This is a genomic window from Streptomyces sp. NPDC056169 (assembly GCF_042268445.1).
Classification (GTDB): domain Bacteria; phylum Actinomycetota; class Actinomycetes; order Streptomycetales; family Streptomycetaceae; genus Streptomyces.
Genome location: NZ_JBHJUO010000004.1, coordinates 1 through 113293 on the forward strand (window position 1 = coordinate 1; position 113293 = coordinate 113293).

A 113293-nucleotide genomic window follows, 5' to 3' on the forward strand; every position below is an offset into this window, starting at 1 on the left:
CCCAAACCCTTCTAAGTCCCCCACCCCCCCGGGGGGGCCCGCATTTTCCGCCCCCCCCGTTCCCCCCCCCCCCCTCCGGCGCCCCCCCCCCCTGGGGGGCCCCCGCCGCACCGTCATGAGCGGGTGCGCCGACGGGCGTCAGCGCATGACGGAGGAGAAGGAGTCCAGCTGGATCCAGGTGGCGGGGTTGGCCGAGGTCGGGCCGAAGACCTTGACGAGGCCGGTCGTGTACGCCTCGACGCGGATCGCGTTGATCCCGGCGTTGTTGTTCCGGGTCGCGGTGCCGCGGGTCGTCCTGGGCGGGCGGATCGAGGCCGGCAGCGTACCGATGAACTCGTCCGCGGTGAGGGGGACGGGGCAGGTCAGAACGCCGCGCAGCTGGAGGAACTCGGTGCCCGCGAGCCGTATGACACGGGCCTGGTAAGGAGAGCCGGCCTCGGGGGTGACAGAGGCGTCCGGGGTGACGTCGGTCCACGGAACCACGGTCTGGCAGCCGTCGGTGGGCTCCGCGGCCGCGGCGGGGACGGCGGTGACGAGCGGGACGCCGACGGCGGCGACCGGGGCGGCGAGCGCCGCGGTGAGCAGGGAACGACGGCTGGTCGTGTGCTGGGCCATGCGCGATCCTCCGGATCGGGAAGAAGAGGGGAAGTTCAGGGGCGGCGTGCTGCGGACCGAGGGTCCGTCATCGCCAGACGGTGGAGAAGCTGTCCAGGTCGATCCAGGTGATGGCGTTGTCCTCGTACGCGCCGTACACCCGCAGATCGCCGAGGATGTCGGCCTCGACGCGACAGATGTAGCGTCCCGCCTTGTTGTTGCGGGGCACGTTCTGCCGGGCCACCAGTGTCGGGCGGAGCCGGTGCGGCAGCGTCGCGATCCTGCCGTCCGCGGTCATCCCGCCGGCCGGCGGGTTGATGGTGCCGCGCAGCTGGAGGTAGGTGGTGCCGGCGAGAGCAATGAGCCGGCCGCGCGGACGCTCCGTCCCGGCGGTGAACCCGGGCGCGAGGGTGAGGTCCTCCCAGTCGGCGAGGACCTTGACGCCGTCGACGGCGGGCTTCGTCGGGTACCAGCCGATGGTGACGTTCCGTGCGCCCGACGTGGGGGCGACCTTGTCGCTGAAGCCGAACAGCAGGCGGGTCTCCTGCGTATCGGGGTCGATCTCGACCGCGAGGCCTTCCGGCTCGCGGTGTTTCAGGCCGGGGGCGCTCGTGACCATCACCTGGCTGAGACGGGGACGTTCGCCGCCCGCCCAGGTGTCGGACCACTCGTACGCGGTGATGAACGCGTAGCCGGGGTTCTCGTGGTCCTCCACGTCGAACGGCGCCCAGTGGTAGGCGTACAGGATGCCGCCCAGCGTCTGGAAGCCCTGCGCGACGAGCGTGGCCTGCACCGGGGGCTCCTGGGGGAGGCCCGGGGGCACCGTCTTCTCGTTGTCGGGCATGACGAAGGTCGTGCCCACGGGCGTCCAGGTGCCCGCGGCGGCCAGGGTGGCGTCGTAGCGGGTGAACTGCCGCTTGCCGCCCTTGTGGTACATGACGGTCAGCAGGTTCGTCGTCGGGTCGTACGACGGGCCGACGGCTTCCGTGCTGCCGGGCGGGGTGAACCTCTGCGGGGCCGGGATGGACTGGGCGGCGAGCACCCCGTCCTTCTCGAACTTGAAGCGCGTGACGGCCTTGCCGAACGCGTACTCGCCCTTCAAGTACAGGGGGGCCGCCGCCGCGCTGCCGCACTCGGTCCACAGGTAGGTGTCGTCGCCGTCCGGCAGTGCGACCAACGACAGGCCGTGGCCGAAGCCGATCAGCTGCATCTGGCCGTCGGGCTGACCGGTCCGCCGGTTGATGCGGTTGAGGTACATGTTGCCCGAGTTCTTGGGCGCGGTCCCCGAGGACTCCAGCTGGAGAACGAAGATCCACCCGTTCTTCGTGTCGGTGGCGATGGCCTGCGGGGCCGGGTTGTCCCGTAGGTCGACGGTCTGGATGAGCCTGCCGGTCACACCGGACAGGTCGACGCCGTTGGCGTCCGTGGTCGTCATGGTCTCTCTCCCCCATGGATCCACCTGCGGATCCACGTCCGGTGGATCATCACACAAGAGAAGAGCGCAGATCACGGGGGCGGCCACCGGAGCCGCCCCCGTGCGCAACCCGTCCTCGCTCAGCCGGTGCGGAGGATCCGGAACCGATCGGCATCCGTCGGGTCCCGGTCGACGACCTGGACCGGCGGCCAGGCCCATTGCCGGACGCCGATGCCCGGCGTACGGGAGAACCGGATCGTGCCGCGCGTGCCCTCGACCGCCACGTCCGGCCACGCCCCGGCGATCGCCGCCCGGTCCGTGCCGTGGGAACGCAGCACGTCGGCGAGGACGGTGACGGCGTCCCAGCCCTCGAAGGCGACGAAGGAGGGCGCTTCGCCCAGCCGCGCGCGGAGCTCCTTCCCGACGCGTTCGCCGAGGGGGCCGAGGTGCTCGGGCAGGTAGCGCAGGAACGGGATCCCGGCGCCGTCCGCGCCGAGGACGGCGGCCCATTCCGCGAACTCGGGCTGTCCCGCCGGAGCGCCGACGAGGAGTTCCGCGAGCCGGCGGTCGCTCCGGACGGCCCTGACGATCGGTACCGCGGGCTCCGGCTGGCCGACCAGCAGGAGGAGCGCGGTCGCCCCGTGGTCGACGAGCGCGTCGCACAGGGCCTCGGGAGTGAGCTCGTTCGCGTCGAGTTCGACGACGGTGCCGCCGCGCGCGGCGAGGTGGTCCCGCAGGATGCGGGTCCCGGACGCCCAGTAGACGCTCGGCTGGGTCACCACGGCGATCCGGTGCCGGCCCGCGCCGAGGAGGAAGTCCGCGTAGATCCGCCAGCCGTGGGACTGGGCCGGTGCCAGGCGCGCGACCCACTCCGTCGGCTGCTCGGTGAGCGCATCGAGTACCGCGGAAGAGCAGAGGTAGGGCACGCCGAGGGCGTCGGCCCGGGCGGCGGCGGAGCGGGCGACGACGCTGTGGTACTCACCGACGACGGCGGCCACGCCCAGACCGGCCAGGTCGTCCACGGCCGCCGCGGCCCGTTCCGGATCGGCCGCGGTGTCCCGGACCACCAGCTCCAGGGGCCGCCCGCCGATCCCGCCGGCGTCGTTGACCTCGGTGACGGCCAGGTCCAGTCCCGCGAGGAGGTGCCGTCCCGCCTCGACCCAGCCGGGCCGTGTCAGCGGAACGAGCGCGCCCAGGCGGACGGACGCCCCCTCCTCGACGTGATGCGCTCCGGACGGCGATGGTGACGTGTTCATCGGGTGGTGCCTTCCCCTGGGGCGATGCGGTCGCGAACGGCCGGGACCGTGGACCTGCCGGTCATTGGATCCACCACCCTCCCCGCAGGCAACCGATTATCTGTTCGTTCGCGTGGGACGCCGCTGCTCCGCATGCAGGTGCGGCCGGACCTTCCTACGATGAAGGCATACGTCTCGCTGTTCTGTCGGGGTCCAACCGGAGCGAGGGAACATGGCAGCCGAGGATGCCGGGTCCACCGGGCGGCCGGCGGGCCTCAAGGCCAACGCGATCGGCTTCGTCGACGCCCTCGTCATCGGACTGAACTCCACGTCCCCCGCGTACTCCCTCGCGGCCGTCATCGGCCCCGTCGTCGCCCTGGTCGGGATCTACGCCCCCGGCGTGATGTTCGCGGCCTTCGTGCCGATGCTGCTGATCGCCTCGGCGTTCTACTACCTGAACAAGGTCGACCAGGACTGCGGCACCACCTTCTCCTGGGTCACGCGCGCCATGGGCCCGTGGGCGGGCTGGCTCGGCGGCTGGGCCATCGCGATGACCGGAGTCCTGGTCGTCGGCTCGCTCGCCGACGTGGCCGTGACCTTCGGTCTGCTGGCCGTCGGCCTCGACAGCTGGGTGGACAACACCTTCGTACGCCAACTGCTCACGGTGCTGCTGATCTTCGTCATGACGGCCGTGTGCGTCGTCGGCACCGAGCTGTCGGCGAAGGTGCAGAACGTCCTCATCCTCGCGCAGGTCGCCTGCCTGCTGATCTTCGTCGGCGTGGCGTTCGCCAGCGTCTACGACGGGACGAGCAAGTACGACTCGGTCGAGCCGGCCCTCAGCTGGCTGAACCCGTTCGGCGCCGGCGGCGCGGCGCTGACCGGCGGGCTTCTCCTGGGCGTCTTCATCTACTGGGGCTGGGAATCGGCGGTCAACCTCACCGAGGAGGTCAAGGACTCCGCGACCGCCCCCGGCAAGGCGGGGATCTGGTCGACCGTGATCCTGCTCGTGACGTACGTGTCCGTGGGATTCGCGGTCGTGGCCTACGCCGGTCCGACGTTCCTGGCCGAGAACGCCGGGGAGGAGGAGTTCATCTTCGCCCAGCTCGCCACGGACGTCCTGGGCGGCTGGGACTGGATCCTGCTCCTCGCCGTCTGCACCTCGGCGATCGCCTCCACGCAGACCACCATCATCCCGGCCTCCCGCACGGCGCTGTCCATGGCCCGCCGCCGGGCACTGCCCGACCACTTCGGCCACATCAGCCCGCGCTTCCGCACCCCTGACGTGAGTACGTGGTGGGTCGCCGGCATCGCCACCGCCTGGTACCTCGTGGTGAACCAGATCAGCTCCAACGCCCTCTTCGACTCGCTGACCGCGCTGTCGCTGCTGATCGCCTTCTACTACGCGCTCACGGGTGTCGCCTGCGTCATCTACTACCGCCGCCACCTCTTCGAGAGCGTCCACAACTTCCTGCTGATCGGCCTCGGCCCCCTGATCGGTTCCGGACTGCTCGCGTGGCTCCTGGTGCGGTCGGTCTCCGACATGTCCGATCCGGAGAACTCGTACAGCGGCACCTCGTGGTTCGGCCTCGGTCCGCCGCTCGTCATCGGCATCGGCATCGCCCTCACCGGCGTGGTCGTCATGGTCGTGCGGCGCCTGCGGGAACCGGCGTTCTGGCGGGAGCGCCCGGGCGTGGCCGACCCCGACCTGGTCCACGGCCGGCGCAAGGAGCCCTGAGATGTCGGTCGTGCTGGGCTACGACGAATCCCCCGGCGCCGCTCGCGCGTTGCGCATCGCGGTCGAGGTGGCCGCCGCGTTCGACGAGCGGCTCGTGCTGGTCTACGGGGCCGCTGCGCCGGGCCCCGTCGGCGAGGAGTACGCCTCCCACTACGAGGCCATCCGCCAGGTCGGCCGCGACGGTCTGACGCACGCCGTCGCGGAGGCCGACCTGGCGGGGGTGCCGACCGTCGTCGAGGTGATCGACAAGGCACCCGCCCAGGCCCTGATCGACGCGGCGCACCGGCACGCCGCGCGGGTCATCGTGGTCGGCAGCTGGAGCGAGAGCCCGATGCGCGGCGCGCTCCTGGGCTCGACGCCCCACAAACTCCTGCACATGTCGAGCGTCCCGGTGCTCTGCGTCCCTCCCGAGGAATGAGCGCCCCGAGACCCCGGCAACCCGCCCCGGTCGGGCGTGCGGCTCAGCCGAAGTCGGGGACGGGGTGCCCGGGGGCCAGGGCGGCGGCGATGCGCTGGGCGATCACGTGGGCGGTGTGGCCGTCCGGGGTCGTGGGGCCCTGCGTGGTCGAGACCGCGATGGCCAGGCGCTCCGACGGGAGATAGGCCATGGAGGCGGAGTAGCCGAAGAAGAGGGGGTGCTGGGCGATCCAGTCGCCGAGCACGACCACGCCCATGCCGTAGTGGGTGGCCTGGGTGTTCGCGAGGCAGACGGTCGCCGGGCACTTCCGCGTGGCGTGGCCGAGTCCCACCGTTCCCGGGTTCAGCAGCTGACGGTACGAGGACGGGGACAGGAGCTCGCCGGAGCCGAGGCCGGCGGCCGACCGGGCCAGGTCGCAGATGTCGGTGGTCTGGACGGCGCCGGGCGCGGTGGTCCAGGAGGGGTTCCAGTAGGTGGACTCCTCGTACGTCCCGCGGTCGGCGGTGAAGGCGTGCAGGGCGGGTTCGGGGATGTCCGGGGTGAAACCGTTGCGGGTCTCGCGGAGCCCGAGCGGGCCGGTGACCTGCTGCCGGATCAGGACGTCAAGACGGGTGCCGGTGATCTTCTCCAGGGCGGCGCCGAGGAGGACGAAGTTGGCGTGCGAGTAGCTCCAGTTCGTGCCCGGCTCGTACCACCGCTGCTCGCCGGTCGAGAGGGCCACGACCTCCTTCGCCGTCCACTGGCGGAACGGGTCGGCGGTGACGGCCTGCTGGAACGCGGGGAGGCGGACGTAGTCGACGAGACCGGTGGTGGACGCCGCCAGCATGCGCAGGGTGATCCTCCGGCCGTGCGGGAGGTCCGGCAGCCAGCGCGCGACGGGGTCGTCGAGGCCGACGACGCCCTGGTCGACGAGGCGCAGGAGCGCCGTCCCCAGGTAGCTGATCGCCACGTTGCCGTTGCGGAAGTGCAGGGCGGGGTCGGCCGGCACCCCCGTCATCGACTCGCCGAGGGCGGTGGTGACGACCTCGCGGCCGTCGACGGTGACGCGCAGGATCACGGACCGCAGGCCGAGGTCCGCCGCGGCCCGCTCGGCGATGCGCCGGACGTCGCGGGCCGTGCCGTGGTCGGGCAGCCGGGAGGCGGCGCACGGCCGCCGGTGGCCGCCGTCGCCCGCCGCGGTGCCGGCCGTCGTGAGCGGTGCGCCGAGGGTGACGAGTGCGGTGAGCGCGGCAACGACCGCACGGCGCGACCGCGAGGTGGAACGGGCTGAGGTCATGGCCGGAGTATCGGCCGGGAGCGCCCGCGCGCCGGCCCGGCGGCCGTCGACCCGCGGGGGCGTCACCCGTGCCGCCGAGCGCGTCCGGGACTCAGCCCTGCGCGCGGTGGAGCGTCAGCCGGCCGGGCACGAACAGGTGGACGTAGCCGCACGTCAGGCAGATGAGACCGTTCGCCGACTCGTTGGCCCAGGCCATGTTGAAGAACTCCATCCCCGTGCTGTTCAGCTTCACCTCCCGCTCACGGAAGACGTCTCCGTCACAGACGTGGCAGCGGAACCTCTTGTCCCCGATCTCCGCGTGCACGACCTTGGCCATACCGTCTCCCCCTGGCGATTCCCGGCCGCCGGCTCTCCCGGCCACCGTCATCGAACGCGTCTTCGATGATCATGCCGCATCATCGTGACGCACCACGACGCACCAGGTCATTGCCGTGATGCGGCAGTCTTCGACACCGCGATCATGCTGGTCGCCGACCTGAACCAGCACCGCCACCACCCGGTCAGGCCCTGACGACAACACTTGGTTGTCACCTAGGGTGAGAGCCGTGGATCTCGACATGGCGCAGGTGCGTGCCTTCGTGCGCACCGCCGAAGAGCTGCATTTCGGGAGGGCCGCCGGGACGCTCGGCATCTCCCAGCAGGCCCTGTCCAAGCGGATCGCGCGGCTGGAAGCCCTGCTCGCCACCCGGCTGTTCGAGCGCGGCGGCAACGGTGTGCGGCTCGCCCCGGCCGGCGAGCGCTTCCTCCCGCCCGCCCGGCAGGCGCTGGCCACCTCCGACGCCGCTGTCGCGGCGGTCGCGGGGGACGGCCGGCCGCTGCGCGTGGACGTCTGGGGGCATCTCTACGCGCCGATGAGGACGCTGGCCCAGGTCGCCCGCGAGGCCGGGGACTTGGTGTCGGGGCACGGACGCGACCTTCCCGCGGTGACGAACGCCCTGCTGCTCGGTGACATCGACGCGGCCTTCGGCCGGGTCCACCCTCCGCCGCACGCCGGGCTGACGCACCGGCTCGTCCGCCTCGAACCGGTCGACGTCGTGTTCGGCGCGGACCATCCGCTCGCCGCCGAGGCGTCGCTGCGGCCGGACCGGCTGCGCGGCAGCGTGCTCTGGGCGCCCGGTGCGCTGGACCGGCTCGACTTCCTCCGCCGGTTCGCCGACCGTTTCGGCATCCGCGACCGGGCCGAGAGCGCCAACCTGGGCCTCGCCCACTTCCTCGGCGAGGTGGCGGCCGACCCGCGGCGCTTCTCGCTGCTGCCCGCCGACGTGCCCCTGCCGGACGTCCCCGGGCTGCGCTCGGTCCCGCTGGTCGACCCCACGCCGCTGTACGCGTGGTCGCTGGTGTGGCGCACCGGCAGCGGGCACCCGGGGCTGAGCGCCCTCACCGCCGCCTGCGCGGCGGAAGCGCGGCGCAGCCGCTGGCTGGAGTACGACCCCGCGCGGGACTGGCTGCCCGATCCGCCCGCGCCGGATCTCCTCACGGAGCGGCCGTCAGCCGTCTGAGCAGGTCGACGTCCACGTCCAGCAGGCTGCGCACGACGGTGCGGTGGGGTGCCGGGGCGATGGTGGTGAGGGAGGGTACGGCCACCACCTCGCAGCCGGCCGCCTCGGCGGAGGCGACGCCGGTCGGGGTGTCCTCCACGGCGACGCAGGAGGCCGGGGCGGTCCCGAGTCTTGTCAGGGCCGCCCGGTAGGGGTCGGGATGCGGCTTGGTGCGCGGCGTCTCGCCCGCCGCCACGGAGACCGTGAACCAGCGCCGGCCGAGGGCGTCGAGGACGGTGTCCACGACCGGCCGCGGCGAGGCCGAGACCAGCGCGGTGGGGATGCCCTCGGCGTGGAGCGTCGCGAGGAGTTCCACGGCCCCGGGGAGGGGGACGACCTGTCGGCGTACGAGTGCGGTGAAGCGGCGTTCGAGGGAGTCGCCCAGCACGGCCGCGTCCACCCGGCCGTCCACCCGGCCGTCCACTTGGCCTTCCGTACGGCCTTCCGTGCGGCCTTCCGTGCGGGAGGCGAGGTGCGCGGCGCAGTCCTCGACGGCGCGGCCGAGGACGAACGCGAGGTCCGCGTCGGTGAGGGCGATGCCCCGGCCGAGGGCCTCTTCCTCGACCGTCCGCCGCCAGAGCCGCTCGGTGTCGACGAGTGTGCCGTCCATGTCGAAGAGGACCGCTTGGAGTTCGGTGTGCACGGGCACGGGGATGCTCCCTGGTGGTGGGCTCGGGACGGTGGGGCCGGCGTACCGGGTCGGGTCACTCCTCGGTGGCGCCGAGGGCGGGGGCATCGCGCAGGTGGACGTGGCGCGTGGCGGCGGCGTGGAGTTCGAGGACGGTGACCTCGTTGGCGCCCGGTACCAGGACGGGAGCGGGGACGTACAGCGAGGCCTGGGGGCCGCGGGACCAGTAGCGGCCCAGGGGGAAGCCGTTGATCCAGGCCAGGCCCTTGGTCCAGCCGCCCAGGTGGAGGAAGGTGTCGGCCGGCTCGTCCACGGTCAGGGTTCCCCGGTGGAAGGCCGGTCCGACCGGCGGCCGTTCGGGGACGAACGGCCGGTACGCGAGGGTGTCCGGGCGGTCGAGGGGCAGGGCGCGGCTGCGCCAGGCGGCGGGCCGGGTGCCGTTGATCGTGGTGCGGCCGAGCAGGCCCTTGTGGTCGCGGAGCCGCGGCCCGTAGTTGACGCGTCCCTGGTTCTCGACCAGGACGGCGAGGCGGGCTCCCGGGCGGGGGACGGTGAAGGCGAGGGCGTGCTCGTGGTTCTCGCGTTCCAGGACGCCGACCGGTTGCCCGTCGACGAAGACCTGGGCGCGGTCGTGGACCCGCTCGGCGTGCAGGACCGCCGGTCCCGGCGTGGGCAGGTCGGTCTCGTAGAGGACGAAGCCGAAGGGGTGGCCGAGCTCTTCCATGGTCAGCGGCCGGTCGGCCGTCGCGGGGACGCCGAGGTCGTCGGCGTGTTCCAGCAGGCCGGCCGTGTGGGTGAGCTCCACCGGCCCGTACGCCGCCTTGGGCGCGACCGGGGGTACGGGGTCGGCGGGGACGGGCGCGTGGCGGGCGATGACCTCGCGGAAGGCGGCGTACTTGGGAGTGGGGTCCCCGGCCTCGTCGAGGAGGGCGTCGTAGTCGTAGGAGGTGACGGTGGGGCGGTAGGTGCCCTTGTCGTTGGCTCCGTTGGTGAAGCCGAAGTTGGTGCCGCCGTGGAACATGTAGATGTTGACGGAGGCGCCGGCGGCGAGCAGGGTGTCGAGCTCCGCGGCGGCGTCGGCCGCGTCGCGGCGGGCGTGGATGCCGCCCCAGCGGTCGAACCAGCCGATCCAGAACTCGGAGCACATCAGCGGGCCCTGCGGCCGGAGCGCGCGCAGCGCCGCCAGGCCTTCGGCGGCGCGGCTGCCGAAGTTGGCGGTGGCGAGGACGCCGTCGAGGCTTCCCCGGGCGAGGTCGGCGGGCTGGTCGCAGGTGAAGAGGGGGACGTCGACGCCGTGGCGGCGCAGCATGGCGGCGAGCTCGGCCAGGTAGGCGTGGTCGTCGCCGTGCGCGCCGTACTCGTTCTCGACCTGGACGGCGAGGATCGGCCCGCCGTTGCTGCCGAGGTAGGGGCGGAGCGGCTTGAGGAGGGCGCCGAGGTAGTCGTCGACGGCGCTCAGGTAGCGGGGGTCGCGGCTGCGCGGGACGAGGTCGTCCTCGGCCAGGAGCCAGGAGGGCAGGCCGCCGCCCTCCCACTCGGCGCAGATGTACGGGCCGGGCCTGAGGAGGACGTGGAGTCCTTCGGCGGCGGCGGTGTCGAGGAAGCGGGGCAGGTCGAGACCTCCGTCGAGGTGGAACTCCCCGCGGCGGGGGGCGTGCGCGTTCCACGGGACGTAGGTCTCGACCGTGTTGAGGCCCAGCAGCCGTGCCTTGTGGAGTCGGTCGGCCCACTGTTCCGGGTGGACGCGGAAGTAGTGCAGGGCTCCGGAGACGATCCGGAACGGGTGGGCGTCGAGACGGAAGCCGTCGTCGGCGATCTCCAGTCGGGACATGGCGGTGGTGCTCCTCAGAGGGCTGTCGGGGTGCGGCGGTCGGTTTCTAGGCGAGCGGGCGGCACAGCAGGGCGTCGGGGACGCCGCCGTGGTTCCACTTCCAGGTGAAGGCGACACCGGCGACGTACTCGTTGTCGGCGCACTGGCCCTTGTAGTAGCCGGGTGCCCAGTCGCTGGCGGTCGAGCCGCCGGTGGCGGGCCGGTTGTCGCCCTTGTCGAACCAGAGCACGCGGTTGGTGGTGGGCAGGGAGGCGGCCGCGGGTGCGCACAGCAGGGCCGACACGGCGCTGCCGCTCACGCTGTAACCGACCGCGAAGGTGCGGTCGGGGCACTGGCGCTTGTCGTAGCCGCTCGCCCAGTCGCCCCCGGTGACGTACCGCTCGTCGGTCACGACGGTCCAGGGGCCGCTCGCCTTGGCCGGCTGCCCGGCGTCGGTGCACAGTCCGCGGCTGTCGCTGCGGCCGAGGCCGACGAGTCGCTGGGTGTCGGGGCAGTTGGCCTTGCGGTTGCCCGGGGACCAGTCCGGCTTGGCCAGCATGGTGGCGGAGACGTTGTAGTCGGCGTAGTCCAGATTGAGCATGTTCCAGCGCGTGGCGGGGGCGATCCGGCCGGTCCTGCCGGGGGCGCCGACGAGCTTGTTCCAGTCGGTGGCGCGCCAGTCGCCGGCGTCCATGACACCGAGCCGTGTGCCGTTCGCGCTGTAGTTGACCATGGCCCAGTTGTCCTGGGGCGTGCCGTTCGCGTCGGTCCAGCCGACCAGGGGCCAGATGGCGAAGTCGGTGTCGTTCCTCACCAGGATGTCGGTGAAGTTCGTGAACCAGGCGCGTTCCCTGGCGTCGGGCTCCCCGCGGCCGGCGGCGCCGAACTCGCTGATCCACACGGGTGCGGTGAAGTGCTGGCCGGACCGGGTGACGAACAGGGCCTGATCGTCGACGACCTGGGCGAGCTGTGCCGGCGTGAACTCCTCGTAGCGCGGGTCGTGGGTCTCGCCCGTGCCGGTGGCGCCCGTGTGGTTCGGCCCCGTGTAGCCGTAGAAGTGGGCCGCGTAGACGAGCTTGTCGGAGCGGATCAGGGTGTGGGACAGGGTGGCGACGGGGGTCAGCGTCGGGCGGCCGTGGGGGGTCAGGTCGGTGGGTATGCCCTGCCAGTTGATGCCCTCCATGATGACGAGCATGTCCGGGTCGGCCTGAAGGATCTTGTTGCCGGCCTCCTCCATGGCCTTGTAGAGGTCGTGGTCGTTGCCCCAGCCCCAGTTGGGATCGTTCCAGGTGTCGCGGCGGACCTCGTTGCGCAGGTCGGCTCCGACGACCCGCTTGTCGGCCTGGTAGCGCTTCACCAGGAACACCCAGTCGTCGATCCACTGCTGGGTCGACTGGCCGCTGTTCCAGCGCTCGTTGCCGTCCAGGCCGCAGCAGAAGCGGTAGCTGGTGGTGTGGTTGTTGAGGATGACGGCGAAGCCGTCCGCGGTCAGGGCCCCGACGACGGCGTCGAGCACCTGCAACGGGGTCTTGCCCTTGAGCTGCGGGTTGGCGGCGACGGCCGAGTCCGGGACGACGGTGGTGTCGTGGATCACCGCGTTGGCGAACGGCAGCCGGATGCTGTTCAGGCCCAGGGCGTGGAAGTCGGCCAGGATCCCGGCGATGGGCTTCCTGTCCAGGCCGAGCGGAAGGTTGTGCGACATCTGCCTCGCCTGGTGGTTGGCGACGTCGCCGACGTCACCGCTGCCCTGCCAGGTGCCCTGGGCGCCGGCCCAGTTCCCGGACTTGAGCTTGAACCGGTCGCCGTTCGCGTCGACGACGTACCGGTCCCGGGTCGACAGCGGGGCGGTCCAGGAGGCGGCGAGCTGCGGGCCGGTGAGGGGGACGGGCGCCGCGACCGACGCCGCCGCGACCGGCTGGAGGGGTGCGGCGGCGGCGGGGGCGCCGACGATCAGCGCGGACAGGACGGCCAGGGCCGCGGTCGCGCGTCGGATGAGGGTGCGAGGTGTCACGGGATCTCCTTGCGGAAGGGGTCGTGAGCCTGTTCTTTGTGGTGCGGCGTGAGGGGGCGTGGGCCGTGGGTCAGCCTTTGAGGCCGCTGGTGGCGATGCCTTCGACGATGTAGCGCTGGGCGACGAGGAACATGACGACCAGGGGCGTGATGGTGACGACGGCGCCGGCGAACAGCCCCGGCAGGTTGATGGTCTGCGAGGTGAGGAAGGTGGACAGCGCGATCTGCGCGGTCCAGGCGGACGGATCCTGGCCGATGACCAGCGGCCACAGGAAGGAGTTCCAGCTGTCGATGAAGGACAGCGCTCCTAGCGAGGCCAGCATGGCTCCGGAGCTCGGCAGGGCGATCCGGCCGTACAGGCCCAGCCAGCCGAGGCCGTCGAGCCGTCCGGCCTCTTCGATCTCGGTGGGGAACTGGAGGTAGAAGTTGCGGAACAGCAGGACCGCGAAGGGGTTGAAGAGGCCGGGCACGATGATGCCCCAGAGCGTGTTGACGCCTCCCATGGAGCCGACGACGACGAACGTGGGCACGAAGGTGACCGAGCCGGGGATCATCAGCGTCGCCACCACCAGGGCGAGCAGCACTCCGCGTCCCGGGACGGGGATCCGGGCGAGGGCGTAGCCGGCGGCGGAGGCGAGGAGCGTGGAGACGGGCGCGGTGATGCCGGCGATCAGGAGCGAGTTGCCGAGGGCGCTGCCCATGTTGACGGCGGGGTCGGCGAACAGGTCACTGAAGTTCTCGAAGTGCATGGACGAGGGCCACCACGTCCACTCCGGTGCGGTCAGACTCGGGGAGTCCATCAGCGAGTTGCGGAGCATCAGGTAGAAGGGGGCGAGGAAGGCCGCGGTCAGCAGGCCGATGAGCAGGCCGCGTACGAGGAGGCGCACCGCTCGGGAGAGTCCGGGCAGGGTGGTCACGCGTGTCTCACTCTCCGCTCCTGCCGAAGCCGGTGAACCGACCCTGGATCAGGGTCACTCCGACGATGACGGCGGTGAGCACGAAGGCTCCGGCGGAGCCGAGTCCGTAGTTCTGGCTGCCCATGGCGGTGTTGTAGAGGTGGACCAGCGGGGTCTGTACGGGGGCGGTGCCGGTTCCGGAGAGCCCGCTGTTGAAGAGGTTGTAGAACTCGTCGAAGGCCTGGAAGGCCGCGATGAACAGGAGCATGAGGACGGCGACGGAGGTGTTCCGCAGCATCGGCAGGGTGATCCTGGTGAGGAGCCGTCGGCCGGTGGCGCCGTCGAGTGCGGCGGCCTCGTTGACCTCCTGGGGGATGGCCTGGAGTCCGGCGAGGAAGAGGACCATGTAGAAGCCGACCTGGAGCCAGAGGCGCAGGGTGACGAGGACGACCCAGTAGAGCGGCGGCGAGCTCGACTGCAGCCAGGCCACGGGCTCGGCGCCGAACCAGCCGCCGATCGTGTTGGCGATGCCCGCCGGCAGTCCGTTGAACAGGGACATCTTCCAGAGCAGGGACGCGGCGACGTACGAGACGGCCGCCGGGATGAGGAAGGTCGTGCGCAGCAGGGCGCGGCCCCTGCGGACCCGGTGCACCAGCAGCGCGAGCCCGAGGGAGGCGGCGAAGGTGACCGGGACGATGAAGGCGGTGAACACCAGGATCTGGAGCAGGGAGTCGCGGAACGCCTGGTCGGACAGGAGCGTCCGGTAGTTGTCCAGACCGACCCAGTCGCCGAGGGCGATGGTGCCGCGTGCGTCGCTGAGGCTGAGCAGGAAACTCCAGCCGATGGCGACGTACTTGAAGACGCCGAGCCCGATGAGCGTCGGCGCGGTCAGCACCACGAAGGCGATCCAGCCGGAGCGGCCGACGCGGGCCCGGCCGGCGCGGGGGCGGCCGGCCCGGCCGGGGCCCCGCGGGGTGTCCGCGAGGCGCCCGGCCGGTTCGGGCTTCAGCGTGAGGTCGGTCGCGGGATTCATCGGCCGCGCTGCTTGTCTATCTCGCTCTGGGCCTTCTTCACCGCTTCTGCCAGGAGGGCGGCCGGGTCGCCCTGTCCGCCGACGATCTTCGCGGCGGCCGCGTTGAAGGCGCTGCTCACGGCGGTGTCCCAGGTGCCGGGGTAGTGCTTCCCGTACTTCTGGGAGAGCCCCACGGTCTCCTTGGCGGGGCCGGCGGAGAGCTTCTTCGCGGTGGCCGCGACGGAGGTGCGCGGCGGGACGTGGAAGCCGTAGCTCTCGGCGAAGTCCTTCTGCAGGTCGGCCTGTTCGACCCACAGCCACTGGACGAACTTCTTGGCCGCCGCCGTGTTCTTCCCCTTGGCGTTGACGCAGCTGGTCCATCCGCCGACCCGTACGACGGGGGCGCCGCCGGCCTTGAAGGCGGGCCAGGGCACCACGCCGAAGTCGTCGCCGAGCGCCGCCGTGACGGCCGGCATCGACCACAGCCCGCCCCACTGCATGGGCACGACGCCCTGGGTGAGGGCGGCGGGGTCCCACCAGTCGGTGGTGAAGCCGAGGAGCAGCGACTTGTCGTCGTGGAGGCGCTTCAGGCCCGTCAGCGCTTCGAGCGCCTGCGGCGATCCGAAGGCCACCTTGCCGTCGGGGGTCACGAGGTCGCCGCCGTTGGAGAAGACGGCGAGGGTCGCGGAGTCGCCGAGGCCGTCGTTGCCGACGAACAGGCCCTTGTTCTTCTTGGTGGTGAGGGCCTTCGCCGCGGCGACGAGGCCGTCGAAGGTGGTGGGCGGGGTGATGCCGGCCTTCGACAGGCCGCTCTTGCGGTAGTAGAGCATCATGACGTCGTCGATCATCTTGACGCCGTAGAGCTTGCCGTCGACGCCGACCGACTCGACGGCGTTCGTGTTGAAGTCGCCCTTGGCGCTGCCGTACACGTCGTCGAGCGCGGCGATCTGGCCCCGGCGGGCGAGGCTCTCGCTGAAGTCGCCGATCTCGAAGACGTCGGGGGCGGCGTCGGTCAGCAGGGTGGCGTTGAGCTTTCCCGCGTAGTCGCCGGGGACCCAGGTCACCTTGACGGCGATGTCCGGGTTGGCCTTGGTGAAGGCGGTGGCGTAGCGGAGGACCGCCTGCTGGGTGCCGGCCTCGCCGTAGGCGTGGTACCAGACGTTGAGGGTGGTCTTCGCCCCGGTGGCGGAACCGCCGGTGGGGTCGGTGCTGCAGGCGGTGGTCAGGATGCTTCCGGCGGCGACGAGCAGCGATCCCGTGAGGAATCCGCGTCGGCTAAGGTCGGTTCTGCGTGCGCTCATGTCCCGTCCTTCTGTGAGGGTGTGTGCGGGGCGGATGTGCTGCCCGGTCGGCGCCTTCGTCCATGCTTGCCGGCAGAGGAGGGCGACGGCCGGGGAGTCGTACGCGTCGGCTGCGGGGTACTTCAGCCGGCGCCGGCCGTGGGAGTGGCCGTGTACTGCGGGAAGAGCGCCTGGATGGCGACGGCGGCGCCGCCGCGGGCCCACTCCTCCCAGGGGAGCGGGCGCAGCGAGAGCGGGCACCGGGATGCCGCGCCGAAGGCCTGTGCGGCGTACGCGTCCTGGATGTGCCGGCCGAGCAGGTCGTAGGTGTCGACGCCTTCGCCGCTGACGACGACCCGCTCGGGGCCGACGAGGTTGACGAGTGCGGCGATGCCGACCCCGATGGCGTGTCCGGCCCGGCGGAAGGCCCCGCCGGCCGCGGGGTGGCCTTCGCGGGCCATGTGGACGACCTCGTCGAACGTGAGGTGCCCGCCCCCGGTGGCGTCGCGGACCGCCGCGAGGATCGCGTCGGTGGAGGCGATGGCCTCGACGCAACCGCGTGCCCCGCACCGGCAGCGCGGACCGGTCGGGTCCACGCAGAGGTGCCCGACCTCCCCCGCGACGCCGTAGGCGCCCCTGAGGAGACGGCCGTTGACGACGAGGGCCGAGCCGATGCCCGCGCCGATGGTGACCAGCGCGAAGTTTCCGGTGCCGATGCCTTCGCCGAACCAGTGTTCCGCGACGGTCAGGGCCCTGACGTCGTTCTCGACCGTGACCGACAGACCGGTGGCAGCGGTGAGCAGTCCGGCGAGCGGGACGTCCCGCCAGCCGAGGAGTCCGGCGTGCCGGAGCACCCCGCTGTCGCGGTCCACGTCGCCGGTGACGGCGACGCCGAGGTGACGCGTACGGTCCCGGAACGCGGGCTCGGTGTCAAGCAGTTCGTCGACCATCTCGGCGACGAGGGGGACGACGACCTCGGGGGTGCACGCGCCGAGCCGTCTGGCGGCCGTGGCCCGGATGCCGGCCCGCAGATCGCATACGGCGGCGAAGAGCCGGTCGGCGGTGATCTTCAGACCGATGAAGTACTCCCGGTCGGCCGCGACCGCGAGCGGGTTCACCGGTCGTCCCGCTCCCGGTGCGGTGCGCTCCGGCGGCAGTTCGTACAGGTAGCCGTCGTCGATGAGGGGCCTGGCCGCCTTGGTGACGGCGGTCGAGGAGAGCCCCGTCCGCCGCGCCAGTTCCACTCTGCTGAGCGGTCCCTCGGCGAGCAGCAGGGCGAGCACCGCCGTCTCGGCGGGCGCGGTGACCAAGGGCTGTGAGTGAGGAGGAAACACGGGAGCAACGTAGAGCAAATAAATAACTTCTTCCAGTATTGATTTACGAGTTGGGCCCGACCTACGCTCGGGCCGCCTCCGTGCCCATCACGTCAGGGGACCCATTCGTGCTCGCCACGCTCCCGCTCGCCACCTTCGATCCCGATCTCCGCCTCGCGCTGCTGCGCACGCCGAACAGCCTGTACGCGCTGCGCGTCGGCGCCGACGGCAGCCCTCGGCACCTGTACTGGGGCGCACCGCTCGACACCCTCACCCTCGCCGCGCTCCCCGAGGCCGTCTCCCCCGCCGCCAGCAGCTTCGAGGCGGACGCCGCCCCCGACGAGCTCGCCCCGCAGACCGGGGCGCGCTTCGGGCCTGCCGGCCTTCAGGTCCGCTTCGCCGACGGAACCCGGGGCACCCAATGGCGCTTCGCCGGTCACACCGTCGACGGCGGGGAACTCCGGCTGCGCCTCGAAGACCGGCATCGCCCCCTGCGGGCCGAACTGTGCTACCGCGTCCGGACCGACACCGATGTCGTGGAGCGCTGGACGGAGTTGACCCACACCGGAGCCACGGACGGTCCGCCGGATCCGGTCATCGTCGACCGGCTGGACTCGGCGTCCTGGACCGCTCCCCCACTGGCCGACTACCGGCTGAGCCATCTCGTCGGCGGCTGGAACAGCGAGTTCCAGCTCCAGCGCGACCGACTGCCCGTCGCCGAGACCGTCCTGACGAGCCGTCGGGGCATCACCGGCCACCATGCGAGTCCGTGGCTGGCCGTCGACGACGGCACCGCGACCGAGGAGCAGGGCGAGGTGTGGAGCACCGCGCTTGCCTGGAGCGGGAGTTGGCGTGTCACGGTCCACCGGGATCCGGTCGGGCGCACCACCTGGACCGGGGGTTTCGGCCACGAGGGGCTGAGCTGGACCCTGCGGTCGGGTCAGAGCCTTCGCACACCGACGTACGCGGGCCTCTACTCCCCGCACGGCTTCGGCGCCGCCAGCCGCGCCTGGCACCAGTACGTCCGCGGCCATGTGCTGCCGGAGCCCGAGCGGGACAGGCCGGTGCTCTACAACTCCTGGGAGGCCACCGGATTCGACGTCGACGAGGCCGGCCAACTCCGGCTCGCGCGCCTGGCGGCCCGTGTCGGAGCGGAACTCTTCGTGCTGGACGACGGCTGGTTCGGCACGCGCCGCGACGACCGCTCCGGGCTCGGCGACTGGACCCCCCGCCGGGAGGCCTTCCCCGGCGGGCTGCGTCCGCTCGCCGACGAGGTGCACCGCCTGGGCATGGGCTTCGGGCTGTGGGTGGAGCCGGAAATGGTCAACCGGGACAGCGAGTTGTACCGGTCCCATCCGGACTGGGTCGTCCACTCCCCCCGGCTCGACGCGACGGAACTGCGCAACCAGCTGGTGCTGAACTTCGCCAGGCCGGAGGTGGAGGAGTGGGCGCGGCGGACCCTGGACCATCTCGTCCGCGCGTACGACGTCGACTGGCTCAAGTGGGATGCCAACCGGGCGTTCACCGAGGCCGGTTGGGCCGGCCATCCCGACCCTGACCGGCTGTGGATCGACCACACGCGGGCCGTCCACCGGATCATGGACCGGCTCCGCGCCGACCGTCCGGGACTGCGCATCGAGGCGTGCGCGGGCGGCGGCGGGCGCGTCGACCTCGGCATCCTCGCCCGCACCGACCAGGCCTGGACCTCGGACAACACCGACCCGGTCGACCGGATCGAGATCCAGCACGGCTTCGGTCAGCTCTTCCCGGCCCCGGCGATGGCCGCGTGGGTCACCGACAGCCCCAACACCACGACCGGACGGCGGACTCCGCTGCGCTTCCGCTTCCACGTCGCCATGGCGGGGGCGCTGGGGCTCGGCGGGGACCTGACGTCCTGGTCGGACGACGAGCTGGAGGAGACCGCGGCGCTCGTCGCCCAGTACAAGGAGATCCGCCCGCTCGTCCAGCGCGGGCACCAGCACCGGGTCGCCACGGGCGGACCGGTGACGGCCGTCCACTACGCGGCGCGGGACGACAGCGAGCACGCGGTCCTCGTCTGGCGCCCCACGACCCGCTTCGGCCACCCCGCCGACCCGGTGCGGCTGCCGGCCCTCGACCCCGGGGCGTACTACCTCGACCCGGAACTGGACCGCGTGCACAGCGGGGCCGTCCTGGTGGGCCGGGGCATCGACCCGCGGCTTCCGGCCGGGGACTACGCCAGCAGCCTGATCCGGCTCCGCCGCGTCACCCCGTGAGCCACCCCGCCGCTCACCGCGTCACCCCCGTGAGCCACCCCATCGCTCCCCCCCACCCACCCACGACACTCAGGACCCACCCATGAACGCTGCCACGGACAACCCCCGCGTCCTGGTCGTCGGCATCGACGGCGTACGCCTCGATCTGCTCCCCGAACTCGACACCCCCCACCTCGACGGCATCGCCCGTGCGGGCTTCCTGGCACCCGTCGAGGTGGACGCCGCGACACCCACGATGTCCGGCCCGTGCTGGACCACCATCGTCACCGGCGTCGGCGTCGCCAAGCACGGCGTGTGGGGCAACCGCCTCGACGGCAACCGGCTCGACGTCTTCCCCGACTTCACGACCCGCCTCGCCGCCGACTGCGGCCGGCGCACCTTCGCCGTCGGCGGCTGGGCACCGCTCTTCCTCGCCCAGCAGGGCGGCCCGCTCTTCGTCGCCCCCACCCGGCTCGGCTACGTCGCGCCCCGCGAGGACACCCCCGAGGCCTGGGAGGAGGTGGACGACAGGGTGACCGCCGACGCGGAGCACCTCCTCGCCCTGGACGAGGAGCTCCACGCCGGATTCATCTACCTCGGAGCCGTCGACGAGACCGCCCACTTCCTCGGCTGCGACAAGGAGTACCGCCAGGCGATCGAGGCCGCGGACCGGCGCCTCGGACGGCTCCTCGCCGCCGTGGCCCGCCGGCCCGGTCACGCGGCGGAGCAGTGGACGGTCATCGTGGTGACGGACCACGGCCACCGTGACGAGGGGGGCCACGGGGGCCGCAGTCCGCTGGAGCGCACGGCCTGGATCGCCGCCCGCGGTCCGGGACTGGCCGCCGGCGTGGTGCCGGCGTCCCTCCACCACGCCGACGTCGCCGCGCATGTCTTCACGGCCCTCGGCATCACGCCCGACCTCCACTGGACGCTGGACGGCACCGCCTTCACCTGCCGGGAGGCAGACCGCACCAAGTCCGTCGTTAGTGGGCGTATTCATGGATGACTCCGCCCCCTCGTGAAGACCAATCCGATCAGGAGAGTTCCGGATCGATCAAGATCGGTTCTATAGTTCCGTCGTTCAACCTCCTTCCCCCGTATGCCTGCTCTCGAGAGTCCGGTTGATGTCGGCGTCGCCCACCCCGTTCCGCCCTGCCCTGATCGCCTCGCTGCTGACCCTCGCCGCGGGTGGTGCGCTCGCCGTGGCGGCGACGACCGCGGCGCCGGCCGGGGTCCGCCCCGCGCTCGGCTGGTTCGCCGCGTGCGGAGTCCTTCTGCTGTCCGCCGCGGCCTTCGCCACCACCTGGTACGCGCGCACCGCGCGGACGCTCGGCCGCCGGGCGGAGGTGCTCACCGCCGAACTCGCCTCCCGGGACGCCTACAGCGGCCGGTTCAAGGCCACCGCCGAGCGCGAGGCGGAGGCGCTCACCGAGCGGTACGAGGCGGAGGCCGCCGCCTCGGCGGCCCGGAACACAGCCCGTACCGAGGAGCTCGTACGGTCGCACGCCGCCGAAACGGCGGAGCTCGTCGCGGCGCGGGCGGCCGACGTCGAACGTCTTGAGGGCCGGCTGCGCCGCGCCGAGTCCGCCCGGTCGGCGGCGATGGCCGCCGCCGCCAACGCGGCCGGACGGATGCAGGCGCTGGCCACGAGCATGATGGCCGACCTGCGGGACATGGAGCACCGGCACGCCGACGAGGACGTCCTCACCGACCTCCTCCACCTCGACCACCGCACCGCCCAGGCGGGCAGGCTCGCCGACTCCATCGCCGTGCTGACCGGAGCCCGTTCGGGCCGCCGATGGACGCGCCCGATCGTCATGGAGTCGATCCTGCGCGGCGCCATGGGCCGGATCGGCGGCTACCAGCGGGTGCGCCTGCACTCCGGCAGCGAGGCGGCCGTGACCGGTCACGCCGCCGAGGGCATCATGCACGCCCTCGCCGAACTCCTCGACAACGCGGCGAACTTCTCCCCGCCCAACGCGGAAGTCCACGTGTACGTGGAGGAAGTGCCCGCCGGCCTCGTCATCACCGTCGAGGACGCCGGTCTGGCGATGAGCGACGTGCAGCTGAGGCGCGCGGAAGCCGCCGTCGGCGCCGCGGCCCAGGACCTGGCCGGTCTCTCCGGCACCCGCCTCGGCCTGCACGTCGTCGGCCGGCTGGCGCGCAAGCACGGCCTGACGGTCTCCTTCCGCCCCTCGGCGCGCGGGGGCACCGGCGTCCTGCTGATGGTGCCTCAGGAGCTGATCAGCCGCGCGCCCGAGGAGCGGACCGGCACGCCGGTCGAGCCGACGCCGCCCGTGGTGGGCCGCGCCGTGACCGCCCCGGCCCCCGAGCGGACGCCTGCCGCCACCCCACCCGTACCCGCGCGCGAAGCGGCGCCGGAGCCGGAGACCGTCCACGACACCGCGGCCCGGCCCGGCACGGACGCGCCGGACGGAATCGTCCTGCCGCGCCGCCGTCGCGGCGAGACCATGGCCGCCCAGCTGAAGGACGGGGAGACACCCGGAGAGCCCCGCCCGGAGGCTCCGCGCACCGGCCCCGCCGCCGGGACCCCGCCGCGCTTCGGCAGCTTCCACCGGGCCGTCCGCGGCGCGGGAGGCCGGGCGGCCGACGGCGACCCCGCCGACACACCCGTACCGTCCGACCAGCAGGACCCGGCGGCCGTACCGCACACGCCGGCGTCCACGAACTCCCCGTATTCGGAAGGCAATCCGCGATGACCGGCACCACCACCGACGAGAAGCTCAGCTGGCTCCTTGAGGGCCTGCTGGAACGCACCCCGGGCACCCGCCACGCCCTGGTGCTGTCCCGCGACGGACTCAAGCTCTGCCGCACCTCCGGGCTCTCCGTCGACCAGGCCGACCAGCTCGCCGCGATCTCCGCGGGCATCCAGAGCCTGTCGCACGGTGCCTCCGTCGAGTTCGGCGACGGCACGGGCGGGGTCCGGTCCGCGATGGCCGAGTTCTACGGCGGCATCCTCTTCATCGTGGAGGCGGGCGACGGCGCCCACCTCGCCCTCGTCGCCGACGAGGACGCCGACGCCGGACTCGTCGGCCACAACATGACGGAACTGGTCGAGCAGCTGGGCGAGCACCTCGTCGCCAGGCCCCGGGGATGAGCCGGGTCAGGCCGGGCCGGGACGACTCGCCCGACCGGCTCTACACCGTCACCGGCGGTCGTACCCGCGCCGGATCCGACGCCTTCGACGTGGTGACGCTGGTCGTCTCCGAGAGCGACCCGGTCCCCGGCATGCAGTCCGAGCACGCCGCGATCCTGCGCATGTGCCGGTTCCCCATGGCGGTGGTCGAGGTGGCGGCCGGACTCGGCCTGCCCGTGTCGATCACGCGGATCCTCCTGGCCGACCTGCACGACACCGGCCGGATCAGCGCACGACACCCCCGGCCCACGTACCGCCTTCCCGATCACGACATCCTGGAGCAGGTGCTCGTTGGACTCCGTAGCCTCTGAAACGCCGCACCGCCAGACCCTGCACAGCACCGCCGACAACGGACTGAAGATCGTCATCGTCGGCGGATTCGGAGTCGGCAAGACCACCCTCGTCCGCTCGGTCAGCGAGATCCGTCCGCTGAACACCGAGGAGACGATGACGCAGGCCGGCGCGCACATCGACGACACCGTCGGCGTCGCCGCGAAGAAGGCCACCACCGTGGCGTTCGACTTCGGCCGGATCTCCCTGGACGCGCGCAACGTCCTGTACCTGTTCGGCGCGCCCGGCCAGGAGAGGTTCTGGTTCCTGTGGGACCGGCTCTTCACCGGCACGCTCGGTGCGGTCGTGCTCGTCGACACCCGGCGGCTCTCCGACTCCTGGTACGCCGTCGACCGGCTCGAACACCACGGCACCCCGTTCGTCGTCGCCTGCAACGACTTCGGCGGACCCGCCCACTCCCCCGCCCAGATCCGCGAGGCCCTCGACCTCGCCGACGAGGTCCCGCTGGTCTTCTGCGACGCCCGGTCGCGCGAGTCCGGCAAGCAGGTCCTCATCTCGCTCGTCGAGCACCTGAAGACCCTCGTCCCCTCGGCCCCGCAGCCGATCCCGCAGCCGATCCCGGAGCCCACCCCGTGACCCACCCCGCGCACCCGCCCGTCCCGCTGAGCGGACCCGCGTTCCAGACCGACCCCGTCGAGCTGTACCGGCGGATCCGGCGCGAGCACGGCGCCGTCGCCCCGGTCGTGCTCGACGGCGACGTACCCGCCTGGCTGGTCCTCGGCTATCGCGAGCTCCACCAGGTCACCAGCGACCCGGTCCTCTTCTCGCGCGACTCCGAGCTGTGGAACCAGTGGGACGCCATCCCGGCGGACTGGCCGCTCCTGCCCATGATCGGCCGCAAGCAGCCGTCCATCCTCTACACCGTCGGCGAGCGGCACCGCGAGCGGGCCGGCGTCATCTCCGACGCCCTGGAGGCCGTCGACCCCTTCGCCCTGAAGGAGCGGGCCGAGCGCTTCGCCGACGAACTCATCGACGGGCTCTGCGGCAAGGGCGCCTGCGACATCATCGCCGAGTACGCGATGCTGCTGCCGGTCCGCGTCCTCGCGAGCATCTACGGCTTCGCCGACGAGCAGGGCCCGGCCCTGGTGACCGCCCTGAACGACATGATCAACGGTCAGGCGGGGGCCCTGGAGGGCCAGCGCCACCTGGCCGAGTCCATGGTCGCGCTGCTCACGGCCAAGGCGGCGACGCCCGGCGACGACGTCGCCTCGCGCATGATCGCCAACACCGCCGGTTTCACCGCCGAGGAGGTCGCCCAGGACCTCATGGTGATGCTGGCCGCCGGCCACCAGCCCACCGCCGACTGGATCGGGAACTCGCTGCGCCTCATGCTCACCGACGACCGGTTCGCGGCCTCCCTCTCCGGCGGCCGCCACAGCGTCGGCGAGGCGATGAACGAGGTCCTCTGGGAGGACACCCCCACCCAGAACGTCGCCGGCCGGTGGGCCTCCCGCGACACCCACCTCGGCGGACGCCGGATCGGCCGCGGCGACCTGGTCCTGCTGGGTCTGGCCGCCGCCAACTCCGACCCGCACGTACGGGCCGACTCCGGCGCCCTCACCGGCGGCAACAACGCCCATCTCTCCTTCGGGCACGGCGAACACCGCTGCCCCTTCCCCGCACAGGAAGTCGCCGAGACCATCGCCAGGACCGGCATCGAGGTGCTCCTCGACCGCCTGCCCGACGTGGATCTCGCGGTGGCGGAGGACGGCCTCACCCGCCGCCCGTCCCCGTGGCTGCGAGGCCTCACCGCGCTCCCCGTGACGTACACCCCGACCCCCGCCCTTGGAGCCTTCGCATGAGCTGCCCGTACGACCACACCGCCGCGTCCGGCGCCGACGTGATCGTCCTCGACCCCTTCGTCGCCGATCTCGACGCCGAGAGCGCCCGGCTGCGCGAGGCGGGCCCGCTGGCCCGTGTCGTCCTGCCCGGCGGCGTGCCCTGCTGGTCCGTCACCCACCACGCCGAGGCGCGGAAGCTCCTCACCGATCCCCGGCTGGTCAAGGACATCGACGTCTGGGGCGCCTGGCAGCGCGGCGAGATACCCATGGACTGGCCCCTGATCGGCCTGGCCAACCCCGGCAAGTCCATGCTGACGGTGGACGGCGAGGAGCACCGCCGGCTGCGCACGCTGGTCGCGCAGGCGCTGACGGCGCGCCGGGTGGAGCGGCTGCGTGCGGGCATCGAGGCCCTCACGACGGAGAGCCTCGACCGGCTCGCGGAGCGGCCGGCGGGCGAGGTCGTGGACCTGAAGGCGGAGTTCGCGTATCCGCTGCCGATGAACGTGGTCAGCGAGCTGATGGGGGTCGACAAGGCCGACCACCCCAAGATGAAGGCCCTGTTCGACAAGTTCTTCTCGACGCAGACGCCGCCGGAGGAGGTGCCGCAGATGATGGCGGACCTCGGTGCGCTCTTCTCGGGGATCGTGGCGGCGCGGACCGAGCAGCCCGGCGACGACCTCACCAGCGCGCTGATCGAGGCCGCGGAGGGCGGCGACCGGCTCAGCACGGAGGAGATCACCAACACCCTCCAGCTGATGGTGGCCGCCGGTCACGAGACGACGATCAGCCTGATCGTGAACGCGGTCGTCGCGCTGGAGACCCACCCCGAGCAGCGCGCCCTGGTGCTGAAGGGCGAGGTGCCGTGGGAGAACGTGATCGAGGAGACCCTGCGCTGGTCGACGCCCACGTCGCACGTACTGATCCGGTTCGCGAGCGAGGACATCGAGGTCGGCGACCGGGTCCTGCCCAAGGGTGACGCGCTGATCGTGTCGTTCGGCGCGATCGGCCGGGACGAGGCCCAGCACGGGACGACGGCCGGCGCGTTCGACGTGACCCGTACGCCCAACCGGCACATCGCCTTCGGCCACGGTCCGCACGTGTGCCCGGGGGCGGCGCTGTCCCGGCTCGAAGCGTCGGTGGCGCTGCCCGCGCTGTACGCGCGCTTCCCGGAGCTGCGGCTCGCCGTGCCGCGCGAAGAGCTGCGGAACAAGCCGGTCGTGACGCAGAACGATCTGTTCGACCTGCCGGTGTTCCTGGCCTGACCCGGCCCGGGCTTCCTCCTGTCGGGCGGGCCGCGGCCGGCCCGACAGGAGGGGTGTTCTGGTGTCCAAGGGGGGACTTGAACCCCCACGCCCGATAAAGGGCACTAGCACCTCAAGCTAGCGCGTCTGCCATTCCGCCACTTGGACCAGGTGTGTGTCGTGACGCGGAGTGACCCCCGCGGCGACAGAGATCAATCTACCAGGCCTCCGGCGTGCTCTTCACCCACGTTTCCCGAGGTCAGCGCCGTACGGCCATACACCCATGCGATTACTCCACGTCACGACCGCGCTGCGTGAAGTGACGGAGAGTGCTTCACTGGCGGTATGCCTTTCGCTCACTACGGCATGCTCGCGGGAACCCTCTACCGGCACTACCGCGACCAGCCCGACAACCAGGGCCGCTGGTTCCACATGAACCTGGAGGTGGACGCCCCCGACGGGCGCTACCACTGCGCCGTCGACGTCGACAGCCACAAGTCCAACGTGGGCGTGCAGTGGAAGACCTTCACCGTGGACGCCGCCGCGCTCGGACCCGCCGTGGCCTTCGCGCCCGGCTATCACGACCTCGCGCCCACGCCGGAGTCCGGCGCCCTGGACTACCTGCGCCATCCGGAGCTGGTGGACCGCACCGGTGTCCTCTTCGAGCGCCGGCCGCCGTCCTGGCTGGGTGAGCTCCTGGACCTGCTCGGCTCGCGGCCGTGGCATGCCGGGTCGAACGTCGACGCCGCCGCCGCGCTGGAGGCGGTACTGGTGCCGGGGCAGCGGGTCCTCGTCTTCGGCGAGCCGTTCACCGACGACCTCGAAGGCGACCTCGGGATGCACAACATCCACCAGAACCAGGGCGATCCGGCGGGCTCCCAGTGGTGGGCGGAGAACGGGATCTGGCAGGACGGGGCGACGGTCGCCCGGCGCGACGACGGCCGGTACGACGTCTTCCTGAACAAGTTCTCCAGCCAGGCAGGGCGCACGGACGGCGGGGGCCACCCCGTCGGGTGACCCCCACCGACCCGCCCCGGCAGGTCCTGGGGCGGGTTCGCCGGACAGTCCCTAGTGGACCCGCTCGGGCGTCCTCGCCGTGATCAGCAGGCCCGCGAGGAGGCTCGCGAGCAGCAGGAGGCCGGCCGCGCACCACAGGGCGGCGGAGTATCCGCCGAGCACCGCCGCGTCCGCCTGCTCGACGACCTCGGCCAGCGATTCCGGCAGACCGTGCCGACGGAGCAGGACCCCGTCCTTCGCCGCCTCTGCCAGGGGTTCGGGAAGCCCGGGCACGTCGCTCAGCCGGGCCGTGATCGCCCAGGCGAGCACGGCTCCCAGCAGCGGCGAGGCGATCCAGCCACCGAGGTGGTGGGCGGTGAGGACCATCGCCGCCGCCCCGCCCGCGTGTTCGTGGGGCGTCCCGCCCGTCGCGGTCGCGAGGAGCGGCCCGGAGGCCAGACCGAGGCCGAGACCGACGAGGAGAAGGCCCGGCAGTACGTCGCCGGTGTACGAGCCGTCGCCGTCGAGGCCCGTCAGGAGCGCGAGGCCGGCCGCCGCGAGCAGCAGGCCGGGGACGATCAGGTACCGGGGCGCCAGGCGGTACTGGAGGCGGGCGGAGATCTGGGTGGAGCCGAGCAGGACAGCGCCCGCCAGAGGCAGCAGGGCCATGCCGAACTCGCCCGGGGCGTAACCGAGACCGTCCAGCAGATACCCCTGGAGGATCAGGAACAGGACCAGCGTGCTCGTGCCCGCGAGGACGAGCGCGAGGAGCGAGCCGACGCCCTGCCGGTCCGTGACGACGGACGCCGGGACGAGCGGGGAGCCCATCCGCGTCTGCGACCACACGAAGGCGCCGAACAGCACGGCGCCGCCCACGAGGAGGGCCACGGCCAGGGGGTCGGACCAGCCGCCCGCGCCGGAGCCCGGGGTTCCGGCGACCCTGTCCAGGCCGTAGACGAGGACGGCGACCGCGCCGGTGCCGAGCAGCACGCCCGGCGCGTCGAAACGCACGGGAGGACGGGTCGAGCGGTCGTGCGTCAGACGGCTCGCGACGAGCGCCACCACCCCGGCCAGCGCGGAGGCGGCGTACAGGCACGCGCGCCAGCCCAGACCTTCGACGAGCCGGCCGCTCGTGAACGCACCGATCGCGAGACCGCCGACGACGGTCACGGCGTAGAGCCCGAAGGCCCTGCCGCGCTCCTTCGGATCGGTGAACCCGCCGACCACGAGGGCGAGGGCGGCGGACGAGAGCAGCGCGGCGAACACGCCCTGGACGGCATGGGCACCGGTGAGCATCCCGGCCGAGCTCGCCAAGCCGCCGGACGCGGTGGCCACGGCGTATCCGGCCAGTCCGATCAGCAGCGCCCTTTTGCGGCCGAGGAGATCGGTGAGGTGCCCGCCGAGGAGCAGCAGACCGCCGAAGGCCAGCGCGTAGCCGAGGAGAATCGTTCTCAGGCCGTCCGAGGAGAGGCCCAGGTCGCTCTGGACGGACGGGGCCGCCGCGCTCGCGGTCGCCCCGCCGATCACCACCAGGAGCTGCGCCGACACCGCCGCCGCGAGTCCCCACCACCGCCTCGGGGACGGTCCCGGCGGGTCGAGAGGGAGGGCGGGGGGCGCCCAGGCCCCCGGTACGAGGCCCTGGGGCGGCCCGAACCCGGGGGGAACCGAGTGGTGGGCGTCCACCGGGGTCGTCGGCGTGTAGGCGGGCGGCCGGGGCGGCGCCGGTGGCGCGGCGGTCCCGGACTGGGCCGGGATCCGCGGATCCACGGGCGCGTCCCGCGGTTCGGGGGCGAAGTCGAGCAACAGGGCCGCGTGCCGACCGAGTTGCGCGAGCACGGAGCCGGGCAGCCACTCGTCGGCCCGGTCAGGCCCGGTGAGCGCGGCCACGTCGGCCGGGGTCGGCCGGCGCGCCGGGTCCTTCTGCAGGCACGCGCGGACGAGGTCGACGAGCGACTCGGGTACGCCGGTCAGGTCCGGCTCCTCCTCCGCGACGCGGAAGAGGTGGGCGTTCAGTCCGGTCTCCGCGGCACCGAAGAGGAGGCGGCCGGTGGCGGCGTACACGAGGACGGCACCCAGGCAGAACACGTCGCTGGCCGGGGTGAGTTCGAGGCCGCGCACCTGCTCGGGCGACATGAAGCCGGGCGAGCCGATCAGCGTGCCGGTGCGGGTGTGCAGGCTGTCCCCGGTGAGGCTGTCCATGGCCCGCGCGATGCCGAAGTCGATCACGCGCGGTCCGTCGACCGTCACGAGCACGTTGGACGGCTTGAGGTCCCGGTGGATCAGGCCCGCCCCGTGCACGGACCGGAGGGCGACCGCGAGGCGGTGGGCCAGGGTGCGGACCGCGTCCTCGGGCAGCGGCCCGAAGTCCCTGGCGACCACGGTGGCCAGGTCGGGTCCGGGGATGTACTGGGTGGCCACCCAGGGCACGGGCGCGTCGGTGTCGGCGTCGAGGACGGCCGCGGTCCACTCCCCTCCGACCCGTCGCGCCGCCTCCACCTCGCGCGCGAACCGCCTGCGGAACTCGGGGTGCCGGGCGTGCTCGGCCTGCACCACCTTCACGGCGACCGTCCGCCCGGCTTCCGACCGTCCGAGGTACACCAGGCCCATGCCGCCCGCCCCGAGACGGGCGATGAGCCGGTAGGGACCTATGCGCGTCGGGTCTTCGGTGATCAACTGTTCCACGCCAGTAACATAGTTGAGCCGACCGCCGCCCGGCACGAGATCGCCGCGAACGGCCGGAGGTCACCCGCGGCGCGGCCTCCGTCGTGCGGCGGCCGCCGCACGACGACAAGGACGGAAGACCCGCATGCGATCGCTCCCCGAGCCGGCCGGCGCAGCGGAGGGCGCTCCGCTGCCGCGCCCCGTCTTCGACGCCCACCTCCACATCGTGGACCCGCGCTTCCCGCTGATCGCGAACGACGGCTATCTGCCGCCCGCCTTCACCGTCGAGCAGTACCGCGAGCGGGTCGCCGGGCTGTCCGTGCGCGGCGGCGCGGTCGTCTCGGGTTCCTTCCAGGGCTTCGGCCAGGAATATCTCCGCGACGCCCTCGCCGCGCTCGGTCCCGCCTTCGTCGGCGTCACGCAGGTCCCGGCCGGGGTGACGGACGAGGAGATCGCCGATCTCGACGCCGCGGGCGTGCGCGCGGTCCGCTTCAACGTCCGCCGCGGCGGATCGGCCGGCCTCGACGACCTGGACCGCCTCGCCCGGCGCGTCCACGACGTCGCCGGCTGGCACACCGAGCTGTACATCGACGCCCGCGACCTGCCGGACCTGGCCGCGACCCTGGCCGCTCTGCCCGCCGTGAGCATCGACCACCTCGGCCTGCACCACGACGGCCTCCCCCACCTGCTGGCCCTGGTCGAACGGGGCGTGAAGGTCAAGGCGACGGGGTTCGGGCGCGTCGACCTCGACCCCGCCGAGACCATGGCGGCCGTCGTGAAGGCCGACCCCACCGCCCTCATGGTGGGCACGGACCTGCCCTCGACCCGGGCCCGCCGCCCGTTCACGGACGACGACCTCGCGCTCGTCGCCCGGACCGTCGGCGAGGAGTACGTCGACGCCGTGCTGTGGGACAACGCCGCCGCGTTCTACCGCGTGCCCGCCGTCCCGGGTCCCGGGTCCCTGCCGCTCGGGGGATGATGGGGAGGGAACGACGGAACACCAGGTCAGGAGCGTGCATGGCGAAGCGGGTTCACCAGCCCCGTGAGGACGCGGAGTTCGATTTCATCCTCCGGATGAGCGGAGTCCCGGTCCTCGCCTACTTCACCGGGACATGGCCCAAGGCGATCGAGCCCTGCCGGGCGATGGACCTCGTCGTGGGCGCCATCGCCGACGAGTACACGGGCCGCGTGACGGCCGTCCGCACCGACATCACCCGCTGTCCGGCCGCGACCGAGCGGTACGGGGTCACCGGCGCCCCGTCCTGCGTCCTCCTGAAGGACGGGGAGGCGGTGGCGCACGCCACGGGACCCATGAGCGGCAGCGAGCTCCGGGAGCTCCTGGACGGCCACCTCTGAGACGGGCCCCGGAGCGCAGAGACGGGTCCTGGGCCGCCTCGGCCGTGGGGTGCCGCCTATCGGCGCGGAGTGCTGTCGCGGACGACCGGGTCCGCCGGGAGCAGCAGTCCGCTCGTCGGGGCGGCGGCGGGGTCCTCGACGGCGGTGATCAGGCGGTCGACGAGGGCGTGGGCGATGCGGGACAGCGGTAGGCGGACGCTGGTGAGGGCGGGCTGGAGCACCGTACAGAGCGGCATGTCGTTGAAGCCGGTGACGGCGACGTCGGCGCCGACCGTGAGGCCGGCGGCCCGGACGGCCTGGTAGGCGGTGAGGGCGAGCCAGTCGTTCGCGCAGACCAGGGCGGTCGGGCGGTCGGGTCCGACGAGCAGGCGCCGCACCGCGTGGGAGAGCGCGGCCGGGTCGTCGTCGGGAACGCCGACCTCGAAGGCGCCGTCCGGGGCGGCGGCCGCGGCCTGGAGCAGGCCGGCCCTGCGGTCGGCGAGCCAGGGCAGGGAGGCCGCGGAGTTGACGTAACAGATCCTGCGGTGGCCCTGTTCGAGGAGGTGGCCGACCAGGGCGGCGGTGGCGCCGGCGGAGTCGATGTCCACCCAGTTCTGCGGACGCCCCGGGGCCGTACGGCCGAAGGCGGCGAACGGGAAGCCGGCCTCGGCGAGCACGTCGACGCGGGGGTCGTCGTGGATGACGTCGGAGAGGACGAACCCGTCGACCTGGCGGGCCGCGATCAGCCCGTTGAAGGACTTGGCGACCGCTCCGGCGCCCTGCTGGGGGTCGCAGCGGAACAGCAGGATGCGGTGGCCGACCGCGTCGGCGGCGCTCACCAGGGCCTGGAGGAAGCCGCCCATCAGGGGGTTGGGGTCGGCGGGGTTGTCGGCGGGTGCGGGATAGCCGATGACCTTGCGGGTGCCGGTGCGCAGGCTGCGGGCGGACTGGTCGGGCTGGTAGCCGAGCTCTTCGATGGCGGCGGTGACCCGGGCGAGGGTGGTGGCGCGCAGCCGGTGGGGGGCGTTGAGGGCGTTCGAGACGGTCTGGCGGGAGACGCCCGCCGTGCGGGCGACGTCCTCGATGGTCACCTGTCGAGCGGTCATCGTTCCTCTGGGGGCGGTGGTCGGGGGCTGCGGGCGGCGATCGGCGGTCCGCCGCCCCCAGCCCCCGGTGATCAGTGCGCGCGGGTCAGGGTGAGCAGGCCGCCGGTCGGCACGGTCACCGGGTTCACGCCGGCGACGAGGTCGAGCACGGTCTCGGACAGGATCTCACCACGGCAGTCCTGTACGCGGGCGAGGGCCCGTTCCGGCCGGCCGGCCGTCAGGAGCACCACGGGGTCGGCGTCCGCGTTGGCGACGAGCAGGGTCCCCGGGCCGTCCGGGAGGGCGACGGGCAGCGGCGCGTACCGGGCCACCACCGTCGTGTCCTCGTCGCCGGCGCGGACCTGGGGGTAGCCGAGTTCCGGGCGGGAGGGTTCCAGGGAGCCGAGCTGGAGGACGCCGGCGTGGCGGCGGAAGACGCCGAGCCAGAAGCGCAGGGTGGCGTGCTGGCCGGGGGTCTGCGCGGCGAGGTCGACGGAGATCTGCGGCACCGAGAACAGGGCGTTGATCAGGTGGACGGCGACGGACTCGGGAGTCTCGGCGGGGTGCCACATGATCATGTCGGCATGGACGGCGAGCGGTCCCGCGATGAGCCGGCAGTCGATGACGCGCTGGCGGTTCTCGGCGGGGCTGAGCGGGCAGTCGGTGGCGCGGACCATGGTGGCGTACGGCCAGAGGCCGGCGCCGACGTACGGCTGGCGGTGCTCGACGATCACGTCCGGCCGGGTGCGGCGCAGGCGGGTGTCGAGGTCGGCGAGGAGCCGGCGTACTCCTTCGTGGAGGGTGGCGTGGTCCGCGCCGGCGGGTGCGGGCGGCGGGTCGGCGGCGGCGAAGAGGTCGATGAAGTCGAGCTTCACCCCGTCCATGTCCCATTCCTCGACGGCGCGGGAGATCTTGTCGATCAGGTGGGCGCGGACCTCGGGGTGGCGGGGGTCGAGCACGGCCGCGTCCAGGTTCGGCATCTCGCGCAGGATCATGCCCTTGAAACGGTCCCAGGCGTCGTTGTGCCGGCCGATGAACGGCACCGCGTACCAGAGGAGGTAGGCGAGGCCGAGCCGGTGGACCTCGGCGACGTGGGCGGCGAGGTCGGGGAAGGCGGCCTCGTTGGGGTCCCAGTCGCCGCAGTGGCCGTAGCCGCGGGTGCGGTCGGCGGTCTGCCAGCCGTCGTCGACGATGATGCTGTCGATGCCGAGTTCGGCGGAGAGGGCGGCCTGGCGTTCCACGGCGGCGGCGTCGACGTTCTGGTGGAGGCTGTACCAGGTGGAGTACGCGGGCATCCGCGCGGCGGGGGCGACCCCGGGGTGCTGCCGCCCCTCGCCCCACCAGTCGCCGACGGCCCGCAGGGTGGCGGCGAAGTGCCGGCCGCTGAGGTCGATCCGCAGCCGCATCGGCGGCCCGTCGGGGGTGAGCTCCTGCTCGACGGTGAACGCGAACTCCCCGCTCTCCTCTACCACGCCGGCGCCGACGCGGACGGGCGCGGAGGTCTCTCCGGCGGCGGCGGTGCACAGGGCGCGGTCGTGGGTGCCGACGAGGCTCGCGACGGGGGCGCCCAGGGCGAGGGAGGCGGTCTTCGGCGCGGTCCAGGAGGGCGGCAGCCAGCGGGAGGCGTTGGTGGCGGGGGTCCAGTAGGCGGTGGCCCCGACGCAGGGGACGCGCCATTCGGCGTGGAGGGTCACCGCGTCCGCCGCCGTGACCTCGATCAGGACGACGCCGTCCTCGACGCGGGTGACGGCGGTCTCCCAGCGGTCGCTGCCGAGCCCGGTGAGGTGGACGGTGAGCGGGTCGCCGGTGGAGTGGAGCAGGCCGGTGGCGAGCTGCCGGTCGACGACGGTGCCGGGGGTGTCCCCGGCCGGTGTGTTCGGCCGCCAGGCCGGGACGGGCTGCTGCGGGGTGGCGTCCGGTGGGGTGGTCACGGTGGTCACTCCTTGGTGGCCCCGGCCAGCAGGCCGGAGATGAACTGGCGTTGCAGGACGAGGAAGAGGGCCATCACGGGGATGGCGGCGATGGCGCCGGCGAGCAGGACCTGCGCGTAGTTGGTGGTCGACTGCCCCATGAGAGTCGCGGTGGCCACGGGCAGCGTGTACATCTCGGGGCTGCGCAGCGCGATCAGGGGCCAGACGAACTGGTTCCAGCCGCCGAGGAAGACGAACAGCGCGAGCGCCGCGATGATCGGCCGGTTGACCGGGATGACGATCCGCCACAGGACGCGGAGTTCGCCGGCGCCGTCGACGCGGGCGGCGTCGAGGAGTTCGTCGGGCATCGACCGCAGGGCCTGCCGCATCAGGAAGATGCCGAACGGGGTGACCAGGCCGGGCAGGATGACGGACTGGTACGAGTCGATCAGGCCCAGGTCCATCATCATCTGGAAGATCGGGATCAGCATCACCGTGTCGGGGATGACGAGGGTGCTGAGCAGCAGGACGAAGAACAGATTGCGCCCGCGGAAGTCGAACTTGGCGAAGGCGTAGCCGGCGAGGACCGAGACGACGACCGCGCCGACGGTCTGGATGCCCGCGACCAGGAGGGTGTTGACGAGGACGCGGGTCAGGCCGATGGAGTCCTGGAGGCCCTGGAGGTTCTCCATGAGGTGGCCGCCGGGCAGCAGCTTCGGCGGCCAGGAGAAGACGTCCCTGTCGTCCTGGGTGGCGGCCATGGCGAGCCAGTAGAAGGGACCGACGCAGAGCCCGAAGGCGCCCGCGAGGAGCACGGTGAGCAGGGTGCCGCGGAGCTTCATCGACGCTCTCCCATCAGGCGGACCTGAAGGATCCCGAGCACGGACACGAGCAGCGCGAGCGCGTAGGCGAGGGCCGAGGCGTAGCCGAAGTCGAAGTACTTGAAGCCGTTGTTGTAGAGGTACATGGTGACCGTGAGGGTGGCGTTGTCGGGGCCGCCGCCGGTGAGGACGTACGGCTCGTCGAAGAGCTGGAGGGTGCCGATGGTGGAGAGCACCACCGTGAGGAGGAGGATCGGCCGCAGCTGCGGCAGGGTGATGGAGAAGAAGCGGCGGACCGGTCCCGCGCCGTCGACCATCGCGGCCTCGTACAGCTCCTTGGGGATGCCCTGGAGGCCTGCGAGGTACATCACCGCGTTGTAGCCGGTGTAGTGCCAGGTGATGACGAGGACGACGCCGACGCGGGCCCAGGCGGGGCTGCCGAGCCAGTTCACCGGGTCGATCCCGAAGAACGAGAGGACCCAGTTCAGCAGTCCGGCGTCGCGGTTGAGGATCACGGAGAACATCACGCCGGCGGCGACCAGGCCCGTCAGCGACGGCACGAAGACGCCGAGCCGCCAGAGCGGGCGCAGCCGGACCATGGTGGAGTTCAGGCCGAGGGCGACGAGCAGCGCGAGGCCGAGCATCAGCGGCACCTGGACGACCAGGATCAGCGCGGTGTTCTTCAGCGCGGTCCAGAACAGCGGATCGTCCAGGAGACGCCGGTAGTTGGAGAGCCCGGTGAACTGCCGGGCGTCGCCGTTGCCGGTGGTGAGGCTGATCCAGAACGAGGCGACGATGGGGTACGCCTTGAAGATCGCGAAGCCGAGTACCGCGGGCATGATCAGCAGGTACGGGACGGATTCGCGCGTCAGCAGCCGGCGCCGGCCGGTGCGGGCCCGCCCGGGGCGCGGGGTGGCGCGGCGACCGGGCGGGGTGCCACCTCCCCCGCCACCAGCGGTGGCGGAGGAGGCGGCTGTGGCGGTGGCGGCGCGAGTGGGTTCGGGAGGTGCGAGGGACATGGTCAGGCTGCCTGCTGCCGACCGGTCTGCTGGGCGAGCTGCGCGGCGGCTGCCTTGAGGGCGCCGGCCGGGTCGGCGCCCTTGAGCAGCACCTGGCTCTGGGCGTCGCTGGCGAGCTTGAGGGCGCGGCTGTAGTCGCTCGTGAAGTTGGTCGCCTCGGAGCCGGCGGCGAGCGAGTCGACGAGGGACTTCAGGACGCGCTGGCCACCGTAGAAGGGGTGCGGCGCGTTGAACATCGGGTCCGCGTAGGCCGCCTTGAGGGCGGGGAAGACGCTGCCGGAGGAGTACATGCGGTTGATCTCGGCCGGCTTGGTCAGCGCGTACTCGACGAAGCGCCAGGCGGCCTTGCGGCGCTTGCTGGTGTTGGAGACCGCCAGGTAGGTGGAGTTGACGATGACGCTGCGCCCTCCCCCGGGGACGGCGGCCGGCGGCTGCATGACGCGCCACTTGCCGCTCTGCGAGGGGAACTTCTCGGCCATGTACCCGACGGCCCAGGCGGCCTCGGGGGCGGTGGCGAGCTTCCCCTGGTTGATGAGCCGCTTCCAGGTGCCCTGGCCCGCGGTGTCGGCGAGCAGGCCGCCGTCGTTGAGCCGCTTGATGACGGTGAGGGCCTTGACCGCCTCCGGGGAGGCGAGGGTGACCTTGCCGTCGCTGTCGAAGTAGAAGGCGCCCTGGAGCTGCATCAGGTTCTGGAAGAAGTCCATGTCCTGGGTGGTGCCGGGCTTGTCGAGCCCGATCAGCTGGGCGCCGGTGGCGGCGCGGATCTTCGGTCCGGCGGCGATCAGGTCGTCCCAGCTGGTGATCGAGGCGGGGTCGACGTCGGCCTTCTCGAAGAAGTCGTGGCGGTAGAACATCCCGAGGGGGTTGACCTCCCACGGGAGGGCGTGGACGGCTCTGTCCTTGCCTATGACGGTCGGCCACAGGCCCTCGACGAAGGCGTCCTTGTGCTTGTCGGCGCCGAGCCGGGACAGGTCGGCGATGCCCTCCGGGAACTTGTCCAGGTAGCCGGGCAGGTAGTCGACGCCGATGTGGAGGACGTCGGCGAGGCCCTTGCCGCCGGAGGCGAGGCCGACGGTGATCTTGTCCCAGATGGCCGGCTCGCCGACGTCCTGGATCTCCACCGTGATGCCCGGGTTGTCCCGCTCGAAGGAGGGCACGACCCCGCGCAGGGCCTCCGCCGCGGAGGTCCAGCTCCAGACGGTGATCTTCCCGCTGTCGCCGTCGGCGCCGGCGGTGTCGCCGCCCGATCCGCCGCTGCCGCAGGCGGCGAGGCCGAACCCGGCGGCGGTGGCGCTGGCGAGGTGAAGCATCTGGCGGCGGCTCAGCTGGTGGGACATGACGGCTCCTGGGTGAGGGTGTCGGCGAGGGTGCCGGTGAGGTCTTCGGTGAGGGTCGTGCCGTGGGGAGTGAGGGTCGTGCGGTGGGTGGTGAGGGTGTGCAGTGCCTCCGAGAGCACGTCCGCGACGGCGGTCGGCGTGGAGACGTGCGGGGAGAGGCGGATCCACTCGTCGCGGCGGGTGGTGATCACACCGGCCGCTTCGAGAGTGCGGTGGACGGTCACGGGGTCGTGACCGGGGAGGCGGAACGTGCCGATGCCGGCGCGCTCCTCGGGGCCGAGCCCGTCCAGGAGGACCTCGGCGCCGGCCCGCCGGGCCCGGTCGAGCAGCTCGGCGAGGGTGGCCCGGATCCGGGCGCCCGTGGCGGCCGGGCCGCCCTCGGCGAGCAGCTCGTCGACGGCCGCGCCGAGGGCTGCGGCGGCCGGGAAGTCCGGGTTGGTGGCGAGGTGGGCGGCGGCCCCCGGCAGGGGAGCCGCGGGGTGCTGCTCCGCGAAGGGTTCCGCGACTCCGGCCCAGCCGCCGAGCCCGGGAACCAGGCGCTCGGCGCACCGGTCGCGGATCAGCAGCAGGGCGGCTCCCCAGCCTGCCCGCAGCCACTTCTGGCCGCCGCTGACGAGGGCGTCGGCGGCGTCCGCTTCGAGCGGGACCGCGCCGAGCCCCTGGATGGCGTCGACGACGAGGAGCCGGTCCGGTCCGAGGATCTCCTTGAGGGCGGCGAGCGGCGCCACGTGGCCGGTGAGCGAGTCGACGGCGCTGACGGTGAGGGCGGTGACGTCGGGCGTGAGGTGCCGTCGCAGGAGGTCGGGGGTGATGTGGCGCTGCCCGTCCGGGTCGAGGAGGCGGACGTCCGGGCCGCCTCGGCCGGCGAAGCGGAGCCAGGGGTAGACGTTGGCGGGGAACTCGCCTCGGGGCACCAGCACGGTGCCGGGCCCCCGGAGCGCCGCGGCCACGGTGAAGAGGCCGTTGCTGGTGGAGGGGGCGAGGGCGATCTCGTGGGCCTCGGCGCCGAGGAGCCGGGCCGCCGAGGCCCGGGCGGCGTCGCTGAGGGCGAACAGCCGGTCGAGGTCGGCGGGGTCCGCGCGGCCGGCCAGGTCGTTCGCGGCGGAGAGCGCGGCGGCGGCCCGGCGGGAGAGCGGGCCGACCCTGGCGTGATCGAGGTAGCCCGCCATCGGACCACGGACGGGGGTCGGACCGGGAGCCGCGCGGGTGGCGGCTTCGGTTGCCCGTGGATGAATTTGATCGTTCAAAATCTGTCCCTCAAGAGGCCAGGCACATGGTCGACCCGGAATTTGAAGGTTCACATTAGAGAGATGAGGTCACCCCGGCAAGAGGTTGGACAAGGCGAAATGAAGATCGCCCCCGCCGGCTCCGTCGCCGTCACGGGGAACCGCAGCCCTTCGGGGGAACCCGTCGCGGGTCGTCGCGCGGCGCCGACGGATGCCCTCGGGGTTCGGGCTATCCATGGCCACAGGCGGCGGTCGCCCGTGACCGTCACCGTCCGGACGCCGTCCGGAAGACCGGAAAGGTGGGAGCCCCGTGGCCGTCCAGCCCATTCCCGAGGGATACCCGCGCGTCACGCCGTACCTCTGCGTCGACAGAGCCGCGGCCGCGATCGACTTCTACGTGTCCGTGCTCGGCGCGGTCGAACGCATGCGGATGCCGGCGCCCGGAGGGGCGATCGGCCACGCCGAGCTGTCCCTCGGCAACTCGATCATCATGCTCGCCGACGAGTTCCCGGACATGGGGTTCCGCTCGCCCAAGGCGATCGGCGGCACACCGGTCACCCTGCACGTCTACGTGGAGGACGTCGACGCGGTCTTCGCCAAGGCGCTCGCGCAGGGCGCCAAGGAGCTGTCGGCGGTCAAGGACGAGTTCTACGGCGACCGCACCGGGCAGCTCGAAGACCCCTTCGGCCACCGCTGGAACCTCGCCACGCACATCGAGGACGTCCCCGAGCAGGAGATGGAGAAGCGGGCGAAGGCGGCCCTGCAGTCCATGCAGCCCCCGTCGGACGCCGCCTGAGCCGCGGTCCGTACCGGGCGGTGACGGACCCGCCTGCGGCAAGGGGCCGCGCCGGCGACGTACCGGCGCGGGGCCCCTTGCCGCCCGCCGTAGCGGCTCTGCCATCCTGGCGAGGTGACGCTCGCGCCGCCCACCGCACTCGCCCCCGAACCGATCACCCCGGACTCGCCCCACACCACGCCGAACCCCCTCCTGACCCAGTCCTGGCTCGACCTGGCCTTCCTCCACTGGCCCGTCGACCCCGACGTGGTCGCCCCGCTGCTGCCGGCGGGGACCGTGCCGGACACCCTGCACGGGGTGACGTACGTCGGGCTCGTCGCCTTCCGGATGCACCGGGTCGGGTGGTTCCGGCTGCCCGGCGTCCCCTACCTGGGCAGCTTTCCCGAGACCAACGTCCGCCTGTACTCGGTGGACGCGCGGGGCCGGCGCGGTGTGGTGTTCCGCTCGCTCGACGCGTCGCGGCTCGTGCCCGTAGCCTTCGGGCGGACCCTGTTCCGCCTCCCGTACGTCTGGTCGCGGATGGCCGTCCGCCGTGACGGCGCCACCGTCACGTACAGCAGCAGCCGGCGCCTACCCGGGCCGCGCGGCGCACACAGCAGGATCTCCCTGCGCGTCGGGGAGCGCGTCGAGACCCCCACCGAGCTCGAACACTTCCTGACGGCCCGCTGGGGCATGCACACCGCCTTCTTCGGGCGCCCGCTCTACCTCCCGAACTCCCACCCGCGCTGGCCGCTGCACCGCGCGGAACTGCTCGCGTGCGAGGAGGACTTGGTGGCGGCGGCGGGTCTGCCACAGCCGGCCGGCGACCCCGTGAGCGTGCTGTACTCCCCCGGCGTCCCCGTCGCCTTCGGCCGCCCGGCCCACCACCCCGGCGGCATCCCCACGCCCTGAGCGGAGCCGGCTCCGGGGTGTCGCTCATGGACCGATCGTACGATCCGGCGCACAGACGCCGAACCGGCACCGTGCGGTGACGCATGGTGCCGGTTCGGAGGCGGCGCGTCGGGGCTGCCGCGGGGGGGGTGGGTCAGGAGATCTCGGGGAGCAGGCCGGTGGCCGGGGCCGCCAGGTCGGTGAGCTGGTGGATCTGGCCCAGCTCGTTCACCCGGCTGAGGCCGCCCAGCTGGCTCGCGATGCCGGGGAACTGGGCGCGGGACTCCGCGGGGATGCCGGTCGTCGCGACGGCGTCGAGCTCGCTGATCGGGTTGATGGGCGGGCCGAGCGGGCTGGTGGGGGCGACGGCCTGGGCCGCGGACGCTCCGAGGCAGGAGAAGGCGGCAGCGACGGCCAGGACCGAGGAAATGCGTCGTGTTGAGGTCATACCCCTCACAACGGAGCGGCGTGCCGACGGACACGGCCGCCCCCCGCTCCCACCGTCCGAACGGGCGTACCGGACGCGGCGGTCCGCTACACCCGCTTCAGCCGCGCCCGCCACGGCCCGTCCGCCGCCTCGAACTGCACCACGAGCGGCCCCTCGGGCAGGGGAACGGTCTCGCGCCGCGCGCCGATCTCGTTGACCAGGTTCTCGTCCCTGGGCAGGGCGGTGTGGTCGCCGTGTCCGGCGAGTTCGTAGACGTTCACGATGAGGTTGTCGTCGCCGCGGTAGTGGATGGCGAGGTCGGCCACTCCCCCGGTGTGCAGGAGCACCTCGGGACCGCGGAACTCGGCGTCCTCCTCCGTCAGTCGGCGGGTCGACGCCAGCGGCGACACCTCCACGCGCCACGGCCCCTCCGCCTCCAGCCGGAGACGGAGGGTCCCGTTCTCGGGGACCGTGGCGAGCACCCGGCCCCGGAAGTCGTCCTCGGTGCTGTTGACGAGGAAGTCCTTCTCCTTGTTGCGCCGGTCGAGGACCGCCAGGCCCGTGTACCCGTCGCCCTGTACGTCGAGTTGGACCACGACCGGACCCGGCGGGAGCCCGCTGACGGTGATCACGTCGTTGTCCCGGCCGATCTGTGTGTACGGGGCGAAGACGGGTCCGTACGACCAGGGGTGTCCGTGCGGCCTCCGGTCCACTGCGGCCGCGGCGAACGGCGAGACCGGTGCGGCCGGTGCGGCCGGTGGCGCTGGTGCCAGCGGTGCGGCAGGCGGCGGCGTGGGCGGAAGCGCGAAGGGCGGGGCCTGCTGCGCCGGCGCCGGCGTCGGCAGCGGCTGCGGCTGCGGCTGCGGCTGCGGCTGCGGCTGCGGTGTCGGCTGCGCCGCCGGCTCCGCCACGTCCACGCCGTGGTCGGTCGCCAGGCCCGCGAGGCCGTTCGCGTATCCCTGGCCCACCGCCCGGAACTTCCAGCCGCCCGCCCGCCGGTACAGCTCCGCGAGGACCATCGCCGTCTCCCCGGCGCCGTCCGTCACGTCGTACCGCGCGACCGACGTCCCGTCGGGGGCGAACGCCTCCACCGACAGACCCGCGACGTCCCGCATCGTGCCGTTCTCCGTCGAGCCGACCACCAGGACGCGGGCGATCCGCTCCTCGACAGCGGTGAGGCCGACGTCCAGCCACGCCGTGCCGCGGCCGACACCCCCACCGACAGCGCCCTCCGTCAACCGGACGGCCCCGGACGGATGCACCGGCGTGCCGTGGAAGACGACGTCTCCGTCGCCCCTCACCGCCCCGCTCTCCGTGAGCAGCAGGGCCATGGCGTCCAGCCCGCCGCCCCGTACCGCGATCCGCAGCGGGACGGACGGTACGAAGCTGTTGTCTCCCTTGATCATCGAACCCAAGGCTCGGCGGCCCTTCCCCTCGTGTCCCCACCCTTGTCGATCACAGGGCGATCCTGCATTCGACGGGCGCGTACGGACAAGGCCCCTGGTCGACGGAGGCGGCGGCTCAGGCGCCGGCCAGCTCGGCGTTCGCGCGCTCGGTGACGAGTGTCAGCACGCGGCCCGCGGTCGCGAGGTCCTCGGCCGGGATGTCGGCGTACAGGCGGGCGGAGATCTCGGCGGACTCGGCGGAGGTGGTCGCGTCCAGTTCCCGTCCGGCGTCCGTGAACCGGAGGCGGGACGTCTCCGCCGGGTCCTCCTCCAGCAGCTTCGCCGCGATCAGCTCGTCGACGACGCCGCGCACGACCGAATCGTCGGTCTTCAGCGAGCCGTTGACGTCGGCGACGAGCTCCTCGCGGCCGAGGGACCCGCCCGCGGCCACGACGGCCCGGAGCGTCACGCTCTGGTGGTACGTGATGCCGTGGCGGGTCAGTACGCCCTCCAGGACGGCGCGCCCTGCGAAGAAGGCCAGGGCGACGACCCGGCCGTTGGCCGAGGGTGCGGTGGTAGTGGTGGTGGTCATGACTACTCCTCGTCGTTCTCGGTGTGCGGATCACTGTGCGGATCAACGTGCGGATCGAGCGGTACGTCGAGCAGGGTCGCCAGCTCGCGGGTGAACTGCCGTGCACGCGGCCCGTCCTGGCCCCCGAGCGGCTCCAGCAACTGGTCGAGGAGCCGCTGGACCACCGTGACGGCGCGGCGCGTGACGTCGTGCCCTTCCTCGGTGAGCGACAGCTGTACGGCGCGGGGGTCGTCCGGGTCCCGGGTGCGGGCGACGAGCCCGGCGGCCTCCAGGGCGCGGGCGAGCTTGGAGACGTACAGCGGCTCGAGCCCCGTGTGGTCGGCGAGGCGCCGCTGACTGGGCCGGAGCCCGGAGCGCCCCATGCCGTACAGCGACGCCATCAGCGCGTACTGGGCATGGGTCAGGCCCAGCGGCGCGACCGCCCGGTCGACGGCCACCCGCCACTTCATGGACAGGCGCCAGACCAGAAATCCCGCTGTGGCGCCCTCAGTTGCTCTGCTCACATCGAGATACAGTACATGGCTACTATGTACATGGCTACTATCTTCTCGCGGGTATCACCGGAGGGAGAGGGGTGAAGGAGGGGGGAGGAGGGCGGCAAGAGGACGTACGCACTCCTTGCCACTTACAACTTATAGCGCACAGGGGGGCTTGCGGCAAGGCCCCGGTGGTACCGCAGAATCTCTCACCATGACCCCCCTGATCACCAGTGCGTTCGACCTGCCCGACCGACTCTCCCCCAAGGCCGACCCGGCGCTCATCGCCGGCGACGAGAAGCACTTCGCGGACATCGCGGAGAGCCTCGACCAGGTGATCGCCGAGCTGTCCGACCGTCTCGACGCCGAGCTCAAGGCCCCCGGCGGCGTCGGCCGTGAGGCGATGGAGCGGGACATGGAAGTCCACCGCCTGACCTCCCGCCTGCGCGCGCTGCGCCGCTTCGGCCTGGACCTGTGCCTCGGGCACATGGTCGCCGAGGACGGCTCCGAGCCCCTGTACGTCGGGCGGCTCGGTCTCACCGACACCTCGGGGCGCCGGCTGCTCATCGACTGGCGTTCCCCCGCGGCCGAGCCGTTCTTCGGCGCGACCCACGGCAACCCGATGGGTCTCGCCAGCCGCCGCAGGTACCGCTGGACCGGTGGCCGGATCAGCGACTACTGGGACGAGGTCTTCACCCAGGACGCGTTCGTCGGGCACGCAGCCCTCGACGACCAGTCGTCGTTCATCGCCGGCCTCGGCACCAACCGGTCGGCCCGGATGCGTGACGTACTCGGCACCATCCAGGCCGACCAGGACGCGATCATCCGCGCGGGATCCCGCGGCGCTCTCGTCGTCGACGGCGGCCCCGGTACGGGAAAGACCGTCGTCGCGCTCCACCGCTCCGCCTATCTCCTCTACTCCGACCCCCGCCTCGGTCACCGTCGCGGCGGCGTGCTGTTCGTCGGTCCCCACGACCCGTACCTGGCCTACGTCGCCGACGTCCTGCCCAGCCTCGGCGAGGAGGGTGTGCGGACGTGCACCCTGCGGGACCTCGTCCCGGAGGGGGCGTCGGCGCCGGACGAGGCCGACGCCGAGGTGGCCCGTCTGAAGTCGTCCGCGGACATGGTGAAGGCGATCGAGAAGGCCGTCAGGTTCTACGAGGATCCGCCCACCGAAGGGATGTCGGTCACGACTCCCTGGGCCGAACTCAGGCTGAGCGCCGACGAATGGGTCGAGGCGTTCGAGGCGCCGGGGCCGAGCACTCCGCACAACGAGGCCCGGGACCTCATCTGGGAGGAGCTGACCACGATCCTGTGGGACAAGTTCGACGGAGACGGGTTCGCGGACGCCGACGGGGACGGGAACGCCGTGTCTCCCGAGCAGTTCCGCAGGTCGCTCCTGCACGACAAGGAGCTGGTCGGCGCGCTCCACGGCGCGTGGCCGCTCCTCGAACCCGCCGACGTCGTCGGCGACCTGTGGTCGGTCCCCGCCTACCTGCGGATGTGCGCGCCGTGGCTCGACCGCGACGAGGTCCGGATGCTCCAGCGCGCGAACCCGCAGGCCTGGACGGTGTCCGACCTGCCGATCCTGGACGCGGCACGGCAGCGGCTCGGCGACCCGAAGGCCTCGGAGCGCAAGCGGCGCCACGACGCCACCGTCGCCGCCGAGCGCGAGCGGATGGCCGGTGTCATCAGCGACATCCTCGACGCCGACGCCGACGGCGAGGGCGCGGTGACGATGCTGCGCGGCCGGGACCTCCAGGACAGCCTGATCGACGAGGGCGCGCTGCCCGGTGCCGACGTGGACCCGCTGGCCGGCCCGTTCGCGCACGTCGTCGTGGACGAGGCGCAGGAGCTGACCGACGCGGAGTGGCAGATGCTGCTGCTCCGCTGTCCGTCGCGGAGCTTCACCATCGTCGGTGACCGCGCGCAGGCCAGGCACGGCTTCACCGAGTCGTGGCGGGAACGGCTGGAGCGGGTCGGGATCGACCGGATCGACGTGGCCTCGCTCAGCGTCAACTACCGGACGCCGGAGGAGGTCATGGCGGAGGCCGAGCCGGTGATCCGGGCGGCGCTTCCCGACGCCAACGTGCCGAGCTCGGTCCGCAGCAGCGGCATTCCCGTGGTCCGCGGATCCGTCGCGGAGCTCGACGCGGTCCTCGACACGTGGCTGGCCGCGAACGCCGACGGGATCGCCTGTGTCATCGGCGATCCGACGTTCCCCGCGACGTCCCGCGTCCGGTCGCTGACCCCGCAGCTGTCGAAGGGCCTGGAGTTCGACCTGGTCGTGCTCGTCGACCCGGAGACGTACGGCGAGGGCGTCGAGGGGGCGGTCGACCGCTACGTCGCCATGACCCGGGCGACCCGGCAGCTCGTGATCCTCACGAGCTCCTGACCGTCATCAGATCCTGACCGTCACGTGGTCCTGATCGCCACATGGTCCTGACCGTCACGAGCTCCCGACCTCGGCGGGCGGCAGGCGGAGCGTGAAGCGCGCGCCGCCGTCGGGGGCCTGGTCGACGGTCAGGTCCCCGTCGTGGCGGCGGGCCACGTCGCGGGCGATGGCGAGGCCGAGGCCCGCACCGCCGTCGTCCCGGCTCCTGGCGTCGTCGAGGCGGACGAAGCGCTCGAAGACCCGGTCGCGCTCGGCCTCGGGGACCCCTGCGCCGTCGTCGTCGACGCACAGCAGGACGCCGCCGCCCGTCACGCGCACCGTCGCCGTGATCCGGGCGTCCGCGTGCCGCTGGGCGTTGTCCAGGAGGTTGCCGATCACCCGGGCGAGCTGCTGCCGGGAGCCCGCGACGACCGCCCCGGCGTCGGCTTCCGCCCGTACGCCGATCCGGTCCCCGGTCCGCTGGGCGACCTCCCCGGCCAGCAGCTCGCCCAGGTCCACCCGCCCGTCGCCCGGCCGCTCGCCGGCGTCCAGGCGGGCGAGGAGGAGCAGGTCCGTGGCGAGGTGCTGGAGCCGGACCGTGTCCTCGACGGCGCCGGGCAGGTCGAGGAGGTCGGGGTGGGCCGCAGCGACCTCCAGCTGGGTGCGCAGGCTGGCGATGGGGCTGCGGAGCTCGTGGGAGGCGTCGGCGACGAACCGGCGCTGCCGTTCCACGGAGCCTTCGAGAGCGGCGAGCGTCTCGTTGGTCGTCCGGGCGAGGCGGGCGATCTCGTCACCGCTGACCGGCTCGGGGACGCGCCGGCTCAGGTCGGCGGAGGCGGTGATCGCGGCCATCTCGCGGCGGATGTCCTCGACGGGCCGCAGGGCGCGGCGGGTCACCAGCCAGGTCACGACGGCCACCACGCCCAGGAGGAGGGGCAGTCCGGCCAGCATCACGAGGGCCGCCGTGCCGACGGTGGACCGACGTCCCGCCAAGGACGCCCCGGCGTGGACGCGTACGGTCTCGTCCCTCGGGTCCGTGGCCTCGACCTCGCTGAACCGGTACGGGGCGTCGTGGCCGTCGACGGTGGCGCGGCCCTCGCCGTGCCGGGTGGTCGCGCCGACGCTGCCGGCTTCGGGGTCGTCCGCGTCGTCCCCGTCCTCCGCGTCGTCGTCGCGGTCCGGGCCGGGGCTCGGCGCCGGGGTGACACCGGGGACGCCGGTGCCGCTGATCGCCTCCAGGTCCTCGCTCACCGCGAGCACCCGGCCGTCCCGGTCGACGACCTGGACGGGGTGGTCCTCGGCGTCGGGCAGTTCGAGCTCCGTGTACGGGGTGCCGGCCGCGATCTGGGACGCGACCCGGCGCGCGGCCGCGTCGGCCGCCGCGTCGGCCTGCCCGCCGAGATTGTCGCGGAGCGCGAGGAGGACGGCGACGCCCGCCGCGAGCAGGGCGACGGCGACGACCAGGGTGGCGCCGAGGGTCGCCTTCGCCCGGACGGAGCCGAAGGGGCGCCGGCGGCTCACGGCGCCTCCAGGCGGTAGCCGGCGCCGCGGACGGTCCGGATCAGGTCGGCGCCCAGTTTGCGGCGCAGCGTGCTCACGTACACCTCGACGATGTTCGGGTCGCCCTCGTACGCGAAGTCCCACACGTGGGCGAGGATCTCGCTCTTGGAGACGACCTCCCCCGCGCGCACGGCGAGGTGCTCCAGGACGGCGAACTCCTTGGCAGCGAGCGGGATCTCCGTCCCGTCGCGGAACACCCTGCGCGCGGTGGTCTCGATCCTCAGGGTGCCGAGGTGCAGCACCGGCGAGCCGCCGGCTCCGTTGCTGCGCCGCAGGAGCGCCCGGATGCGGGCGACGAGGACGACGTACGAGAACGGTTTGGTCAGGTAGTCGTCGGCGCCCGTGTCGAGGCCCTCGGCCTCGTCGTACTCGCCGTCCTTGGCGGTGAGCATGAGGATCGGCACGTCGTGGCCCGCGGCCCGGAGCGCGGAGCAGACGCGGTAGCCGTTCATGCCGGGCAGCATGATGTCGAGCACCACCAGGTCGTACGGTTCGGCGGACGCCTGGTGCAGTCCTTCGAGCCCGTCGTGGACGACGTCCACGGCGAAGCCCTCCGCGCGCAGGCCCTTCGCGAGGGACAGGGCGAGGCGTCTTTCGTCCTCCACGATCAGCAGCCGCATGCCCCCAGCTTCGCAAACGGAACCTGAAGCCGGCTTCAGGTGACTTCAGGACCGCTTCAGCCTTCCTTCCGCAGAGTAGGGGCCATCGCATCGGACGACGGAAGGAACCCCATGAAGCGCAAGCTCGTGCTCGCCACCGCCACCGCGGTCGCCCTGGTCACCGGCGGCACCGCGGTCGCCCTGGCGGCCGGCGGCACCGAGTCGGCGCCGGTCCAGCAGGTCCGAGCGGCACTGGACCAGGACGACGACGGCGCCGGCGACGGCGCCGCCGACGACCGGGGGGTGCGGACCGCCGATCGGATCACCGCCGTCCAGGCCATCGACGCCGCCGTGAAGGCACGGCCGGGCACGGTGGTCTCCGCCGAACTGGACGACGACAAGGACGAGGACCAGGACGACGGCTGGGACGACGGCTGGGAGGTCGTGGTGCTCGGCGCGCGTGGCTCCACCACTCACACCGTGCACGTCGACCCGGTGTCGGGCCGCGTCCTCGGCACGGACACGGACACGGACGACGATTCCGACGACGCCGCCGAGGACGCCGCCGAGGACGCCGCGGTGCGGAACGCGAAGGTCGGCGCGCGCCAGGCGGCGCAGGCCGCCGCCGCGAAGGGCTTCGTGACCTCGGTCGAACTCGACGACGAGGACGACAGGCCCGCCACGGGCTGGGACGTCGGCGTCCGGCCGACCGGTGGGGCGGAGGACGACTGGAGCGTGGACGTGAAGACCGGCGCGCTCGCCGCTGACCACGACGACTGATACCGGAGGCGTCGACGACGGCGCGGGCGAGGAGGGTTTCCTCGGGGCCGTCGGTGCGGGTGACGTGGACGACGAACGGCTGGTCCTCCCGGTCGGCGTCGACGGTCCGGTCGCGGCCGGCGCGCGAGAGCCCGGACACCTGCATCGACATGCGTCAACATAGACACATGTCGAATGACTCCGTACTGCCGCTGCTCGCGCCCGACGCGGTCCCGTGCTGCCCGCCCCTCTCCGAGCGACCGCTCACGACCGAGGAGGCCGAGCGGGCCGCGCGGATGTTCAAGGCGCTCGGGGATCCCGTGCGGCTGCGGCTGTTCTCCGCCGTCGCCTCCCACGAGGGCGGCGAGGCCTGCGTCTGCGACATCTCCGACGTCGGCGTCTCCCAGCCGACCGTCTCGCACCACCTGAAGAAGCTGAAGGAGGCCGGGCTGCTCTCCTCCGAGCGGCGCGGCACCTGGGTGTACTACCGCGTCGAGCCGTCCGTCCTCGCGGCGATGGGCGCGCTCCTCACCAAGGCGGCCGTCGCATGACCGTCCCCGTCGTGCCCCTGACCGCCGCGCACGCCGAACAGGTCGCCGCGATCCACCAGGCGGGCATCGACGAGGGCCTCGTCGAGCGCCGCAGCCCGCTCGTCGACCGACCCGCTCACCCACACGGCGGACGGCCGATCATGGCGTTGACCAGCGGGCTCCGTCATATAGCAGGACGAGTGGTTTAGCTCCCCGTCCGTGTGACGGAGCTGGCCCGTGGGACGCCCGTACGTCGAGTGTGTGCGCGATGACTACTCATGACACGCACACTCCGGACAACAGCACTCCCTCACGGCGCTCCGTGGTCACGGCGACCGGTGCCTCGGCGCTCGCCGCCGGGCTCGCCGCCGCATCCGCCGGGCCCGCGACGGCTCTGAGCCCGGCGACCACCCCCTCGACGGCGCCCGCCGCCGTCCCCGCCGCCGTGCCGCCGGGCACCGACCCCCGGGCGTTCACCACGGTCGCCCGCGCCATCGCCGTCTACGACGAGCACGACGAGTCCCTCGTCCCGACCTACCTCAGGATCGTCGAGAACGGCCTGCCGACCCGTCGGGCGAAGGCCACGAAGCGGGTCCTGATCGTCGGCGCGGGCCCGGCCGGACTCCTCGCCGCCGACCTGCTCAACCGGGCGGGCCACGACGTCGTCGTGATCGAGGCCAACGGCAACCGCGTCGGCGGCCGCATCAAGACGTTCCGCAAGGGCGGCCACGAGAACGGGGAGCAGCCCTTCGCCGACCCGCTGCAGTACGCCGAGGCCGGGGCGATGCGGCTGCCCGAGAGCCACCCGCTCCTCATGGCGCTGATCGAGAAGTACGAGCTCCCCCGCCAGGAGTTCTACCTGGTGGACGTGGAGGTCGGGAACCCGTCGAAGCAGGCCAACCGGACCTGGATCCACGTCAACGGCGTCCACATGCGCCGAGCCGACTACGAGAAGAACCCCGCGCGGATCAACGACACCTTCGGCGTCCCGGACGCCTACCGCGCCAAGACGGCCGCCACGATCCTCGCCGAGGCCCTCGAACCCGCGCGCCGGCTCGTCCGGGACAAGGAGGGGACGGCCCTCGTCGAGGGCTGGGTCGAGATCCTCACTCGGTACGGGCACTGGTCCATGTACCGGTACCTCACCGAGGTCGCCGGACTCGACACCCGCACCATCGACCTCGTCGGCACCATCCAGAACCTGACGTCGCGGCTGCACCTCTCCTTCATGCACAGCTTCCTGTCCGCCGCGCTGATCGACCCGAAGACGAAGTTCTGGGAGATCAAGGGCGGCACCGCTCTGTTCGCCGACGCGCTGTACGCGCCGGTGAAGGGAAAGGTGCGGCTCGACCGGCGCGCCGTACGGATCGAGCGGAGCGGCGGCAAGGTCAGGGTGCACACCGTCTCCGAGGACCACCAGTCCGGCGGGGAGGGCGTCACGGAGGTCTTCGAGGGCGACGAGGCGATCATCACCGTCCCGTTCTCCGGACTGCGGCACGTGACCTTCGCCCCTCCGCTGGCCTACGGCAAGCGGCGGGCGATCACGGAGCTGCACTACGACGCGGCGACCAAGGTGCTGCTGGAGTTCTCCCGGCGCTGGTGGGAGTTCACCGAGGCGGAGTGGAAGGAGGCGCTGGACTCCATCGAGGACGGGCTGTACGAGAAGTACCGGGCGGGTGGGGTCGCGCACGGCGAGTACCTCGGCGCGCACCGGTCCGTGAAGGACCTGGGGGTGACGGTCCCGGACGGCCTCAAGGAGTACTTCTCCGTCTTCCGGCCCGTCGCGGGCCGCGAGCCGGAGGCGTCGCACGTGCGGGGCGGCGGCACGGTCAGCGACAACGCCAACCGCTTCATGTACTTCGAGCACGCGCAGCCCATGGAGGGCGCCGACGGGGGCATCATGCTCGCCTCCTACAGCTGGGCCGACGACGCCCTCAAGTGGGACGCGTTCGCCGACGAGGAGCGGTACCTTCGGGCGCTGGCCGGCGTGCAGGCCGTCTTCGGCCGCCGCTGCGAGGTCTTCTTCACCACCAAGTGCAGGACGCAGTCGTGGATGCGTGACCACTACGCGTACGGGGAGGCCTCCGTGCTCTTCCCGGGGCAGCACACCGAGCTGTTCCCGGACGTGCCCACGTCCGAGGGGCCGCTGCACTTCGCGGGGTGCCACACGTCCATCAAGCCCGCCTGGATCGAGGGCGCGCTGGAGTCCGCCGTCCGGACGGCCCTGAAGGTCCACACGCGCTGACGGAGCGGGTGAGGGTCACCGGTCCGGTGGCCCTCACCCGGGGGTGAGTTCGCCGCTGAGCCTGTCGTGGAGGGCGGCGCTGGGTTCGTTGAGGCCGACGATCTCCACGGTCTTGCCGCGCTGCGCGTACCTGGCCCCGATGGCGTCGAGGACGGCGACGGAGGACGCGTCCCAGATGTGGGCGGCGGACAGGTCGATGACGACCTTGCCGGGGTCGGTGGCGTACCGGAACCGGCCGACGAGGTCGTGGGAGGAGGCGAAGAACAGCTCGCCGGTGACGCGGTAGACGACCGTGGTGCCGTCGGGGTCGGTGACGGCCGTGACGTCGGCGTGGTGGGCGACGCGTCGGGCGAAGATCACCACGGCGGTGACCGAGCCGGCGACGACGCCGACGGCGAGGTTGTGCGTGGCGACCACGCACACGACGGTGATCACCATGACGGCGATCTCCCCGGCGGGCAGCCGCCGCAGCGTCTTCGGGGCGACGGAGTGCCAGTCGAAGGTGGCGAAGCACACCATGACCATGACGGCGACGAGCGCGGCCATGGGGATGTCGGAGACGACCGGGCCGAAGACGATGCACAGCACCATCAGGAACGCGCCGGAGAGGAAGGTCGACAGGCGCGTACGGGCGCCGGAGACCTTGACGTTGATCATCGTCTGGCCGATCATCGCGCAGCCGCCCATGCCGCCGAAGAAGCCGGTCACGATGTTGGCGATGCCCTGGCCGATCGATTCGCGGGTCTTGCTGGAGCGGGTGTCGGTGATCTCGTCGACCAGCGTGGCCGTCATCAGCGACTCCATCAGGCCGACCAGCGCCATCGCGAGCGCGTACGGGGCGATCAGCGTCAGCGTGTCGAGGGTGAACGGCACGTCGGGCAGGCCCGGACCCGGCAGCGAGGACGGCAGGGCGCCCTTGTCCCCGACGGTCGGGACCGCGATGCCGGCGGCGACGGTGACGACCGTGAGGATGACGATCGAGACCAGCGGCGCCGGGACGGCCGTCGTGACCTTGGGGAAGAACACCATCAGCGCGAGCCCGGCCAGGACCAGCGGGTAGACGGCCCAGGGCACGTCCCGCAGCTCCTTGATCTGGGCCATGAAGACCAGGATCGCGAGGGAGTTCACGAAGCCGACCATCACCGAGCGCGGGACGAACCGCAGGAGCTTCGCCACCCCGAGCGCCCCGAGGACGATCTGGAAGACACCGGCGAGGATGACGGCGGCGATCAGATAGCCCAGCCCGTGCTCACGGTTGAGGGGCGCGATGACGAGGGCGACGGCACCGGTCGCGGCGGAGATCATGGCCCGCCGACCGCCGACGACGGAGATGACGACGGCCATGGTGAAGGAGGCGAACAGGCCGATCGCCGGGTCCACCCCCGCGATGATCGAGAACGAGATCGCCTCGGGTATCAGCGCGAGGGCGACCACCAGGCCGCCGAGCACCTCGGTGCGCCAGACCTTGGGGTCGCGCAGCCAGTCCGGCTTCAGCCCGCGCAGGCGCGCGACCGGGGACACGACGGAAACGGAGGAGGACAAGGGATTCGGAACCTGTCGTGCTCGGGTGCGCCCGTTTGCGGCGGGCGGGAGGGCGGAACGAGCGACTCTATCGCGAGGTCAGGACCGCGGGCCTCGGGGCTGCTCCGCGCACCTCCTGCGCCAGGCCGGCGAGACGTACACCAGGGCGACGAGGACGGGGACCTCGATGCGGGTGGGGGTCGCGGGCGGGCTCTCCGGCGGTCCGCGTGCCCTCGTGTCCACCGGTCGGTGGACACGAGGTTCAACCGGCCGAGCCTGTCGGCGAGACGGCGCCGACGGCGAGGCTGGGGCGCATGACGAACCCCACCGTACGCATGGCCCGGTACAGCGCCCGCCACCCCTGGCGCGCGCTGGTCGGCTGGATCCTCTTCGTGGCCCTCTGCCTCGGCACCGGCCTGGCCGTCGGGGCCGACCCCGCCACCACCGAGGACTTCCGCATCGGCGAGGCCGGCCGTGCCGAGGCGCTCGCCGCCGAGGGCGGCCTCCAGCAGAAGCCCCTGGAGCGGGTCCTCGTCCGGGCCGCGCCGGGCAGCGGCCCCCTCGACCGGGCCGAGGCCGACGCCGCCGCCCGCGACGTCGTCGCCCGGATGCGGAAGTTGCCCGAGGTGCTGGCCGTGGCCGGCCCGGTGGCCGACGCCGGGCACACCGCGCTGCGCGTCGACGTCACCATGAAGGGCGCCGAGTTCGAGGGGAAGCAGCACGTCGACGCGCTCCTCGCACAGACCGCCGAGGTCCAGGCCGCGCACCCGCGGCTGGTCGTCGAGGAGGTCGGCAGCCCCTCGATCGGCAAGGGGGTCGACAAGCTGCGCGGCGACGACCTCGCCCGCACCGAGATCATCGCGCTGCCCGTCACCCTGATCACCCTGCTGATCGTCTTCGGCTCGGTCGTCATGGCCGTCGTACCGCTGCTGCTCGCGCTCTCCTCGATCGTGGCCGCCGTCGGCCTGTCGATGGTCGCCTCGCACGTCTTCCCCGACGCCGGGGTCGGCACCAACGTCATCCTCCTGATCGGCCTGGCCGTCGGCGTCGACTACACCCTCTTCTACCTCAAGCGGGAACGCGAGGAGCGGGCCCGGGCCGGTGGGCGACTCGGCACCCAGGCCGTCGTGGAGCTGGCCGCGGCGACCTCGGGCCGGGCCGTGGTCGTCTCCGGGCTGGCCGTGGCCGTCTCCAGCGCCACCCTCTACCTCGCGGACGACGTCATCTTCTCGTCCATCGCCACCGGCGCCGTCGTCGTCACCCTGGTCGCCGTCCTGAGCTCGCTGACCGTGCTGCCCGCACTCCTCGCCCTGCTCGGCGCGCGCGCCGAACGCCGCAGGATCCGCCGGGAGACGCGAGCCGCCGAACGCGCCGCCGCCGGCAGGCCCGTACGGCGTCGTGCCTCCCGCCAGCCGGGTACGGCCCGTACCGGTGGCGGCCGGATCACCGCCGCGATCCTCCGTCCCGTCGCCCGGCACCCGGCCGTGACGCTCGCCGTCTCCGGCCTCGCCCTCGTCGCACTCGCCCTGCCCGTCCTGAACATCACCATCACCGAGATGAGCCGCGAGACGCACTCCCGCGCCATCCCCGCCATGCGGACCTACGACCGGCTGCTGACCGCCTACCCCGAGCTGAGGTCGATGCACCAGGTCGTCGTACGGGCGGACGCCGAGCGGGCCGCGGACGTCGCCGGCTCCCTGCGCGCACTCGCCCACCGCGCCGCCGCCGAGGACCCCGCGATCAGCGGCACGCCCGTCCTGCGCACCTCCGCCGACGGCCGCACCACGCTCCTGGAGATGTCCGTCCACCGCTCCGTGAACAGCGCCGAGGCACGCGTATCGCTCGACCGGCTCCGCGGCACCCTCGTACCGGCGACCGTCGGCGCGCTGCCCGGTGCCGAGGTGGCCGTCACCGGCGAGGTCGCCCGGTACGCCGACTACCCCGCGCACCAGAAGCGCAAGCTGCCGCTGATCGTGGGGGCGCTGCTGCTCGTCACCTTCGCGATGACGGTGTGGACGTTCCGGTCGGTGGTCCTCGGTCTCGTCGGCGTCGTCCTCAACCTGCTCTCCGCGTTCGCCTCGCTGGGCGTGCTGGTCCTGGTCTTCCAGAACACATGGGCGGAGGGGCTCCTCGGCTTCACGTCCACGGGCTCGATCGGCTCCCGGGTCCCGCTCTTCCTCTTCGTGATCCTCTTCGGCCTCTCCATGGACTACCAGGTGTTCGTGATCAGCCGGATCCGTGAGGCACGCCTCAAGGGCGCCCCCACCCGGCAGGCGGTCCTCGACGGCCTGTCCTCCTCCGCCGGGGTGGTCACCAGCGCGGCCGTGGTGATGGTGACGGTCTTCGCCAGCTTCGCCGCGCTGCACCTCATCGAGATGAAGCAGATCGGGTTCAGCCTGGCGGTCGCCGTCCTGCTCGACGCCTTCGTGATCCGCATCCTGGTCCTGCCCTCCCTGATGCTGCTGCTCGGCGAGGCCAACTGGTGGCCCGCGCGCGGAATGCGCCCTGCCGGGAGGCCCGAGCGGACCGAGCACCGACCGGTGTCCGTAGGCTGATCGGATGACGGACCGCATGACCGATCCCCTGCCCGAGCGGCCCGCGCTCACCGCCCTCCGGCGCTGGTACACCGCCGCCTGGCTGCTCCTGGGTCTCATCCCCTCGGTCATCGCCGTCGGCAACGACGCGGGGCCCGCGAAGTGGGCCTCCCTGGCCCTGGTCGGACTGGCCCTCGCCTACACCGCCGTCCACCGCGCCCGGAACCACACGCCGGTCTACCTGGGGGCCCTGGCCGCCGGTCTCGGCGTGATGGCGGCCCTTCCCGGCGGCGGCGCGGCCCTGCTGCTCGCCGCTCTCCCCCAGTTCTGGTTCCAGACCCTCGGGCGGCGGGCCGCGGTCCTGTTCAGCGGCTGCGCGGCCGCGGCCGCCGCGGCGGGGAGCCTCGTACGCGACTCGCCGGGGAACGCGGTCGCGGCCCTGACGGGCTACGCGGTCTCCGTCCTGGCGGGAATCCCGCTCCACCGCCTGCTGACGGACAGCGAGGCCCGCGCCACCGCCCTGGCGGCCGAACTTTCGTTGGCCCAGGAGCAGTTGGCCGACGCACACCGTCGTCAGGGCGCGATCGAGGAGCGGGAGCGCATGGCCCGCGAGATCCACGACACCCTCGCGCAGGGGTTCGCCTCCGTCATCGTGCTGGCCGAGGCGGCCCGGGCCGGCCTCGGCGGGGATCCGGAGCGCACCGCCCAGCAGTTGCGTTCCATCGAGCGGACGGCTCGGGAGAACTTCGCCGAGGCGCGGGTCCTGGTGGGCGCGGCCCCGCACAGCGGGCTGACCCCCGGTTCGGTCGTGCCGACCCTGCGCCGCACCCTGGAGCGGTTCGCCCAGGACACCGGGCTCGCGGTGGAGGCGGAGCTCCCCGAGGACGTCGACTGCGACCAGCAGACGCGGATCGCCCTGCTGCGCTGCACCCAGGAGTCCCTGGCGAACGTCCGGAAGCACGCCGACGCGAGCACCGTCGGCGTGGTCCTCGCGCAGCACCCGCACGCCATCGAGCTGGAGATCACGGACGACGGCCGGGGCTTCGTGGTCGAGGAGTCGCGGGGCTTCGGCCTGGACGGCATGCGCAAGCGGCTCGCCGAACTCGACGGCGAACTGACGGTGACGAGCTCGGTCGGGGACGGCACCCGCGTCCTCGCCACCTTCCACACGAACGGACAGTTCTGACATGCCCGCAACACACGAAGCCCGCGGCGCCGGCGCCGCCACAGCCCCGATCCGGGTCGTCGTCGTCGACGACCACACCGTCATGCGCGCCGGCGTGGTCTCGCTGCTCGCGCCCGCCCGGGACATCGTCGTCGTCGGCGAGGCGGACGACGGCCGCGCGGGCGTCGCGCTCGTCGAGCGGCTGACCCCGGACGTGGCCCTGGTCGACCTGCGCATGCCGGTCATGGACGGGGTCGCGGCGACCACCGCGATCACCTCCGGTCCCGCCCCGACCCGGGTGCTGATCCTGACCACGTACGACACCGACGTCGAGATCGAGCGGGCGGTGGAGGCCGGTGCCATCGGCTACCTCCTGAAGGACACCACCGGCGAGCAACTGGCCGAGGCCGTACGGGGAGCGGCCCGCGGCGAGACCGTCCTCGCCCCGCGCGTCGCCGAGCGTCTGGTCGCCCGGATGCGCCGCCCCGCCCCCGTCGTGCTGACCGCGCGGGAGCAGGACGTGCTGGGGGCGGTGGCCGACGGCCTGTCGAACGTCGAGATCGGCAGGCGGCTCGTCATCGCCGAGGCGACGGTCAAGACCCATCTCCTGCGCGTCTTCGCGAAGCTGGACGTCAGCGACCGTACGCGCGCGGTGGTCGTGGCCCTGGAGCAGGGCCTCCTGCCGGACCGCGAGCCGCCGCGCTAGTCCGGAGCGGTCCCTTGCCTCACTGTTGTCCGCCCGGGCCGTGGCCCTCCCTGATCGCCTTGGCGAGGGCCTTCTGCGCCGCCGCGTTGCGGGCGGCCGCCTGGTAGGCGCGGAGCTGCTGGATCTCCTCCGTGGTCTTGCCGACATGGCCGTAGTAGATCTCGGCCGCCTCGACGAACTCTCCGCCCTGGGAGAGGACGGCCCGGTAGAGCATGGTCTTCGCGACGTGACCCTGCCGTTGGACGGGTACGAGGTCCCAGACGATGAGTCCGCGCGGCGAGCGGGTGACGAGGTCCGGTTTCAGGTCGCCGATGACCCGGATGTCGCCGCTGCCGCGGCTCCGGAAGAGAGATTTCAGGGTGCTCGCGTAGTCGGCGACCTCGGGCGTGCCGGCGACGAACTCCTCGATGGGCATGTCGAGGAGTGACGGGGGAAGGTTCGCGAAGTCCCGGATCGGCTCCTCGGTCACGGCCCTGAAAGCCATGGCCCCGAAACGCTTCTTGACCAGGTCACTGAGCGCCTGGTGCATCCGGATGCCCCGCAGTTGGGCGGAGAACCCCGCGCTGCCCTCCATGCCGGAGACCTCGGCGATCGCCTGCACGACCAGGGGTTCCAGGGTGCTCGGGGTCACCATGGTCGCGGCGGCGGCCGCGGCGCCGGACTCGCCGGGCGTCCCCGCGGGCTTCTTCGCCGCTTCGTCCCACATGCGGAAGGCCTCGTCCAGTTCGGCGTCGGAGAGCGGCGCCTTGGCCGTGTCCAGGGCCTTGGCGATCTCGTCCTTGGCGAGCGCCGAGGTGCCCTTGACCTTCGCCCCCGAGAGCAGGACGTCCTCGCCGGCCGCCATCATCATGATCCCGTCCGGAGTGACGTACGAAGGCTTCTTCGACAGGACGAAGCGCAGGACTTCCCAGAAGGTCACGCCGATGTCCTTGAGTACGGCGAGGCCGACGCGTGTCACGGTCATGGCGAGGTGGGCCACGCGTCGGGCGACCGCGGGTGCCGACTTCAGGGCCGTCCACGCCGTCCACACGAACACCGCGATCTGCCCGACGATCCGGCCGAGGTCGAAGAACTCGCGCTGCTCGAACTTCTCCATGACCGTGGCGATCAGCAGGCCCATGCCCGCCGTGGCGGTGACGACCGGGTTCTCGACGAGCGCGACGATGCCCTGCCAGAGCTGGTGCCGCTCCCGCGCGAGATCCTCCGAGACGAACGAACCCGCCAGGATCCGGATCAGTTCGACGACCTGGTAGTAGCTCTCGCCCGCGCCCCACACGATCCCGCCGACCAGGGCGGCGACGTCGGCGGCGTCGAGCTCCGAGTGCTGGAGCACGTACGCCCTGGGCACTCCTCGCGCGTTCAGGAACTCGCGGAACTCGCGCACCCGGGCGAAGGCGAGCACCGTGCCGAGGTGGCCGAGACCGCGCAACTCCTCCAGGGCCGCCATGAGTCCGTCGTGGTCGAGGTCGCGCAGATAGGCCTTCAGGAGGCCCGTGGCGACGCTCGCCGGTGACGTCGGCCCGAGGTGCGGAAGCGCCGCGACGATGAGGGCCACGGCCCGCTTCGGATCCCCGCCCTTGCCGCCGGCGGGGGCGGGCGGGGCCGGCGGAGCGGCGGCGGAGTCCGTCGTGTACGCGAGGATGCCCGCCGGTACGGGATCGGTGTCCCGGGTGAGGACGAGGAGTCCGGTGTCCTGGCGGCGGCCGTCGGCCGCGACCCGCTGGACGGCGTACGCGGCGCCCGGGGCCGCCGCCGCGAGAAGGCCCAGCCGGTCGCGCGGGACCGGCTGCAGATAGAACGTCCCAGGACCGAGCCGGGCCGACACCGTGGCCGGACTCGCCTGTGCGGCTGCACCGAGCGCCGGCATGAGATGGGCCGAAGTCTCGGCGAAGAAGAGCGTGTTGACCGTGATGCGGCCGAGGGGCGCGGCGCGGAAGGCGGGACCCATGCGGTCCCGGACGGCGGCCAGGGCCGCCAGCGGCGCCGCGGCTCCGACGGGCGAGGGGTCGGGACGGTGCCGGCCCGCGCGCCCGCCCAGGTTCAGCGCCCCGGCCCCGGACCGGCTGCCGGGGCCCACGCCGCCCGCGGACCGGCCCGTCGAACCCCCGCCCACCGCCCGGCCCGTCGTCCCGCCGCCGCTTCCGCCCGTCCCCCGTACCGGCAGGACGACCGGACGGCCCTCCCCGTCGAAGCTCGGCACCCGGTAGCCGTCGGGCACGGACCGCTCCGGCACGTACGGCTCGCGCGGCGACCGGCCGGCGCCCCGCGCGTCGCCGCCGTCCGGCGGTACGAGACGGATCGCGGCCTCCACCGCCTCGCGCACCACCCTCTCCATGCGCCGGGCCGCCTCGGGGGAGAGCCCCTCGGGCCGGGCCGGCGGCTCGGGCAGGTGGTAGTGCCGTCGCGCTGTCATCGCACTCTCCGTCCGGCGAGCAGCCGGTGCACCGTGCTCGTGTCGTCGGCCGTCACCTCGAAGAAGATCTCCGGGTGGCGGGAGCTCAGGCGGGCCAGTACGCCGAGCCGGGGGCTGCCGCCGAGGCCGGTCGCGCAGGTCGAGCAGACCTCCTGGTCGATGCGGATGAACACCGTGCGGCCGCGGGCCGCCGCCCGTTCGGCGTCGGACAGGGCGGCGAGTGCCGCGTCGAGCTGCTGCGCGAGATCCTGCTCGGCGTGTCCGTGGGCCTGGGGGACGACGACGTTCTCCGGGGGCCGGATGGGATGCGCCGGGTCGTACGTACCGAACGCGCGGGGCGATCCGCCGGTGAACCGCCGTCCGGCGAGGGCGGGGATGTCGGACCGGGCGACGCCCACCGTCCCCTCGTACGCGGCGGCCGACTTGGCGGTGGGCGGCACGTCCTGGGTGCCCGCCGCACGGCGCTTCTCCTCCCAGCCGCCCGGCTCCCGCTCCCCGGGGGGACGCCCCTGCTCCTCCAGGTACCGGCGCCGGGCCTCGGCAGCCTCGCGCGCCTCCCGCAGGTCCTCGCGGAGCCGGGCCTGCACGTCGGGGTCGGAGGGGCGCTCGGGGACCATGGGGCGACGCTTGCCGCCGCGCATCGCGTCGAGGAACTCCTTGGCCACGGGATCGTCGGGCTCGCGGGCCCTCAGCTGCTCGTACGAGGCGTTCTCGTACCAGCTCAGGTCCTGGCCGGCCTCCGGGTCGGTCCTGGCGGCCTCCTCCAGCTCCTTGCGGCTCTTCCAGCGCGGTTTCGGGCCCGGTGCGCGCACCGGGCGGGGCCGGGGCGGGGTCGGCGGCTCGGCGGGCGGCGGCGTGCCCGGCGGTACGGGGGTCTCGGTGACGTGCGGGTCGGTGCCGTGCGGGCCTCCGGTGTGCGCGCCGGACGCGGGGGCGGGCCTCGGCGCGGCGGACGCGGGCGCGGGCTTCGGCGTACCGGGCGTCGCTCCGGCCTCGGGCGCCGGGCGGCCCCCGGCCGGGCGGATCCTCGCGAGCTCCTCGCCCACCTCGTCGACCCGGCGGCCCACCGCCGACGACCAGGCGCCGGCCTCCGCCTCCCGGAGCGTGCCGGCGAGGGTCTGTTCCATGCGCTGCTGTCCCGTCGCCGAGGCGACCGCCCACTGCTCGGCCGTCACACCCTGGCCGGCGAACAGCTGCGCGACGAGCGCCGCCTTGGCCACCGTGGAGCCGAGGCGCGTGGACACGGCCTGGTAGGCGCCGCGCAGCAGCGGCTCCCCGACGAAGGAGAAGAACAGGCCGATGAGCGCGCCCCAGCCCATGCCCTCCACGTACGCCTGGGTGTCGTGGCCGGTGCCGCCGTGCAGGGTGACGTCGACCAGGTCGCGGGCGAACAGGTCGAGGGCGGCCGTGGAGGCACCGGTGACGGCGCCCGTGGTCAGCTTCTGCGCCACCTTGCCGGCGAGGCGGCTCCCCAGGCCGCGGGTGGCGAGGGGGCCGGCCCAGCCGCCGAGCCCGCTGCCGAACCGGAAGCCCACGGCGCCGAGATAGCCCTCCACCGCCGCCATGGCGAATCCTTCGAGGGACAGGTGCTCGCTGCCGAGGACGACCTTGATGAGGTAGATGGCCTCGGACAGGGCGATGCTGGTGAGGATGGGGCCGATGCCGCCGCCGAGCTGGATCAGGATGCCGACGATCCCGACGGACCATCCGACGACGATCGCGCCGGCGCCGACGACGATCAGGTTCACGACCTGGAGGGCCTCGCCCGACCGGAGCATTCCCCACTCGTGCAGCCGCGTCTCGAACTCGCCGAAGTGTTCGACGATCGGCCCGGCGCTGCGCTGCCACTCCTCGCCGCTCCCGGTGGTCCGCGAGACGATCTCGAAGCGGATGTCGTGCGAGGGCAGCCCGTCGCGTTCGGCGGCGATCACGTCGAGCAGCCGGATCGTGTACGTGACGTCGACCTTCTCGAAGTCGTCCTCGGTGAGTCCCGCGGCCTTGGTGGCGCGGGCGAGGGAGGTGACCGAGAAGGTCTTGGCGTCGTAGACCTCGGTGTCGCGCCCGGTGAGGATCTCCTCGGCCAGCCGGTGCCGTTCCCGGAGCAGGTGCTCGCGCAGCGCCTCCGCCTTGCCCGGCTTCGGCCGCAGCCCGGGCACCTGCCGGGAGTAGATCTCGTCGCCCTGGGCGAGGACCTCCCCCGCCGTCACCCGCTTCCCCTCCTGGTGGTCGAGCAGGATCGCGCCCTGTCCCTTGCCGCCGGGGACGTACGCGTGCGCCGAGGTGGCGGCGCGCTCCGCGGCGAGCGCGGTGCGGAGCCGCTGCACCCTGGCGTGCCGGGCGTACGGGGTGACCGCGCAGTGCTGGAGCAGCCGGGCGCGCAGCGCGAAGCGGCCGGTGGCGTCCACGGCGTCGAAGACCTCGTCCCACGCGTGCTCCCGCTCCAGCTCGGCGAGGACGTAGGTGAAGAGGCTGCCCAGCCGGCCGCGCGCGTGGGGGGCGCCCACCTCGTCGAGCAGCGCGTCCATGACGTGTCCCGCGTCCTCCCCCGCCCTGAGGCGCGTGAGGAGCGTACGGACGAGCTGACGGGCCACCGGGTGGTAGATCGCGGCGCCGAGCCGCTCGGGCGCCAGGTCCAGGTGGGCGCGCGCGTAGAGGACCCGGGTGCCCGGCTCGTCGGGCCACTCCGCACGGCCGCGGACCGGTTCGGGAAGTCCGGGGAACGTGTCCCCGTCCTGGACGAACAGGCGTGCTGCCGGGTCCCGTTGGCGGGTGCCGCCGCCGGTCTGCCGGTCGAGCAGCAGGAACACGACGTCCTCGCGGACCCCTCCGCCGGGGGTGCGCGCGGGACCGGAGGAGGGGCGGATCACGGCGGGCCGGATCCAGACCGTCACCTGCTCCTCGGCGAACTCCTCCGCGTACCGCTCCCACGGCACTCCCGTCGCCCGCTCGAACAGCACGGGGTCCACGCAGAAGCCCGCGTCGCGCACCGGGACGGTGAATCCGAGGCCGGGGCCGGTCGCGGCGACGTCGGCGATGTCGATCCGGGGCAGCGTCATGAACGCGAACAGGACGTGGCCGGACTGGAGCGCGGGGACGCGCGCGGCGACCGGGCCGCCCGGTTCGAGCGCGTGGAGGGCGCGCAGGGCGGCGGACGAGCCGGTGAGGACCCACGCGGGTTCGGTGCGTGCCGCGGAGCCCGGGCGGCCGGGCCGTGCGGTTCCGGCGGCCCGTACGAGGAGTTCCTCGCCCAGCTCCTCCGGCAGGGCGGGGGCGTCGACCCGTACGAGCCAGACCTCCAGGGGGAATTCGACGCCCGCCCGGTCCTCGTACAGCGCCGCGAGGGGCAGGGGGTGGCCCAGGACTTCCCCGACGTAGGCGAGGAACCGGTCGGCCGCCATCCGGGTGCCGACCGTGCGGACCACGGTCCACGGCTTGGTGACGGCCTTGCCGCGCACCGGGATCCGGGCCGGGCGGCCCTCGGCGTCGTACGAGGGGACGGCGTACCCGCCGTGTCCGCCGCGTCCGGCGTCGAAGGGCTCGCCCGCCGGGTCTCCGGGGCGCCCGGTGCCGGAGCGGGGGAGCATGCGTTCGGCGTGGGCGAGACGGGCGGCGACGGCCGTGGTGAGCTGTCGCCGGAGGGCGTCCAGTACCTCCGGGCCGGGTTCACCGACGAGGGTGATCCGGACCGGTACGCGGACGTGGATCTCCTGGGTCTCGCCCATGGCCGCCGCCGCTCCCCCGCTACTCGGTGACCAGGATCATGACGCGCAGCCCCGAACCGACCCGTTCCTTCTCGTCGTTGAGGGACAGGTCGAAGGTGTGGAGGCTGCCGACGGGGGCGTCGGGGTCGAGCTGGACCTCCAGCTCGCTGAGGACGGCGTCCCCCATCTTCTCGTCCCGCTCGAACGTCTGGTCGAGGCCGGGGATCCCCTCGGCCTTCAGCGAGAAGGACATCCGGCTCGTGGCCCGGGTCACGCGTTCGGTGCCGTACGAGGTCTTCAGCACCAGCTCGCCGAAGTCGGATCCGAAGACGTTCGCCGGGTCGGTGCCCGGGTCGATTCCCGATTCGGCACCCGGGCCGGTCGGCGGGTCGGTGCCGGGCTTGGTGCTGGGTTTGGTGAACTCGATCTCCCGCACCTGGGAGAGGACGAGAAGCTCGTCCGGACTGAACCCTTCGAACTCGAAGGGTTCCGCCATGATCTTGTACTTGCGTGGATGCACGGACGGCGCCTCGGGCCGTGTCGTGTACTGCACCTTCACCGGCTGGGAGACGGCCGGCTGACGGGCCGGTTGGAGGATGATGTTGCGCTGGCCCTGGTGCTGTTCGCCGTTGGGGTTGAAGCCCTCGGTCGCCGTGATCGGCGCGCTGCCCGGGTCGGGCGAGGCGACGTCGTCCTCACTCTGGTAGACGTTGGCGATGAGGCACATGTGCCCGTCGCCCTGGAGCTCGGCGGGCTGGGGCGTCCAGGGACCGAATCTGACGACGTTTCCGTCGTCCGGGTCGTTGGTGCCGGCGCCCGGTGGGATGTCCTTGGGGGCCGCGAAGATCTTGGTGGCGGTCCCGAACGTCGGGGGCACGCCGATGGACGCGGGGTAGATGAACGCCTGGACGCGGACGGCCTTCATGATCTGGCTGCCCCTGTTGGAGACCCGAACGCGGATGAAGGAGGGGTCACCGACCGTCGCCTTGGTGATGCCGGGCTCCAGCCAGATGCTGGCGTTGGCCCAGAACGGCGGATCCTCGCGGACCCACGGACGCGAGCCGCTGTCCTCGCCCGGGCCGTTGTTCCGGCCGTAGTCGACACCGACGTAGAGGTTGCCTGCCATGGTGGACTCGCTTTCAGTCGAGGATGTAGGAGATCTGGAGGGAGGCGATGGTGACCGTGTCCGAGGTCGAGGCGCTGGCGAGGCTCGCCTTCACGGAGTAGCGGAAGCCGTTCATGTCGACCCGCTCCATGCCCGGTTGGATGTTCTCGGAGGCGTCGTACGTCCCGGTGCCGACGACCCGGGACAGGACCTGCTGGGTCGGGGTCTGGGAGATCGGCGACCGGACGAGGAGGATGTTCAGGGTGCCGCTCCCGGTGTTGGTGCCCAGGGCCCGGAACTTCAGCAGCTTGGCTCCGTCCGGCAGTGGGACGGCGACGATTCCCCGTGCGCTGACCGCCAAGGCGGGGCGGACCGCGACTCCGTTGGTGTCCAGCTCCCAGTTCGAGTCGCCGGCCAGCGGGGCGAACGCCGGCGCCACCGACAGCTTCCGCTCGACCGAGATGTGCTGGCCGGCCGCCTTGATGGCGACGTCGATGGTCTTCACCACCCCCGACAGCGACTCCAGGTCCTGTTGCAGCGTGTCGAAGCGGATGTTGAAGCCGTTCGGTCCGCTGGCGGACACCCGGTCCCGGGTGTCCACCCAGGGCGTGTGCTTGAACGCGGGGGTGAAGGCGATGCTGTCGGTCATGGTGTTCCTCCGGTCAGCTCCTTGGTGACCACTTCCACGCCCAGCGGATGCAGCTCGGCGAGGAGATGGGTGATGAGGTCCCGCTCGGCGGGCGTCAGGACGTGACCGGCCAGCTCGGGGGTGCGCAGCCGTACGGTGACCTGGTACGCCCCCGGTCCGGCGGTCGGCCGGTAGGCGGCCTGCACCCAGGCGAGCCCCGGGTGTTCGCCTCGTACCGACATCTCGGCGGGGGCGGTGGTGAGGAGGGACGCGGCGCCGTCGCCGGTGGACCAGACGAGGACGCCGAGGGTGCCGACCGCCGCTTCGGTGGGACTGACGAACAGCTTCGCCACCGCCCCGACCTCCAGGACGCCTTCGGTGAGTCCCGTGGCATGCACCTCGACAGGGTGGTCGCCGACGTTCTGACGGACCGTCACCGACCCACCGCCCACACTGACATGGCTGAAGCCGGCCCGGTGCGCGAGGACCGCCAACACGCCCGCGGTGACACCCGGATGCTTCAGTCGCAGCTCCCGGCCCTCCTTCGCGAGCGACGATCCGGTCGGCGCGAACGCGGCCTCGACGACGAGCTTGCCGGACTGGCCCGTCAGCAGGACGACGAGGCGGTCGAGGTGCCGTGCGGTCTCCCGCCGCATCCGGTGCCGATTCGGATCGGCACCGTAGTCGACGTGCGAGGGATCGTCGTGCAGGGCCAGGAACACCGGGTCGATCGGGACTCCGGGGGCGGGCGGTGCCGGGTTTGCGGTGCCGTCCGCACCGATGGCCTTGCCGTCGGCGAGGGGCGCCGGGAGGACCGTCACGTCCTGGGTGACCGTGAGGGTGTGGGGCCCGTCGCGCAGTTCGGCGGTGACGACGACCCGCCCCGGCGCCTCGCCGGTGAGCTGGACGGACACCTGGTCGGCCGGCCCGGTGAACACCGCCCGTCCGGGCCCGCAGTGGACCAGGTACCAGCGGATCGTCGCCCCCGACGGCGGGGCGGGCGTCACGCTCAGCGTCAGCTGCTGCCCTTCGGCGACCGTGCCCGCGCCGGTGTGCATCACGAGCTGTTCGTCCGGCGCGGTCTCCGCGTACACCTGCCCGTCGGGGCGGTGGACGACCAGGTCGAATCCGGCGCGGTGCGCCAGCGCGGCGAGCCGGCCGGGCTCGGCCGAGGGGTGGGTGAGCAGGACGGCCCGGCCGGTGGCGCGCGCGTCCTCGGCCCGCGGGTCGAATCCGGAGGTCACCCGGGCCCGGGTGGCTCCGAGCAGAGCGGCGAGTCGGCCGAGGGCCGCCGCCACCGCGGGCCGTGTGCGGCCGGGCGCGGGGAGCGGGAGGCCCGGTGGGTACGGCCCGGGCGGCGGCGGTGCGATGTCCACCACCGCGGGGTCGAGGGTGAGCAGGTAGTACGGGTCGAAGTACCCCTCCGGCGCGGGCGGTTGCCGGCCGTCGCCCGGCCGGCCGAGCGCGTCGATCGACCGGCCGCGCGGCACCTCGGCCGGGACCACCCGCAGGGGCAGCAGTCCGCGGCGCAGCGGGCCGTTGCCGTCGTCGACGACCAGGGGGTTCGCGTGGCCGCCGATCGTTCCGATCGCGGCGTTGAGCGCGGCGGCGAATCCGATGGGCGTGGGCAGGGTCCAGCGGCGGGCGAGGCGCACCCGCCTGCGGTAGGCGGGGTCGTCCTCGCCGCTCGACCGGACGACGTCGAGGCCGGCCCCGAGGAGGTCGAGGGTGCTTCCCCGGGCGTCCCGTGGCGAGCGGACGGTGGCGGTGCGGTCCAACTGCGCGCGCAGGTGGTCCCGTTCCCAGCCGAGCGCCCACAGGAGTTTGCCCGTCGTGCCGAGCAGGGCCGTCAGCCGCCACCGGGTCTCCTGGCTTCCGGCGAGGCCCGTGGACCGGATGCCGGTGAGCAGTCCCGAGGGTCGCGGCACGGCGACCGTGGTGCCGGCGAGGAGCCCTTCCGGCAGCGGGAGCGTGATCTCCTGCGGGCCGTCGTCGACGGTCAGGGTGACGGTCGTGGCCGGTGCGACGTCCTGCCGGGCCTGGAGGATGTACAGCGGGTCGGGATCCACTCCGAACAGGGCCTTGTGGAGCGCGAAGTCGTACAGGTCGATGTCCTCGCCCCGTACGACGAGCTCCAGGTGGTCGGCGCCCCGGGCGAAGGGGGTGGTGAGCCGCAGGGCCATGTCGGTGGCCGCCATCGGCGGGGCCGCGGTGGTGGCCGTGGTCATCGCGGCACCACCTGGATGTCGCTGAGGGCGGAGTCGCGGGTGAACTGCGCCATCTCCGTGAGTCCCATGACGAGGCTCTCGCCGACGGCCGCCTCGACGATGCCGAGCTGGTAGGGGACGGCGCCGAAGCCGAACCGGCCGAACGCGGGCGGGCAGCGCCGCAGATGGAGGTTGCGCACGTCGGTGACGCCCGGCTCGTCCACGAGCACGCACATCACGCGGGAGTAGAGCACGTCGTCGCCCAGTCTCAGCCGGCCGATGTCGTGGGCGAGGCGCTTTCTGATGCCGTCCTGCACGGCGGCCGTGGTGAACCGCGGGTCGAGGACGATCTCGGCGCGCACCGCGACCTCGATGTGGTCCGCCTCCACGACCCTGATGTGCACGCCGATGGGCCGTACCCGCTCGACGGCCGCCGTGACCCGGTCGAACACCCCTTCCACCGTCTCGGTGCCCGTGGTCGTGGTGAGCCACGGGCGCGGTCCACGGCGGGCGACGGCGACCTCGGCGAAGTACGGTTCGCCGACGCGGCGTTCGGCGCTGAAGCTGCGCTCGCCGAAGGAGAAGCCGTCGAAGAAGACCTGCGAGACGTCGACGCCGCCCAGCTCGTCCGTGACCCGCGCGTCGACGACGTCCTCGACGCCGAGCGCGGCCTGCCGGACGCTGTCCGTGGTCCACAGGGCGTGTGGCAGGGCGATCAGCCGGGACCGGTACGACGCGTCGTCCTCGGCTTCCAGGGCGCCGGCGAAGGGTGCCGGATTGGAAAGGGTGAGCGTGGCTCCCGCCCAGTCCGCGAGGTACTGCTCCGCGTGCTCGGGGTGGACCCGGGTGATCGTCGCGGCGGACACCGCCTCGCCGCCGCCCTCGACGGCGAGGACGTCCACCGTCGCCGTCGGGGCGGCGACGGTGAGGACCAGGGGTTCCTCGGTCGCGAACGCCCGGGCGGCGTCGTCCGTCTCCGACGGCGCGGTGAGCAGCAGCGTGCCCTCGGGGACGACGTAGGCGCGGTTCGGCGCTCCGTTCCCCAGGGTGAACAGCACCTGGCCCGCGCGCCGTCCGGCCAGGCGTTCGAGACCCGCGTCCTCGCCGAGCAGATCGAGCGCGGCGCCGGTCGCGGTGGCCGGGAACTGCGCGTAGTAGAGGGCCTCCATCCGTTTCCACAGCTCGGAGTCCTCGGCGGCGACGACCTCCAGGACCTTTCCCAGCGGGCTGGTGGGCCGCAGGTCGACGTCGTCGCCGAAGACGGCCTTGGCGCGTTCCCGGCTCTCTCTGAGGAGCTGGTCGATTCCCTTGAGGACGAAGCCCTCGTCCGTCACGCCGTAGGTCATGACTCACACCTCCAGGTCTGCCGTGACGGCGGTGGTCCGGCCGTCGACGGTCTCCACGACGACCGCGGCGGTCCACCGGCGGGAGGCCGGGTCGCCGGTGAAGGTCACCTCCGTCACCTCGTTCACCCGCGGATCGGCGGCGAGGGTCCTGACGATCTCCAGCCGCAGCAGCTCCTGCACGACCGGGGGGCCGCCGGGCCGGCCGAAGGCCTCCGTGACGCTGAGCCCGTACCGGTCGTCGAAGCGGTCGGAGCCGTACGGGGTGAGGAGCGAGAGGGTCAGGGCCTGGACGAGGTTGGCGAGGCCGCGCACCTTCACCAGGTCGCCGCCGCGGAGGACGAGGTCGCCGTTGTCCAGGAGCAGGCTGTGCCCCAGGGGCTCCGCCACCGTCGTCACCTCGCCTTCAGGAGGGTCTGGCCGGCCGACAGGACGTTCCACAGCACGGGTTGGGTGGGCAGGGCCAGGGTGAGGCCGCGGGCCGTGTCCAGGGCGACGGCGCTGCCCCGCACCGACAGGACCGTGCTCGTGCCGTCCGTCAGGGAGGTGACCTTGCCGCACTCCACCAGGCCGGGGCTGCCCTTGTTGGGGCAGGTGGGCACGGTCGCCGCGAGCAGGTCGCTCACGAGCAGGACCGGGTTCCCGGCGACGGTCAGCGAGGTCTGGGAGGGCACCACCAGGAGCGGGGCGAGGTGGGCGCAGCGGATGTCGGCGGCGGTGGTGAGGACGTAGGGCATCACGTCACCTGTACCGCGCTGCCGTCCAGGGACAGACTCACGGTCCCGTTGCTGAGCATGATCTTCCTTCCTGTGGTGCTGACGGTGACCGCGCCCGTCGCGCCGACGGTGATGGTGGTCCCGCTCTGGTGCTCGATGGTCACGGTGTCGTCCGTGGGGGGTGTGGGGCGGGTGCCGACCGGGGAGAGGCTGCCGGTGCCGACCTGGATGTGCAGGCCGCGGGCCTGGATGACCCGGCCGCCCGCGGCGTCGGTGAGGTCGTTCGTCCCTGGGCCGGCGGGCAGGCCGTCGGGGCCGAGCCGGGTGGGCAGGGAGAGCCAGTAGTCGCCGGGGTGGGGTTCCGGGGCCTTGGCGCCGGGGGTGCGGGGCCACAGGTAGCCCACGACGGCCGCGTCGTTGACGAGGTCGCGGTTGTGGGCGAGCAGGGCCCGCATCCCGGGGTAGACAGGGGTCATCAGGCCGCACGGGCCGAAGGCGAAGGGGGCGGCCACCGGCTTGTCGAGCAGGGTGTCGTCGCCGATCTCGCCCTGGACGCTGGGTGCGCTCATCGCGGGCGGCGGAGACTGCCCGTACTTCAGCGACACCTGGTGGCCCCGGCCGCGGTACGTGGTGACCTCGCCGACGTCGACGGAGGGGCGGGCCCGCCGCTGACGGTCCGCGTGGGCCTCAAGCCGGTCGGCGAAGCCGCTCACCCCGCCGTCGACGACCTCGGCGACGGCGCCGGCGGGCACGGCGACGAGCTGGACCTCGCACACGTACCCCGTGCGACCGCCGAAGCGGTGGACGACGCGGGTGACGCGCAGCGGGCCCCGTGGCGCCTCGACGCCCTTGAGCGTCGCGACCTGTCCGACGCGCAGTCCGGGATGACCGAGGACCACCAGTTCGAGCGAGGTGCGGGGCGGCTGGCGCTCCTCTCCGGGTGCGAGCGCCGCCGTCTCCTCGCCCTGGGAGTCCCCGTACGAGACGAGGTTGAGCGCCGGGTCGAACGGTACGGGCGCGGGGTCGTCACCGGAGCCGACCACCCGCCCGACGCGGATCTGCTTGTCGCGGATCACGACGGGCGCCGGGACGGTCGCGGCGAGTTCCCGCAGGGCGCCGAGCGCGGTCGGGCTGCGGACCGTGTGGTCGGTGAGGTCGGCCGTGAGCGTCGAGCCCTCGGCGAGCGTGAGCCCCGTCGCCTGGGCGATCCGCTCGGCGAACTCCAGCGCGTCGCAGGACTTCGCCCGGTGCAGCGCCACCTCCTGGGTGCGCAGGGCGTACCCGGCGGCGTCCTGCCCGGTGAGGCGGACGCGGCTGAGACCGTCCTCGCCGACCCAGGAGGTGATCCGGAGGATCCGGCCCGCCATCACCGGCTCGTCGACGCTGCCCGGCTCGTCGAAGTAGCCGAGCCGCACCGTGGCCTTGAGCGGGGTGTCGACGATCTTCGAGCGGAGCATGGCGACGGTGTCGCCGGGGACGTTGACGAGCAGGAGGTCGAAGGTGCCCGCCACCGCTCCCTCGTTCATCGTCACGGTGATGTCCGCGTCGAGGACGAGGGAGCCGTCGAAGATGTGGTTGGAGACGGTGAGCGGCAGTCCGGCGAGGCCCACCAGGGAGGCGACCGCGCCGGCGATGGCGCCGAGCGGGGAGTCCTCCGGGGGTTTGTCCTCGTCCACGGTCACGCCGTAGCGGATCGCGATGCTCACGCCGACACCTCCACGACGACCTTCGAACCGTGGCTCCCCGCGCCGTTCAGGTTCCGCACGTGCACGCGGGCCTCCCGGAAGACGAGCCGCAGCGGGCCCGCCGGGCAGGGCAGTCCGCGCACCGCCTTCCGGCGCACGAGCGGCACGAGCCCGTCGGGGTCCTCGCGGCCGACGACGACCACGAGGAACGCGCTGCTCTCCAGGAGGTTCAGGACGTCCTGCGCCGCGACGGTCCGTTCGTCGGCGTTCACGTACAGGCCGATGCGGTACACGTGCGGGCCGAAGCGCATCCGGAAGCTCTGCGGGAAGCCCTCGTCGGGGTCGACGGGCAGCAGCGGCATCGCGTCTCCTCTCCGGCTCTGCCTACAACGGTGAACGGGGTACGGGGCCGGGGGCCGGCAGGCTCGGCACACCCGCGCTGCCCGCGCTCATCGCGAGGTCCGCGATCTCGCCGAGCAGCGCCGTCAGACTGGAGCGGGGCACGTGCTGGAGCGTCAGGGAGACGTCGAAGGCGTCCCGTTTCTGCACGCTCTGCGTGAACCGCAGATCGGTGATCTGCATGTCGAGGCTGAGCGTAAGACCGCAGACGACGGGGATCCCGGAGACGGCGAGCACCGGCGCGACGGCGGCGAGGAGCGCCCGCGAGGTGAGCGCGAGGACCTCCAGGGCCTTCTTGGTGGCGTGCCGCTCGGGGCCGAGGAGGACGGCCTCGATGACGATCGTCTTCGTCGACGGCTGGGTGGCCTGTGCGAAGCGGCTGCCGAGGATCCGCTCGACCCGGTACCCCTCGGTCATGGTGACGCTCTGCACGTACAGCAGGGGGACCGTGCCGACGAGCACCTTTTCCGTCACGGGTCACCCCCGGCTGCCGAGTTCGCGGTCGAGTTCGGCGAAGACGTGTCCGGCGATGCGCTGGACGTGGTGGTCGCCGAGTTCGCCGATCACCTCGACCTCGACGGGAAAGTGGTAATGGACCACGGTGCCGGTGCCGGAGCGGTGGCTGACGACGGCCTCGCTGCCCGCCGCGGGGACGATGTACTCGCCCTCGTGGACGAGCGCGAGGCCGGTCCTGTCGACCCGGCCGCCGGCGGCGAAGGCGTCGATGCGCGCGAACTCCTCGTCGTCGCCGTCCATGTCACTCCTCCACGCCCACGTTGAGCGCCATGCAGGTGAAGTTGGCCTGCGGGACGCCGTCCACGGTGACGGTGCTGGGCTGTACGGCGCTGACGACGCAGCGGCCGAACTTGAGGGCGGAGAAGGCCCAGTCGTTGCCCTGTTTCTCGGCGACCGCGATGGAGAACTCCTTGCCGGTGACGGCGAGTTCGGTGAGGTCGGCGACGGCGGACGCCACCGCGGGGACGGTCATCGTGAAGGTGAAGGTGAACGGCTGGCGCACGTATCCGACGCCGTCCGCCTCCAGGCTGTGCAGCACCGTGTGCGGGACGTTGAAGGAGGGGGAGAAGTTGCTGATCGGGGTGACGGTGCGCCCGCCGAGCTTCACTTCGAGGCGGGTGTTCCAGTCGGACATGCGGGGCTCCCTACTCGAAGGTCAGGTTGATGGTGAGCCGGTGGATGGCCCCGGCGTAGGTGATGCGGACCATGGCCTCGGCGAACCGGTCGCGGCGGGCCTTGGCGATGAGCGCCTGGTCCTCGGGGGTGGGCTGCGGCTTGTCGAACAGGGCGAGGACCGGGACGACGACGAGGTAGTCGTCGATGACCTCGCTGCGGCGCAGCGGTTCGAGCACCGCCTCCATCTCGCCGGCGAGGGCGCGCAGGCCGGTCCTGCTGATCCGCAGTTCGCCGATGCTCGCGATGAGCGAGGCCTTGAGCCGGTAGGTGATGTCGTCGAGGGTGCGGACGATGTCGATGTACTTCTTGTCCGTCGTGCCGGAGGCTCCGGTGTATCCCTCGCCGAGGTAGACGCCTTCGCCGGGGATGAGTGCCGGGTTCACGAGCCAGTTGACGTTCTGGCCGCCGGGGGGCGAGCTCTCGCCCTCGGAGCCGTTGATCGTGAAGAGCTCCTGCGCGGTGAAGGGGGCGGAGGTGACGCCGACCTTCTTGAGGAGCAGGGAGATGTGCGGGTCGTAGCCGCCGATGGTGCCGGCGACGGCGGCCGCCACGTCCTCGTCGCTCTTGTGCGCCACGTAGACCATGCGGTCGCTGTTGAGGGCGCCCGTGATGATCGAGGCGTCGGTGTCGCCCTTGCCGAGCATGGCGACGCCCATGCGTTCCAGGCCGTCGCCGAACGGGCCCTTGACGTGGTTGGCCAGCGCCAGGATGCCGGCGGTCGGTGTCGCCCCGCCGGCCCCGGCCTCCAGCGGGGTGTTCGCGATCACGACCAGCTGGACCGGCAGGGTGGCGATCTTGGCGAGCGTCTCCTGGATGTTGGGCGTGGCGGCGAGGCGCACCCCGAAGACGAGCCCGGGACCGGGTTCCTGCCGCATGGCGAGCGCGACGGACGTGCCCAGCTGTCCGGGAGCGCGCTTCACGGCGTCGTCGGGGTCGGAGAAGAGCGTGGGCTCGTTCTCGGGGATGACGGGCCCGGCGCCGGTCGCGGGCGGGGTCACGGTGCCGATGATCGCGATGTTGCCGGTGGGCCGGTTGGCGGGCGAGAAGAGGTTGACGGTCGACTTGACACGGATGTAGCGGACGGGGGTCGTCATGGAGCGTGCTTCCTTCCGGCAATCAGGTGAGGAAGAGCGGGGCGATGCCCGCGCCGGTGAGCAGGGTGGTGATCTCCGGCTTGGTGAGCGCCTGGTTCGCCGCTTGCGGGTGGGGGGTGAAGGCGGTGACCAGGGCGTAGGGAGCGCTGCGTACGCCGAAGGTGCTCGGCGGCAGGGGTCGGTCGCGGGCCGCCGCCGCCACGAGGGCCGCGGCGCGGAGCGCGGCCGCGACGTCGGTGGGATCGGCGACGAGCACGGCGGCCGTGACGGCCACGGTGCGGACGTTGACCGGGTCGGTGGGGTCGAAGACGGGCGGGCGGCGCAGCCGCACTTCCGTACGGAGGTACTCGCCCGCCTCCCTGAGGTCCTCCACGGTGGTGAGCCCGTGACTCGCCATGAAGGCGTCCAGGTCGAGGTAGGTGAAGTGCGCGCGGAACTCGTCGAGGGTCCGGTAGGCGCCCACGGACCGGGTGACCAGCGATTCGAGGCCGCCGGGGTCGGTCTCGGCGACCACGTCGATCTCCAGCTCGGCGGTGACGTCGATCCACACCGGCTCGGTGGCCTCGTCCTCCCAGCAGACCTCGGTACGGGTCGGGGTCGGGTTCACCTGGTTCCACGCTCCGCGCCGTGTGCGGGAGGCGAAGAGCGGCTCGGCGAGCGTGGTCCGGACGACGCGGAGCTGCTTGACGGAGTCGACGCGCTCGTGCTCCAGCTCGTGCGTGCCGGCCAGGAGGAGCAGGGCGTGCGGGGTGAGTGCCGGGGCGAGGACGGCGGCGTCGGCGACCTGCTTCAAGGCCTTGTCCTGGACCACAGCCATGCCCGGCTCCTCCGGCGACGCTTCCTGCTGACGTCACCCAGCGACGCACGGGTCCGGGCCGGTGGACAAGAGCGGCTGGTCCGAGTGGTCCGCGATTGCCCGTCTATCGAGGGAACGGCGGCACGGCCGGTTTCGGCGGACCGCGCCCGGAGTCCTCAACTCGCCCTGGAATACGGGGACATGGGTGCGCCCCCGGCGCACGCCCGGTGCATACCGGAGGGCGCGCAGGGGGCGCATTTCATCGTCGGGGCTGGTGGAAACCCCTGCCGTCTCAGCTGCCGAAGCCGAGACCGAAGCGGTCGAGCGTGCGCAGCCAGAGGTTGCGGCGGCCTTCGTTCAGGTCGGCGCGGGCCATGGACCACGTGGTGATGCCGATGCCCACCGAGCGGATCGGCTCGGGCGGGAACGGGAGCGGCTTGCGGCGGACCAGTTCGAGCGAGGTGCGCTCGGTGCGGGCCCCGTCGAGGAGGTCGAGCATGACCTCCGCGCCGAAGCGGGTCGCCCCGACGCCGAGTCCGGTGTAGCCGGCGGCGTAGGCGACCTTGCCCCGGTGGCTGGTGTCGAAGAAGACGCAGAAGCGGGTGCTCGTGTCGATGGCACCGCCCCAGGCATGGCTGAAGCGCACCCCTTCCAGCTGCGGGAAGGTCGTGAAGAAGTGGCGCGCGAGGGTCGCGAAGCTCTCGTGCCGCTGGTCGTGTTCCGGGCGCACGCGGCCGTTGTAGTGGTAGACGGCGTCGTAGCCGCCCCACAGGATCCGGTTGTCGGCGGAGAGCCGGACGTAGTGGAACTGGTTGGTCATGTCCGCGAAGCCCTGCCGGTTCCGCCAGCCCACGGAGGCGAGCTGTTCCTCGCTGAGCGGCTCCGTCATGAGCGCGTAGTCGTAGACGGGGACGGTGTACGGGCGGTGGCGGCGCAGCAGGGAGGGGTACGCGTTCGTGGCGAGGGCGACCTTGTGGGCGGTGATCCGGCCGTACGGGGTGCGGACGCCCATCGTGTGCCCCTGCTCGTCGAGCGAGAGGGCGGGGGTGTGTTCGTGGATGCGGACGCCGAGCGCGAGGCAGGCCTGCTTGAGGCCCCAGGCGAGACGGGCCGGGTTGACCATCGCCACGTCGTCCTTGTTCCACAGCCCCCCGATGAAGGTCGGGGAGTCGATCTCGGCGCGTACGGCGTCGCCGTCGAGGAGGACGCTCGTGCCGCCGTAACGGGCCACGGCCTCGGCCTCCTCCTGGAGGGCCGCGAGCTGGTAGGGCTCGGTGGCGACGGCGAGGGAGCCGGTGCGCTCCCAGTCGCAGTCGATGCCGTGGCGTACGAGCGTGTCTTCCATGGCCTGGAGGTTCTCGCGGCCGAGGCGCTCCAGGAGCCCGATCTCGTCGGGCCAGCGGGCGATCCCGTTGTCCAGGCCGTGGGTGAGGCTGGCCTCGCAGAAGCCGCCGTTGCGACCGGAGGCGGCGCCGCCGGCCTCGTCGGCCTCGACGAGGACCACGTCGAGCGAGGGGTCCCGCTCCTTGGCGACGAGGGCGGTCCAGAGGCCGGTGTAGCCACCGCCGACCACGAGGAGGTCACAGGTGGTCGCGCCGACGAGGGCGGGCGCGGGCTGCGGCTTCTCGGGACTGTCGAGCCAGAACGGGGTCGGGTCGACGTCCCGGAGCGAGGCGAGGGGGTCCATGACGGCGGGCTCCTTGAGATCGCGGAGGTGGGGGTACGACCTCCGAACTGCCGCCATGAGACCTCTCCGGGCGCGTCAAGGTCAATGGTGTTGACATAAGCCCTCGGGCCCGCCGTCCCCGGCGGTCCGCGGGGCCGTCAGTTGTCGCTGAAACCGACGTAGTTCTCCGCGAGCGAGGCCGAGGCCGCCCCGGAGTTCGCGAGGTAGCGCAGGTGGGAGAGGCGGAGCCCGCGGTCGAACGCGGTGTCGTCCGGGCTGCTGTGCAGGAGGGTCGTCATCGTGTACGAGAAGTGCTCGGCGCGCCAGACGCGGCGCAGCGCGGTCTCCGAGTAGGCGTCGAGCAGCGACTCGTCGCCCCGGGTGTGGTGGCGGGTGAGGGCCTGGGCGAGCAGGGTGACGTCGGCGACGGCGAGGTTGAGGCCCTTGGCGCCGGTGGGCGGCACGATGTGGGCCGCGTCGCCGGCGAGGAAGAGGCGTCCGTGGCGCAGGGGCTCGGCGACGAAGCTGCGCATCGGGGTGATGCTCTTCTCGGTGATGGGCCCGCGCTTCAGCTGCCAGTCGCCGTCGACGGCGAAGCGGGCCTCCAGCTCGTCCCAGATCCGCTCGTCCGGCCAGTTGTCCGTGGAGTCGTCGGGGTCGACCTGGAGGTAGAGGCGGCTGACCTCGGGCGAGCGCATGCTGTGCAGGGCGAAGCCGCGCTCGTGGTGGGCGTAGATCAGCTCGTCGCAGGAGGGGGCGACGTCGGCGAGGATGCCGAGCCAGGAGAAGGGGTAGGTGCGCTCGGTGACGGTGAGGACGTCCTCGGGCAGGGAGCGGCGGCCGATGCCGTGGAAGCCGTCGCAGGCGACGACGAACGCGCAGTCGAGGGTGTGCTCGGCACCCTCGTGGCGGTAGCGGACGGTGGGGTGGTCGGTCTCGATGCCGTCGACCGACAGGGCCTCGGCCTCGAAGAGGATCGTGCCGCCGGCCTCCTGGCGCAGGGCGATGAGGTCCTTGACCACCTCGGTCTGCGCGTACACCATGACCGACCGGCCGCCGGTGAGGGACGGGAAGTCGATGCGGTGGGAGCGCCGGTCGAAGCGGAGTTCGATGCCGTGGTGCTCCAGGCCCTGCCGGTCCATGCGGGCGCCGGCGCCGGAGAGGCGCAGCACGTCGACGGTGTCCTGTTCGAGGATCCCGGCGCGCTGGCGCCGCTCGACGTACGCCTGGTCGCGGAGTTCGAGGACGACGTTGTCGATGCCCTGCCGGTGCAGCAGGTGCGAGAGGAGGAGTCCGGCCGGTCCGGCTCCGATGATGCCGACGGTGGTGCGGGGCATGGGTGTCTCCGTGAGCGTGATGAGGAAGGTGGCAGGGGGGCGGGACGGTCGGGGCGGGGCGGTCAGAGGGAGAGCGGGATGCCGTCCTCGGCGAGGACGCGTTGCGCGGTGGCGAAGGCGGAGTTGGCCGCGGGCACCCCGCAGTAGACGGCGGAGTGCAGCAGCACCTCCTTGATGTCCTCGGGGGTGAGTCCGTTGCGGAGCGCGGCGCGGACGTGCATCGCCAGCTCCTCCTGGTGGCCGTGGGCGATCAGGGCGGTGAGGGTGAGGCAGCTGCGGGTGCGCCGGTCGAGGCCGGGGCGGGTCCAGATCTCGCCCCAGGCGCAGCGGGTGATGTAGTCCTGGAAGTCGGCGGTGAAGTCCGTGGTCCGGGCGACGGCCCGGTCCACATGGGCGTCGCCGAGGACGGCCCGGCGGACCGCCATGCCCTCGGCGTACCGGCTGTCGTCGGAGTCGGGGACGCCGAAGTGGCCGAGGAGCGCGGAGAGCACCGCCTCGGGCCGCTCGGCGGGGGCGAGGTGGGCGGCCCCGGCGAGTTCGAGCAGGCTCGCGTCGGGGATGCCGTCGGCGAGTTCGCGGGCGTGCGCCGGGGGTGTGGCCGGGTCGGCGCGCCCGGCGAGGACGAGGGTGGGCACGGTGATGCGGGACAGCTCGTCGCGGAGGTCGTACCCGGCGAGGGCGTCGCAGCAGGCCGCGTAGCCCTCGGGGTCGGCGGCGAGCAGGTCGTCCACGAGCCGGCGGGCCGTGTGCGTACCCGCGAAGTCGGGGGTGAACCAGCGGCCGGGGGCGGCCTGTGCCACGGCGGCCGTGCCCTCCGCGCGGACGAGGGCGGCCCGCTCGCGCCAGCCGGCGGGCTCGCCGAAGCGGGCCGAGGAGCAGACGAGGGCGAGGGCGGTGACCCGCTCGGGGTGGTGGACCGCGAGGTGGGCGCCGATGGCGCCGCCGAGGGAGATGCCGGCGTACGCGAACCGCTCGACGCCGAGCCGGTCGGCGAGGTCGAGGACGAGGGCCGCCAGATCGGCCATGCCGGTGGCGCCGGGGTCCGGCGTCCCGGGGGCGGTGGCGTCCTGCGTCCCAGGGGTGGTGGCGTCCGGCGTCCCGGTGGGGGTCGCGCCGTGGCCTGGCAGGTCGTAGCGGATCACCCGGTGGCGGCGGGCCAGGGCGGGGACCTGGGCGTCCCAGACGGCGAGCGAGGTGCCGAGGGAGGGACCGAGGATCAGGACGGGCGCGTCGGCGGGGCCGTCGGTCCGGTGGTGGAGAACGCTGGTCACGGGCGGCCTTCCGGGTCGGCGGAGGGCTGCCTCCGCAGGGCGTGGTCGACGAGCAGGGGGGCGGCGCCGGTGGCGGCCGCCGGGTCCGCGAGGGCGCGGAGCTCCTCCGGGGTGATCCGGCCGGTCGGTTCGGGGGCGGCGGCGAGCAGCTCCGCGAGCTCCGTCCCCTCCTCCGCCGCCCGCCGGGAGAGCCGGTCGAGCAGGGCTCGGGCCTCGGCCCGGCCGAGGACGTCCGCAAGGGCGGCGGCGAGGCGTTCGCTCGTCACGAGACCGCGGGTGCGGTGCAGGTTGTCGAGCATCCGGTCGGGCCGGACGCGGAGCCCTTCGGCGAGTGCGGCGGTGTGGTGGGCGGCGGCGCCCGCCAGCCTGAGCAGCTCCCGCAGCGGCTGCCATTCGGCGTGCCAGGCCCCGGCGGGCCGCTCGTCCTCCGCGGCGAGCGAGCCGAGGAGTACGGCGGCGAGCGCGGGGGCCTGGCGGGCGGCCGAGGCCACGAGGGTGGCGCGGACGGGGTTGCTCTTGTGCGGCATGGCGGAGGAGCCGCCGCCGCTCGCCTCGGCGAGCTCGCCGGTCTCGGTGCGGGCGAGCAGGAGGACGTCCGCGGCGGGCTTGCCGAGGGCGGCGGCGGTGAACGCGAGCGCCGTCGCGAGGTCGGCGACCGGGGTGCGCAGGGTGTGCCAGGGCAGGACGGGTGCGGCGAGGCCGAGTTCGGCCGCGTACCGCTCGGTGAGCTCCGGTCCGCTGCCGGGCACCCCCGCGAGGTACTCGAAGGCCGCCAGGGTGCCTGCCGCGCCGCCCAGTTGGGCGGGGAACCGCAGCGCGGCGAGCCGGTCCGCCGCGTCGAGCACGAGATGCCGCCAGCCGGCCGCCTTGAGCCCGAAGGTGGTGGGCACGGCGTGCTGGCCGAGGGTGCGGCCTGCCATGGGGGTGTCCCGGTGGGCGGCGGCGAGCCGCCCGAACGCCTCGGCGGCCCGGTGCAGTGCGGCGGTGATCAGCGGGACGGTACGGGCCGCGACGAGCATCGCGGCGGTGTCGAGGACGTCTTGGCTGGTCGCGCCCCGGTGGACGTACGGCGCGGCGTCGGCGGGGACGGCGGCCGTGAGCGCGGCGACGAGCGGGATCACCGGGTTGCCGCCCTCGCGGGCGCGCAGCGCGAGGTCGCGCGCGTCGAACCGGTCGGCGCGGGCCGCCTCCGTGACGGCCTCGGCCGCCGGGCCGGGGGCGTGACCGAGGGCGGCCTGTGCCCTGGTCAGCGCGGCCTCGGCGTCGAGCATCGCCTGGAGGAAGGCGCGGTCGCCGGTGGCGCGCTCGGCCGCCGTGCCCGCGCTGACGGGGCTGAGCAGCCCGGTGTCGTACGCGTCGGACGCGTCCGCGTCCCGCCCCTCCGGCTCAGCGGAAGTCAAGGAACACCGTCTCTCCCGGGCCCTGGAGGCAGATGTCGAAGCGGTGGACGCCCGGCCGCTCCTCCGTGGCGAGGAGCGTCGCGCGCCGCTCGGGCGCGAGCCCGGCGAGCAGCGGGTCGGCGTCGGTGGCCGGGCCCGGCAGGTAGAGCCGGGTGTAGAGGTGGTGGAGCAGGCCCCGGGCGAAGACGCAGAGCGAGAGGTACGGGACGCCGCCCGGCGGAAGGGTGCGGGCCGCCCAGTGGCCGTCGGCGTCGGTGGCGATCCGCCCGAAGCCGGTGAAGGTGACGCCGTCCCGGCCCGCGTACCCGCCGGTGACGGGGTCGCGCCGCAGGGAGCCAGGGGCTCCGGAGCGGTCGCCGTCGGGGCCGGGCTGCCAGATCTCCACGATCGCGTCGGGGATGGGGGCGCCGGCGCCGTCGTACACGTACCCGTGGACGGTGAGGGTGTCGGGGTGTCCGGCGGGCGCGAGGTCGGGGCCGCCGGGGAAGGGCAGGGCGTAGCCGTAGAAGGGGCCCACGGTCTGCGAGGGCGTGGGGAGGGCGGTCAGGGGGTCGCGGCTCATCGGCCTTCCTCGATCCAGGTCGCGGCGGGGCCGTCGAGGACGATGTCCCAGCGGTAGCCGAGCGACCGCTCGGGGGTGGACAGGTCGTGGTCGTAGGTGGCGACGAGCCGTTCGCGCGCCGCGTCGTCGGTGACGGACTGGAGGATCGGGTCGTACGCGAAGAGCGGGTCGCCGGGGAAGTACATCTGGGTGACGAGCCGTTGCGTGAACGCGGTGCCGAAGAGCGAGAAGTGGATGTGCGCGGGGCGCCAGGCGTTGTCGTGGTTGCGCCAGGGGTAGGCCCCGGGCTTGACGGTGGTGAAGGTGTACGCGCCCCGGTCGTCCGTCAGGCAGCGGCCGAAGCCGGTGAAGTTCGGGTCGAGCGGTGCCGGGTGCTGGTCGCGGAGGTGGGCGTAGCGGCCGGCGGCGTTGGCCTGCCACAGCTCGACGAGCTGGCCGCGGACGGGCCGGCCGGCGCGGTCGAGCACCCGGCCGGTGACGGTGATCCGCTCGCCGAGCGGCTCCCCCGCGTGGGCCAGGGTCAGGTCGGCGTCGGTCTCGGTGACGTCGGTGACGCCGAAGACGGGTCCGGAGAGTTCGACCGCCTCGGGGTCGTGGACGGCGACCGGCGGGTGGAGGGGGTGGCGCAGCGCGCTGCTGCGGTAGGGGGCGTAGTCCCGGGCGGGGTGGTGGCGCACCTCGCCGGCGGCGAGGTAGTCCTTCCGCTCGCCCTCGATCTCGCGCGAGATGTCCTGCTGTGTCAGTGTCATGACGTTCCGTCACCTTTCCAGTACGAGGGCGAGTCCCTGGCCGACGCCGATGCAGAGCGTGGCGAGGCCGGTGCCGGAGCCGCGGGCGGCGAGCTGGTGGGCCACGGTTCCGGCGAGCCGGGATCCGGAGGAACCGAGGGGGTGGCCGAGCGCGATGGCTCCGCCGTGCGGGTTGACGACGGCGGGGTCGAGCTCCGGCCACTCGGCGAGGCAGCCGAGGGCCTGGGCGGCGAAGGCCTCGTTGAGTTCCAGGGTGGCGAGGTCGGCGAAGGTGCGGCCGGCGCGGGTCAGTGCGCGCCGGGCGGCTTCGACGGGGCCGAGGCCGAAGTACTGCGGTTCGATGCCGCTGACGGCCGATGCGGTGATCCGGGCCAGGGGTTCGCGGCCGGTGGCGCGCAGGCCCGCCTCGTCGGTGATCAGGAGGGCGGAGGCTCCGTCGTTGAGCGGGGAGGCGTTGCCCGCGGTGACGGTGCCGTCCGGGCGGAAGGCGGGCTTGAGGCGGGCGAGGGCGGCGAGGGAGGTGTCCGCGCGGACGGACTCGTCGCGGTGGAGGACGGCTTGGCCGAGGCCGGTGCCTGCGCCGGTGCCGGTGCCGGAGCCCGCGCCCGTGCCCGCGCCTGCGCCGGAGCCCGCGCCCGTGCCCGCGCCTGCGCCGGTGCCCGCGCCCGTGCCTGTCCCGGTGCCGTCGACGGGGACGACCTCGGCGTCGAAGGCGCCGGTCGCCCAGGCCTCGGCGGCCTTGGCGTGGCTGGCGAGGGCGTAGGCGTCCTGCGCGTCGCGCCCGATGCCGTGCTTCTCGGCGACGAGTTCGGCGCCCTCGCCGAGGGACACCGTCCACTCGGCGGGCATGCGCGGGTTGACCATGCGCCAGCCGAGGGTGGTGGAGTGGAGCTGCTGGTGCCCTGCGGGGTAGGCGCGGTCGGGCTTGGGCAGCACCCAGGGGGCGCGGCTCATCGACTCGACGCCGCCGGCGAGGACGACCGAGGCGTCGCCGACGGCGACGGCGCGGTAGGCCTGGATCACGGCCTCCATACCGGAGCCGCAGAGGCGGTTCACGGTGACGCCGGGGACGGTCACCGGTATTCCGGCGAGCAGCGCGGCCATCCGGGCGACGTCCCGGTTCTCCTCGCCGGCGCCGTTGGCGTTGCCGAGGATCACGTCGTCGATCCGGGCCGGGTCGAGCGCGGGCGTACGGCCGAGCAGGGCGCGCAGGACGTGGGCGGCGAGGTCGTCGGGGCGGACGCCCGCGAGCGCGCCGCCGTAGCGGCCGACCGGGGTCCGTACGGCGTCGACGATGTAGACGTCCTTGGTCACGGGGTCTCCTCCACGTGCTCGGCGACGGCCGGGGGTACGGAGACGGGCGCGCCGGTACGGCGCGTGATCTCGTCGACGCTCACGCCGGGCGCGGTCTCGACGAGGACGAGGCCGTCGACGGTGACGTCGAGGACGCCGAGGTCGGTGATGATCCGGTGGACGCAGGCGCGGCCGGTGAGCGGCAGCGTGCAGGTGTCGACGATCTTCGGGGTGCCGTCCTTGGCGGTGTGCTCGGTGAGGACGACGACGCGCCGGACGCCGTGGACGAGGTCCATCGCGCCGCCCATGCCCTTGACCATCCGGCCGGGGACGGCCCAGTTGGCGAGGTCGCCGCGGGCGGAGACCTGCATGGCGCCGAGGACGGCGGTGTCGATGTGACCGCCGCGGATCATTCCGAAGGAGAGCGCGGAGTCGAAGAAGGAGGAGCCCGGCAGGACGGTGACGGTCTCCTTGCCCGCGTTGATCAGGTCGGGGTCGACCTCGTCCTCGTCGGGGTAGGGGCCGACGCCGAGGAGGCCGTTCTCCGACTGGAGGACGACGTCGACGCCCTCGGGGAGGAAGCCTGGGACCCGGGTCGGCAGGCCGATGCCGAGGTTGACGTACGAGCCGTCGGTCAGTTCGCGGGCGGCGCGGGCCGCCATCTCGTCCCTGGTCCAGCTCATCGCGTGCGTACCGTCCTTCGCTCGATGCCCTTGGCGGCGGCCTCTTCGGGGGTCAGTGCGACGACCCGCTGCACGAACACGCCGGGCAGGTGGATCGCGTCGGGGTCCAGTGCGCCCGGCTCCACGAGCTCCTCGACCTCGGCGATCGTGATCCGGCCGGCCATGGCGGCGAGGGGGTTGAAGTTGCGGGCGGAGCGGCGGAAGACGAGGTTGCCGTGGCGGTCGCCGCGGGCGGCGCGGACCAGGGCGAAGTCGGTGGTGATGCCGTGTTCGAGGACGTGGGGACGGCCGTCGTAGACGCGGACCTCCTTGGGCGGGGAGGCGACCGCCACGCCGCCGTCGGGGGCGTACCGCCAGGGCAGGCCGCCGTCGGCGGCCTGGGTGCCGACGCCGGCGGGGGTGAAGAAGGCGGGGATGCCGCAGCCGCCGGCCCGGAGCCGCTCGGCGAGGGTGCCCTGCGGGGTGAGCTCCAGCTCCAGCTCGCCGCCGAGGTAGCGGCGGGCGAACTCCTTGTTGTCGCCGATGTAGGAGCCGGTCACGCGGACGATGCGGCCGTCGGCGAGCAGGATGCCGAGGCCGCCGCCGTCGACGCCGCAGTTGTTCGACACGACGCTCAGCCGGCCGGCGCCCTGGGTGTGCAGGGCCCGGATCAGGACGTCCGGCACCCCGCTCAGTCCGAAGCCTCCGACGGCGAGCGAGGCGCCGTCTCCGATGTCCGCCACCGCTTCGGCGGCGGATGTCACCACTTTGTCCATGTAACGACCCGTTTCGCTAAGGATTGACGCCACAGGCGTTCGCCTGATGAACTTATGTTCATCAATGAACGCGGGGTGAGTGTCCGCCCGTGCTTCGGGCCGTGTCAACGGCGCCCGGTACGGTTTCCGCATCGTGATCCGCCCGCGACCACGGTCCGTACCCACTGCCCGCGACCAGCCGGAGGAGGCCAGACGATGGCGCAGCACACGGAGACCCCTGCGCACGAGGCCCCGGAGGAGCTCGTCGGGCCGCTGGAGCGCGGACTGGCCGTCCTGCGCGCGGTGGCCTCGGGGCCGGGGATCCGCCACCGCCCCGGCGACCTCGCGCGCACCACGGGGCTCGCCCGGTCGACCGTCGACCGGGTCGCCACGACGCTCCTGCGCCTCGGGTACGTACGCGCCGAGGAACGCGACCTGCTGCTCGCGCCGCGCGCGGCGGAGCTGGGCAACGCCTATCTGTCGTCGACCGGACTGCCCGAGGCCGTCGGGCCGCACGCCGTCGCCCTCGCCGACGAGCTCGACGAGTCCGTGTCCGTGGCGGTGCCCGACGGGGACGGGGTGCGCTTCGTGGCGCAGGCCGCGCGACGGCGCGCGATGGCGATCTCGTTCCGCGCCGGGGACGTCCTGCCCGCCGAACGCTGCGCGCCGGGGGCGCTGTTCGCCGCCGGCTGGGGCGAGGCGGAGTGGGAGGCGTGGCGGGAACGGCACGCGAAGGACCCGCTGGACACCGGCTTTCCCGCGGTCCCGCCCCGTACGCCCACCGGGTCCGAAGCCGTGTCCGCGGCCGTTCCCGACGCCACGCCTGGGGCCGTTCCCGACGCCGCGCCCGGGGCCGTTCCCGACGCCGTGCCCGGAGCCGAGCCCCAAGCCGTGGAAAGCGACTTCCGCGACCGGGTGCGCCGGAGCCGCGCGGACGGGTGGGCGGCGGACGACCAGCTCATCGAGGCCGGTCTCATCGCCGTCGCCCTGCCCGTGCGCGACCCGGCGGGCGCCGTCGTCTGCGCCGTCAGCGTGGTCAGCCACACGAGCCGCCACGACATCGGCTCCCTGGCCGGTGTCGCCCTGCCGCCGCTGCGCGCGGCCGTCGCGGCCATGGAAGCGGCCCTCGCGGCGGCCCCGGCCGCGGAGGGGTCCGCGCCGGCCGCGGGACCGGGTACGGCGGAGCTCAAGGAGGAGTTGGGGTCGGGCTTCTTGCAGTCGCTCGCGCGCGGCCTGGACGTCCTGTGCGCCTTCGGCGCGGTCCGCGGCCCGGCCCGGCTCTCGGAGCTCGCCCGGCTGACGGGGCTCCCCCGTGCCACCGCCCGGCGGTCGCTGATCACGCTGCGCCACCTCGGATACGTACGGGAGGACGAGGACGGCTTCCGCGTACTCCCCCGCGTCCTGGAGCTCGGACACGCCCGCGTCTCGGGCCTCACGCTCGTCGAGATCGCCACCCCGCACCTCGCCGAACTGGTGCTCCGCGTCCACGAGTCGGCGTCCGTCGCGGTGCTCGACGGGGAGGACATCCGCTATGTCGCCCGCGTCGCGAGCTCCAGGATCATGCACATCGACATCAGGGTGGGCACCCGCCTGCCCGCCTACGCCACCTCCATGGGCAGGGTCCTGCTCGGCGCGCTGCCCGAGGAGGAGCGCGCCGCGTTCCTCGCGGGAGTGACGCCCGAGGCGCTGACACCCCGCACCGTGACCACGCCCGGGGCGCTCGCCGAGGCGGTCGCGGACACCGCCCGGCGCGGCTACGGATGGGTGGAGCAGGAGCTGGAGGAGGGGCTGCGCTCCCTCGCGGCGCCGGTGACGGACGGCCGGGGCCGGGTGGTCGCCGCCGTCAACGTGGCCCTGCACGCGGGCCGCCACTCCGCGGAGGAGAGCCTGACCGCGCTCCTCCCCCACCTCCTCGGCACGGCCGCCGCGATCAGCGCCGACCTCGCCGCGGTGAGCCGCTGGTCCCCCGTGCGCGTCTCCTGAGCCCCGGTCCCGCCCATCCGGGCCGGGGTCAGTCGCTGACCGCCAGGCGGACCGCGAAGGCGCCGATGACCGTTCCGGTGACCCGGTCGAGGATCCGCCGCGAGCGGGGCTTGCGCAGCCAGGTCCCGAGAGCGGTGGCGGAGGCGATCAGGACGGTGGACCAGATCATGCCGAGCGTGATGTGGACACCGGTCAGGAGCAGGCCGGTGGTGAAGTGGGGTGCGTCGACGGGGATGAACTGGGGCAGGACGGCGACGTAGAAGACGCCGACCTTGGGGTTGAGGAGATTGGTCAGGGTGCCTTGCCACCAGCCGCCCGAGAGCGTGTCGACCTCTGCGCCGACCTCCACGTCCTCGGGGGTCCCGCCGCGTCCGCGGAAGGTGTCGATGATCATGCGGGCCGCCATCCACAGCAGGTAGGCCGCACCGGCCCAGCGGAGGATCTCGTACGCGAGGTGCGAGGCGGTGAGGAGGGCGGTCACGCCGAGCGAGGTGAGGGCGCCCCAGATGAGGGTGCCGGTCTGGATGCCGAGGACGACTCCCCATGCGCGGGTGCGCCGGCCGAGGGCGGCGGTGCGCAGGATGAGGGCCGTGTCGAGGCCGGGGGTGAGAGTGAGAAGCCCTACGACGAGGGCGAAGGACCACAGCGCGGTACTCGTTGCCATGGAAGGCCACCGTATCGTGGAACCTGAGGCAACCCGACGCGCGGGCCCCGCGTCCCTCCGTACGGAGACCTCCACCGCCCCAGGGAAACAGGACACGCGATGAGCGACAAGGCCCGCATACTCTTCGACGCGCTCGACCTCGACCACGACGGCACCCTCACCCTCGCCGAGGTCGTCGGCGCTCTCCGCTCCAAGGGGCCGACGCTCGTCGCGCAGGGGGTCATCCCCGTCTGGGGCGTGGGAGGGGACGACGACTCGGCCGCCCTGTTCGACGCCGCCGACCAGAACGGCGACAAGGTCCTGACGTTCGAGGAGTTCGCCGCCGTGGTCGACCGCCGCTTCGGCTGGTGACGTCCCGGCCCGACGGGAGGCGGGTCGCCGCCGCGTAGAGTGTGCACGGGCGCGCTGTGATCATGAGGAGAACGATGACCGCGGTGAGCCTTGGGCACACGCATGTCCCCGCCGACTCCGGCGAGGTGACCCTGCTGATAGCCCGCAGGGTCGAGCCGGGCTACGAGGCCGCCTTCGAGCGCTGGGCGAAGGGGATCCTGGAGAGCGCCGCGCGCTTCCCCGGCCACCTCGGCTACGGCTTCTTCCGCTCCTCGGGCGGGGACGCCCCCTGGTTCCTGGTCCACCGCTTCCGGGACGCGGCCGCGTGTCAGGCCTGGCAGGAGTCCCCGGAGCGGGCCGCGTGGTTCGCGGACTGCCGGGGCCACCACCACACCGAGGTCGCGCGACGCCGGCTGACGGGCATGGAGACCTGGTTCGCCAAGCCGGGCTCGACGCGGCCGGCGCCGCCCCGGTGGAAGATGGCGATCAGCGCGACCCTCGCGATCTACCCCATCTCCCTGCTGGGCGGCTACTTCCTGACGCCCCGTCTGACCGCGCTGCCCCTCGTGCTGAGCAGCGCCTTCATGGCGTGCGTCTTCAACGTCCTCATGACGTACGTGGCGATGCCGGCGGTCAGCCGGCTGCTCCGGGGCTGGCTCGGCGGCGATCGGTGAGGGAGGAGGGGAGGGGCAGGGTCTTCCGCCCTGTCCCTCCCCTCGCCCGTCACTGCGCGATCGTGATCTCCCGCTTGAGGATCTTGCCCGTGGGGCCCTTGGGCAGCCCCGGCGCCAGCTGGACGATCCTCGGGTACTTGTACGGGGCCACGCGGGCCTTCACGAACTCGCGCAGTTCGTCGGCCGAGGCGTCGGCGCCCGGCCGCAGGGTGACGACGGCCGCGATCTCCTCGCCGTGCACCGCGTGCGGGACGCCCACCACGGCGGCCTCGGCCACGGCCGGGTGCTCGTACAGGACCTCCTCGATCTCGCGCGGGTAGACGTTGTACCCGCCGCGGATCACCAGGTCCTTCTTGCGGTCCACGATGAAGTAGAAGCCGTCCTCGTCGCACCGCGCGAGGTCGCCGGTGCGGAACCAGCCGTCGGTGAACGCGGCGGCGTCGGCCTCGGGCCGGTTCCAGTAGCCGGGCATGACGTTCGGGCCCTGGACGGCGATCTCGCCGACGTCGCCCCGCGCGACGTCCTTGCCCTCGTCGTCGACGAGCCGGACGTGCACGCCGTCGATCGGGGTGCCGATCGATCCGGGCTTGCGCGGCCCGTCGAGCGACCCGAAGGTGACCACCGGGGAGGTCTCGGACAGGCCGTAGCCCTCGACGACCGTGCAGCCGAAGACGGCCTCGAAGCGGTGGAGGACCTCCACCGGCATCGCCGAGCCGCCGGTCACGCAGAGCCGCAGACCGGCGCCGTCCGTGAGACCGGTCGAGCCGGCCGCGTCGGCGGCGGCGAGCAGGCCCACGAACATGGTGGGCACGCCCTCCATCACCGTGACCCGGTCCCGGGAGAGGATCTCCAGGGCCTTCGCGGCGTCGAAGCGCGGCAGCAGCGTGACGCGGGCGCCGGTGAGGACCGCGGCGTTCAGCCCGCAGGTCTGGCCGAACACGTGGAAGAACGGCAGGCCGCCGAAGACCGTGTCGGAGCCCGTCATGCCCAGGACGCGGGCGACGGTCGCCGTGTTGGACCCCAGGTTCCCGTGGGTGAGCCGGGCCCCCTTGGGGCGGCCGGTGGTGCCGGAGGTGTAGAGCAGCACGGCGAGGTCGTCGACGTCCCGGTCCGCGATCCCCGCGCGCGGCTCGACGGCGGCGAGCACGGCGCCGAAGCCCGGGTCGGTCACGTCGGCGCACTCGATGCCGAGGTCCGCCGCCGCGGCTCCGGCCTCGGGCATCGCCGCGCCCCAGGCGAGGATCAGCCGGGCCCCGCAGTCCCCGGCGGCGTAACCGATCTCGCCGGACTTGAGCAGCGGATTCATCGGCACGGCGACCGCTCCGGCGCGCAGCACGCCGTAGTAGGCGACGGCGAAGTGCGGGATGTTGGGCAGCAGGATCGCGACCCGGTCGCCGGGTCCGACGCCCTTGCTCTCCAGCCAGCCGGCGACACGGGCACTGCGATCGTCCAGCGACCGGTAGTCCAGCGCCTGGTCGTCCAGCTGGATCGCGATGCCGTCCGGCTGCGCCGCCGCGGTACGGGCCAGGTTGAGAGCCAGATTGGTCATCGTCGACCTCTTTCTGATCATTCGTGCTTCGTTCGTGCTTCGCTTGCGTGGCGCTTGCGCTGCGGTTGCGTTTCACACGGGGAGCCGGACGCTCAGCGGCCAGGTTACCGGCCGGTTCATTCACCCGCTTGCCGGTCCTCAGCTTGCCGCTAATGTCGATATATAGGCCAAAGTGCATCCTCTGGTCCCGCGCTCACCAGGTGAGGGAAGAGGGCGTGCGAGAGGAGCCTTCCATGACCCGAACATTGCGGAGCGCGATAGCCCTGGCCGGAGCCGCGGCGCTCGCCCTGGGGGCGGCGTCCGTCAGCGGAGCCGCCCCGCCCGATGCGGCGCAGGGCGACGTACGGATCGGCCTTCTGCTGCCGGAGAGCAAGACCACCCGGTACGAGAAGTTCGACCGGCCCTACATCGAGGCCAAGATCAAGGAGCTGGCCCCCGACGCCCAGATCGACTACTACAACGCCGCCGAGAGCGCCACGACCCAGCAACAGCAGGTCAACACCGCGCTCGCCAAGGGCGACAAGGTGCTCATCCTGGACGCCGTGGACGCCAAGTCGATCCAGTCCTCGGTGCAGAAGGCCCATGACGCGGGCGTCAAGGTCGTGGCGTACGACCGCCTGGCACAGGGGCCCGTCGACTCCTACGTCTCGTACGACAACTTCAAGGTGGGCGAGCTCCAGGGCAAGGCGCTCCTCGACGCGCTCGGCGACAAGGCCGAGTCGGGCGAGATCGTCATGCACAACGGCTCGCCGACCGACCCGAACGCGGCCGAGTTCAAGGCCGGCGCGCACTCCGTCCTGGACGGCAAGGTGAAGATCGGCAAGGAGTACGACACGCCGAACTGGGACCCGAACAACGCCAACCAGCAGATGTCCGGAGCGATCAGCGCCCTCGGCAAGGACAAGATCGTCGGCGTCTACTCGGCCAACGACGGACTGGCCGCCGGCATCGCCACCGCCCTCAAGGCGGCGGGCATGAACGTGCCGCTGACCGGCCAGGACGCACAGCTCGACGCGATCCAGCGGATCCTCATCGGCACCCAGACGATCACCGTCGAGAAGCCGTACAAGCCGGAGGCCGACATCGCCGCCACGATGGCCGTCGACTTCGCCGAGGGCAAGGCGCTCCCGGCCGACCTGACGCCCACCACCGTCACCAGCGGCAGTGGCCAGAAGGTCCCCGCCAACCTGCTGACACCGGTCGTCGTCCACAAGAGCAACATCAAGGACACCGTCGTCAAGGACGGGCTGTACACCGTCGACGAGATCTGCACGCCGACCTATGCCGCGGCCTGCGAGGAGGCCGGCCTGAAGTAGCGCCTCCGGCAGCCCTGAGGCGTTTCATCCCGGTGGGGCGGAGCGGCCCGCGCGAGCGGGCGAGCGGAGGAGGCGGTTCCTTTGCCGGAGTCAGCCGTGCTCACACTGCGGGGGATCTCCAAACGGTTCGGCGCGGTCCAGGCCCTGAAGGGCTTCGACCTGGAGGTCCACTCCGGCGAGGTCGTCGCCCTCGTCGGCGACAACGGCGCCGGCAAGTCCACCGCCGTCAAGGCGATCGCCGGGGTGAATCCGCCCGACGAGGGCGTCATCGAGTGGGAGGGCCGCCCGGTCTCGATCAACCGGCCCCACGACGCCCAGAACCTCGGCATCGCCACCGTCTACCAGGACCTGGCCCTGTGCGACAACCTCGACGTCGTCGCCAACCTCTTCCTCGGTCGCGAGCTGCGCCGCTTCGGCGTGCTCGACGAGGTCCGCATGGACCAGCGCGCGCGGGAGCTGCTCGACACCCTGTCGATCCGCATCCCGAGCGTCCGCATCCCCGTGGCCTCGCTCTCCGGCGGTCAGCGCCAGACGGTGGCGATCGCCCGCTCGCTGATCGGCGAGCCGAAGGTCGTCATCCTCGACGAGCCCACGGCCGCCCTGGGCGTGGAACAGACGGCCGAGGTGCTCGACCTGGTCGAGCGGCTCCGCGAGCACGGCCTCGCGACCATCCTCATCAGCCACAACATGGTGGACGTGATGGCGGTCGCCGACCGGATAGCCGTCATGCGGCTCGGCCGGAACAACGGCTTCTTCGACAAGCGATCCACGACCACCGAGGAGATCATCTCCGCCATCACCGGGGCCACGGACAGCGCCGTCACCCGCCGCCAGGCCCGCAAGCGGGAGGAGGAGCGATGAGCCGCGACCGAGACCGCGCCGAGGACGCCGCCACCCAGGAACCGGCGAAGGGTTCCGTACCGGCCGTGGACACACGTCTCCTGGTCCGCGAGGAGGGCATCAAGGGGTACGTCGGGGAGTTCCGGCGCAAGCTCCGCGGCGGGGAGCTCGGCTCGCTGCCCGTCATCCTGGCCGTGATCATCATCTGGACGGTGTTCGGCAGCCTCGACAGCACCTTCCTCTCGGCCCAGAACCTCTCCGACCTCAGTCAGCAGATCGTCGGCACCGGCATGATCGCCATCGGCATCGTCTTCGTCCTGCTGCTGGGTGAGATCGACCTGTCCGTCGGCTCGGTCAGCGGCCTGTGCGCCGCCATCTTCGCCGTGCTCAACGTCCTGAACGGCATGAACGAGTGGCTCGCCCTGCTGATCGCCATCGCGGGCGGCGCGGCCGTCGGGCTCATCCAGGGGTTCTTCTTCGCCGAGGTCGGCGTGCCGGCCTTCGTCGTCACCCTGGCCGGCAACCTCGCCTGGAACGGTCTGATGCTCCAGATCCTCGGCAGCAGCGGCACGGTCAACATCCCCAGCGAGAGCGTCGTCTCCAAGCTCTACTCGACGATCTACCACAGCCCCGCCGCCGCCTATGTGACGGCGGCCGTCGGGGTCGGGCTCTTCCTGCTGGCCTCGCTCCTGGACGCGAGCCGGCGCAGGCGGGCCAGAGTCCCTTCCCGGCCGATCGCCGAGATCGTCCTGCGTACGGTCGTGATCGCCGCGATCGCCTTCGTCACCGCGTACATCCTCAACCAGTACCAGGGGCTCCCGCTGGCGCTCCTGATCTTCCTGATCGTGCTCGTGCTCCTGGACTTCGTCCTGCGGCGCACCACGTACGGCCGGCGGATCTTCGCGGTGGGCGGCAACATCGAGGGCGCGCGCCGGGCGGGCATCAGCGTGCCGTTCGTCCGGATGAGCGTCTTCTCGATCTCCGGGACCATGGCGGCGGTCGGCGGTCTCTTCCTGGCGGGCCAGATCCAGTCCGCGAGCCAGACGTCCGGCGGCGGCAACCTGCTGATGAACGTCATCGCCGCCGCGGTCATCGGCGGTACGAGCCTGTTCGGCGGACGCGGTTCCGTCTGGTCCGCGCTGCTCGGCGCGCTGGTGATCGGCTCCATCCAGTCGGGGATGAACATCATGGGCGTCAGCAACGCCGTCCAGTTCATGATCACGGGTTCGGTGCTGCTGGCCGCCGTGGTCGTCGACTCCCTGTCCCGCAGGAGCCAGAAGGCCGCGGGCCGGGCCTGATCCACCGGAGGGCCGCCGATGGCCAGGGAAGCCGGAGCCGATCGCGGGAAGGGCCGGGACGACGGCCGGAGCGAGACCGAGATGGAGCGCGCCGACCGGCGCTGGCTGGAGGTCATCCAGGAGATCCGCGTCGCGCAGACCGGTGTGCAGATCCTCCTCGGCTTCCTCCTCACCGTGGTCTTCACCCCGCACTTCCAGGGTCTGGAGCGGACCGACAAGACGATCTACATGGTCACGATCGTCCTCGCGTCCCTGGCGACCGGCGCGCTCATCGGCCCCGTGGCGTTCCACCGGATCGTGGCGGGGCGGCGGATCAAACCCCGGGCCGTCGTCTGGGCCGCCCGCCTCACCATGACAGGCATCGTGCTCCTGCTCGCGACCCTGACGTCGGCGCTCCTCCTGGTCCTGCGCGTGGCCACGAACGGCTGGTACGTGCCGTGGATCGTCGCCGGGGTCTTCGTCTGGTACCTGCTCTGCTGGTTCGCCCTCCCCCTCTGGGTGCGGTCCCGCTACACCAGCGGGAAGTGACCGCCGCGCCCGCCGTAGGGACCCCGTCGTCGCGAGGCCCCGCCCGCCCGGTGACGCTCAGGCGCCGTCCCGGTCCGTCGTGCCGGGGCCGATCGTGAGCTCGAAGTCGCCGTCGTACTGCTCGTGGCCCGCGATCACGGCGACGGCTACGGCCTCCTCGCCCACCTCGCCACGGACGATGAGCGGGTCCTCGCGCAGGTCCCGCATGAGCGCCACGCACATGCCGATCATGACGAGCACGAACGGGGCCGCCACCAGGATGGTGAGGTTCTGGAGCCCCGCGAGGGCGTCGCCCTGGCCGTCTCCGATGAGGAGCATGATGGCCGCGACCGCGCCGGTCAGCATGCCCCAGAACACCACCACGGGGCGGGTGGGCTCGAAGGCGCCGCGCTGGGAGAGCGTGCCCATGACGAGGGAGGCGGCGTCCGCGCCCGAGACGAAGAAGATCGCGACGAGGACCATCACGAGCAGGCTCATGGTGCCGGTGAGAGGGAACTCCTGAAGCACGCCGAAGAGTTGCCCCTCGGGGGTGCTCTCCCCGGCCAGGTCGCCCTGTTCGCTGAGCTTCATCGCCGTGCCGCCGAAGACGGCGAACCAGACGAGGCTGACGGTGCTGGGCACCAGGATGACGCCGCCGATGAACTGGCGGATGGTCCGGCCCCGGCTGATGCGGGCGATGAACATGCCGACGAAGGGCGTCCAGGAGATCCACCAGGCCCAGTAGAAGACGGTCCAGCTGCCGAGCCAGTCGTGGATGTTCGCGCCGCTGGTCGCCTCGGTGCGGCCGGCCAGCTGCGGCAGCTGGTCGATGTAGGCGGCGAGCGAGGTGGGCAGCAGGTCGAGCACGATGATCGTGGGGCCCGCGACGAAGACGAACACGGCGAGCACCACGGCGAGGACCATGTTGGTGTTGGAGAGCCACTGGATGCCCTTCTCCACACCGGAGACGGCGGAGAAGACGAAGGCCACGGTGAGGACGGCGATGATGCCGACGAGCAGCCCGGTCCCGGTCTTCTCCAGCCAGCCCAGTTCCTCGATGCCGCTGCCGATCTGGAGCGCGCCGAGGCCGAGCGAGGCGGCGGAGCCGAAGAGGGTGGCGAAGATGGCCAGGATGTCGATGAAGCGGCCGGGCCCGCCGTACGCCCGGCGCTCGCCGATGAGCGGGACGAAGACGGCGCTGACGGTCTGGCGGCGCCTGCGCCGGAACGTGGAGTAGGCGATGGCGAGTCCGACGACGGCGTAGATCGCCCACGGGTGGAGCGTCCAGTGGAAGAGCGTGGTGGCCATGGCCGTCTGCATGCGCTCGGCCGAGTCGACGGGGTGGGTGCCGGGCGGCGGGGTGCCGTAGTGGGCGAGGGGTTCGCTCACCCCGTAGAACATCAGGCCGATGCCCATGCCCGCGCTGAACATCATGGCGATCCAGGACACGGTCCGGAACTCGGGGCCCTCGTTCTCCTGGCCGAGGGTGATCCGGCCGTAGCGGCTGATGGCGAGCCACAGCGCGAAGACGACGAAGCCGGACGCGGCCAGCATGAACGCCCAGCCGCCGTCGCGGATCAGTCCTTCGAGGAGCTTGCTGGAGACGCTCTCCAGGCTGTCCGTGGCGGTGGCTCCCCAGACGACGAACGCCAGGGTGAGGACGGCGGTGACACCGAACACGACCCGGTCGGTACGGGCTTGGTGGTGGTGGTCGGGACGGCCGGGGAGGTCGGCCGTCACCGGCAGCCCTTCCCGGCCTCCCCGTTCGGCGCCTGCCCGGCGGCCGTCCGGCCTCTCGTCTTCCTGGGGCACAGAGGACACCTTTCACTGCATTACGGAAAATCGGGACGATGTATCCGTAAGGCAGTACCACAGGCGAGCCCCGACCCGGTGGACCAACAGGCCTTCGCGGCCCGCGCGATGACCGGTGACGCGCTCAGCGGACCGGGTGGAGGCCGCCGGGTCAGGTGGCGGCGCGGCTCTCCAGGATGCCTTGAGGGTGCGCTCGCCCCTCGGCATCTCCTTCCGCGCGTGCGGGCGCTCGCCTTCGTCCAGCGGTTCGCGGGGACGTGGAAGGCCGGGACCGCGACCGGGACCGGGACCGGGACCTCACAGCGTGTCCCCGGGCGCTGTGTGACCGGCGTTACGGACCATGATCGGCGCGGTTGACACAGGCGTAACGGGCATTCCGTACGGTCGGGGCTCGAACGGTTCCCCAGAGAGGCGCCCCGGTGACCCCACACGACACGCAGGCCCCCCGGGCCGACGCCGCCGCCCAGGTGCGGACCGTCTGCTCGTACTGCGGTGTGGGCTGCGGCATGCTCCTCGACATCGGCCTGGGGGCCGACGGCCGCCGTACGGTCCTCAAGGCGACCGGCGACAAGGACCACCCCGCCAACCGCGGGCGCCTCTGCACCAAGGGCGCCACCACCGCCGACATGCTCGCCGCACCCGGACGCCTGACGACCGCCCTCGTCCGGGAGGACCGCGCCGCCGCACCCGTCCCCGTGGACACCGACCTGGCCATCGCCGAGACCGCCCGCCGGCTGCGGGCCGTCGTCGACGAACACGGCCCCGACGCCTTCGCGCTGTACGTCTCGGGCCAGATGAGCCTGGAGGCGCAGTACCTCGCCAACAAGCTCGCCAAGGGCTTCATCGGCACGAACCGGATCGAGTCGAACTCCCGGCTCTGCATGGCGAGCGCCGGCACCGGCTACAAACTCTCCCTCGGCGCCGACGGTCCACCCGGCTCCTACGACGACTTCGAGAAGGCCGACGTCTTCCTCGTCATCGGCTCCAACATGGCCGACTGCCACCCCATCCTCTTCCTCCGCATGATGGACCGGGTCAAGGCCGGGGCGAAGCTGATCGTCGTCGACCCCCGGCGGACGGCCACCGCCGACAAGGCCGACCTGTTCCTCCAGATCAGGCCCGGCGCGGACCTCGCCCTCCTCAACGGCCTGCTGCACCTCCTGCACGAGAACGGCCACACCGACCCCGACTTCATCGCCGCGCACACCGAGGGCTGGGAGGCGATGCCCCCGTTCCTCGCGGACTACCCGCCCGAGGCCGTCGCCGCGCTCACCGGCATACCCGAGCAGGACATCCGCACCGCCGCCGAGTGGATCGGCACGGCCGAGGAGTGGACCAGCTGCTGGACCATGGGCCTCAACCAGTCCACCCACGGCACCTGGAACACCAACGCCCTGATCAACCTCCATCTGGCCACCGGCGCGATCTGCCGCCCCGGCTCCGGCCCCTTCTCCCTCACCGGCCAGCCCAACGCCATGGGCGGACGCGAGATGGGCTACATGGGCCCCGGCCTCCCCGGACAGCGCTCGGTCCTCGTCGCCGAGGACCGGGCCTTCACCGAGGACCTCTGGGAGCTCCCGCCGGGCACCCTCCGCGAGGACGGCTCCGGGACCGGCACGATCGACCTCTTCCGGCGGATGGCGGACGGCGAGATCAAGGCGGCCTGGATCATCTGCACCAACCCGGTCGCCTCCGTCGGCAACCGCGCCACGGTCGTCGCGGGCCTGCGGGCCGCCGAACTCGTCGTCGTCCAGGACGCGTTCGCCGAGACCGAGACCACCGCGTACGCCGACGTCGTCCTGCCCGCCGCGCTGTGGACCGAGACCGAGGGCGTACTGATCAACAGCGAGCGCACCCTCACCCTCGCCCGGCCGGCGGCCGATCCGCCCGGCGAGGCCCTCGCCGACTGGCGGATCATCGCCCTCGTCGCCCGCGCGATGGGCTACGAGAAGGCCTTCGCGTACGAGAGCGCCGAGGAGGTCTTCGAGGAGATCAGTCGCGCCGCGAACCCGAAGACCGGTTACGACCTCGGCGGCGTGACGTACGAGCGGTTGCGCGACACCCCCGTCCAATGGCCCGCGACGGCCGGCGGGCCGGACCGCAACCCGATCCGCTACGTGGCCGGCGACGGCACGGGACCCGTCTTCCCCACGGCGAGCGGCCGGGCCGTCTTCCATCCCCGGCCGCACATCGACGCCGCCGAGATGCCCGACGACGAACATCCGTTCGTCCTCAACACCGGCCGCCTCCAGCACCAGTGGCACACCCTCACCAAGACCGGGAAGGTCGCCAAGCTCAACCGGCTCAACCCGGCGCCCTTCGTCGAGGTGCACCCCGAGGACGCCCTGCGGCTCGGCATCGCGGAGGGCGACGCCGTGGAGATCTCCTCGCGGCGCGGGCAGGTCGTGCTCCCCGCGGTGGTCACCGACCGGGTCAGGCCTGGCTGTTGCTTCGCGCCCTTCCACTGGAACGACCTGTTCGGTGAGCGGCTGTGCGTCAACGCCGTCACGAACGACGCCGTCGATCCCCTCTCCTTCCAGCCGGAGCTGAAGGTGTGCGCGGTGGCACTGGCGAGGGTGGCCACGGACACGGCCTCGGAGGCACCGCCGTCGGCGGACCGCTCACCGGGCGTCGCGGCCCCGGGTGTCGTGGCCCCGGATGCCGTGACCCCGGGCGTCGCGGCCCCCGATGCCGTTGCCTCGGGTGTCGTGGCCCCGCGCGTGGTGATCCCGAGCGGGGTCGTGCCGGCCGGGCCGGCCGCCGCCTTCGGCCTCGCGCCGACCCCGCTGCCCGTCCTCAGCTCCGAGGAACGGCAGTATCTCGTCGGCTTCCTCGCGGGCCTGGAATCCGGTACGCCGGGGGTGCCGGTCCTGCCGCCCGGGGCGCCCTTCCGCGAGGAGCACGCCCGCTGGGTGAACGGCGTGCTCGCCGGCCTGTACTCCCGTGCGCCGCAGGACGCGGCGGCGTCGACGCACGCCGGGACGGCGGAGGGCGCGCCGGGCCGCGAGGTCGTCGTGCTGTGGGCCTCGCAGACCGGAAACGCCGAGGAGTTCGCGGCCGCCACCGCCGAACGGCTCCTCGCGGCCGGGCACCGGCCGGCCCTCACCGGCATGGACACGACCGACCTCACGGCCCTCCCTCCCACCGCCGATCTGCTGCTGATCACCAGCACGTTCGGCGACGGGGACGCACCCGACAACGGCTCCGGCTTCTGGGACGCGCTCGCCGCGCCCGACACCCCGCGGCTCGACGGGCGGCGCTACGCCGTCCTGGCCCTCGGGGACTCCTCGTACGGGGACTTCTGCGGGCACGGGCGGCGCCTGGACCACCGGCTCGACGAACTCGGGGCCGTCCGTCTGGCACCGCGTACGGACTGCGAACCCGACTTCGAGCCCTCCGCCCACGCCTGGCTCGACCAGGTCCTCGCCGGCCTGTCCGACAGCGGTCGGACGCCCCGGGCCTCGTCGGCCCCCTCCGTGTCACCGGCCGCTCCGCCGCCCGCGCGCCGCCCGGGGCCCGCCACCACGCCCGCGCGGCTCGTCGGCAACCGGCTGCTCTCCCTGCCCGGGGCGGGGAAGGAAGTACGGCGGTTCACCTTCGACACCGGCGACAAGGAGGCTCCGCTCGGCTACGAGACCGGCGACGCGCTCGGCGTCCGGCCCGTCAACTGCCCCGACCTCGTGGCCGAATGGCTGGCCGTCACCGGCCTCGACGCGGACGCCCCGGTGGAGCTCTCCGGACCCGGCGGCGTCCCCTTCGGCGAGGCGCTGCACCGCCACCTCGACATCACCCGGACGACGTCCGCGTTCCTCGGCTTCGTCACGGAACGGACCGGCGACCGCGCGCTGAAGAGGCTCCTGCGCCCCGACAACAAGGACGGGCTTGCCCAGTGGACCTGGGGCCGCCAGGCCGTGGACGTCATCGCCGAGCACCCCGTCCGCGCCGCCGCGCAGGAGTGGGCCGACGTCCTGGGACGCCTCAAGCCCCGGCTGTACTCGATCTCCTCCAGCCCGCTCACCGACCCCCACCAGGTCTCGCTGACCGTCTCCGTCGTCCGCTACGAGAGCCTGCGCGGCCGCCCCCGCAAGGGTGTCTGCTCGCCGTTCCTCGCCGACGCCGAACCGGGCTCCCCCGTCCCGGTCTTCGTCCAGCGCGCGCCGCACTTCCGGCCCCCGGAGGACCCCACGACGCCCATGGTCATGATCGGCCCCGGCACGGGCGTGGCTCCCTTCGTCGGCTTCCTCGACGAGCGCCGCGCCCTCGGGCACCGCGCCCCGAACTGGCTCTTCTTCGGCGAGCAGCACCGCGCCACCGACTTCTACTACGAGGAGGAGCTCACCGCCCTCCTCGCCGACGGCACGCTGGACCGGCTGGACACCGCCTTCTCCCGCGACCAGCGCGCCAAGGTCTACGTCCAGGACCGGATGCGGGAGCACGGCCCGCAACTGTGGTCCTGGCTCCAGTCCGGCGCGCACTTCTACGTCTGCGGCGACGCGGCCCGGATGGCGAAGGACGTCGACCGGGCCCTGCGGGACATCGCCGTCACGCACGGCGGCCACGACGAGGAGTCGGCGGCCGTGTACGTGAAACAGCTCGCCGCCGACAAGCGCTACGTCCGGGACGTGTACTGACCGGTCGCCATACGCGCGGCCTCCCGAGGGCAGCGCGCTCGCGGACGCGGCGGCGCTGCTCGGCGCCCGGTCCTATGCGTGGTCCCGGCGGCTCTCCGGGCCGATCAGTCCCGGCCGGCCGCGTCGACCTCGGCGCGGGTGCGCGCCCCGCCGGCCGTGAGCCAGGCCACGACCTCCGCATGGTGCTCGGTGTCGCCGGCGCGGGCGATGTCGAGCGGGGTGAGGCCGCCCCAGCCGATCCGGTCGAGGTCCGCGCCGCAGGCCAGGAGCCGGACGACGGTGGAGAGCCGGCCGCCCTGGCAGGCGCCCCAGAACGCGTCGGTGATCTCTTCCTGGGAGGGCGGCGGTACGGCGGCGAGCCGCGCCTCGACCACCTCGTCGAGCCCGAGCGTCGCGGCGTCCTGGAAGGTGGGACGGGCGCCCAGTTCGAGCAGGCGGCGGGCGGCGCGCCACTGCCCGAAGGCACGGGCATCGGCGAGTGGCGTCCCGTCCGCGATGACGGCTCCGTCGGCCTCGATGTCGGCGCCGGCGGCGACGAGGGCGTCGATCATCGGGACGTCGTCGTTGCTCGCCGCCCAGTGGAGGGGCGTCTCGCGGTGCGCCCCGGTGAAGCGGGTGCCCGGGTCGGCGCCCGCAGCGACCAGTACGGCGACGGTCTCGGGCCCGCGGGGCACGTGGCCCGGCCAGTCGGCGGCCAGGTGCAGCAGGCTCCGCCCGCCGGGGCCGCACCCCTCCCGTTCCTCGACCACCCGGACCGTCGCGAGGCCGGGGTGCCCGGCGAGCAGCCGGCGCAGCGAATCGAGGTCGCCGGAGCGGATGGCCTCGGTGACGGCCACGGCCAAGGGGTCCCGGGAGCGCAGGGAGCGCGGAGTCGGCATACGGACAGGGTGCCGCACGGTCCGCGCGAACTCCGGCTGCGCGGAGCCTTGTCAGCCCTGCGGCGCGACCCTATCCTCGCCGACAGAAAGCGCTTTCCATGTTTGCTCGGGAGCCCGGTACGCGGGGCCGGCTCCCGTCCTCCGACGACGAACAAAGGAAGGCGATCATGAAGCGACGAGTCGCACGGCGACTCCAGGCGGCGCTGGCCACCTTGGCCCTCGCGGCCGCGACAGGGGCTGTGCTGTCGGCACCCGAGGCATCGGCGGCGACCGCCGGCGCCACCGGCTACGCGACGCAGAACGGCGGGACCACCGGCGGCGCCGGCGGGCAGACCGTACGGGCCACCACCGGCACCGCGATCCATGAGGCCCTGTGCGGTCGGGCCACCAGCAGCACCCCGATCACCATCGAGGTCGAGGGAACCGTCAACCACGGCAACACCGCCAAGGTCTCGGGCCCCAGCTGCAACACCGCCGCCGGGGTGATCGAGCTCAAGGAGATCAGCAACGTCACGATCGTCGGCGTCGGCAGCGGAGCCGTCTTCGACCAGCTGGGCATCCACATCCGCCAGTCCAGCAACATCATCATCCAGAACGTGACCGTCAGGAACGTCAAGAAGTCGGGCTCGCCCACGTCCAACGGCGGTGACGCCATCGGCATGGAGAGCGACGTCCGCAACGTCTGGGTCGACCACACCACCCTGGAGGCGTCGGGCGGGGAGTCGGCGGGGTTCGACGGCCTCTTCGACATGAAGGACAACACCCAGTACGTGACGCTGTCCTACAGCACCCTGCGCAACTCCGGCCGCGGTGGCCTCATCGGGTCGAGTGAGACCGAGCTCTCGAACGGCTTCGTCACCTTCCACCACAACCTGTACGAGAACATCGACTCCCGCGCGCCCCTGCTGCGCGGCGGCATCGCCCACATCTACAACAACTACTACGTGAAGCTCAACGAATCCGGGATCAACTCCCGGGCCGGAGCGCGCGCCAAGGTCGACAACAACTACTTCAAGGACTCGAAGGACGTCCTCGGCACCTTCTACACCGACGCGGCCGGGTACTGGCAGGTCGGCGGCAACATCTTCGACAACGTGACCTGGTCGAGCCCCGGCACCGAGAACAACCCGGCGGGCCCGAACCCGCAGTCCAACACCACGGTCGCCATCCCGTACGCCTACACCCTCGACGCGGCGAGCTGCGTACCGAGCGTCGTGAGCCAGACGGCGGGCGCGGGCAAGGGCCTCCAGGTCTCGAACGGCGCCTGCTCGCCCCAGACGCCGACGCCGACCACGCCGACCCCCACCACTCCGACCCCGACGGCGACCACCCCGACGCCGACGGCGACCACTCCCACCCCGACCCCGTCCAGCGGGACCAACCTCAGCATCGGGGCCGGTTCCGACGGTTCCGGCAAGGCCGACGGGACGAGCTACGGCAACGTGCGGGACGGTGACCTGACCACCTACTGGTCACCGGCCGGTACGACGGGATCCGTATCGATCAAGTGGGGCTCCCCCACCGCCGTGTCCCGGGTGGTCGTCAAGGAGACGGCCGGCGCCACGGGCCGGATCGGAGCCTGGCGGCTCCTCGACGCCGGCACCGGCGCCGTCCTCTCCTCCGGCAGCGGCGCGGGGACCGTCACCTTCGCCCGGACCACCCTGAGCAAGATCACCTTCGAGATCACCGGCTCTTCGGCCACGCCACAGGTCGCCGAGTTCGAGACGTACGCCGGATAGCGGCGCCGTCTCACGGCCGTCCGCCGGGACCTGTACCTCCGGTCCCGGCGGACGGTGGCGTGTCCCGCCCGTACCGGCTCAGCTCACGAACTCTCGGTCGCCGTACCGCACCTGGGCCTCGTTCCAGTCGGCCCCGAGGGCGGTCGTGAACGTCCGGGCGAGCGCCAGGTCGGCGACCGGGGCGATGAGGATCAGCCGGCCGTCGAGGGTGACCGAGCCGCCGCCGAGCCTCTCGCGGGCCTCGGCGTCCGCGAGCAGGGCCGCGCGCAGATCACCGGAGGTGACGCCCGGGACCTCGATCTCCACGGCATCGGTCTCCGGCGAGGTCCGCGGCAGACAGCGGAAGGTGAGCACGGACTCCTGGTCGTACTGCTTGGCGATGACGCCCGCGATGTGGTGGAGACCGTCGCGCCCGACCCGATTCACGTCGAACTCCCGCGAACGCTCGTACGTGGCCTGCCGCAGTTCGGTGGACCAGAAGACGCCGTCCAGGAGCTCCGAGGCGCCGGGGCGGGCGCCGTGGGCCCGGATGATCGCGCGTACCTCGTGGCCGAACCGCGTCAGACGGGTGTCGAGCCGCGGGTCGTCGGGATCCGTGATGATCGCGGTGTTGTCGGTGGCGAAGACCTCCGCGGTGGTGGGGCAGTTCCGCTGCTCGCCGGGGCTCGCGTACGTGCTCTGCGCGCCCGCGATCCCGAGCATCAGGGCGGCGACGGCGGTGGTCAGGAAGCGGAACGTCCGCCGGCCGGTGTTGTGGTGGGTCATGGCGTGATCAACGAGGCGGGGCGGCGGGCGTTGCGTGGCCCGCACCCGGGGCTCACCCGGTCGGGTGGAGGTGCGCGAGACCGTGGACGAGGAGACCGAGGCCGAAGTCGAACTCCTCGTCGAGGGAGACGGAGGTGAGGCTCTCGGCGGCCTGGAGGACGGCGGGGTACGCGGCCGGGTCGAGCCGCCGGTAGAAGGCGGCGAGCCGGGGGCCGTCGTCGGGGGCGGCGGCGGGGCCGTACTGCTGGGCCGTGAAGCCGATGACGTAGTGCGTGACGGCGGTGAAGGCGCGGGCGGCGAGGTCCACCGGCAGCCCGTGTGCCAGGAGGGCGCTCAGGACGCGCTCCCGCTGGGCGAGTCCGTGGGGGCCGACGGGTACCTGCGCCGTCAGCAGCGGCAGGGTGTGGGGGTGCCGGCGCAGGGTGTCGTGGAAGCGGTGGGCGGTGAGCGTGAGGGCGTCCCGCCAGTCGGCGCGGGCGGCGAGGTCGTCGAGGTCGACCTCGCCCAGGACCCGGTCGACGACGTACGCCAGGATCTCGTCCTTGCCGTCGAAGTGGCGGTAGAGGGTGGCCGTGCCGGAGTTCAGGGCGTCGGCGAGCAGGCGCAGGGAGAACGCCGGGGTGCCGTGCTCGTCGACGAGGCGCAGGGCGGTGTCGACGATGCGCGCGGTGTCGAGCGAGGGGCGGCCGCGCCTCGGCTCCGCCGCGGGGGCGGGGGCGGGACGCGCCGCCCACCAGGCGGGGCTGCCGGGGGGTGACGGGGTGGCGGCCATGGGTCCGGGGCTCTCTCTCGCGGTGCGGGGCTCAGGGTGGTGCGGTGGCCACCGTACCCGTCGGCCGCACCCCGGCCCGGGGGCCCGGCGGCGTCAGGCGGCCGGGACGCCGGCCGTGCTCCCGACGAGGTCGATGTCGGCGATGTACCCGTCGGGACGGACGAGCACGACGGTGTCCTCGGTGATGCCGTACGCGGCGAGCAGGGCCGCTTCTCGTGGCGTGCGCGGATCGGTGTGCGGCAGCACGACGTGGCGGCGCACCGGGACTCCGGTGGCCGGCCGCGCGGCGCGGTCCAGGGCCGCCGCGGCGCGCGCGCCGAAGGCGAGGGCGGTGAAGTGCGGGCCGCGGTAGAGGTCGAAGAGCCGCGTCGCCTCATCGGTGGGGCGGGGCAGGAGCGCGTCGGGGGCGCGGTCGCCGCTGCGCAGGGTCGCGGTGCGGGGCGTGCCGGTGGGGGCCAGCGGGCCGCCGAAGTAGGAGATGCCCAGCTGGTGTTCGTCGTGGCCGCGGGTGAGCTTGCCGGGGCGGGTGCCGCGCAGGCCTTCGTACAGTTCGGTGGAGCGGCCCAGGACCTGTGCGGCGACGGGGCGCCGCTCGGCCTCGTAGCTGTCGAGGAGTGCGTCGGCGGCGCCGGCGAGGACCTGCTGGAGTTTCCAGCCGAGGTTGTGGGCGTCCTGGATCCCGGTGTTCAGGCCCTGCGCGCCGGCCGGCGTGTGGACGTGGGCGGCGTCGCCGCACAGCAGCAGCCGGCCGTTCCGGTAGCGCTCGGCGAGGCGGACGTTGGGGCGGAAGACCGAGGTCCAGGTGATGTCGCGGAGCGTGAGTGACCGGTCGGCACGGCGGCGGAGGAGGTCGGCGAGGAGGCCCGGGGCGCCGCCGCCATCGCGTCCGTCGAGTCCGTCGAGTCCGTCGAGTCCGTCGACGGTGTCGAGCGTCTCTCCCGGTCGCGTCCTGATCATGATCTGGAAGCGGTTCCCTTCGCCGGGCAGCGGGCACGCCGCGATGCTGCGGCCCCGGGCGCGGGGCCAGATGTGCCAGTGGTCGCGCGAGAGTCCGTCGACCGTGCCGTCGACGAGGATCATCCGGTCGGACTCGTCGGTGGTCCCCTCGAAGGCGATGCCCGCGGCCTTCCGTACGGTGCTGGAGCCGCCGTCCGCACCGACGACGTACCGCGCGGTCAGGACCCGGCCGTCCTCCAGGCGTACCGCGCAGGCCGTGTCGTCCTGCGTGACCTCCACGGCCCGGGCGCCGAAGTCGACGCGGACGCCGAGGCGTTCGACGGCCTCGCGGAGGAGGCCGGTGGTGGCGTACTGCGGGAGCAGGAGCACGTCGGGGTACGGGGTGCCCGCGCTGTCCGGGGCGGTGGCGTGCATCCGCCAGGTCTTCGTGAACGGGCCGAGGTGCAGTCCCATCGGCGGGTAGGCGCCGCCCGCCGCGAGGGCGGCCCCGGCGAGGCCGAAGTCGTCGAGCACTTCGAGCGTGCGCGGCTGGATGCCCTTGGCGCGCGAGCCGGCAAAGCCCTTCCCGGAGCGTTCGAGGAGCCGGACCGCGATGCCCCGGCGGGCCAGATCGAGGGTGAGGGCGAGCCCTACGGGTCCCGCGCCGACGACGATGACCGAGGCGTCCGTACGGACCGCCCCTCTTCGCGTTTCCTTCATTCCCGATGCCCCTCGTTCCGCTCGCGACCTTTAACGGATACACCGTAGCCGAAAATAAAACCCAGCAAGCTTCAGGTGACGCATTGTCGCCAATCGGACACATAGGGCTGCCGTACGGTGCAAAGTGGATGAATCGCCCGAGGGCCGAGTCGTGGCCCGAGCGAAAGGAGCGTGCCGTGCTGTCCGACTTCTTCGACCGTCTGCTGCGCCGAGGTACCGGTTCCGGCACCGGCACCGGCACCGGCACCGGCAGGGGCGTGCCCCCACCGCGCGCGCCCGGAACCCTCGTGTTCGACGCGGACTTCTCCTCCACGGAACAGTGGACCGCGGGTCACTCCTGGGCCTATCCCGACGGCGGGCCGACCAATCCTGGCGACGACAAGCTCGACCACCTGACGGCGGACCCCGCGTACAGCCGCACGGGGCTGTTCCGGGCGACCCGCCGCACGGACGGCGACTGGGACGCCGGGCTGCTCACCACCGAGGGCAGCCCGGAGGCCTTCCTCGTCCGGGCGGGGGACGTCCTGGAGGCCCGGGTACGACTGCCCGAGGAGACGGGCGCCTGGCCGGCGATCTGGACCTGGCTCGACGGCGGGCAGGAGGTCGACGTCTTCGAGTACCACCCTGACAATCCCGACCTGTTGGAGCTGTCGAACCGCGTCCGGGGGCGCCACCACTACTTCCGGGATCCGGCCGTCCGACCCGGGGCCTGGGTCGATCTCCGGGTCGAGTTCGGCGCACGCTCCGTGGTCTGGTGGATCAACGGCGCACGCGTCTTCGACGACCGGCGCGGGGTGGGCCGCTCCTGGCGGGCCCACCTCATCGTGAACCTTTCGGTCTGCGCCGGCCGCTACCACCCGGCACCGGACGCCGGGACGTCGGAGATGTCCTACGAGGTGGCGGAGTTGCGCGTGTACCGCGAGTGACGGCTCTCCGGTCGAGCATCGGACCGTATCGGCAGACAATGGGATGCATGGCACAGAACGCACCTCCGCAGCACGGGCCCTCGACGCTGACCGTCAAGGGCCGGGACATGCGGATCCGCACGCTCGCCTTCATCGTGCTCGCGGGTCTCGCGATCTGGTTCATCGCGGTCAACACCGGGTCGGTCAGCATCCGGCTGTGGATCCCCACCGTGACCCTGCCCCTCTGGGCCGTGCTCACGGTCACCCTGCTCGTCGGCGTCGTCCTCGGCATGTACCTCGCCCGACGGCGAGCCATCCGACGGCGAGCCAGGCGCTGATCGCGCCCGCCCGGCTCGCCGTACCGCCCCGCTTCTCCCTCAGCCGCGGGCCAGCAGCGCGCGCAGGCCGACGGTGAGGCGTTCGTACTCCTCGGGCCGGTTGTAGAGCTGTCCGGAGATCCGGATGCCGCCGCCACCGGGCCAGTTCCAGATCAGCACGCGGCAGCCGAGCCGGGCGGCGATCCCCTCGCGCAGCGCGGCCGCCTCCGACCGGGTGCGGGCGAGGCTCGCCGGCAGGCGCAGCGACCGCATCGCCAGGCCCTCGCCGTACGGAAGCGGTGTCACGCCCGGGAGCTCGTCGAGCAACTCCGCTCCGTAGCAGACCAGTTCGGCGTTGTACGCACGCACCCGGTCGGCACCGAGCCCGGCGATGAGGTCGAGGCCTTCGGGTGCGGCGAGCCAGCCGGTGTAGTCGGCGGTGGCGCGGAACTCGACCGCGCGGGGGAAGCCGCGGTCGTCCTCCCAGGAGGGCACGGGCGCGCCGACCCGGGCCCGGTGGGCGGGCGCCACCGCGAGGACGGCGGTGCCCGGTGGCGCGTAGGCCCACTTGTGGAGGTTGCCGAACCAGAAGTCGGGTTCGCCCGCCAGCGGTTCGGCGAGCATGCCCGGCGCGTGGGCGCCGTCGACCACGCTGGTGATCCCGCGCTCGCGCAGCTCGGCGAGCAGGCGCGGGGTGGCGAGCGGCCGGGCGGTGGGCGAGCTGATCTGATCGATCAGCACCACCCGCGTCCGGGGCGTGAGGGCGGCGAGCACCGTCTCGCGCACCGCGTCCTCGTCCGGCAGGGCGGGGTCGAGGGCGACGACGGCCGTCCGGGCGCGGCGGGCGGCCGCCGCGACGACCGTGCCGTAGCCGTGGTCGGTGACCAGGACCTCGTCGCCGGTGTCCAGGCGCAGGGCGTCGAGCGCGAGGTTGGCGGCCTCGGTGGCGTTGGTGACGAAGGCGATCCCCTCGGGGTCGGCGCCCAGGTGGGCCGCGACGCGCCCCCGGGCCGCGGCGAGGCGGTCGGGGACGCCGAGGAAGAACGCGTCGGGGTCGGCCATGGCCTCCGCCGCCAGGCGCCGCTGGGCCTCGGCGACGGGGGCGGGAACGGCGCCGAAGGAGCCGTGGTTGAGGTGGGCCACCCCCGGGTCGAGCCGGAACAGGCCCGCCCCTCCGGGGAATTCCCCGCCCCTCCTCGCCCCGCCCGGGGACACGGCGGACGCGGTCGCTGTCATCGGACCTCGACGGCGACGGTCCGGCCGGGGGCCACGCGCGTACGGACGACGGTGTAGGTCGCCCCGTCGATCACCTCGGTGCGGGCCGGGCGGACCACCCCGTCGACGGCGACGGCGGCGTGGGCGCCCGGGAAGCGGGCCACCCAGGTGTACGGGGCGCTGCCCGAGGTGTGGGTGAGGGTCGAGCGGCGGTCGGTGTCGTGGCGCAGGGTGAAGGCGGAGTCGCCGACGCGCAGGTCCTCGATGCCCAGCCACTCCATGCCGGAGGGCAGCCGGGACTGGGTGGCGAGGGTGCGGGCCGGGGCGTTCGGGGTGACGCCCATCAGGCCCTGGACGGTCTGGCCGACGAGGGTGAAGGAGACCTCCGGGTAGTCGCCGTTGGTGCCCTGGCGGGAGTTGACGTGCTGGACGTCCTTCTGGGCGTAGATGTGGCGCATCCACTTCCAGGCGGTGTCGGCGCGGTTGTTCGTGAGGAAGGTGTCGGGGAGGTAGGTCAGGGCCTCGATGTTGTCGGGGCGTCCGTCACCCTCGGACTGCTGGTCGATGTAGTCGAGGTACGCCTCGCGCCGCTCCCCCGGGGCGACGATCTGCTTCATCGGCATGAACCAGCTGTTCTCCTTGCCCCAGCCGGTCAGGGCGCGCCCGTCGGTGGTGTAGCCGCGCACCATGTCGGCGCCCGAACCACTGCCGCTCCAGGTGGAGTTGAAGTACGTCTTGAGTTCGCGGGCCCGGCGCTCGAAGCGGGCCGCGAGCGGGTGGTCGCCCTTGGCGCGGGCGAGGGAGGCCATCGCGCGGTAGGCCTGGTACTGCGAGCCGATGGCGTCGCCGGCCTCGGCGAGCGGTTCGTCGCTCTGCTCGTTGTAGCTGGCGACGCCCCGGAAGATGCCCTTGCCGGTGCCCTCGGCCACGCTCACCGCGCCGTTGTCCTTCTGCCCGTCGTGGAGGGTGACGAACTCCTCGGTGACGTGGCGGTAGAACTCCCACAGGGCGGGGTCGTCGAGGTAGGCGGGGTCGCCGCTCCAGCGGTACGCCTCCTCGGCCTTCTGCACCAGCTCGAAGGGGGCGGGAACCTCGCGGACGAAGAGGCTCGGGCCACGGTAGTCGATGGAGAGGTAGGAGCGGTTGTCGAAGTTGAGGGCCCACACCGGGTAGTAGGCGTGCTCGGCGGTGGCGGAGGCGGCGAAGGCGCGCAGCATCTCCTTGTTCTCGCTGTGCAGGCCCAGCACCCCGGCGCCGGAGAGCTGGTGGGCCATGTCCCGGGAGTAGTAGCCGCTGCGGTTGGCGTAACCCGCCCAGTAGGAGGGGGCGTAGACGCCGGTGCCGGTGCCGCCGGTCTGGCGTTCGTCCGCGTCGAGCGGGCCCTGGGTGCCGGGCAGGTGGACCCAGCTGTTGGCCTTGCCCTTGGCCCAGTCGAACATCTCGACGATCTCGGGGTCGCTGGACGAGATGCGGGGGTCGGCGGGGGCGGCCGGGGAGACCATCACGTCGTCGACGTTGACCCAGCCCTCCCCCGACTCGAAGCCGATCTCCAGCCGGTCCCCGGGGGCGAGCGCGATCCGGCCGAGGGTGTGGCGGCGGTAGTTGGCGGCGGCGGGCAGGGACCGCTCGGCGACGGTGGCGCCGTTGATCCGCAGGACGTAGCGGCCACCGGGGCCGCCGGTGGCGATCCACGCGGAGACGAGGTAGCCGCCGTGGCCGGTGGCGGTCACGGTCTGGGAGACCTTCATGCCGCTGCCGGCGTCGAGGTAGGCCAGCCGGTTCCCGGCGTGCGGGTTGTTGCTCGCGACGCCGGTCCCGGAGGTGAACTCCCATCCGGTCCCGCCCTGTTCGAAGCCGGGATCGGCGACGGCCAGCACCGCGGGGGCGGACGGGGAGGCCGGGGCGGACGGGGAGGCCGCCGCCGGGGCGGTGACCGCGCCGCTCGCGGCGAGTGAGGCGAGCAGGGCGACGGCGGACAGCAGCGACAGGCGGGAACGCGTCATGAGGGTCTCTCCCGGGTCGGGGCGTGGCATGGCGTGGCGGTCGGGGCGTTGCGGTCAGGGCGGGGCAGTCGGAGAGGGGCAGTCGGGGCGCGCGGCACGCTAGCAACCACTTCGAAAGGATGGCAATGATCTCGTCAGAAATGACTGAGGGATCGAACTGAAAGTTTTCATTGAGGGATTGCAAGTCTGCTCGGCACCCTTGTAATGTCCGGCCCCGTCAAGTTCCGCAACGGTGCGAGCGAGGAGATCCGACATGACGGACCAGCAGAGCGGGAGACGGCCGGGACGCCGGCAGGTACTGCGCGAGGGCGGCGCCCTGGCGGCGGCCGGAATCGGCGGGCTCGGCCTCACCGGCCTGACGACGCTCACCGGCTGTTCGGGCAGCGGCGACACCGGCGCGGGCGGCGGGGGCGCCGCCGGCGATCCGCGCAAGGGCCGGATCACCGTCTGGTCCTGGCAGGGCCCGGCCGCCGAACTGAAGGCGCTGATACCGGAGTTCAACAAGAAGTACCCGGACATCCAGGTGACCGTCGAGGACATCGGCAACCCCGCGATCTGGGACAAGATCACGGCCGGTCTCGCCGCCGGCGGCCAGGGCCTCGCCGACGTCCTGCACATCGGCGTGGACTACCTCCCGGGGTACGTCGAGCGCTTCCCCGGCGGCCTCGCCGACCTCGCCCCGCTGGGCGCCACCGCCCACAAGGACGCCTTCGCCGCCGGTCTGTGGCAGACCGTCTCCCCCGACGGCAAGCGGGTCGACGCCCTGCCCTGGGAGGCGAACTCGGCGGGGTTCTACTACCGGTCCGACCTCTTCGAGAAGGCCGGGGTCGACGTCGAGGGGCTCCAGACCTGGGACGAGACCATCGAGTCCGGCAAGCAGCTCAAGGCGCGCACCGGCGCGCACCTCCTCGGCATCGACAAGCCGGCCTCGCAGCCCGACGCCGCCAACTTCTTCCAGATGCTGCTCCAGCTCCAGGGCGCCTTCTACTTCGACCTGGAGGGCCGCATCACCCTGGACTCGCCGGAGGCCGTCCGGGCGATGACGCTCATCAAGACCATGAACGACGCCGGTCTGGTCAGCAATCTGGCCGGCGGCTGGAACGCCCTGATGAGCTCCCTCAAGAAGGGCACCGCAGCCGTGCTGCCCTGGCCCACCTGGTTCGGCGGGATCATCGAGGAGCAGGTGCCCGGCGAGGCCGGCAAGTGGAAGGTCCGGCTTCCCCCGGCCGTCCGTCGCGGCGGCACCACGGCGGCCACGGTGAACTCGACCCACCTCGCGATCGCCGGCAGCAGCAAGCAGCAGGCGGCGGCCTGGTCCTTCGTCGAGTTCGCGCTGACCCGCCCCGCCTCCCAGGTGCGGATCTACCGGGGCAAGGGCATCGCGCCCGCGCTCCTCAAGGCGTACGACGACTCGGTCTTCCACGAGCCCTCCGCCTTCTTCGGCGGGCAGCGCAAGGGCGAGATCTTCCTCTCCGCCCTCAAGGCGCCCAGCCCCGCCGTGAACTACACCGCCGACTACGCGCGCGCCCTGAAGCTCGTCACCGACGCCCAGTCGAAGGTGCTGCTCAAGGGTGCCGACCCGGCGAAGGTCCTCGCCGAGGCCGCGAGCGAGCTGGCCCGCCAGACCGGCAGGAAGAACGTGCGATGACACCGACCGCGCCCGCCGCGATCGCGACCAGCACCACGACCGCGCCCCACCCCTCCGCACAGCGCCGCAGGCGGAGGGGCCCGGCCGCCCCGTACCTCTTCGTGCTCCCCGCACTGCTGCTCTTCGCCGCGTTCAAGCTCTACCCCATCGGCTGGTCGTTCCTCCTCAGCCTGCACCGCACCGTGGGCGGCACCGAGACCTTCGTCGGCGCCGACAACTACCTGCGCCTCGCCGACGACCCGATCTTCTGGACCGCGCTGCGCAACACCGGGATCATCCTCGTCGTCCAGGTGCCGCTGATGCTGGCGCTCGCCACCGGGCTCGCGGTCGCCCTCGACTCCACGCTGCTGCGCGGCCGGCCCGTCTTCCGGCTCGGCTTCTTCCTGCCGATGGTCACCGGCCTCGTCGCGTACGGCATCGTCTTCTCCGTCCTCCTCAACGAGGAGTACGGGCTCGTCAACTGGCTCTTCGGCCTCGTCGGCGTCGACCCGGTGCCCTGGCTGACCGAGGGCATGTGGGCGCGGATCTCCCTGGGTCTGGCCCTGACCTGGCACTACACCGGGTACAACGCCGTGATCCTGCTCGCCCGCCTCCAGACGATCCCGGCCGAGCTGTACGACGCCGCCGCCGTCGACGGCGCCGGGGCGCTGGGCTCCTTCCGCCACGTCACGCTCCCCGGGCTGCGGCCCGCGCTGCTGCTCACGACCGTCCTGTCCACGATCGGCACGCTCCAGCTCTTCGACGAGCCGTACGTCCTCACCGGCGGCGGGCCCGACAACGCGACCCTGACCATCGGCGTGTACCTCTACCAGAACGCCTTCAAGTACTTCGACTTCGGCTACGCCTCCGCCGTCGCCTACGCCCTCACCGTCCTCGTCGGAGTCCTCGGCCTGATCCAGTTCCGCCTCCTCGGGGAGAAGTCGTGACCACCCGCATCCGCCATCCCGGCCGGAGCATCCTGCTCACCTCCGGGCTCGCCATCGCCCTGGCCGCCGTCGCGGTCCCCTTCTACTGGCTGGCCGTCGGCGCCACCCACAGCTCGCAGGAGATCTTCGACAGCCCGCCGCCGCTGCTGCCCGGCGGACACCTCGCGGAGAACCTCACCACCCTCCAGGAGACCGCGGACTTCGGCCGGGTCGTGCTCAACTCCCTCGGCATCTCGACGGTCTACACGCTCCTCGCGGGCGCCGTGTGCACGCTCGCCGGATACGGCTTCGCCACCTACCGGTTCCGCGGCCGCGAGGCGCTGTTCGGGCTCCTCATGCTCGGCCTGGTCGTGCCCGCGCAGATCACGCTCGTCCCCCTGTTCAAGATGATGGCCGAGCTGCACTGGCTCAACACCTACCAGGCCGTCATCGCCCCCAACCTGGCCCTGCCCTTCGGCATCTTCCTGATGCGCCAGTCGATGGCCGCACTGCCGAAGGAGCTGCTCGACTCCGGCCGGATGGACGGCTGCGGGGAGTTCCGGCTGTTCTGGCGGGTGGCCCTGCCCCCGATGCGCCCGTCGCTCGCGGCCCTCGCGCTGTTCCTCTTCCTGTACCAGTGGAACGACTTCATCTGGCCGCTCATCGTGCTGCGCGACGACAGTACGTTCACCATCCCGGTGGCGCTCGCCTCCCTCCAGGGCCTGGACGAGACCGACTACGGCGCCATCCTGGCCGGCACCGCCATCGCCGCCGTACCCATGGCGATCGTCTTCCTCGCCCTCCAGCGTCACTTCGTGTCCGGGCTCCTCGCGGGCGCGGTGAAGGAATGAACTCTCCGATGCAGACTGACCACGCCCTCGCGGTGGTGACCACCGCGCACGCCGCGCACGCCCCCGCCGAGCCGCTGCTCGACGACGTGTCGATCGCCGTCCTCGCCCCCGGCCACCCCGGCGTACGCCCCCGCTGGGAGCTGGCCTCCCTCCCCGACGGGCTGCGGATGCTGTCCGTACGCGCCGACGGCGTGCCCGTGGAGATCCGTC

At 72.8% G+C, this 113293-nt stretch carries 98 protein-coding genes, 1 tRNA gene and 1 pseudogene (1 of these 100 cut by a window edge); 39 read left to right on the forward strand and 61 right to left on the reverse strand.

Features of this window, described 5'->3' with window-relative positions:
- Positions 1-138: 138 nt before the first annotated feature.
- The 3 genes from ACFC0G_RS07130 to ACFC0G_RS07140 form a co-directional block, all read right to left on the reverse strand.
- Positions 139-615, reverse strand: a complete 477-nt coding sequence (locus tag ACFC0G_RS07130) for a hypothetical protein (RefSeq protein WP_376398486.1) — start codon at positions 613-615, stop codon at positions 139-141.
- Between the two features lie 67 nt (positions 616-682).
- On the reverse strand, positions 683-2029 hold the full coding sequence (locus tag ACFC0G_RS07135; protein WP_376398489.1) for a hypothetical protein: 1347 nt from the start codon (positions 2027-2029) through the stop codon (positions 683-685).
- Positions 2030-2148: 119 nt separating this feature from the next.
- On the reverse strand, positions 2149-3264 hold the full coding sequence (locus ACFC0G_RS07140; protein ID WP_376398492.1) for an ABC transporter substrate-binding protein: 1116 nt from the start codon (positions 3262-3264) through the stop codon (positions 2149-2151).
- A gap of 211 nt (positions 3265-3475) precedes the next feature.
- Between ACFC0G_RS07140 and ACFC0G_RS07145 the strand changes: the two genes are divergently transcribed.
- A complete protein-coding gene (locus ACFC0G_RS07145) occupies positions 3476-4978 on the forward strand; it encodes an APC family permease (RefSeq protein WP_376398495.1) in 1503 nt (500 codons plus the stop codon).
- A gap of 1 nt (position 4979) precedes the next feature.
- Positions 4980-5396 (forward strand): universal stress protein, encoded by a 417-nt coding sequence (locus ACFC0G_RS07150; protein WP_376398498.1) that lies wholly within the window; start codon positions 4980-4982, stop codon positions 5394-5396.
- A gap of 43 nt (positions 5397-5439) precedes the next feature.
- Here ACFC0G_RS07150 and ACFC0G_RS07155 read toward each other — a convergent pair whose 3' ends face one another.
- The gene (locus tag ACFC0G_RS07155) at positions 5440-6672 is read right to left on the reverse strand and encodes a serine hydrolase domain-containing protein (protein WP_376398501.1); all 1233 of its coding nucleotides are present in this window, start codon (positions 6670-6672) and stop codon (positions 5440-5442) included.
- Between the two features lie 91 nt (positions 6673-6763).
- Positions 6764-6988 (reverse strand): hypothetical protein, encoded by a 225-nt coding sequence (locus ACFC0G_RS07160; protein WP_376398504.1) that lies wholly within the window; start codon positions 6986-6988, stop codon positions 6764-6766.
- A gap of 229 nt (positions 6989-7217) precedes the next feature.
- Between ACFC0G_RS07160 and ACFC0G_RS07165 the strand changes: the two genes are divergently transcribed.
- Positions 7218-8171, forward strand: a complete 954-nt coding sequence (locus ACFC0G_RS07165) for a LysR family transcriptional regulator (RefSeq protein WP_376398507.1) — start codon at positions 7218-7220, stop codon at positions 8169-8171.
- Here ACFC0G_RS07165 and ACFC0G_RS07170 read toward each other — a convergent pair.
- From ACFC0G_RS07170 to ACFC0G_RS07200, 7 genes are all read right to left on the reverse strand, one after another.
- Positions 8146-8859: an HAD family hydrolase gene (locus ACFC0G_RS07170; protein WP_376398510.1), complete on the reverse strand. Its 714-nt coding sequence runs from the start codon at positions 8857-8859 to the stop codon at positions 8146-8148. The genes ACFC0G_RS07165 and ACFC0G_RS07170 overlap by 26 nt on opposite strands.
- A gap of 55 nt (positions 8860-8914) precedes the next feature.
- The gene (locus tag ACFC0G_RS07175) at positions 8915-10669 is read right to left on the reverse strand and encodes a beta-galactosidase family protein (protein WP_376398512.1); all 1755 of its coding nucleotides are present in this window, start codon (positions 10667-10669) and stop codon (positions 8915-8917) included.
- 46 nt (positions 10670-10715) lie between these two features.
- Positions 10716-12659 carry a glycoside hydrolase family 5 protein gene (locus ACFC0G_RS07180; protein ID WP_376398515.1) on the reverse strand — a complete coding sequence of 648 codons (1944 nt, stop codon included), beginning with the start codon at positions 12657-12659 and terminating at the stop codon, positions 10716-10718.
- 70 nt (positions 12660-12729) lie between these two features.
- Positions 12730-13575, reverse strand: coding sequence for a carbohydrate ABC transporter permease (locus tag ACFC0G_RS07185; protein WP_376398518.1), 846 nt, complete (start codon positions 13573-13575; stop codon positions 12730-12732).
- 7 nt (positions 13576-13582) lie between these two features.
- Positions 13583-14587, reverse strand: coding sequence for a carbohydrate ABC transporter permease (locus ACFC0G_RS07190; RefSeq protein ID WP_376398521.1), 1005 nt, complete (start codon positions 14585-14587; stop codon positions 13583-13585).
- Complete coding sequence (locus ACFC0G_RS07195; RefSeq protein ID WP_376398524.1) at positions 14584-15867, reverse strand: ABC transporter substrate-binding protein; 1284 nt, start codon at positions 15865-15867, stop codon at positions 14584-14586. Before ACFC0G_RS07195 ends, ACFC0G_RS07190 begins: the two co-directional genes overlap by 4 nt.
- A 122-nt stretch (positions 15868-15989) precedes the next feature.
- Positions 15990-17156 carry an ROK family protein gene (locus ACFC0G_RS07200; protein WP_376398526.1) on the reverse strand — a complete coding sequence of 389 codons (1167 nt, stop codon included), beginning with the start codon at positions 17154-17156 and terminating at the stop codon, positions 15990-15992.
- Positions 17157-17287: 131 nt separating this feature from the next.
- Between ACFC0G_RS07200 and ACFC0G_RS07205 the strand changes: the two genes are divergently transcribed.
- The 8 genes from ACFC0G_RS07205 to ACFC0G_RS07240 all read left to right on the forward strand — a co-directional run bounded on the left by ACFC0G_RS07205 (position 17288) and on the right by ACFC0G_RS07240 (position 25944).
- Positions 17288-19414, forward strand: a complete 2127-nt coding sequence (locus ACFC0G_RS07205) for an alpha-galactosidase (RefSeq protein WP_376398529.1) — start codon at positions 17288-17290, stop codon at positions 19412-19414.
- Positions 19415-19496: 82 nt separating this feature from the next.
- Positions 19497-20399 carry an alkaline phosphatase family protein gene (locus tag ACFC0G_RS07210; RefSeq protein WP_376398532.1) on the forward strand — a complete coding sequence of 301 codons (903 nt, stop codon included), beginning with the start codon at positions 19497-19499 and terminating at the stop codon, positions 20397-20399.
- A gap of 118 nt (positions 20400-20517) precedes the next feature.
- Positions 20518-22113 carry an ATP-binding protein gene (locus ACFC0G_RS07215; RefSeq protein ID WP_376398535.1) on the forward strand — a complete coding sequence of 532 codons (1596 nt, stop codon included), beginning with the start codon at positions 20518-20520 and terminating at the stop codon, positions 22111-22113.
- A complete protein-coding gene (locus tag ACFC0G_RS07220; RefSeq protein WP_376398539.1) occupies positions 22110-22511 on the forward strand; it encodes a roadblock/LC7 domain-containing protein in 402 nt (133 codons plus the stop codon). The genes ACFC0G_RS07215 and ACFC0G_RS07220 overlap by 4 nt, the downstream gene beginning before the upstream one ends.
- Positions 22508-22861, forward strand: coding sequence for a DUF742 domain-containing protein (locus ACFC0G_RS07225; protein ID WP_376398542.1), 354 nt, complete (start codon positions 22508-22510; stop codon positions 22859-22861). The genes ACFC0G_RS07220 and ACFC0G_RS07225 overlap by 4 nt, the downstream gene beginning before the upstream one ends.
- Positions 22842-23477, forward strand: coding sequence for an ATP/GTP-binding protein (locus tag ACFC0G_RS07230; protein WP_376398545.1), 636 nt, complete (start codon positions 22842-22844; stop codon positions 23475-23477). The genes ACFC0G_RS07225 and ACFC0G_RS07230 overlap by 20 nt, the downstream gene beginning before the upstream one ends.
- Positions 23474-24703 (forward strand): cytochrome P450, encoded by a 1230-nt coding sequence (locus tag ACFC0G_RS07235; protein ID WP_376398548.1) that lies wholly within the window; start codon positions 23474-23476, stop codon positions 24701-24703. Before ACFC0G_RS07230 ends, ACFC0G_RS07235 begins: the two co-directional genes overlap by 4 nt.
- Positions 24700-25944, forward strand: coding sequence for a cytochrome P450 (locus ACFC0G_RS07240; protein ID WP_376398551.1), 1245 nt, complete (start codon positions 24700-24702; stop codon positions 25942-25944). Before ACFC0G_RS07235 ends, ACFC0G_RS07240 begins: the two co-directional genes overlap by 4 nt.
- 59 nt (positions 25945-26003) lie before the next feature.
- Here the strand turns inward: ACFC0G_RS07240 and ACFC0G_RS07245 are convergent.
- A tRNA-Leu gene (locus ACFC0G_RS07245) sits at positions 26004-26091 on the reverse strand.
- A 177-nt stretch (positions 26092-26268) separates the two neighbouring features.
- On the opposite strand from ACFC0G_RS07245, the gene ACFC0G_RS07250 reads away from it, so the two are divergent.
- A complete protein-coding gene (locus tag ACFC0G_RS07250) occupies positions 26269-26940 on the forward strand; it encodes a DUF2278 family protein (protein ID WP_376398554.1) in 672 nt (223 codons plus the stop codon).
- Positions 26941-26991: 51 nt separating this feature from the next.
- Here the strand turns inward: ACFC0G_RS07250 and ACFC0G_RS07255 are convergent, their stop codons facing one another.
- Complete coding sequence (locus ACFC0G_RS07255; RefSeq protein ID WP_376398557.1) at positions 26992-29601, reverse strand: MFS transporter; 2610 nt, start codon at positions 29599-29601, stop codon at positions 26992-26994.
- Between the two features lie 124 nt (positions 29602-29725).
- Between ACFC0G_RS07255 and ACFC0G_RS07260 the strand changes: the two genes are divergently transcribed.
- Both ACFC0G_RS07260 and ACFC0G_RS07265 read left to right on the forward strand, forming a co-directional pair.
- Complete coding sequence (locus tag ACFC0G_RS07260) at positions 29726-30559, forward strand: amidohydrolase family protein (protein ID WP_376398560.1); 834 nt, start codon at positions 29726-29728, stop codon at positions 30557-30559.
- A gap of 38 nt (positions 30560-30597) precedes the next feature.
- The gene (locus ACFC0G_RS07265) at positions 30598-30936 is read left to right on the forward strand and encodes a thioredoxin family protein (RefSeq protein ID WP_376398563.1); all 339 of its coding nucleotides are present in this window, start codon (positions 30598-30600) and stop codon (positions 30934-30936) included.
- Positions 30937-30992: 56 nt separating this feature from the next.
- Here the strand turns inward: ACFC0G_RS07265 and ACFC0G_RS07270 are convergent, their stop codons facing one another.
- The 6 genes from ACFC0G_RS07270 to ACFC0G_RS07295 form a co-directional block, all read right to left on the reverse strand.
- On the reverse strand, positions 30993-32021 hold the full coding sequence (locus ACFC0G_RS07270; protein ID WP_376398566.1) for a LacI family DNA-binding transcriptional regulator: 1029 nt from the start codon (positions 32019-32021) through the stop codon (positions 30993-30995).
- A 71-nt stretch (positions 32022-32092) separates the two neighbouring features.
- Positions 32093-33931, reverse strand: a complete 1839-nt coding sequence (locus ACFC0G_RS07275) for a glycoside hydrolase family 36 protein (protein ID WP_376398569.1) — start codon at positions 33929-33931, stop codon at positions 32093-32095.
- Positions 33932-33936: 5 nt separating this feature from the next.
- Positions 33937-34752: a carbohydrate ABC transporter permease gene (locus tag ACFC0G_RS07280; RefSeq protein ID WP_376398572.1), complete on the reverse strand. Its 816-nt coding sequence runs from the start codon at positions 34750-34752 to the stop codon at positions 33937-33939.
- Positions 34749-35750 carry a carbohydrate ABC transporter permease gene (locus ACFC0G_RS07285; RefSeq protein WP_376398575.1) on the reverse strand — a complete coding sequence of 334 codons (1002 nt, stop codon included), beginning with the start codon at positions 35748-35750 and terminating at the stop codon, positions 34749-34751. The genes ACFC0G_RS07280 and ACFC0G_RS07285 overlap by 4 nt, the downstream gene beginning before the upstream one ends.
- Positions 35751-35752: 2 nt before the next feature.
- Positions 35753-37087, reverse strand: a complete 1335-nt coding sequence (locus ACFC0G_RS07290) for an ABC transporter substrate-binding protein (protein WP_376398578.1) — start codon at positions 37085-37087, stop codon at positions 35753-35755.
- Positions 37072-38256, reverse strand: coding sequence for an aminotransferase class V-fold PLP-dependent enzyme (locus tag ACFC0G_RS07295; protein ID WP_376398581.1), 1185 nt, complete (start codon positions 38254-38256; stop codon positions 37072-37074). The genes ACFC0G_RS07290 and ACFC0G_RS07295 overlap by 16 nt, the downstream gene beginning before the upstream one ends.
- A 367-nt stretch (positions 38257-38623) precedes the next feature.
- Here ACFC0G_RS07295 and ACFC0G_RS07300 point away from each other — a divergent pair, with 367 nt between their 5' ends.
- Positions 38624-39109 (forward strand): VOC family protein, encoded by a 486-nt coding sequence (locus ACFC0G_RS07300; RefSeq protein ID WP_376398584.1) that lies wholly within the window; start codon positions 38624-38626, stop codon positions 39107-39109.
- Between the two features lie 114 nt (positions 39110-39223).
- Complete coding sequence (locus ACFC0G_RS07305; protein ID WP_376398587.1) at positions 39224-40000, forward strand: YqjF family protein; 777 nt, start codon at positions 39224-39226, stop codon at positions 39998-40000.
- A gap of 133 nt (positions 40001-40133) precedes the next feature.
- Here the strand turns inward: ACFC0G_RS07305 and ACFC0G_RS07310 are convergent, their stop codons facing one another.
- From ACFC0G_RS07310 to ACFC0G_RS07325, 4 genes are all read right to left on the reverse strand, one after another.
- Positions 40134-40427, reverse strand: coding sequence for a hypothetical protein (locus ACFC0G_RS07310; RefSeq protein ID WP_376398590.1), 294 nt, complete (start codon positions 40425-40427; stop codon positions 40134-40136).
- An 86-nt stretch (positions 40428-40513) separates the two neighbouring features.
- Positions 40514-41812, reverse strand: a complete 1299-nt coding sequence (locus ACFC0G_RS07315; RefSeq protein ID WP_376398594.1) for a TerD family protein — start codon at positions 41810-41812, stop codon at positions 40514-40516.
- A gap of 115 nt (positions 41813-41927) precedes the next feature.
- Positions 41928-42383 (reverse strand): MarR family transcriptional regulator, encoded by a 456-nt coding sequence (locus ACFC0G_RS07320; RefSeq protein WP_376398597.1) that lies wholly within the window; start codon positions 42381-42383, stop codon positions 41928-41930.
- Positions 42384-42385: 2 nt separating this feature from the next.
- On the reverse strand, positions 42386-42886 hold the full coding sequence (locus ACFC0G_RS07325; protein WP_376398599.1) for a MarR family winged helix-turn-helix transcriptional regulator: 501 nt from the start codon (positions 42884-42886) through the stop codon (positions 42386-42388).
- Positions 42887-43073: 187 nt separating this feature from the next.
- Between ACFC0G_RS07325 and helR the strand changes: the two genes are divergently transcribed.
- A complete protein-coding gene (gene helR, locus ACFC0G_RS07330) occupies positions 43074-45254 on the forward strand; it encodes an RNA polymerase recycling motor ATPase HelR (RefSeq protein ID WP_376398602.1) in 2181 nt (726 codons plus the stop codon).
- Between the two features lie 54 nt (positions 45255-45308).
- On the opposite strand, the gene ACFC0G_RS07335 is transcribed toward helR, so the two are convergent.
- The gene (locus tag ACFC0G_RS07335; RefSeq protein ID WP_376398605.1) at positions 45309-46754 is read right to left on the reverse strand and encodes a sensor histidine kinase; all 1446 of its coding nucleotides are present in this window, start codon (positions 46752-46754) and stop codon (positions 45309-45311) included.
- Positions 46751-47413 carry a response regulator transcription factor gene (locus tag ACFC0G_RS07340; protein WP_376398608.1) on the reverse strand — a complete coding sequence of 221 codons (663 nt, stop codon included), beginning with the start codon at positions 47411-47413 and terminating at the stop codon, positions 46751-46753. The genes ACFC0G_RS07335 and ACFC0G_RS07340 overlap by 4 nt, the downstream gene beginning before the upstream one ends.
- 111 nt (positions 47414-47524) lie before the next feature.
- Between ACFC0G_RS07340 and ACFC0G_RS07345 the strand changes: the two genes are divergently transcribed.
- Positions 47525-48172, forward strand: a complete 648-nt coding sequence (locus tag ACFC0G_RS07345) for a PepSY domain-containing protein (RefSeq protein ID WP_376398611.1) — start codon at positions 47525-47527, stop codon at positions 48170-48172.
- A 1-nt stretch (position 48173) separates the two neighbouring features.
- Here ACFC0G_RS07345 and ACFC0G_RS07350 read toward each other — a convergent pair.
- Positions 48174-48311, reverse strand: a pseudogene (locus ACFC0G_RS07350) (flavoprotein); the annotation flags it as partial.
- Positions 48312-48339: 28 nt separating this feature from the next.
- Here ACFC0G_RS07350 and ACFC0G_RS07355 point away from each other — a divergent pair.
- Genes ACFC0G_RS07355 through ACFC0G_RS07365 form a run of 3 tightly spaced genes read left to right on the forward strand, consistent with a single transcriptional unit; the run spans position 48340 to position 50926 of the window.
- Positions 48340-48702 (forward strand): ArsR/SmtB family transcription factor, encoded by a 363-nt coding sequence (locus ACFC0G_RS07355; protein WP_376398614.1) that lies wholly within the window; start codon positions 48340-48342, stop codon positions 48700-48702.
- The gene (locus ACFC0G_RS07360) at positions 48699-48890 is read left to right on the forward strand and encodes a hypothetical protein (RefSeq protein WP_376398617.1); all 192 of its coding nucleotides are present in this window, start codon (positions 48699-48701) and stop codon (positions 48888-48890) included. The genes ACFC0G_RS07355 and ACFC0G_RS07360 overlap by 4 nt, the downstream gene beginning before the upstream one ends.
- Positions 48891-48949: 59 nt before the next feature.
- Positions 48950-50926: a flavin monoamine oxidase family protein gene (locus ACFC0G_RS07365; protein WP_376398620.1), complete on the forward strand. Its 1977-nt coding sequence runs from the start codon at positions 48950-48952 to the stop codon at positions 50924-50926.
- A 33-nt stretch (positions 50927-50959) separates the two neighbouring features.
- Here the strand turns inward: ACFC0G_RS07365 and ACFC0G_RS07370 are convergent, their stop codons facing one another.
- Positions 50960-52447 carry a SulP family inorganic anion transporter gene (locus ACFC0G_RS07370; RefSeq protein ID WP_376398623.1) on the reverse strand — a complete coding sequence of 496 codons (1488 nt, stop codon included), beginning with the start codon at positions 52445-52447 and terminating at the stop codon, positions 50960-50962.
- 314 nt (positions 52448-52761) lie between these two features.
- Here ACFC0G_RS07370 and ACFC0G_RS07375 point away from each other — a divergent pair, with 314 nt between their 5' ends.
- The 3 genes from ACFC0G_RS07375 to ACFC0G_RS07385 are packed head-to-tail and all read left to right on the forward strand — an operon-like array spanning position 52762 to position 56852.
- On the forward strand, positions 52762-55002 hold the full coding sequence (locus tag ACFC0G_RS07375) for an MMPL family transporter (RefSeq protein WP_376398627.1): 2241 nt from the start codon (positions 52762-52764) through the stop codon (positions 55000-55002).
- A gap of 4 nt (positions 55003-55006) precedes the next feature.
- Entirely contained in the window at positions 55007-56167 is a 1161-nt protein-coding gene (locus tag ACFC0G_RS07380) for a sensor histidine kinase (RefSeq protein ID WP_376398630.1), read from the forward strand.
- A gap of 1 nt (position 56168) precedes the next feature.
- Entirely contained in the window at positions 56169-56852 is a 684-nt protein-coding gene (locus tag ACFC0G_RS07385; RefSeq protein ID WP_376398633.1) for a response regulator, read from the forward strand.
- Between the two features lie 19 nt (positions 56853-56871).
- Here the strand turns inward: ACFC0G_RS07385 and ACFC0G_RS07390 are convergent, their stop codons facing one another.
- The 24 genes from ACFC0G_RS07390 to ACFC0G_RS07505 all read right to left on the reverse strand — a co-directional run bounded on the left by ACFC0G_RS07390 (position 56872) and on the right by ACFC0G_RS07505 (position 83846).
- The gene (locus ACFC0G_RS07390) at positions 56872-59265 is read right to left on the reverse strand and encodes a hypothetical protein (protein ID WP_376398636.1); all 2394 of its coding nucleotides are present in this window, start codon (positions 59263-59265) and stop codon (positions 56872-56874) included.
- On the reverse strand, positions 59262-62987 hold the full coding sequence (locus ACFC0G_RS07395) for a hypothetical protein (protein WP_376398639.1): 3726 nt from the start codon (positions 62985-62987) through the stop codon (positions 59262-59264). The genes ACFC0G_RS07390 and ACFC0G_RS07395 overlap by 4 nt, the downstream gene beginning before the upstream one ends.
- A 19-nt stretch (positions 62988-63006) precedes the next feature.
- A complete protein-coding gene (locus ACFC0G_RS07400; protein WP_376398641.1) occupies positions 63007-64092 on the reverse strand; it encodes a hypothetical protein in 1086 nt (361 codons plus the stop codon).
- A gap of 13 nt (positions 64093-64105) precedes the next feature.
- Positions 64106-64720, reverse strand: a complete 615-nt coding sequence (locus ACFC0G_RS07405; RefSeq protein ID WP_376398644.1) for a hypothetical protein — start codon at positions 64718-64720, stop codon at positions 64106-64108.
- On the reverse strand, positions 64717-66927 hold the full coding sequence (locus ACFC0G_RS07410; protein WP_376398647.1) for a hypothetical protein: 2211 nt from the start codon (positions 66925-66927) through the stop codon (positions 64717-64719). Before ACFC0G_RS07410 ends, ACFC0G_RS07405 begins: the two co-directional genes overlap by 4 nt.
- Positions 66924-68252 carry a baseplate J/gp47 family protein gene (locus ACFC0G_RS07415; RefSeq protein ID WP_376398650.1) on the reverse strand — a complete coding sequence of 443 codons (1329 nt, stop codon included), beginning with the start codon at positions 68250-68252 and terminating at the stop codon, positions 66924-66926. Before ACFC0G_RS07415 ends, ACFC0G_RS07410 begins: the two co-directional genes overlap by 4 nt.
- Before the next feature lie 3 nt (positions 68253-68255).
- Positions 68256-68639 (reverse strand): DUF2634 domain-containing protein, encoded by a 384-nt coding sequence (locus ACFC0G_RS07420; RefSeq protein ID WP_376398652.1) that lies wholly within the window; start codon positions 68637-68639, stop codon positions 68256-68258.
- Positions 68640-68644: 5 nt separating this feature from the next.
- Positions 68645-68986 (reverse strand): hypothetical protein, encoded by a 342-nt coding sequence (locus ACFC0G_RS07425; protein WP_376398655.1) that lies wholly within the window; start codon positions 68984-68986, stop codon positions 68645-68647.
- Positions 68986-70671 (reverse strand): hypothetical protein, encoded by a 1686-nt coding sequence (locus ACFC0G_RS07430; protein ID WP_376398658.1) that lies wholly within the window; start codon positions 70669-70671, stop codon positions 68986-68988. Before ACFC0G_RS07430 ends, ACFC0G_RS07425 begins: the two co-directional genes overlap by 1 nt.
- Positions 70668-71012, reverse strand: a complete 345-nt coding sequence (locus ACFC0G_RS07435) for a hypothetical protein (protein WP_376398661.1) — start codon at positions 71010-71012, stop codon at positions 70668-70670. The genes ACFC0G_RS07430 and ACFC0G_RS07435 overlap by 4 nt, the downstream gene beginning before the upstream one ends.
- Positions 71013-71034: 22 nt before the next feature.
- Positions 71035-71523, reverse strand: a complete 489-nt coding sequence (locus tag ACFC0G_RS07440; RefSeq protein WP_351813542.1) for a hypothetical protein — start codon at positions 71521-71523, stop codon at positions 71035-71037.
- 3 nt (positions 71524-71526) lie between these two features.
- The gene (locus ACFC0G_RS07445; protein ID WP_376398664.1) at positions 71527-71805 is read right to left on the reverse strand and encodes a hypothetical protein; all 279 of its coding nucleotides are present in this window, start codon (positions 71803-71805) and stop codon (positions 71527-71529) included.
- Between the two features lies 1 nt (position 71806).
- Positions 71807-72199 (reverse strand): hypothetical protein, encoded by a 393-nt coding sequence (locus tag ACFC0G_RS07450; RefSeq protein WP_024758200.1) that lies wholly within the window; start codon positions 72197-72199, stop codon positions 71807-71809.
- 10 nt (positions 72200-72209) lie between these two features.
- Entirely contained in the window at positions 72210-73334 is a 1125-nt protein-coding gene (locus ACFC0G_RS07455) for a hypothetical protein (protein ID WP_376398667.1), read from the reverse strand.
- 22 nt (positions 73335-73356) lie between these two features.
- Entirely contained in the window at positions 73357-74151 is a 795-nt protein-coding gene (locus ACFC0G_RS07460; RefSeq protein WP_376398670.1) for a hypothetical protein, read from the reverse strand.
- A 271-nt stretch (positions 74152-74422) separates the two neighbouring features.
- A complete protein-coding gene (locus tag ACFC0G_RS07465; RefSeq protein WP_376398673.1) occupies positions 74423-75817 on the reverse strand; it encodes an NAD(P)/FAD-dependent oxidoreductase in 1395 nt (464 codons plus the stop codon).
- Positions 75818-75954: 137 nt separating this feature from the next.
- Positions 75955-77133, reverse strand: coding sequence for a 4-hydroxybenzoate 3-monooxygenase (locus ACFC0G_RS07470; protein ID WP_376398676.1), 1179 nt, complete (start codon positions 77131-77133; stop codon positions 75955-75957).
- 62 nt (positions 77134-77195) lie between these two features.
- Positions 77196-78404, reverse strand: coding sequence for a 3-oxoadipate enol-lactonase (gene pcaD, locus ACFC0G_RS07475; protein WP_376398679.1), 1209 nt, complete (start codon positions 78402-78404; stop codon positions 77196-77198).
- Positions 78401-79804 (reverse strand): 3-carboxy-cis,cis-muconate cycloisomerase, encoded by a 1404-nt coding sequence (gene pcaB, locus ACFC0G_RS07480; RefSeq protein WP_376398682.1) that lies wholly within the window; start codon positions 79802-79804, stop codon positions 78401-78403. Before pcaB ends, pcaD begins: the two co-directional genes overlap by 4 nt.
- A complete protein-coding gene (pcaG, locus tag ACFC0G_RS07485; RefSeq protein ID WP_376398685.1) occupies positions 79791-80366 on the reverse strand; it encodes a protocatechuate 3,4-dioxygenase subunit alpha in 576 nt (191 codons plus the stop codon). Before pcaG ends, pcaB begins: the two co-directional genes overlap by 14 nt.
- Positions 80363-81115: a protocatechuate 3,4-dioxygenase subunit beta gene (pcaH, locus tag ACFC0G_RS07490; protein ID WP_376398686.1), complete on the reverse strand. Its 753-nt coding sequence runs from the start codon at positions 81113-81115 to the stop codon at positions 80363-80365. The genes pcaG and pcaH overlap by 4 nt, the downstream gene beginning before the upstream one ends.
- A 9-nt stretch (positions 81116-81124) precedes the next feature.
- Complete coding sequence (locus ACFC0G_RS07495; protein ID WP_376398688.1) at positions 81125-82429, reverse strand: thiolase family protein; 1305 nt, start codon at positions 82427-82429, stop codon at positions 81125-81127.
- On the reverse strand, positions 82426-83091 hold the full coding sequence (locus ACFC0G_RS07500) for a CoA transferase subunit B (RefSeq protein ID WP_376398691.1): 666 nt from the start codon (positions 83089-83091) through the stop codon (positions 82426-82428). The genes ACFC0G_RS07495 and ACFC0G_RS07500 overlap by 4 nt, the downstream gene beginning before the upstream one ends.
- Positions 83088-83846: a CoA transferase subunit A gene (locus ACFC0G_RS07505; RefSeq protein WP_376398694.1), complete on the reverse strand. Its 759-nt coding sequence runs from the start codon at positions 83844-83846 to the stop codon at positions 83088-83090. Before ACFC0G_RS07505 ends, ACFC0G_RS07500 begins: the two co-directional genes overlap by 4 nt.
- A 195-nt stretch (positions 83847-84041) precedes the next feature.
- Between ACFC0G_RS07505 and ACFC0G_RS07510 the strand changes: the two genes are divergently transcribed.
- The gene (locus ACFC0G_RS07510; protein WP_376398697.1) at positions 84042-85808 is read left to right on the forward strand and encodes an IclR family transcriptional regulator C-terminal domain-containing protein; all 1767 of its coding nucleotides are present in this window, start codon (positions 84042-84044) and stop codon (positions 85806-85808) included.
- Between the two features lie 28 nt (positions 85809-85836).
- Here ACFC0G_RS07510 and ACFC0G_RS07515 read toward each other — a convergent pair whose 3' ends face one another.
- Complete coding sequence (locus ACFC0G_RS07515; protein ID WP_376398701.1) at positions 85837-86472, reverse strand: LysE family translocator; 636 nt, start codon at positions 86470-86472, stop codon at positions 85837-85839.
- A gap of 99 nt (positions 86473-86571) precedes the next feature.
- Here ACFC0G_RS07515 and ACFC0G_RS07520 point away from each other — a divergent pair, with 99 nt between their 5' ends.
- Entirely contained in the window at positions 86572-86823 is a 252-nt protein-coding gene (locus tag ACFC0G_RS07520) for an EF-hand domain-containing protein (protein ID WP_376398704.1), read from the forward strand.
- A 74-nt stretch (positions 86824-86897) separates the two neighbouring features.
- Positions 86898-87476: an antibiotic biosynthesis monooxygenase gene (locus ACFC0G_RS07525; RefSeq protein WP_376398707.1), complete on the forward strand. Its 579-nt coding sequence runs from the start codon at positions 86898-86900 to the stop codon at positions 87474-87476.
- Positions 87477-87525: 49 nt separating this feature from the next.
- Here the strand turns inward: ACFC0G_RS07525 and ACFC0G_RS07530 are convergent, their stop codons facing one another.
- Positions 87526-89025 (reverse strand): long-chain fatty acid--CoA ligase, encoded by a 1500-nt coding sequence (locus ACFC0G_RS07530; protein ID WP_376398710.1) that lies wholly within the window; start codon positions 89023-89025, stop codon positions 87526-87528.
- 233 nt (positions 89026-89258) lie between these two features.
- On the opposite strand from ACFC0G_RS07530, the gene ACFC0G_RS07535 reads away from it, so the two are divergent.
- From ACFC0G_RS07535 to ACFC0G_RS07550, 4 genes are all read left to right on the forward strand, one after another.
- Complete coding sequence (locus tag ACFC0G_RS07535; protein WP_376398713.1) at positions 89259-90341, forward strand: sugar ABC transporter substrate-binding protein; 1083 nt, start codon at positions 89259-89261, stop codon at positions 90339-90341.
- A gap of 96 nt (positions 90342-90437) precedes the next feature.
- Positions 90438-91202, forward strand: coding sequence for an ATP-binding cassette domain-containing protein (locus tag ACFC0G_RS07540; protein ID WP_376398716.1), 765 nt, complete (start codon positions 90438-90440; stop codon positions 91200-91202).
- Positions 91199-92479 (forward strand): sugar ABC transporter permease, encoded by a 1281-nt coding sequence (locus ACFC0G_RS07545; RefSeq protein WP_376398719.1) that lies wholly within the window; start codon positions 91199-91201, stop codon positions 92477-92479. Before ACFC0G_RS07540 ends, ACFC0G_RS07545 begins: the two co-directional genes overlap by 4 nt.
- An 18-nt stretch (positions 92480-92497) precedes the next feature.
- A complete protein-coding gene (locus tag ACFC0G_RS07550) occupies positions 92498-93007 on the forward strand; it encodes a DUF6328 family protein (RefSeq protein WP_376398722.1) in 510 nt (169 codons plus the stop codon).
- Between the two features lie 57 nt (positions 93008-93064).
- Here ACFC0G_RS07550 and ACFC0G_RS07555 read toward each other — a convergent pair whose 3' ends face one another.
- Positions 93065-94798: a BCCT family transporter gene (locus ACFC0G_RS07555; protein WP_376398724.1), complete on the reverse strand. Its 1734-nt coding sequence runs from the start codon at positions 94796-94798 to the stop codon at positions 93065-93067.
- Between the two features lie 506 nt (positions 94799-95304).
- Between ACFC0G_RS07555 and ACFC0G_RS07560 the strand changes: the two genes are divergently transcribed.
- The gene (locus ACFC0G_RS07560) at positions 95305-99429 is read left to right on the forward strand and encodes a molybdopterin-dependent oxidoreductase (RefSeq protein WP_376399513.1); all 4125 of its coding nucleotides are present in this window, start codon (positions 95305-95307) and stop codon (positions 99427-99429) included.
- A gap of 104 nt (positions 99430-99533) precedes the next feature.
- On the opposite strand, the gene ACFC0G_RS07565 is transcribed toward ACFC0G_RS07560, so the two are convergent.
- Positions 99534-100307 carry an ankyrin repeat domain-containing protein gene (locus tag ACFC0G_RS07565; protein ID WP_376398727.1) on the reverse strand — a complete coding sequence of 258 codons (774 nt, stop codon included), beginning with the start codon at positions 100305-100307 and terminating at the stop codon, positions 99534-99536.
- 167 nt (positions 100308-100474) lie between these two features.
- On the opposite strand from ACFC0G_RS07565, the gene ACFC0G_RS07570 reads away from it, so the two are divergent.
- Positions 100475-102046 carry a polysaccharide lyase family 1 protein gene (locus ACFC0G_RS07570; RefSeq protein ID WP_376398731.1) on the forward strand — a complete coding sequence of 524 codons (1572 nt, stop codon included), beginning with the start codon at positions 100475-100477 and terminating at the stop codon, positions 102044-102046.
- 78 nt (positions 102047-102124) lie between these two features.
- On the opposite strand, the gene ACFC0G_RS07575 is transcribed toward ACFC0G_RS07570, so the two are convergent.
- From ACFC0G_RS07575 to ACFC0G_RS07585, 3 genes are all read right to left on the reverse strand, one after another.
- A complete protein-coding gene (locus ACFC0G_RS07575) occupies positions 102125-102811 on the reverse strand; it encodes a hypothetical protein (protein ID WP_376398734.1) in 687 nt (228 codons plus the stop codon).
- A gap of 52 nt (positions 102812-102863) precedes the next feature.
- The gene (locus ACFC0G_RS07580; RefSeq protein WP_376398737.1) at positions 102864-103583 is read right to left on the reverse strand and encodes a TetR/AcrR family transcriptional regulator; all 720 of its coding nucleotides are present in this window, start codon (positions 103581-103583) and stop codon (positions 102864-102866) included.
- Positions 103584-103676: 93 nt separating this feature from the next.
- A complete protein-coding gene (locus ACFC0G_RS07585; protein WP_376398740.1) occupies positions 103677-105239 on the reverse strand; it encodes an FAD-dependent monooxygenase in 1563 nt (520 codons plus the stop codon).
- Positions 105240-105496: 257 nt separating this feature from the next.
- Here ACFC0G_RS07585 and ACFC0G_RS07590 point away from each other — a divergent pair, with 257 nt between their 5' ends.
- On the forward strand, positions 105497-106165 hold the full coding sequence (locus ACFC0G_RS07590) for a beta-glucanase (protein ID WP_376399516.1): 669 nt from the start codon (positions 105497-105499) through the stop codon (positions 106163-106165).
- 47 nt (positions 106166-106212) lie between these two features.
- Positions 106213-106482, forward strand: a complete 270-nt coding sequence (locus ACFC0G_RS07595; protein WP_376398743.1) for a LapA family protein — start codon at positions 106213-106215, stop codon at positions 106480-106482.
- Positions 106483-106521: 39 nt separating this feature from the next.
- Here the strand turns inward: ACFC0G_RS07595 and ACFC0G_RS07600 are convergent, their stop codons facing one another.
- Both ACFC0G_RS07600 and ACFC0G_RS07605 read right to left on the reverse strand, forming a co-directional pair.
- Entirely contained in the window at positions 106522-107697 is a 1176-nt protein-coding gene (locus ACFC0G_RS07600; RefSeq protein WP_376398746.1) for an aminotransferase class V-fold PLP-dependent enzyme, read from the reverse strand.
- Positions 107694-109679, reverse strand: a complete 1986-nt coding sequence (locus tag ACFC0G_RS07605; protein ID WP_376398748.1) for a hypothetical protein — start codon at positions 109677-109679, stop codon at positions 107694-107696. Before ACFC0G_RS07605 ends, ACFC0G_RS07600 begins: the two co-directional genes overlap by 4 nt.
- A gap of 253 nt (positions 109680-109932) precedes the next feature.
- Here ACFC0G_RS07605 and ACFC0G_RS07610 point away from each other — a divergent pair, with 253 nt between their 5' ends.
- The 4 genes in view from ACFC0G_RS07610 to ACFC0G_RS07625 are tightly spaced (at most 8 nt apart) and all read left to right on the forward strand, a layout consistent with a single transcriptional unit that may run on beyond the window.
- The gene (locus tag ACFC0G_RS07610) at positions 109933-111327 is read left to right on the forward strand and encodes an ABC transporter substrate-binding protein (RefSeq protein ID WP_376398751.1); all 1395 of its coding nucleotides are present in this window, start codon (positions 109933-109935) and stop codon (positions 111325-111327) included.
- Positions 111324-112253, forward strand: a complete 930-nt coding sequence (locus tag ACFC0G_RS07615; protein WP_376398754.1) for a carbohydrate ABC transporter permease — start codon at positions 111324-111326, stop codon at positions 112251-112253. The genes ACFC0G_RS07610 and ACFC0G_RS07615 overlap by 4 nt, the downstream gene beginning before the upstream one ends.
- Complete coding sequence (locus tag ACFC0G_RS07620) at positions 112250-113083, forward strand: carbohydrate ABC transporter permease (protein ID WP_376398757.1); 834 nt, start codon at positions 112250-112252, stop codon at positions 113081-113083. Before ACFC0G_RS07615 ends, ACFC0G_RS07620 begins: the two co-directional genes overlap by 4 nt.
- Positions 113084-113091: 8 nt before the next feature.
- Positions 113092-113293, forward strand: partial view of a glycoside hydrolase family 36 protein gene (locus ACFC0G_RS07625; RefSeq protein ID WP_376398760.1) — the 5' portion only. It continues 1574 nt past the right edge of the window; 202 of the gene's 1776 nt are visible here — the first part of the coding sequence; the start codon lies at positions 113092-113094; the stop codon falls past the right edge of the window.

Coding starts and splice junctions, on each gene's coding strand:
- ACFC0G_RS07510 (WP_376398697.1), top strand. CDS start 84,042: ATGGCGCAGCACACGGAGACCCCTGCGCACGAGGCCCCGGAGGAGCTC.
- ACFC0G_RS07600 (WP_376398746.1), bottom strand. CDS start 107,697: ATGACAGCGACCGCGTCCGCCGTGTCCCCGGGCGGGGCGAGGAGGGGC.
- ACFC0G_RS07375 (WP_376398627.1), top strand. CDS start 52,762: ATGACGAACCCCACCGTACGCATGGCCCGGTACAGCGCCCGCCACCCC.
- ACFC0G_RS07135 (WP_376398489.1), bottom strand. CDS start 2,029: ATGACGACCACGGACGCCAACGGCGTCGACCTGTCCGGTGTGACCGGC.
- ACFC0G_RS07380 (WP_376398630.1), top strand. CDS start 55,007: ATGACGGACCGCATGACCGATCCCCTGCCCGAGCGGCCCGCGCTCACC.
- ACFC0G_RS07405 (WP_376398644.1), bottom strand. CDS start 64,720: ATGACCGACAGCATCGCCTTCACCCCCGCGTTCAAGCACACGCCCTGG.
- ACFC0G_RS07505 (WP_376398694.1), bottom strand. CDS start 83,846: ATGGACAAAGTGGTGACATCCGCCGCCGAAGCGGTGGCGGACATCGGA.
- ACFC0G_RS07535 (WP_376398713.1), top strand. CDS start 89,259: ATGACCCGAACATTGCGGAGCGCGATAGCCCTGGCCGGAGCCGCGGCG.
- ACFC0G_RS07210 (WP_376398532.1), top strand. CDS start 19,497: ATGAACGCTGCCACGGACAACCCCCGCGTCCTGGTCGTCGGCATCGAC.
- ACFC0G_RS07355 (WP_376398614.1), top strand. CDS start 48,340: ATGTCGAATGACTCCGTACTGCCGCTGCTCGCGCCCGACGCGGTCCCG.
- ACFC0G_RS07445 (WP_376398664.1), bottom strand. CDS start 71,805: ATGGACGGCGACGACGAGGAGTTCGCGCGCATCGACGCCTTCGCCGCC.
- ACFC0G_RS07585 (WP_376398740.1), bottom strand. CDS start 105,239: ATGAAGGAAACGCGAAGAGGGGCGGTCCGTACGGACGCCTCGGTCATC.
- ACFC0G_RS07260 (WP_376398560.1), top strand. CDS start 29,726: ATGCGATCGCTCCCCGAGCCGGCCGGCGCAGCGGAGGGCGCTCCGCTG.
- ACFC0G_RS07340 (WP_376398608.1), bottom strand. CDS start 47,413: ATGCGGCTGCTGATCGTGGAGGACGAAAGACGCCTCGCCCTGTCCCTC.
- ACFC0G_RS07395 (WP_376398639.1), bottom strand. CDS start 62,987: ATGGGCGAGACCCAGGAGATCCACGTCCGCGTACCGGTCCGGATCACC.
- ACFC0G_RS07530 (WP_376398710.1), bottom strand. CDS start 89,025: ATGACCAATCTGGCTCTCAACCTGGCCCGTACCGCGGCGGCGCAGCCG.
- ACFC0G_RS07415 (WP_376398650.1), bottom strand. CDS start 68,252: ATGACCTACGGCGTGACGGACGAGGGCTTCGTCCTCAAGGGAATCGAC.
- ACFC0G_RS07390 (WP_376398636.1), bottom strand. CDS start 59,265: ATGACAGCGCGACGGCACTACCACCTGCCCGAGCCGCCGGCCCGGCCC.
- ACFC0G_RS07550 (WP_376398722.1), top strand. CDS start 92,498: ATGGCCAGGGAAGCCGGAGCCGATCGCGGGAAGGGCCGGGACGACGGC.
- ACFC0G_RS07570 (WP_376398731.1), top strand. CDS start 100,475: ATGAAGCGACGAGTCGCACGGCGACTCCAGGCGGCGCTGGCCACCTTG.
- ACFC0G_RS07500 (WP_376398691.1), bottom strand. CDS start 83,091: ATGAGCTGGACCAGGGACGAGATGGCGGCCCGCGCCGCCCGCGAACTG.
- ACFC0G_RS07295 (WP_376398581.1), bottom strand. CDS start 38,256: ATGGCGGGCTACCTCGATCACGCCAGGGTCGGCCCGCTCTCCCGCCGG.
- ACFC0G_RS07155 (WP_376398501.1), bottom strand. CDS start 6,672: ATGACCTCAGCCCGTTCCACCTCGCGGTCGCGCCGTGCGGTCGTTGCC.
- helR (WP_376398602.1), top strand. CDS start 43,074: ATGACCCCCCTGATCACCAGTGCGTTCGACCTGCCCGACCGACTCTCC.
- ACFC0G_RS07195 (WP_376398524.1), bottom strand. CDS start 15,867: ATGAGCGCACGCAGAACCGACCTTAGCCGACGCGGATTCCTCACGGGA.
- ACFC0G_RS07470 (WP_376398676.1), bottom strand. CDS start 77,133: ATGCCCCGCACCACCGTCGGCATCATCGGAGCCGGACCGGCCGGACTC.
- pcaG (WP_376398685.1), bottom strand. CDS start 80,366: ATGAGCCGCGACCCCCTGACCGCCCTCCCCACGCCCTCGCAGACCGTG.
- ACFC0G_RS07560 (WP_376399513.1), top strand. CDS start 95,305: ATGCTCCTCGACATCGGCCTGGGGGCCGACGGCCGCCGTACGGTCCTC.
- ACFC0G_RS07615 (WP_376398754.1), top strand. CDS start 111,324: ATGACACCGACCGCGCCCGCCGCGATCGCGACCAGCACCACGACCGCG.
- ACFC0G_RS07610 (WP_376398751.1), top strand. CDS start 109,933: ATGACGGACCAGCAGAGCGGGAGACGGCCGGGACGCCGGCAGGTACTG.
- ACFC0G_RS07580 (WP_376398737.1), bottom strand. CDS start 103,583: ATGGCCGCCACCCCGTCACCCCCCGGCAGCCCCGCCTGGTGGGCGGCG.
- pcaH (WP_376398686.1), bottom strand. CDS start 81,115: ATGACACTGACACAGCAGGACATCTCGCGCGAGATCGAGGGCGAGCGG.
- ACFC0G_RS07250 (WP_376398554.1), top strand. CDS start 26,269: ATGCCTTTCGCTCACTACGGCATGCTCGCGGGAACCCTCTACCGGCAC.
- ACFC0G_RS07285 (WP_376398575.1), bottom strand. CDS start 35,750: ATGTCCCTCGCACCTCCCGAACCCACTCGCGCCGCCACCGCCACAGCC.
- ACFC0G_RS07575 (WP_376398734.1), bottom strand. CDS start 102,811: ATGACCCACCACAACACCGGCCGGCGGACGTTCCGCTTCCTGACCACC.
- ACFC0G_RS07315 (WP_376398594.1), bottom strand. CDS start 41,812: ATGATCAAGGGAGACAACAGCTTCGTACCGTCCGTCCCGCTGCGGATC.
- ACFC0G_RS07215 (WP_376398535.1), top strand. CDS start 20,518: ATGTCGGCGTCGCCCACCCCGTTCCGCCCTGCCCTGATCGCCTCGCTG.
- ACFC0G_RS07175 (WP_376398512.1), bottom strand. CDS start 10,669: ATGTCCCGACTGGAGATCGCCGACGACGGCTTCCGTCTCGACGCCCAC.
- ACFC0G_RS07385 (WP_376398633.1), top strand. CDS start 56,169: ATGCCCGCAACACACGAAGCCCGCGGCGCCGGCGCCGCCACAGCCCCG.
- ACFC0G_RS07545 (WP_376398719.1), top strand. CDS start 91,199: ATGAGCCGCGACCGAGACCGCGCCGAGGACGCCGCCACCCAGGAACCG.
- ACFC0G_RS07365 (WP_376398620.1), top strand. CDS start 48,950: ATGACTACTCATGACACGCACACTCCGGACAACAGCACTCCCTCACGG.
- ACFC0G_RS07450 (WP_024758200.1), bottom strand. CDS start 72,199: ATGTCCGACTGGAACACCCGCCTCGAAGTGAAGCTCGGCGGGCGCACC.
- ACFC0G_RS07160 (WP_376398504.1), bottom strand. CDS start 6,988: ATGGCCAAGGTCGTGCACGCGGAGATCGGGGACAAGAGGTTCCGCTGC.
- ACFC0G_RS07595 (WP_376398743.1), top strand. CDS start 106,213: ATGGCACAGAACGCACCTCCGCAGCACGGGCCCTCGACGCTGACCGTC.
- ACFC0G_RS07525 (WP_376398707.1), top strand. CDS start 86,898: ATGACCGCGGTGAGCCTTGGGCACACGCATGTCCCCGCCGACTCCGGC.
- ACFC0G_RS07520 (WP_376398704.1), top strand. CDS start 86,572: ATGAGCGACAAGGCCCGCATACTCTTCGACGCGCTCGACCTCGACCAC.
- ACFC0G_RS07345 (WP_376398611.1), top strand. CDS start 47,525: ATGAAGCGCAAGCTCGTGCTCGCCACCGCCACCGCGGTCGCCCTGGTC.
- ACFC0G_RS07435 (WP_376398661.1), bottom strand. CDS start 71,012: ATGCCGCTGCTGCCCGTCGACCCCGACGAGGGCTTCCCGCAGAGCTTC.
- ACFC0G_RS07565 (WP_376398727.1), bottom strand. CDS start 100,307: ATGCCGACTCCGCGCTCCCTGCGCTCCCGGGACCCCTTGGCCGTGGCC.
- ACFC0G_RS07220 (WP_376398539.1), top strand. CDS start 22,110: ATGACCGGCACCACCACCGACGAGAAGCTCAGCTGGCTCCTTGAGGGC.
- ACFC0G_RS07290 (WP_376398578.1), bottom strand. CDS start 37,087: ATGTCCCACCAGCTGAGCCGCCGCCAGATGCTTCACCTCGCCAGCGCC.
- ACFC0G_RS07425 (WP_376398655.1), bottom strand. CDS start 68,986: ATGCCCTACGTCCTCACCACCGCCGCCGACATCCGCTGCGCCCACCTC.
- ACFC0G_RS07320 (WP_376398597.1), bottom strand. CDS start 42,383: ATGACCACCACCACTACCACCGCACCCTCGGCCAACGGCCGGGTCGTC.
- ACFC0G_RS07410 (WP_376398647.1), bottom strand. CDS start 66,927: ATGACCACGGCCACCACCGCGGCCCCGCCGATGGCGGCCACCGACATG.
- ACFC0G_RS07190 (WP_376398521.1), bottom strand. CDS start 14,587: ATGAATCCCGCGACCGACCTCACGCTGAAGCCCGAACCGGCCGGGCGC.
- ACFC0G_RS07280 (WP_376398572.1), bottom strand. CDS start 34,752: ATGAAGCTCCGCGGCACCCTGCTCACCGTGCTCCTCGCGGGCGCCTTC.
- ACFC0G_RS07265 (WP_376398563.1), top strand. CDS start 30,598: ATGGCGAAGCGGGTTCACCAGCCCCGTGAGGACGCGGAGTTCGATTTC.
- ACFC0G_RS07515 (WP_376398701.1), bottom strand. CDS start 86,472: ATGGCAACGAGTACCGCGCTGTGGTCCTTCGCCCTCGTCGTAGGGCTT.
- ACFC0G_RS07310 (WP_376398590.1), bottom strand. CDS start 40,427: ATGACCTCAACACGACGCATTTCCTCGGTCCTGGCCGTCGCTGCCGCC.
- ACFC0G_RS07270 (WP_376398566.1), bottom strand. CDS start 32,021: ATGACCGCTCGACAGGTGACCATCGAGGACGTCGCCCGCACGGCGGGC.
- ACFC0G_RS07465 (WP_376398673.1), bottom strand. CDS start 75,817: ATGGACCCCCTCGCCTCGCTCCGGGACGTCGACCCGACCCCGTTCTGG.
- ACFC0G_RS07455 (WP_376398667.1), bottom strand. CDS start 73,334: ATGACGACCCCCGTCCGCTACATCCGTGTCAAGTCGACCGTCAACCTC.
- ACFC0G_RS07360 (WP_376398617.1), top strand. CDS start 48,699: ATGACCGTCCCCGTCGTGCCCCTGACCGCCGCGCACGCCGAACAGGTC.
- ACFC0G_RS07240 (WP_376398551.1), top strand. CDS start 24,700: ATGAGCTGCCCGTACGACCACACCGCCGCGTCCGGCGCCGACGTGATC.
- ACFC0G_RS07225 (WP_376398542.1), top strand. CDS start 22,508: ATGAGCCGGGTCAGGCCGGGCCGGGACGACTCGCCCGACCGGCTCTAC.
- ACFC0G_RS07605 (WP_376398748.1), bottom strand. CDS start 109,679: ATGACGCGTTCCCGCCTGTCGCTGCTGTCCGCCGTCGCCCTGCTCGCC.
- ACFC0G_RS07150 (WP_376398498.1), top strand. CDS start 4,980: ATGTCGGTCGTGCTGGGCTACGACGAATCCCCCGGCGCCGCTCGCGCG.
- ACFC0G_RS07460 (WP_376398670.1), bottom strand. CDS start 74,151: ATGGCTGTGGTCCAGGACAAGGCCTTGAAGCAGGTCGCCGACGCCGCC.
- ACFC0G_RS07400 (WP_376398641.1), bottom strand. CDS start 64,092: ATGGCAGGCAACCTCTACGTCGGTGTCGACTACGGCCGGAACAACGGC.
- ACFC0G_RS07130 (WP_376398486.1), bottom strand. CDS start 615: ATGGCCCAGCACACGACCAGCCGTCGTTCCCTGCTCACCGCGGCGCTC.
- ACFC0G_RS07145 (WP_376398495.1), top strand. CDS start 3,476: ATGGCAGCCGAGGATGCCGGGTCCACCGGGCGGCCGGCGGGCCTCAAG.
- ACFC0G_RS07140 (WP_376398492.1), bottom strand. CDS start 3,264: ATGAACACGTCACCATCGCCGTCCGGAGCGCATCACGTCGAGGAGGGG.